Origin of the sequence: Streptomyces sp. NPDC085460, assembly GCF_044541975.1 — a bacterium.
In the GTDB taxonomy this organism is placed as follows: domain Bacteria; phylum Actinomycetota; class Actinomycetes; order Streptomycetales; family Streptomycetaceae; genus Streptomyces.
This window is the reverse complement of record NZ_JBITTO010000012.1, coordinates 1-110,677: the sequence shown is the minus strand read 5'-3', so window position 1 is coordinate 110,677 and position 110,677 is coordinate 1. Positions and strand designations below refer to the sequence as shown.

The following is a 110,677-nucleotide window of genomic DNA, read 5'->3' as shown; positions in this document are numbered from 1 at the left end:
GCCGTCACCGGCCGGTCCGCCGCCGGGGTCCCGGCGCGGTGCACACGGAGGGCGGTACGGGCCGAGGCCGCCGCGAGGACCAGCAGGACGACGGCGGACGCCCAGCGGAGCGGGGCCGCGACGGGCGCCAGGAGAGGCACCAGGGCGGCGCCGCCGAGGACCGCGACGACGGCGTACACGCCGTCCGCCGCCGCGATGCCGAGCGCCGCGCCCGCCCCCGTACGCCACGGGCTGCGGGCGGCGACCGCCACCAGGTGCGCGCCGACGGCGCCCACCGGGATCGCGATGCCGTAGCCGGCCAGCAGGCCGGCCACCACCGCGGAGGTCACGCGACGGCGGGGGCCGCGCCTCCGGGGACCGGTGCCGTCCGCTGTCGGTGGTAGGCCGCGCCGTCCTTCGTACGGGCCAGCTCGCCGCCGACGACGAGGTAGCGGCGGAGCGCCGGGTAGTCCTCGTGCACGGTCAGCAGGGCCTCGTTGACCTCGGCCTCGCGGTAGACGCGGCCGGGCTCGAAGAGGGTCTCGGCGAGGTGGGCGAGGAGCGCGGCGCGGCGGGCCGGGCGGCGCGGGATCGCGAGGAGCCGGCCGTCGGCGGAGAACAGGTCCGCGACGGGCCGGGGGGCGGGATGATCGGTCATGGGGGGAAGGGTGGCGGCCACGGGTCCGCCCCGCAAAGGGTTTTCGGCCCGCGCCCGCGCCGGTGGACGGCCCGGCGGGTCAGCGGAGCATGACGTTCACCGCGTCCTGGAAGCTCGGCAGGATCGGCGGCATGCCCTGCTCCTGGAAGATCGGGCGGGCCTTCGCCGCGAAGGCGAGGAAGTCCTCCTCGGAGTCCCAGAAGTCCACCACCCGCCAGCCGCCGGACCCGTCCGAGCCCGCCGCGTGGGCGAGGAAGCCCTGCGGCGGCCACCACTCGGCGGCCTTGAGCGCGCTCATCGTGGACTCGTACTGCTGCTGGGTTCCGCCGGGGATCTCGACGGTGACGATGACGGCCATGCTGCTGCTCCCGGGGGGCGGGGGGTGAGGGTCACGACCCAGCACACCCCCGCCCCCGGACCCGCGCACGACGACGGGGACCGAACGGGCTACGCCCGCACAGGCCCCGCCGATCCCGCCGATCCCGCCGGTCTCACCGGTAGATCAGCAGCTCCTGCTCCGTCGCGCCGGTCAGCGCGTAGCGCGTACGGACCAGGGGGCGGCCCGCGTAGATGCGGATGAGGGTCGCCGCGTCGCCGTCGAAGACGGCGGGCCCGCGCCCCTCGATCTCGTCGCCGAGGGGCACCTCCCCCGCGTGGTCGGCGAGCCGGCCGACCAGGCGCGGGGTCTCCCGCTTCCGGCTGGTGACGCAGAGCAGCGGCAGCGCGAGGGCGAGGGCGTCGCCGCAGTACGCGCCGGGCTCCCCGAACGCCTCCCGGACGTCCCCGGCGTGCACCCACTCCCCCAGGGCGACCGCGTCCAGCCGCCCGTCCTCGTGCCCGGCGATCACCGGGCCCGCCTCGGTGAGGCCGCGTTCCAGCTCGTCGAGGATCCGGCCGAGCGGCCACTCCTCGCGTTCGGCCACGTCACGGGCGTTGGCCTCGGGGAGGAAGACGCCCTCTTCGAGGCGGCCCTCCACGATCCGGACCAGCGCCGCCCCGCAGTGCGCGAGGACCTGGCGGGCGGTCCAGCCGGGGCAGGCGGTGCGGAGCTCGTACGCCTCCTCGGGGGTGCGCCGCAGCAGCGGCATCAGCAGGTCCCGCTCGGTGGTGAGGAGCCGGCCGGGCAGCCAGGGGTCGCGCTCGGCGGGCAGACAGTCGGTACACATGCGGGCTCAGTAGCGGTAGTGGTCGGGCTTGTACGGGCCGTCGACGGGGACGCCGAGGTAGGCGGCCTGGTCGTCGCTGAGGACGGTCAGCCGCACGCCGAGCGCGTCGAGGTGGAGCCGGGCGACCTTCTCGTCCAGGTGCTTGGGCAGCGTGTACACCCCCGTGGGGTAGTCGGACGTCTTCGTGAACAGCTCGATCTGGGCCAGGGTCTGGTCCGCGAACGAGTTCGACATCACGAAGGACGGATGACCGGTGGCGTTGCCCAGGTTCAGCAGCCGGCCCTCCGACAGCACGATCACCACCTTGCCGTCGGGGAACGTCCACGTGTGGACCTGCGGCTTCACCTCGTCCTTGACGATCCCCGGCACGGCGGCCAGGCCGGCCATGTCGATCTCGTTGTCGAAGTGGCCGATGTTCCCCACGATCGCCTGGTGCTTCATGCGGGCGATGTCGGACGCCATGACGATGTCCTTGTTGCCCGTCGTGGTGATGAAGATGTCGGCCGTCTCCACCACGTCGTCCAGGGTGGCCACCTGGTAGCCGTCCATCGCCGCCTGGAGCGCGCAGATCGGGTCGATCTCGGTGACGATCACCCGGGCGCCCTGGCCGCGCAGGGACTCCGCCGACCCCTTGCCGACGTCGCCGTAGCCGCAGACGACGGCGGTCTTGCCGCCGATCAGGACGTCCGTGGCGCGGTTGATGCCGTCGATCAGGGAGTGCCGGCAGCCGTACTTGTTGTCGAACTTCGACTTCGTCACCGCGTCGTTCACGTTGATCGCCGGGAACAGCAGCTCGCCCGCCCGGTGCATCTCGTACAGGCGGTGCACGCCCGTCGTGGTCTCCTCGGTGACCCCGCGGATCCCGGCGGCGAGCGCGGTCCAGTCGAGCGGGCTGTTCTCCAGCAGGGCGCGGACGACGGCCAGTTCCTCGTTCGCGGCCTCCGGCAGCACGCCCGTCTTCCGGTACTCCACACCCTTGTGGACGAGGAGCGTGGCGTCGCCGCCGTCGTCCAGGATCATGTTCGGCCCGTCGGCGCCGGGCCAGGTCAGCGCCTGCTCGGTGCACCACCAGTACTCCTCCAGGGTCTCGCCCTTCCAGGCGAAGACGGGGATGCCGGCGGCGGCGATCGCGGCGGCGGCGTGGTCCTGGGTGGAGTAGATGTTGCACGACACCCAGCGGACCTCGGCGCCCAGCGCGACGAGGGTCTCGATCAGGACGGCGGTCTGCACCGTCATGTGCAGGGAGCCGGTGATGCGGGCGCCGGCCAGCGGGCGGGCCTCGGCGTACTCGCGGCGGATCGCCATCAGGCCGGGCATCTCGTGCTCGGCGAGCGTGATCTCCTTGCGGCCGAACGCCGCCAGGGACAGGTCCGCGACCTTGAAGTCGGTGAACTCAGACATGGGCTGCGACTCTCCTAGCGCTGAGGACGGTGCGGTGGATCTCCAGGGCCGCCGTCGACTTGTTGAGCGTGATGTAGTGCAGGCCCGGCGCGCCCTCGTCGAGGAGGCGCAGGCCCATGGCGGTGGCGTGCTCGACGCCGACGCGGTGCGCGGCCGCCGGGTCGTCCCTGGCGGCTTCCAGGCGGTGGGCCAGGTCCTCGGGGAAGGCCGCGTCGGAGAGTTCCGCGAAGCGGCGGATCTGGCGCACGTCGGTGGCCGGCATGATCTCCGGGATGATCGGGGTGTCGCAGCCGGCGGCGGCGACCCGGTCGCGCAGCCGCAGGTAGTCCTCCGGGTCGAAGAACATCTGCGTGACGGCGTAGTCGGCGCCCGCCCTGCACTTGGCGACGAAGTGCGCGAGGTCGCTCTCCGGGTCCCCGGAGCGCGGGTGCCCCTCGGGGAAGGCGGCGACGCCGATCCTGAAGTCACCGAGCGAACGCACGAGTTCGACCAGCTCGTAGGCGTACCGGTAGCCGTCCGGGTGCGCGGTCCACGGGCCGCGCGGGTCGCCCGGCGGGTCGCCGCGCAGGACGAGGACGTCCCGGACGCCCGCGTCGGCGTAGGCGCCGACGATCGCCCGGAGTTCGGCGACCGAGTGGCCGACGGCGGTGAGGTGGGCGACGGGCCGGAGGGTGGTCTCGGCGGCGATCCGCTGGGTGACCCCGACGGTGCGGTCCCGGGAGGACCCGCCGGCGCCGTACGTGACCGAGACGAAGTCCGGCTTCAGCGCCTCCACGCGCCGGACCGCGTCCCAGAGCGTCCGCTCGCCCCGGTCGGTCTTCGGCGGGAAGAACTCGAAGGAGAACGTGGGGGTCATCTGCGGCCTCCCGCGTTGAAGTAGCTCGCCTCCGGGTGGTGGACGACGAGGGCGTCCGTGGACTGCTCGGGGTGGAGCTGGTACTCCTCCGACAGCTCGACGCCGATCCGCTCCGGCCGCAGCAGGGCGGCGATCTTGGCGCGGTCCTCCAGGTCGGGGCAGGCGGGGTAGCCGAGGGAGTAGCGGCAGCCCTGGTACTCGGTGCGGAGCATGCCGTCGAGGCCGGCCGGGTCGGCGGCGCCGATGCCCCATTCGGCGCGCACCCGGGCGTGCCAGTACTCGGCGAGGGCTTCGGCCAACTGCACGGACAGGCCGTGGAGTTCGAGGTAGTCGCGGTAGGCGTCGGCGGCGAAGAGGCGGGCGGTCTCCTCCCCGATGCGCGAGCCGACCGTCACCACCTGGAGGGCGACGGTGTCGATCTCCCCGGAGTCCTCGGCGCGGTGGAAGTCGGCGAGACAGAGGCGGCGGCCCCGCTGCTGGCGGGGGAAGGTGAAGCGGGTCCGCTCGCCTCCGTCCTCGTCCAGGACGATCAGGTCGTCGCCCTTGGACACGCAGGGGAACCAGCCGTACACGACGGCCGCCTCCACCAGGTCCTCGCGCGCGACCCGGTCGAGGAGGGCGCGCAGCCGGGGCCGGCCCTCCGTCTCGACCGTCCCGGAGTCCTTGAGCCCCCACTGGCCCTTGAAGAGCGCCGTCTCGTCCAGCCAGGGCGCGTAGTCGGCCAGCGGGATGCCGGTGACGACCTTCGTGCCGAGGAAGGGGGGTTCGGGTACGGGGTTGTCGGCGGCGACGTCCGAGCGGCCGGCGGGCTCCGGCTCCCGCACCTCCAGGGGGGTCTCCCGCTTCGGGACCCGCCGCTGTTTCAGGGCGGGGAGCACGGCTCCGGGGACGCCCCGCTTCACCGCCATCAGGGCGTCCATGAGGCGCAGGCCCTCGAAGGCGTCGCGGGCGTAGCGGACCTCGCCCCGGTACAGCTCGTGGAGGTCCTGTTCGACGTAGGCCCTGGTCAGGGCGGCGCCGCCGAGGATGACGGGGAAGCGTTCGGCGAGTCCGCGCCCGTTCAGTTCCTCCAGGTTCTCCTTCATGATCACGGTGGACTTCACGAGGAGGCCGGACATGCCGATGACGTCCGCCCTGTGCTCCTCTGCCGCTTCCAGGATCGCGGAGACGGGCTGCTTGATGCCGATGTTGACGACGTTGTAGCCGTTGTTGGAGAGGATGATGTCGACGAGGTTCTTGCCGATGTCGTGGACGTCGCCGCGGACGGTGGCGAGCACGATCGTGCCCTTGCCCTCGGAGTCCGACTTCTCCATGTGCGGTTCCAGATGGGCCACCGCGGTCTTCATGACCTCGGCGGACTGGAGCACGAACGGCAGCTGCATCTGGCCCGAGCCGAACAGCTCGCCGACCGTCTTCATCCCGTCGAGCAGCACCTCGTTGACGATCTCCAGGGCCGGCCGCAGCGCCAGCGCCTCGTCGAGGTCCGCCTCCAGGCCGTTCTTCTCGCCGTCGACGATCCGCCGCTTGAGGCGCTCCTCCAGCGGCAGCGCCGCCAGCTCCTCGGCCTTTCCGGCCCGCAGCGACTGGGTGGTCGCGCCCTCGAAGAGCTCCAGGAGCCGCTGGAGCGGGTCGTAGCCCTCGCGCCGGCGGTCGTGGACGAGGTCGAGCGCCACCTCGACCTGCTCGGGTTCGAGCCGGGCGATGGGCAGGATCTTGGAGGCGTGGACGATGGCCGAGTCCAGGCCGGCCTTGACGCACTCGTCGAGGAAGACCGAGTTGAGGACGAGCCGGGCCGCCGGGTTGAGGCCGAAGGAGATGTTGGACAGGCCGAGCGTCGTCTGCACGTCGGGATGGCGGCGCTTCAGCTCGCGGATCGCCTCGATCGTCGCGACGCCGTCCCCCCGGGACTCCTCCTGGCCGGTGCAGATGGTGAAGGTCAGGGTGTCGATGAGGATGTCCGACTCGCGGATGCCCCAATTGCCGGTGAGGTCGGCGATCAGGCGCTCCGCGATCTCGACCTTCTTCTCCGCCGTCCGGGCCTGGCCCTCCTCGTCGATGGTCAGCGCCATCAGCGCGGCGCCGTGCTCCCGGGCCAGCGCCGCGACCTTCGCGAAGCGGGAGTCGGGCCCGTCGCCGTCCTCGTAGTTGACGGAGTTGACGACCGCCCTGCCGCCCAGCTTCTCCAGCCCCGCCCGCAGGACGTCCACCTCGGTGGAGTCGAGGACGATCGGGAGGGTGGAGGCGGTCGCGAAGCGGCCCGCCAGCTCCTCCATGTCGGCGACGCCGTCCCGGCCCACGTAGTCCACGCACAGGTCGAGCATGTGCGCGCCCTCGCGGATCTGGTCCCGGGCCAGCTCGACGCAGTCGTCCCAGCGGCCCTCCAGCATGGCCTCGCGGAACTTCTTCGACCCGTTCGCGTTCGTCCGCTCCCCGATCGCCAGGTACGAGGCGTCCTGCCGGAACGGCACGTGGGCGTAGAGCGAAGCGGCGCCCGGCTCGGGGACCGGACGCCGCTCCAGGACGGCCGCGCCCCGGACCCGGTCCACCATGACCCGGAGGTGCTCCGGGGTGGTGCCGCAGCAGCCGCCGACCAGCGCGGGCCCGTAGGTCCGGACGAACTCCTCCTGCGCGTCGGCCAGTTCCTCCGGCGACAGGGGGTAGTGGGCGCCGTCCGAGGTGAGGACGGGCAGGCCCGCGTTGGGCATCACCGAGAGCGGGATCCGGGCGTGCCGGGAGAGGTGGCGCAGGTGCTCGGCCATCTCCGCCGGTCCGGTGGCGCAGTTGAGACCGATCATGTCGATGCCCAGCGGCTCCAGGGCCGTCAGGGCGGCCCCGATCTCGGAGCCGAGGAGCATGGTGCCGGTGGTCTCCACGGTCACCTGGACGATGACCGGGAGGTCGAGGCCGGCCCCGTCCAGGGCGCGGCGGGCGCCGACGACGGCCGCCTTCGTCTGGAGCAGGTCCTGGGAGGTCTCGATCAGGAGGGCGTCGGCGCCGCCCTGGAGCAGGCCCTCGGCGTTCCGCCGGAAGGCGTCGCGCAGGGCGCCGTACCCGACGTGCCCGAGGGTCGGCAGCTTGGTGCCGGGGCCGAGGGAGCCGAGGACCCAGCGGGGCCTGCCGTCCTCGGCGGTGCAGGCGTCGGCGACCTCGCGGGCCACCCGGGCGCCGGCCTCCGACAGCTCGTGGACGCGGTGCTCGATGCCGTACTCGGCGAGCGCGGCCAGGTTGGCGCCGAAGGTGTTGGTCTCGACGCAGTCGACGCCCGCCGCGAAGTACTCCCGGTGGACGGCGGCGACCAGATCGGGGCGGGTGAGGTTCAGGACCTCGTTGCAGCCCTCCAGGCCGGTGAAGTCGTCCAGGGACGGGTCGGCGGCCTGGAGCATGGTGCCCATGGCGCCGTCGGCGACGACGACCCGCCGGGCGAACTCCTCCCGCAGCGACGGCCTCACACCGGCCCCCTCAGGTGCGGGCCTCATACCGGCCCCCTCAGGTGCGGGACGAGGGTGGCCGCGCAGCCGGGCCCGTAGGCGGTGCGGATCCGGTCGAGCAGCGGCCCCCGGTCGAGCCGGTACTCCTGGGTGCCGACGGTCCCGAGGACGGCCGAGGCGACGGCGCACCCCAGCTCGGCGGCGCGCCGCTCGGGGACGCCCCACAGGGTCCCGGCGAGGAATCCGGCCCGGAAGGCGTCGCCGACGCCGGTCGGGTCCACCACGGCGGGGACGGGGACGGCGGGGACGGCCAGCGGGTCGCGGCCCTCGCCCCGGATCCGTACGCCGGCCTCGCCGTGGGTGGTGACCCAGGCTCCGACGCGGCGCAGCACCTCCGCCTCCGTCCGGCCGGTCTTCTCCAGCAGCAGGGCGGTCTCGTACTCGTTGGTGAACAGGAACCGGGCCCCGTCCACCAGCTCCCGCACCGCTGCCCCGTCGAGCCGCGCCAGCTGCTGCGAGGGGTCGGCGGCGAAGGGGATTCCGAGCTCGCGGCAGGCGCGGGTGTGCCGGAGCATCGCCTCGGGGTCGTCCGGGGAGACCAGGACCAGATCCAGGCGGCCGGTGCGGGCGACGACGTCCCTCAGGTCGATCTCGCGCGCCTCGGCCATCGCGCCCGCGTAGAAGGTGGCGATCTGGTTCTGGTCCCGGTCGGTGGTGCAGACGAAGCGGGCGGTGTGCAGGGAGTCGCTGACCCGCACCGCGTCGGTGTCGACGCCGTGGTCCTTGAGCCGGACCCGGTACGGCTCGAAGTCGGCGCCGACCGCGCCCACGAGGACCGGGCGCAGGCCGAGCGTCCCGAGTCCGAAGGCGATGTTCGCTGCCACTCCGCCGCGCCTGACCTCCAGGCTGTCGGCGAGGAACGACAGGGAGACCCGGTCCAGCCGGTCGGCGAGCAGCTGCTCGCCGAAGCGGCCGGGGAAGGTCATCAGATGGTCGGTCGCGATGGAACCAGTGACAGCGATGCGCATCTCCGTCAGACCCCCGCCGCCGTCTTGAGGGCGCCGGCCCGGTCGGTGCGCTCCCAGGTGAAGTCGGGGAGCTCGCGGCCGAAGTGGCCGTACGCGGCGGTCTGCGCGTACACCGGCCGCTTGAGGTCCAGGTCGCGGACGATCGCGGCCGGACGCAGGTCGAAGACCTGGGTGACGGCGGCCTGGATCCGGTCGACGGGGACGGTCTCGGTGCCGAAGGTCTCGACGAAGAGGCCGACCGGCTCCGCCTTGCCGATCGCGTAGGCGACCTGCACCTCGCACCGGCGGGCGAGTCCGGCGGCGACGACGTTCTTGGCGACCCAGCGCATCGCGTAGGCGGCGCTGCGGTCGACCTTCGACGGGTCCTTGCCGGAGAAGGCGCCGCCGCCGTGGCGGGCCATGCCGCCGTACGTGTCGATGATGATCTTCCGGCCGGTGAGGCCCGCGTCGCCCATGGGGCCGCCGACCTCGAAGCGGCCGGTGGGGTTGACGAGGAGGCGGTAGCCGTCGGACTCCAGGGTCACGCCCTCCTCGACGAGTTCTTTGAGGACGTGCTCGACGACGTACTCGCGGATGTCGGGGGTGAGCAGGCCGTCGACGGAGATGTCGGCGGCGTGCTGCGAGGAGACCACGACGGTGTCGAGGCGGACCGGGCGGTCGCCGTCGTACTCGACGGTGACCTGCGTCTTGCCGTCGGGGCGCAGGTAGGGCACGGTGCCGTCCTTGCGGACCTCGGTCAGGCGGCGGGCGAGGCGGTGCGCGAGGGCGATCGGCAGCGGCATCAGCTCGGCGGTGTCGTCGCAGGCGTAGCCGAACATGAGGCCCTGGTCGCCGGCGCCCTGGGCGGCGAGCTCGTCGTCCGCGCCGTCGACCCGGGACTCGTAGGCGGTGTCGACGCCCCGCGCGATGTCGGGGGACTGGGCGCCGAGGGAGACGGAGACGCCGCAGGAGGCGCCGTCGAAGCCCTTGGCGGAGGAGTCGTAGCCGATGTCGAGGATGGCGTCCCGGACCAGCTGGGCGATGGGGGCGTAGGCGGTGGTGGTGACCTCGCCGGCGATGTGGACCTGGCCGGTGGTGATCAGGGTCTCGACGGCCACGCGGGCCTGGGGGTCCTGGGCGAGGAGGGCGTCGAGGACGGTGTCGCTGATCCGGTCGGCGATCTTGTCGGGGTGGCCCTCGGTCACGGACTCCGAGGTGAAGAGGCGGCCGCTCATGCCTGCACCGCCCCGGTCCCGGCGTTCGCGAAGAAGTGCCGCTCGATGGCGCCGAGGGTGCGGATGGCGTCGACCTCCAGGGTCTCCATCTGGATGGAGACGCCGCTCTCCTGTTCGAGCAGGAAGACGAACTCGACGAAGGACAGGGAGTCGATGAGCCGGTTCTCGATGAGGTCGAGGTCGGGGGCGATGTCCTGGCGCTCGGGGTGGCGCTCCAGGATCCAGTTCTTGACCTGCTGCAGGCCGTCGGCCATGGGGGAACTCCTCAACTCGTGTGCGTGGGTGGGGTGTGGGCGATGATCGGGGCGGCGACCGCCACCGCGTAGTCCACGTCGTGGCTGATGGACACGGTGATCTCGGCGATGCCGGAGCCGGCGGCCATCTCGGCGGCGGAGCCGTGCAGTTCGACGAGCGGCCAGCCGCCCTCGGAGCGCCGCACCACGATGTCCGGCCAGGGCAGGAACCTGCCCCTGACCCGTAAGGTCTTGAAGGCCGCTTCCTTGGCCGCGATCCGTCCGCACAGGCTCAGTACGTCGAGCCCGGTGGAGGTGCGGCAGTCGGCGAGTTCGCCGGGGGTGAGCATCCGTGCGAAGAAGCGCTCCCCGTACTGGTCGAGGAGCCGGCGGACACGGGTGACGGACACGATGTCCATGCCGAGGTTCGCCCAGCCCAGGCCGCCCGCCGGCGGGGCGACGGGACGGGCCGGCACGTCAGATCACCGGCCCGGCCGCGTCCAGGACCGCCCGGGTCGCCGCCTCCCAGCCGCCGTGGCGGCGGGTCAGCGCGGACAGCCAGCGTTCGAGGCCGAAGGCGACGCAGCTGGTGAAGGCCGGGCCGCCGGTGGAGGCGAGCGTGATGGCGCAGCGCTCGCCGAAGAAGTTCCGGTGCGTGTTGACCGAGGCGATCGCCAGGTCCTCGTACAGGAACTCGTACTTCACCGGGGTGAGCCGCTGGAGGAGGGCCTTGGAGCCGCCCTTGTCGAAGAAGGGGTCGCAGGCGGCCTCCTTCCGCAGGGACAGGCCGACGGCCTCGGCGAAGGCGTCGACGCGGGCGGTGAAGGCGGTGAGGTGGTCCTCGGCGTGCTCGCGGGAGCCGAGGGCGACGATCTCCCGCATGCGGAAGCCGAGCTGCCGGCGCATGCCCTCGTAGTGGGTCTCCTTGCGGAAGCACCACGAGCAGACGGTGACGAGGGTGTCGTCGGCGATCCGCCGGCCCTGGTGGTCCAGGTAGACGGCGTAGCAGGAGGCGGAGGGGAGGCCGAGGCCGGCCGGTTCGAGGGAGGCCGCGGGCCAGTGGCCGCGGTCGCCGTCGAAGGGGGTGGTGAGCCGCTTCTCCAGGTCGAGCGGGGCGGCGAGGACGGCCTGGTGGGGGAAGTTGTCGTAGTAGTCGAGCCGGGCCAGGTCGGCGGCGGGCAGCAGCGGGGGCATGGTCATCGGGCGGGCGCCCGCGGTCACGCCCCAGCGTTCGAAGGTGTCGTCGAGGAGCCGCAGCAGGCGGGTCCCCTCCGGCCCCAGGGACGGCAGGCCCCTGGTCGCCCCGACGGTCTCGGGGATGGTCACGGTCATGGTCGGTGCACCTCTCGGTGAGGGCTCACGGTGAGGGCTCTGGAGCGAGGGCCCCCGGCCGTGTGCGCGGGACCGGTGCTCTCAGAGGACGGGCAGGGTGTCGTCGGAGAAGATCCCGGTCTTCAGGAAGAAGGCGAGCGGCTTGCGGATCGCCTTCCGCTCGTGGGCGCGGCGGGCCGGGTCGGCGATCAGCGCGTTCCGCAGGCCGAGCGGGTCGGGGATGCCGGCGTCCTTGTACACGTGCGGGTTGTAGAGGGAGTTGACGCTGTAGACGACGTACCGCTTGAGGTACGCCTCCACCTCGCGGACGCGGTCGGCGGGGACGGCCTCGCACATCCGCTGGAACAGCAGGGAGACCAGCTCGCGGCCGAAGGCGATGTGGCGGGACTCGTCCTGGTGGTGGATGCGGTTGACCTCGCGGATGGTGTGGCACAGCGAGGTGTCCTTCGCCATCCGGGAGTTGTAGTGGTCGACGAGCTCCTCGAAGAAGAGGATCCGGGTGAAGACGAGGAAGTTCTCGACCTCGGGTGCCCAGGCGGCGTCGGCGCGCATGGCGGTGGAGCCGTAGATCTTGTGGCCGTAGCGCCGGCAGAACTCGGAGAAGAACCACATGTGTTCGTTCTCCTCGCCGATGAAGTGGTGGAAGAAGTCGGAGGGCACCTCGAAGCCGGGCATGTGGATGCGGCCGACGACCTCGATGAGGAGTTCGCGGATGCCGTGCACGTTGAGGCTGTAGAAGTTGACCGACTCCCACTTGGAGAGGCGCTGAAGCGTTTCCTCTCCGAGGCGGTCGTAGTGCTCGGTACCGAAGACGGTGAGCAGCTCCGGCGTCATCCAGAAACGGTTCTCCTCCAGGGTCTCGGGCCACTGGAAGGTCTGGTACGGGTTGTAGTAGTCCTCGACCGAGCGCTCGCTGAGGCGGCTCAGGACCTCCATGAACCGGTCGCTGACGGGGAGGGGGGCGGTCACGCCCATGGTGCGGGCTCCTTCGGATCGGGGGCTACGGGCGGACTTCGTAGACGACGTTCACGGGGGTCTCGGCGGCGCGCCGCCAGCGGGTGAAGCCGGCCTCCTCGGCGATCGCCCGGAACGCCTTCTCGCCCGAGTGGTTGCCGAGCGCGTGCGGGCCGCGCTGCGCGACCGCGACCGGCAGGCACATCACGGCGGACAGGGCCATGAACATGCGGGCCGCGGGCGTCTGGGTGTCGACGTCCCCGGGCGAGACGTTGGACTCGACGAGCATCCAGGTGCCGTCCGCGTCCAGCGACTTGTGGACGTGCTGGGCGGCGGCGACCGGGTCGCCCATGTCGTGCAGGGCGTTGAAGAAGCAGACCAGGTCGTAGCCGGAGCCCGGGTAGTCGTCGGCGGAGGCGACCTCGAAGCGGACCCGGTCCGAGAGCCCGGCCTCCTCGGCCAGCTCGCGGGCGATCGCGATGGCCTCCTCGGAGTAGTCGAAGCCGTGGACGGTGGCCTGCGGGAACGCCTTCGCGATGAGGAGCGTGGTGTGCCCGACGCCGCAGCCGACGTCGGCGACGGTGCCGCCGGCGCCGAGCTTCCCGGTGACCTCGTGGAGGGCGGGCAGCCAGTCGGGGACGAGCTTGTGCTCGTACGTCGGCTGGAAGAAGGAGCCCATGCCGGTGTCGAGGGCCGCGTCGTGCTCGGCCCAGCCGACGCCGTCACCGGTCCGGTACGCCTCGACCAGCAGGTCCTCGGTGGCGTACAGCGCCTTCAGCGCGGTGAAGAAGCCGGCGGCGAAGGTGACGGCCTTCGGGTCGGCCAGCACCTCGGCGTGGTCGGAGGGGAGCGTGTACGTGAGCGAGCTCGGGTGCCGCTCGACGTACCCGGCGGAGAGCTGGGCGTGCAGCCACTCCTCGACGTACCGCTCGTCCGTGCCGGTGCGCGCGGCCAGCCCGGCCGCGGTCAGGGGCCCGCCGTCGGCGAGGGCCCGGTAGAGGCCCAGGCGCTCGCCGAGCGCGACGGTCAGGCCGCGGACGGCGGCGCCGGCGTCGCCGATGACCCTCTGGTGGAACTCGTGGGCGCTCACGCGGCCACCTCCTCGTCGTGTCCGGGCACGCCCGGCAGCTCGCACGTGAACAGGAAGGAGCGGGGCACGCCGGGGACCGTGCGGGCCGGGACCGGGTAGGGCCAGCGCTCGAAGTCGGCGCCCTCCTCACCGGGCTGCCGCACCTCGCGGACGGACCAGCCGCACTCGGCGAGCAGCGCCTCGGGCTCCTCGGTGCCGAAGAGCCACGGGTTGCCGTCCTCCTCCAGCGCCTTCATGAAGCCGCGGGCGAGCGGGTTGGTGAGGGCGGAGCGGGAGATGACGTCGCCGAGGAGGACCGAGCCGGGCGCGGAGTGGGCGGCGAGGGTCGCGATCAGGGTGCGTACGGCCTGCTCGGGGAGGAAGAAGAGCAGGCCCTCGACGACCCAGAGGACCGGCTCGTCGCTCTTCCATCCGGCTTCCTTCAGCGGCCCCGTCCAGTCCTGGGTGAGGTCCACGGGGACGGCGACGCGGGTGCGCCCGGCGGGCCGCGGCTCGTCCTTCAGCATCTCCGCCTTGGTCTCCAGGAGGGCGGGCCGGTCGAGCTCGTAGACGGTGACGCCGTCGGGCCACGGCAGCCGGTGGAAGCGGGTGTCCATGCCGGCGGCGAGGAACACCACCTGGCGGATGCCGCGCTCGCGGACGGCCCGGACGATCGCCCGGTCGAGGTAGGTGGTGCGGATGGCGAGGAACGGCACGATGCCGCCGCCGTCGTAGCGCTTCAGCAGCTCGAAGCCGATCTCGTCGGCGACGGTGCGCGCGTAGGGATCGGCGAACAGCCGGTCCTCGCGCTCGGTCTCCAGGGCCCGCGCGGCGGCGGTCCACTGGGCGGTGCGGGATACGGCCTCCACGGGAGGTCCCCCTTCGGTTGATGTCCGGTGTCCGGTGCGGTGACACGCGGTGGTGTTCCGGCGATGTCCTTCGGCACGGGAGCGGGTGTGCGGACGGCCGTGTTCAGGGCCTGGCGGGCATACGGACCCGTCAGGCGGTCATGAGCGGGACACAGACCTTGGCCCGGGCGCCCGTACAGCCGACGGGGTCCTCGGCCGCGGGCATCGACGACGGATGCGCGGCCTCGGTGCCGTCGGGGCGCCGGCGGAAGATGCTGTGCAGGATCATGCTGAACACGGCCGTCCCGTCGGCGGCCACGAGCGTGCACCGCGGCTTGACGGTGCCGGTGGCGGGATTGAACGGCGACGGGGTGGCGCCGAGGACCTCGACGCGCGCGGTGAGGACGTCGCCGGGGCGGACGGGGCGCAGATAGCGGACCTCGTCGATGCCGGGCGAGCCGAGGCAGTCGCTGTACGCGAGCAGGCCGTCCACGTACCGCCGCATGAAGAGCGCCTGGGTGTGGAAGCCGCTCGCGATCAGGCCGCCGAACGGCGAGTCCCTGGCCCGCTCCGGGTCGGTGTGGAAGGGCTGCGGGTCGAAGCGCCTGCCGAACTCCAGCACCTCCTCCGCCGTGACGGTGACGGTGCCCAGCTCGTGGACGTCGCCGGGCCGGAAGTCCTCGAAGTAGCGCATCAGGCGCCCCCCTTGACCTAGGAGTTCTACGTTTCCTGGCATCACCCAATCTACGAATCGGTCATTTATTTTGTCAACCCAAAAGAAGCCGGAAGGTGGGCGGTGACGGCACGAACCCGCCCTACCCGAGGGCCTGTTCGACGTCGGCCCACAGGTCCCCGGCGTCCTCGACGCCGACGGACATCCGTACGAGCCCGGGGGCGATCCCCGCGGCGGCGAGGGCGTCCGCGTCCAGCTCGCGGTGCGAGGTGGACGCCGGGTGGGCGACGAGCGTCTCCACGCCGCCGAGCGAGAGCGCGAGCTTCGCGAGCCGCACCCGCTCGATGAAGGACCGCCCCGCCTCCCGCCCCCCGGCGAGCTCGAAGGAGAGCAGCCCTCCCCCGCCGTCCAGGACCTTCCGGGCGGTCCCGTACGAGGGGTGGTCCGCGCGCCACGGGTAGTGGACGGCCGTGACGCCGGCGCGGGCCGCGAGCAGCTCGGCGAGGGCGGCGGCGTTGGCGCAGTGCGCCCGCATCCGCAGGGGCAGCGTCGGGATCCCGCGCAGGGTGAGCCAGGCCGCGAACGGGTCGGCGCAGGCGCCGAGTTCGACCGTGCGGGGCCAGACGCGGCGGCGCAGCTCCTCGTCGGCGAAGACGGCGGCGCCGCCCAGGACGTCGGAGTGGCCGGAGAGGTACTTGGTGGTGGAGTGGACGACGACGTCGGCTCCCAGCTCCAGCGGGCGGCAGAGCACGGGCGAGGCGAGCGAGTTGTCGACCATGCTCGTCACCCCGAGGGTGCGGGCGGCGGCGAGCAGCCCGGGGAGGTCCGCGACCTGCCCGGTGGGGTTGGCGATCGTCTCCAGGACGAGGAGCCGGGTGGCCGGGTGCACGGCGGCCGCCTCGAACTCCGCCGGGTCGTCGCCGGACATCCGGACGACCTCGATCCCGTACCGGCCGGCCAGGTCCGACAGGACGGCGTGCGTCCCGCCGTAGAGGCAGCGCTGGGCGACCACCCGGTCGCCGGGCCGCAGCAGCGCGAGCAGGACACCGCTGATCGCGCCCATGCCGGAGGCGAAGGCGATCGCGCCCGCGCCCCGCTCCAGGACCGCGAGGGTCTGCTCCAGGGCGCGGACGGTCGGGTTGCCGCGGCGGCTGTAGACGTACCGGCCGTCGGGGTCGGCCATCGCGCCGGCGAGTTCGGCGGCGGAGTCGAAGGCGAAGGCGGAGGACTGCACGAGGGGGACGGAGAGGGGCCAGCTCCCCTCTCCGAAGGGTTCGTTGACGACGTGCACGGCGCGGGTGCTCAGTTCCACGGGAGTCCCATCGGTGGACGGAAAGGGGCCGCCCGGCGTCCGGGACGGACGTCGGGCGGCCCCTTCGGACCATGCGGCCGCCGGCGGGGCCGGCGGGTCGGGCGGGTCGGGCGGCCCCTTCGGACCATGCGGCCGCCGGCGGGGCCGGCGGGTCGGGCGGCTCAGGCGGAGACCTTCTCGCCCTGCGGGGCGGAGGCGCTCTCGGTGCCGCCCATGGCGGCCTTGTCGCCCTTCATCACCAGGAGGGTGACGACACCGCCGACGGCGGCGATGACCGCGGCGCCGATGAAGGCGGCCGAGAAGCCCTCGGTGAGCTTGGGCAGGTTCCCGAGCTGGTCGGCGCCCTGCGACATGGCGACCGCGGTGAGGGCGGCGAGGCCGAGCGCGGAGCCGACGTTGTAGGTGGTGTTGACGATGCCGGAGGCGAGACCGGCCTGCTCCTGCGGGGCGCCGGACATCGCGGCGATCATCGCCGGGATGTAGGCGAGGGACATGCCGAGCGCGGCGACCAGCGAGGCCGGCAGGACGTCGACGAGGAAGGTGCCGGTGGGCGGGACCGCGGCGAGCCAGACCAGGCCGGCGGCGAGGACCAGCAGACCGCCGCCGATCAGCGGCTTGGCGCCGACCTTCATCATCAGGCGGGACGTGATGGCCGTCATGAAGATCATGAGGAGCACGGTCATCGGGAGCAGCGCGGCGCCGGAGGCGAAGGCCCCGTAACCGAGGACCTGCTGGAGGTACAGGTTGAGGAAGTACCACATCGGGATCCACGCGGCGCCGAGGAGCGTCATCGCCAGGTTGGCCGAGCCGAGGCGCGGGACCCGCCAGACGCTGAGCGGCATGAGCGGCTCGCGGACGGACTTCTGGATCACGAGGAAGAGGACCAGGAGGACGGCGGCGCCGGCCAGCTGGAGGACGGTGGCGGTGGCGCCCCAGCCGACCTCGGGGGCGCGGACCACGGCGAAGACGGCGAGCGCGAGACCGGCGGTGACGGCGACGGCGCCGAGGACGTCGACGGAGCCGCGGCGGGACTCGACGTCCGGGAGGAGCCTGGTGGCGGCGAGGGTGGCCAGGCCGATCGGGATGTAGATGATGAAGACCCACTGCCAGGCGGCCCACTCGGTGAAGACGCCGCCGAGGAAGACGCCCGCGGTGCCGCCGGCCGGGGCGGCGGCACCGTACAGCGCCATCGCCTTGCCGAGCTCCTTCGGGTCGTGCATGAAGAGCATCATCAGGAGGGTCATCGCGGAGGGCGCGATGAGCGCGCCGCCGACGCCCTGCACGGCACGGCCGGCGATCTCGACCCAGGCGGTCTGCGCGGCGGCGGCGAGCACCGAACCGGCGATCATCACGGCCCAGCCGGTGACGAAGATCCTGCGGGCCCCGATCAGGTCGGAGAGGCGTCCGCCGAGGAGCAGCAGACCGCCGAAGACGATCACGTAGGCGTTGAAGACCCACTGGAGCTCGCCCTGGCTGAAGCCGAGGTCCTTCTGCATCTCGGGGAGCGCCACCCCGATGATCGAGGTGTCCATGATGACCATGAACTGGGCGGTGGCGAGCACGAGAAGTGCCCACCAGCGCCGGGGGTTGACGTTTGACATCGCACTGCCCTTCACTCGCGGCCGACCGGTGGCCTGGGCCGTTCACATACCCCTGGGGGGTACCTTCGCGGAGCACCGTAGCATACCCGTGGGGGGTATGTAAGTCCGAGATGAGCGCCGGATTCCGCCCGGGATTCGGACCGCCGTGCAGGCACAATGCGCCCATGACCACCGCAACCGAGGACAGCGCGACCGGGGCCGACGACGACCTCCTCCGGCGCTGGAACGCCACCCTGCTCGCCGCCCGCGCCGGCCGGGAGGGCCCCGACCCCGCCCCGTACGGCCGCAACCTGCTGGACCGCTGGGCCGAGCCGCAGCGGCGCTACCACACGGTCGCCCACCTGCGGGCGGTCCTCGACCGCGTCGACGAACTGGCCGACCAGGGCGGCGAGGGCGGAGAGCTCGAACTCGTACGGCTGGCCGCCTGGTTCCACGACGCCGTCTACCGCCCCGACCGCTCGGAGAACGAGGAGCGCTCCGCTGCCCTCGCCGAACGCGCCCTGAACGAAGCCGGGTTGACGCCGCACGAGATCGCGGAGGTGGCCCGCCTGGTCCGCCTCACCGTCACCCACGACCCCGACCCCGGCGACCTCAACGGCGAGACCCTCTGCGACGCGGACCTGGCGATCCTCGCAAGCGACCCCGATACCTACAGGGGGTATGCGGCGGCGGTCCGCGAGGAGTACGGCTTCGTCCCCGACGCCACCTTCCGCGAGGGCCGCGCCACCATCCTCCGCCGCCTCCTCGACCTGCCCCGCCTGTTCCGCACCCCGTACGGCGCGGCGGTGTGGGAGGAGAAGGCGCGGGAGAACCTGGAAAGGGAACTGCGGGAACTACGGGAACGGCAGGACGGCGAGAACAGCGGGGACAACGGGGACAGCGGGAACACGGGGAACTGGCGGCGGACTGAAGCCGAAACGTGATCCGGTACCTCCACTACCGTCGGTAAGATCATTTCGTTTGTGATCCGAACCGCACGCACGTGAACGCCCGGAAAGAACAAAGAACATGAAACTGCGCACGGCCCTTCCGCTCGCCGCCGTGATACCCGCCCTGTTCCTGGCGACCGCGTGCAGCGGTGAATCCGCGGATTCCGAGGGAAAGAATCCGAAGCCCTCCGGAAAAAGCACGCAGAGCGCCCAGGAGAAGGAGTCCGCGGAGGCGAGGAAGCTCGGCACGCTCGACACCCCGGCCCTGGAGAAGGCGGTCCTCACGGGCGTCGTCGCCGGCTTCGAGGCCAAGCGGGTCGCCAAGGCGGAGGTCGAGGCCGGCCGGAACATGGAGGCCGACCGCGAGGAGTGCCAGCCGCTGGCCAGCATGATCGGCGGCTTCACCCACGTCGACCCGGTGGCCACCGCCCACCGCTCCCTCCAGGGCGCCAAGGCCACCGACGCGACCGTCGGCTCCATGTGGCTCGCCTCCCACTCCGAGGAGAACGCCGCCCGCGTCATGGACGAACTCGGCACCGCCGTCACCGCCTGCCCCCAGGGCTTCAAGACCCTCGGCCTCACCTACGGCAAGGTCGAGAAGCTGCCCGCGCCGAAGCTCGGCGACCAGGCGGTGGCGTACCGGATCACCGGCGACATCGGGAAGCAGAAGGTCCCGATGACGTACACGGTCGTCCGCTCCGGCGGCGTCGTCGCCGCCTTCTACGGCGTCAACATGCTGGACCCGAAGCAGGCGGCGATCCCGGAAGCGGTCGTGAAGGCCCAGCTCGACCGGCTCTGACCCGGGAGACGACGAAAGGGGGCCTTCCCGGTGCGCTGCGCACCGGGAAGGCCCCCTTCGTTCGCGGTCAGGAACCGTTGAGAGCGGCGTCCAGCGCGGGACCGGTCATCGCGACCACCGTCGCGGTCTCCCGCGCCTCGGCGGGAAGCCCGGCCCGGTCCGCCTCCTCGCGGAGCAGGACCGGACCGTCCGACGGGGTCACACTGGCCCCGAGGCGGACCACCAGTTCGGCGAGGACGTCGAAGAACGCACCGCGGGGAAAGCGGCTGACGGCCACACAGACCTCGTTGACGTCCACGTGGACCTCGTGGCCCTCGGCGGTGCGCAGCAGCACCCCGCCCAGGACGTCGTCGCCGCCCTCCGTGGCGTGGGGCGCCAGCACCTCCTGGACGACCCGCATGTCCAGCGGTTCCGGCTCCCCGTCACGGTAACGGAGCACGAACAAAGTACGACTCATCCTCGAATCCTCACGGAAACGTCTCTCGCCGGCACTCGGCGAATTATGGGCCGGGTTTCGGACCCGGATATGAAGGGGTGCCCGTCACGGCACGTGGATGACGGTGATCCTCCCTGTGAGCTCCGGGGTGTCCGCCACCATGTGACGGAATGCGACGGCGGCCTTCTCACTGCTGACGTAGTAGACGATCGGCACCCATTCGTCCACGTCCGCCGCCACCTTGGCCCCCGCCACCTGAGCCTTGGCCTCGTTGATCGGAGCGGTGATGAACGGCTTGAACTTGCCGGTGGCGGAATCGATGATCCCGTCGCTCTCCCAGAACTTGGCGTCGATGAGCTTACCGTTCTGGTATCCGTCGAGCTTGACGTGCTCGCCCTTGCGGCCGGCCACCTTGTACTTCATCTTCAGCTTGTAGACGAAGCCCTCCGGCACACCGTTGGTCACCCGCTGCTGATAAGCGGCGGCGGCGGCGCCCATGTTCTCGGTCTCCGCGGACCAGAAGCCCGGTCCCTGGACACCACCGACCCAGCAGCCCGGCCCGGTGCGATCCCCGCTCGCGGCGGAGAAGGACGCGACCCGGAAGGTCTGCGCACGCGAGGCCGCGCCGTCGACCCGCTCACAGACGTCGTCGAGCTTCCGCACGATCCTGGAGACCATGCCCTGGACGGCGGCCTCGGTCATGCCCGTGGCGCGCAGCGCCAGCCAGGCGTCGGTGAACCCGATGCCCGTCTTGAGCGCGGCGTCCATCGCCGTCACCGCCGCCTTCGCGGACTTGAACAGCGCGCCCGCGACGAACCAGCCCGCCGCCCAGGCGCAGTCGCCCCAGCTGCCGCCGGAGAGGCCCGGGGTGATCTTCTTCGCGCAGCCGATGAAGTCGCCCAGGAGCACGTCGATCGGATCGATGCCCGAGTTGAACTCGACCATCGTCAGCGTGTAGCTGAGCCGTTCGGTCGTCGCCTCGGACACGTCGGGGCCGAGGTAGACCGTGTCGGCCTTCGGGCAGCTGCCGGAGTACGAGCCCTGCTCCGCCACGCACATGAACAGGTCGACGTGCGACTTGTACGTGACGTCGGCCGTGATCGTGCAGTCGCCGAAGTGGATGATCGGGTTGCAGTTGTCCTTGACGACGTTCTTCGGCTCACCGATGTACTCGATGTGGTCGAGGACCGTCCACACACCGCCGAGACCGGTGGTGACACCCTGCTGGATCTGCTCGGTGTTGCCGGCGCTCTCCGTGCGGTCCGCCGCGTCCTGGGCCTCCTCGGCGGCGTCGCGCGCCCCCTCGGCGGCCTTCTCGGCGGCGGTCGCGTCGGTCTCCGCCTTGTCGGCGGCCGTGCGGGCGGCGGCCGCGTCGGCCTCCGCCTGCGTGGCGACCTGGCGGGCGTGGGCGGCATCCTTCTCCGCCTCCGTCGCCGCGCTGTCGGCCGCCGCCGCGTCCTGCTCGGCGTCGTTCGCCGCCCAGTTCGCCGCCATCGCGTCGACACCGGCCGACTGCGCGTAGCCGTCGGCACGCGTGGCCGAGCCCTGCGCGGCCTTGGCGTCGGCCGCGGCCTGGTTGGCCGATGCCTGCGCCCGCTGGTACGCCTTGGCGGCGCGCAGCGCGTCGGCGGCGGCCGCGGCCGACGCCTCCAGGGCCAGCTTCATGTCCGCCGCGGCCTGCGCCGCGAGGGCCTTCGCCTCGGCCGAGAACTCCTCGGCCAGACCGGCCGTGGCCGCCGCGACGGCCGCCTGCTGCTGCGCCACCGTCAGGGACGACTGCCCCGTCAGGACCGCGAACGCGGCGGAGCTGTCCTCCTGCTGGTACGGCGTGCCGAGCGCGATCGCCTCGTTCGCCGGCCGGGTCACGGCCGCGGCGGAGTCACGGGCCGCGAGCGAGGACGCCACGGCAGCCTGCGCCTTGCCGGCGGTCACCGCCGCCCAGTTCGCGGTCTGCTGCGCCTCGGCACGTGCGGCCGTCGCCTCGGTCTTGGCGGTCTTGGCCGCCGTGTTCGCCTTGGCGGCCTCCTCCTTGGCCCCCTTCGCGTCGGCCGCCGCCGCCTCGGAGGCGTCGATGGCCTCGGCCGCCTTCGCGTGCGCGGTGGCGGCGGAACCGGCGGCGACCAGGTACGACGCCCAGGTGGCGTCGGCCGCCGCCCGGGCCCGGGACGCGGCGCCCTGCGCCTTGGTGGCGGCCTCGCGCGCGTTCACGGCGGCGGCCGTGGCCGCGTTCGCCGACGAGCGGGCGCTGGTGGCCGCCGTGGTGGCGGTGTTCGCGGCCGAGCGTGCGTCGGTCGCGGCGGCCCGGGCGGACTCGGCCGCGTCCGTACCGTCCACGGCGGCGGCGTGCGCCTCCAGCGCCTCCGCCTTCGCGACCAGCGAGTCGCGTCGCTGCTCCGCCTCCAGGGCGTCGTCGCGGGCGGCGACGGCGTCCCGTTCGGCCTGTTCGGCGACCTTCCGCTTGTCGGAGGCGACCGTGCCGGACGCCTCGGCCGAGACGCGGGCGTCGCTCGCGATCCGGCCCTGGGCGACGGCGTCGGCCTCGTGGCCCGAGGCGATGTCCCGCTCGCGCTCGGCGGTGGCCCGGTAGGCCGCCGCGTTGGCGCGCTCCAGCTCGGCGACGGCGCGGGTCCGCTGCGCGTCGGCGGCGGCCTGGCGGGCCTCCTCCTCCTCGCGGGCCGCGTCCTCCTTGGCCTTCTTCGCGATGGCCGCGTTGTTCGCGGCGGAGGTGGCGTACGCGTCGGCGCTGTCGGCGGCGGCCTTCGCCTGGGCGGCGGCCTCCTGGGCGGCGATGCGGCGGAACTCGGTGCTGACCGCGTGCGCCTCGGTCTTCGCGAGCGCCAGCAGCGCCTGCGAGGTGGAGACGGTGGCGTTGGCCGCGTTCAGGGCCGTCTCCGTCGCCTTGGCGGCGGCGGTCGCGGCGGCGCCCGAGGCCCGGGCCACCTGCACGGACTGCTGGGCGTACATCAGACCCCGGCCGCGCGGCACCTCGGCCGCGTCCGCGATGGTCCACGCCTGCTGCTGGGCCGTGACCGCGCGCGCCGAGGCGGCGTTGGCGGCGGTGGCCTGCTCGGCCGCGGCGGCCTTCAGCGCCTGGACGCGGCCCCTGGCCTTGGCCAGGTCCGTGTTCGCACGGTCGAAGAGCGCCTTCTTCGGCTTGAGGATGTGGTCCGGGTCGCGCTCCAGCTGGTCGTGCCAGTACTTCTGCCAGCGCAGGATCTGGTCGGCGAGCCACGCCTGCCCGATGGCCTCCACCATGTTGTCGGTGGCGGCGCGGGTCGCGGCGGCGGCGTCGGCCTCCGCGCGCATGATGACCGCGCGGGGCGCCGCCTGGCCGGCGTACTCGGCCTCCCACTCGACGGACGCCTGCGAGGCGGCCTCGCTGAGGGCGTTGCGCGGGTCGACCGGCTCGGCGTGGTTGCAGGTGGCCCACGCCTGCTTGAGGTGCTCGACCTCGGCGCGGAAGGCGGGGCTGTCCTCGGTCACCTTGCCGGCGGGGAAGCCGCCGTGACGCAGGTACGTGGCGATGTCGGCGGCGGTGGTGCCGCCGGCCCAGCGGGTGTTGCCGGTGTTGGAGTCCCGGAGCATCCAGTCGGCGGCCCAGTCGTGCCAGGCGTCCTCGCCGAGGTTGCGCTCGGTGATCTCACGGGCCTTGGCCAGCGCCTCGGGGCCGGCGTTGGTGTGCCCGTCCCAGCCGATGCGGTCGATCAGCTTCGCCTGCGTGGAGTGGGTGAAGCCGAGGATGTCGGCGCCGAACTCCGGTGCGTGCAGGGTGATGCCGTCGTCGAAGGAGCTCATCGCGTACGGCCGGTTGGCGTCCTCCAGGATCGCCTTGCGGGCCGCGATGGTGTCCAGGTACCCGTACCCGGCCTGCTTGTCCTGGTCGCCGGCGAGGCCCAGCGGCATCAGCTTGATCCAGCCGACGTCGCCGACGACCGCGCGCAGCTGCGCGTCCGTGCCGGTCAGGCCCTCGATGGCCTTGGCCTTGGTCTTCGCTCCGCCCGCGTGCAGGGCGACGCCGGTGAGGCAGCGGTCCAGGCGCGGGGTCTCGCGGGCTTCGCGGATGACCGAGGTCAGCTCGTTGAGCCGGCGCAGGGCGTCGTCGGCGTCGCGGAAGAGCGTCCGGACGCCGTCGGAGACCTGCTCGATCGCCTGGGAGAGCGCGGGCATGCGGCCCACGATCGCCGCGTGGGAGGCGATGTCGACGAGCTCCCAGAGGCACTCCTCGACGTCCGAACCGGCCAGGCACTGCTTGACCTTCGCGGCGTCGAGCTGCTCGAAGAGGATCCGGCCGCCGTTCTCGGTCGCCCACTCCACGATGTCGACGGAGACGGCGGCGAGGCCGTCGCGGTAGTCGTCGACGCAGGTCTGGCCGCAGGCGTCGAGGAGGATCTTCTCCTCCCTCTCACCGAGCCTGGGCCAGTTGTTCGCGCCGCCCTCGATCGGGGTGACGCCTTCGGCGAGGGCCTCCTTGTGGGCGGCCTCGTTCTTCTCGCGCTGCTCCCGCTCGGCCTTCTTCGCGGCCTCTTCGGCGGCGGTGGAGTCGCCGGTGGCGTCGGACGCCTTGGACTCGGCGTCCTTGGCGGCCTTCTCGGAGTCGGTCGCCTTCTTCGCGGCGTCCTGGGCGGCCTCGCCGGCCCGCCCCGCCTTCTCCCGCGCCTCGGCGGCGTGCCGTTCGGCGTCGGTGGCCTCCCGGTCGGCCTCCAGCGCGGCGTCGCCCGCCTCGTCGGCGGTCGTACGGGCTCCGGCGGCGTCGTTCCCGGCCTGCTGGGCGTGGCCGGCGGCGGCCTCGGCGGCCGTCTTGGCGCCCGCCTGGGCGTCGGTCGCGCGGGCGGCGGCGGTCTGGGCGCGGGTGACGGCCTCGGCGGCCCGGACCGAGTCGGCGGCGGCGCGGGCGGCGGCCTCGGCCGCCAGCTTCGCGTCGCCCTGGGCCTGCGCTGCGGCGGCCTGGGCGTCGGCGGCGGCCTGGGTGGCCTCCGCCGCCTTGGCCTCGGCCGCGGCGGCCTGCTGTTCGGCGATGGTCTTCGACGACTGGCCGACGAGGACGGCGAAGGCCGCGGCGGCGTCCCTCTCCTGGTACGGCGTGCCGGAGGCGACGGCCTCGGCGCCGGCCGTGACGGCCTCCCGGGCCACGTCACGGGCGGCCAGGGCGGCCTGTCCCGCGGCGTAGGCGCGGCCGACGACGACGGCCGCGGACTTCACGGCGTCGTCGGCGTCCTCCTGGGCGGCGACGGACTCCAGTCGGGCCTTCTCCGCCAGCGCGGTCGCGTTCTGCGAGGCGGTGTCGGCCAGGTCGGCGCGGGTGGCGGCGTCCTGGGAGGCGTCGAGGGCGGTCGCGGCGGCGGCGCGGGCCGTGGACGCGGCGCCGAGCGAGGTGTAGTACCCCTCCCACGCCTTGCTCGCGCTCGCCTCGGCGCGCCGGGCGGCGCCCTCGGCGGTGGTGGCGGCGGACCGTGCGCCGACGGCGGCCGTGGTGGCCTGGTCGGCCGCGGTCTGCGCGGCGCCGGCGGCTTCCGCGGCCTGGGTGGCGGCGGTCCGGGCGGCCGTGGCGGCGGCCCGGGTCTCGGCGGCGGTGGCGGTGCCGTCGGCCGCCGCGGCGGCGGCCTCCAGGGCGGCGGCGCGGGCGGCGGCGGCGAGCTTGCCCTGGAGGGCGGCGACCGCCTTCTCCCGGGCCGCCTTGGCGGCCTTCGCCCGGTCGTCGGCGGTCTTCCGCTTGGCCGTGGCGTCGGTGGCCGCGGTGGAGGCGGCGGTGTCGGCGGTCTGCGCGGCGGTCTTCTGCGTACCGGCGCGCTGCTCCGCCTCGACGGCCTTGGTCCGCTCGGCGGCGGCCTTGGCGCGCTCGGCGACGGCGGTGGCCTTCTCCGTCTGCGCCTTGGCCCGCTCGGTCGCGGCGGTCGCGGCGGCGTTCTTCGCCTTGTCCCGCTTCTGCTCGGCGGTGGTGCGGGCGGCGACGGCCGTATCGGCGGCGTCGGCGGCGGCCGTGGCGTTGGCGGCGGCGCTGTCGGCGGCGGCCTTCGCCTGGGCGGCGGCCTCGACGGCGGCGACCCGGCGGAACTCGGTGCTGATCGCCTTCGACTCGGTCTGCGCCTTGGCGAGCAGCGCCTCCGCGTCGGCGATCGTCGCGTGCGTCGCGGACCGGGCGGTCGCGGTGGCCTTGGCGGCCGCCGAGGCGGCCGCGGCGGAGGCGCGGGCGACCTGGACGGACTGCTGGGCGTACATGAGGCCCCGGCCGCGCGGCACCTTGGCGGTGTCGGCGAAGGACCATGCCTCCTGCTGCGCGGTGGCGGCCTTCCCGGCGGCGGTGGCGGCCTTGGCGGCCTGCGCGTCGGCCGCGGTGACCAGGGCGGCGGCGTCGGAGCGGAGCTTCGCGAGCTCGGCCGTCGCCTTGTCGTACATCGCCTGGTCGGGCTTGCCAAGGATGGTGTCGGGGTCGGCGGCGAGGGTGTCCTGCCAGTACTTGCGCCAGGTGAGGATCTGCTCGGCGCGCCAGGCGAGGCCGATGGCCTCGATCATGTCGTCGGCGGCCTCGCGGGTCGCCGCGGCGGCGTCGGCCTCGGCCTGGATGATGACGGCCCGCTGCGGGGCCTGCCCGGCGTACTCCTGCTCCCACTCGACCATGGCGGTCATCACGGGCGCGTTGAGCATCCGGCGCGGGTCGACGGGGTTCTGGAAGTCGCAGGCGGCCCACGCCTGCTTCAGGTCCTCGACCTCGACCCGGTAGGCGGGCGAGTCCTTCGCCGGGGCCTCGGTGGCGAAGCCGCCGCGCCGCAGGTAGGAGGCGATGTCGCTGGCGGTGGTGCCGCGCCACCAGTCGGTGTTCTTGAGTTCGCTGTCGTCCAGCATGGAGTCGGCGGACCAGTCGTGCCAGTCGTCCTTGCCGCGGTTCTCCTCGGCGACGGCGCGGGCGCGGGCGACGGCCTCGGGGCCGGCGTTGCTGTGCCCGTCCCAGCCGAGGCGCCAGGCCATCTCCTTCTGGGTGACGAGGGTGAAGCGGGTGACGTCCTCGCCGAACTCGGGGACGTGCCACTCCATGTCGTCGCTGGCCCAGGCCGACTCGGCGTACGGCTTGTTGGCGGCCTCCAGGGCCATGTTGCGGTCGTAGACGGCCGTGGCGTAGGCGCCACCGGCCTCCTCGTCGGCGTCGCGCGCCTGGCCGAGGGGGCCGTAGCCGAGCCAGCCGAGGTCGCCGACGACGGTGCGGAGCTGTTCCTCGGTGCCGGTGAGGCCCTCGATGGCCTTGGCCTTCATCTGGCCGCCGCCGAAGTGGAGGGCGACGCCGGTGAGGCAGCGGTCGAGGCGCCGGTCCTCGCCGATGCTGTTCCGGTAGAGGCCGTCGTCGACCTCTGGGGTGGTCTCCGCGACGGCGGGTGGCGCCTGGACCAGGCCGGTGAGCACGGCGGACGCGGTGATGAGCGCCGTCGCACCGGTGGCCCGGGTGAGGGCGGAGCGGATCCGACGCCGGCGTCTGCCGACGTCTCTGAGCAAGGACATGTCTGCCTCTGCGTTCTCGTGGTCGGTACGGGCGGCACCGCCCCACGAGGACGCGAGGTTCAGGCATGGGCATGACATACAGGAGCAGGCAGCACGACGTACGCCGGCGTCCTCACCCCACCCCGTGAGCCGGCGCTGCCGCTTACGCGGCGACGATGCCACGCCGGACGGCGGCACCGGAAGATCGAAAAGGGACAGGACCGTCGACCTTGATCATCTTGTTACCGCGCGTAAGCCCGCTGGTCACCCCCGGTCCCGTCTCGTATCGCGAGAAGAACCGGCCCGCCGGAATGACAGGAACCAACCATCGGTTGACCCATGTCATGCCGTCTCCCTCCGCCGAGCCCACGCCCGCCCCCGCGCTCCCCCGTACCGCTCCCCGGATGCCCCTCGCCGTCTACATCCTGGGCCTCTCCGTCTTCGCGCTCGGCACGAGCGAGTTCATGCTCTCCGGCCTCCTGCCGCCCATCGCGGAGGACATGGGCGTCTCCATCCCCCAGGCCGGCCTGCTGATCTCCGCCTTCGCCATCGGCATGGTCGTCGGCGCCCCGCTGCTCGCCGTCGCGACCCTCCGGCTCCCCCGGAAGACCACCCTGGTCGCCCTGATCACCGTCTTCGGCCTCGGCCAGATAGCCGGCGCGCTCGCCCCGAGCTACGGCGTCCTCTTCGCCTCCCGCGTGATCAGCGCGCTCGCCTGCGCCGGCTTCTGGGCCGTCGGCGCGGCCGTCGCCATCGCGATGGTCCCGCACGGCTCCCGGGCCCGCGCGATGGCCGTCATGATCGGCGGCCTCTCCATCGCCAACGTCCTCGGCGTCCCCGCCGGGGCCTTCCTCGGCGAGCACCTCGGCTGGCGCTCCGCCTTCTGGGCCGTCGGCGCCGCCTCCGCGATCGCCCTCGTCGGCGTCGTCACCCGCATCCCGCACATCCCGCTCCCGGAGACGCGGCCCCGCCTCAAGCGCGAGCTCACGATCTACGGCGACCGCCAGGTCCTCCTCTCGATCGTGATCACCGCCCTGGCCGCGGGCGGCGTCTTCTGCGCCTTCTCCTACCTGGCCCCGCTCCTCACCGACGTCTCGGGCCTGGACAAGGGCTGGGTCTCGGCCGTCCTCGGCCTCTTCGGCATCGGCGCCCTGATCGGCACCGTGATCGGCGGCCGGGTCGCCGACGCCCACCTCTTCGGCGTCCTGCTCAGCGGCATCACCGCCTCCACGGTCTTCCTGGTCGCCCTGGCCTTCCTCGCCTCCAGCCCGGTGGCGACGATCCTCCTCGCCTTCCTCCTCGGCGTCTCCGCCTTCTACACCGCCCCCGCGCTCAACGCCCGCATGTTCAACGTCGCCGGCGCCGCCCCCACCCTGGCCGGCGCCACCACCACCGCCGCCTTCAACCTCGGCAACACCGGCGGCCCCTGGCTCGGCGGCACCGTCATCGACGCCGGCCTCGGCTACGCCTCCCCCGCCTGGGCCGGCGCGGCGATGACGGCCGTGGCCCTGGCGACGGCGGCGATCGCCCTCAAGCTCACCCGCCCCTCCGAGTCGAGGGTGGTCACGGGCGCGCAGGGCACGCCGGCGAAGCAGCAGGCGTACGACCACCAGGGCTGACCCCGCGCTCAGGTGCGGCCAACCGGTACTCGACCATCCCGCCGCACCACCCGACCCGCGTGAACCCCGCCTTCTCCAGCACCCGACCCGAGGCGCCGTTGTCCGGGTGATGCCTGGCGCCGAGGGAAGTGAAGCCCCCGGCGCCGAAGGCGAAGGAGACGAGCAGCCGAACGGCGCTCGTGGCGTGACCGCTCCGCCACCGGTCCTCGCGCAGGACGTAGCTCACTCGCCCGTGACCGCCTGACCGGCGGCCGAGCTTCACGACGCCGACGAGGTCCCCGTCGACCTCCACGCCGAGGACGTACTGGACCACCGGATCGGCCGTGGCCCATTCCCGTACACGCGCCACGTACTCCACCGCCTCCTGCCCGCCCATCCCGGCCCGTCCGAGAAAGGCCACGGCGGCTCCGCTGTAGACGCGCCGGACAGCCGTGGCGTCATCGGCGGTCAGCGGGCGCAGCCCGGTCACCGGGCGAGCGATGCGACGACCGCGGCAGCCGTGGGGCGGTCCGCCGGCACAGGAGCGAGACATGCGGTGATCGCCGCCTCGAACTCCGGGAAGGTCCAGGGCCGGACCTTCGGCAGCGGGACGCAGACGCCTCGGGCGATGGCCTCCAGTTTCACCCCGCGATCGTCGGCGTCCTCGTACGCGACGGGTCGCCGTCCGGTCCAGCACCAGTACAGCGACGCGCCGAGCCCCCAGACGTCCGCCTCGGGAGTCGCCCGTACGTGGGCGTCCCCCGGCGTCGCGAGGACGGCGGCCGCGATCTCGGGGGCGGTGGTGTGCGTGAGAGCACCCCGGTAGGGAAGGCGCGGACGGTCATCGGGCCCGCAGGCGAGGGCGTAGTCGATGAGTGCCGCCCTCCCGTCGGCCGCGACCAGGGCGTTGGTGGGCTGGACGTCCGCGTGGGCCCATCCGACGGCATGCATCCGGTCCAGGCACCCGGCCCACGTCCGGGCGGCGTCGAGAAGCCACGGCCGCGCCCCCGGCCGGTCCCCGGCCCGCACCGGGGCGAACGCCTCCCACACCGGCTTGCCGTCGGCCCACCGCACGGCGAGCCACCGCCCGCCCTGCCACGCGCCCGCGCCCACCCGATACCCGGGGCGCACCGCTCCGGCCTCGACGAGCCGGGCGAGGTGCACGTCCTCCTGTGCCAGCTCCGCGGCCTTGTCCCGCGCCCCGCCGCCGTAGGGGTCGTTCGCCTTCAGTGCGACGGCTCCCCGAGGGCCCTGGACCTTCCAGGCCCGCGAACCGCGCCGATCGCTCAGGAGCCGCGCGCGGAGGGGTTCGCCGAGATGGCTCTTGAGACGGTGGACGGCCTCGTCCGGGGGAGAAAGCGCCTCGTCCACGTACGGATCTCCTGCCAGTCGTGGGGAATGCCCTCGAAGACGTCGCGGCCGTCGTCGTCGGCCACGCCAAGTGCGGCGGCCAGATCGGGAGTCGAGCGGAGAAGCCGGGGATCACGTCGGCGGACGGCCGCCCGCACGGCAAGGAACGAAACCGGGGCCGCCGGGAGGCGATCGCCCGCCGCCGAGATCTCCTCCTCGCCCTCGTGGAACTTGCCGACCATGATCCCGACCGGGCCGTACAGGTTCTTGAGGGCCCAGTGCGGCCACGCCAGAAGCGCCCGGTGCCCGACCCCGGGCGTCTCCCCCAGGAGAACGACGTTCTCGCACCGCAGGAACCCGTGGGGCTGACGGATCAGGGGCCGTAACCGCTCGGCGGCCGCCGCCCCGGCGTGGAACAGTTCCGCCTCCACCGCTCCCGCGTCACCGTCGACTCCGTAGACGGTCCACGAGGTCAGCCCCCGCTCCACGGAGGGGCCCAGGTAGGGGCAGTGCGCGGTCGTCCGCCGCACGTACCCGGTGACGTCCACGGACCGCGGCCGGACCGCGCCGGCCTCGACGAGGCGGAGCGCCCCGGCGGTCGGCCGGGACGCCCCGTCGGTGCGCGCGGGACTCACCGGCCGACGGGCGCGAGGTCGTCGCCGTCCCCGGTGGTCGGGGTGCAGTCCCACTCGGCCACGACCCGCCCGGTCTCCCGGTAGCGCGCCAGCGCCGTCTCGTCCAGCCGCCCCTCCTCGTCGGTGAACCAGATCTCCGGCAGCGGGCCGTACGCCTCCTCGTACGCCGCCACCCACCCGATCTGCCCCGCCCCTCTCGCCTCCCGGTGCCCGAGGACCGCCCCGGCGTGCCCGGTGCAGAAGCCCGCGTACTCCGGGGTGGCGAGCATCCGGTGCCACACGGCGTCCACGGCCCGCGAGAACATCTCAGCGGCCCCTTCCCCACACGCGAACCGCCGCCCGGCGATGCCCAGGAACCGGCCGAGTTCCCGGCGCTCGATCGTGGTGGGCCTCTTCGTGTCACTCATGTGGTGCTCCTTCCGACGGTGTTCCGTGTTCTCGTGGATGCCATCCGGGACGAGGGTCCGGGAGCGGGGCCGTACCCTCGCGCGACGGATGGGCGTAGCCGCATCGGGTGCAGGCGTATCGCCCTTTCACGCCGAGGACGGCGCTCGGCGGGCATGACGGCCGGGTCCTCGTAGTCGTCGAGGAGATCACGGAGGACGCCGACGCGTCCGTACCCGTCCCGGACGAGCCTCCCGACATCCTTCGCGGTGATCACATCGGCTCCGGGCACACGGCGCCCGTGTGCCGATAGACGACGTTCACCAGGACCCCAGGGTCCGTGCCGGTCACAAAGCCGCGCCGCACCCGCTCGCCCCGCCCGATCGGCTGCTCGCACCGCCGGCACATGTGCCCCGACGGGGCGTGCGTGCCGTACTCGTCCGTGATGTCGTTGATCGCCATGCCGTCCAGATTCGCCCTGCGGACAACGCCGATCCAGAGGCTTTCCCGTTACCGCAAGAGTTCGTCCCGGACGCCTTCGAGCAGGCCGGTCGTCTCCGTGCCGACGACAGCGTCTTCGGCGAAGTCGTCGAACTTCGCCACGTACGTGGCGACGTCCCGAGGGTCGGTCACGACGACTTCCGCATGCACGGTCTCCACGGTCACGGCTCTGTCGTCCCTGATGACGAACGCATGGTTCGGGATGTCGCGCTTGGGTCCCACAAGGGGGACGACACGGAGGTCTACGTTCGGAAGCCTGGTGACGGAGATCAGCTTGTCGAGCTGACCGACCATGACCATGGGCGGGACGATGAGCCATCTCAACACCGGTTCCGTGATGACGAACCGGAACGTCTTGGATTCGTCGTAGAGCACGGCTTGCCTTTCGAGCCGTGCCGCCACGGTGCGGCGTACGGTCTCCTCGGTCAGGTCGTCGTGACGAGCCAGAATCGCGCGCGCGTACTCGGGGGTCTGGAGCAGGCCGGGGACAAGCGCCGGCTGGAAGACTCGGAGAAGGCTCATCCGGGCCTCGATGGCCCTCAGCCGCTCCTGTGCCTTGTGGAGTCCGGCACGCTGGATCAGACGCCAGGCCGTGGCCTCTGTGGCCACGGCGCGAGCTGCGTCCAAGTACTCGGCTTTGACAGCAGCCGACACTTCGAGGGCGGTGAGGATGCGGTCCACATCGTCGGCGCTCGGGGTCAGTTTCCCCGTCTCGATCTTGCTGAGCTTGCTGGGAGACATGACGGCGCTGCGGGCAACGGCCTTGGCCTCCTTCCCGGAAGAGACCCGCAAGGCCCGCAGCGCAACGCCAAGCTCCGAACGGTTCATTCGGCGTGCTTGGCCCACCAGTCGACGAACGGCACGGCATGCTCCAGGGCCTTGTCCCTGTACGCCACGTATTCGGCCCCGTCGGCATCCGGTAGAACCTCGGCGCCAGCGAACCCGCCGTCGTCCGTATAGCACATGGACACGGCCGTGGTGGAGTCGAACAGCCAGAAGTCCCCTGTGTTCTGCAAGGGGTTGATCCGGTCCGTGACGTCGAGGACGAAGAACTCTTCCCCGGCCGTCGCGTTCGTCACGTACCCCCACCCGAGTTCGAACCTCAGGTACGGAGTCAGGGGGCGGCTGAGGATGTGAACGCGGTAGACCCTGCGTCCTGACCGGGTCCATGCCCCGACCTCATCGAGCCAGTCGGCGTTGTAGTCGTCCGGCATCGGCTCGCCGTCGAGAAACCTCCGGTAGGCGTCCACGTTGCCGGAGTGGCTGTAGTCGTCCAGCGTTTCCAGCCGGAAGGCTTCCCTGCTGAAGCCGTCGAACATGTCACCCAGGGTGCGGTCAGGCACTGGCGGTGTCTCCGAACGCCTGCCGGATCAGGTCCATGGGGATCTCCACGAGGGTTTCGTGATCGGGAATGCTGAGACCGTGATCGGTCGGGGTCTCCCCCTGCACGAGAATCGTGCCCCGGTCGGTCTTGTAGATGGTGGGGCAGTCCCGCTTGTCACAGCTCTTCGCGAGCATGGTCACCTTCACGACGATCCCCTTACTCGTAGGTGTCTCCGATGGTTGCGGGCGGGACACTCGGGAGGCAAGAGGGTCCGGTTTCCACAACGGGAAAGCCCCTCTGCGGCAAGGACGGACGCTCAGTCGGTCGGGATGCCGTCCCCGGGCTCGGCGGCGGATGGCAGCGGGTCGGCGGCGTACGAGCCCTTGTGCGGGAGGGTTTCGATCAGTCCGCGCTCGCGCAGGTCCCGCAATGCGCGCCTGATGGTCCTGTCCGCGACGCCGTGCGTCTCGGCGAGCCGCACGATGCCGGGCAGGGCCCCGCCGGGCGGGACGTGTCCCGACCGGATCTCTTCCTCGATGGTGCGTGCGATGCGCTGCCACTCGTACTCGGCCATGCGTCCAGCTTCGCGCGGTGTACCGAGACCCGCACTGGCGGCACATGGTGCGCCACAGGCGTCCATGGTCTACCGTGGTACATCACAAAGGAGCCCCCGCGACCGTTGGAGCGGCCCGGGGGCGTGGCCACCAACCCCACGGAGGTTGATGACGGTGAGCATTATCCACGCCTTGCTACGCCTGTTCTCGGAGGCGTTCCCGCCCGGTTCCCGGCACGGTCGGACGGACGCTCCGGCCCCCGCCTCCGTCCGTCCGGCCGACAAGGCCCGGCCGAAGCCGGTCCGGGAGACGGCCGCCCGCCCCCGCTCCCCGTACGGACTCCCCGAGACGTTCGACGGGGAGGGCACCGCCCTCGTCCGGCCCTACCTCGTCGCGCACGAGCGACAGGAGGAAGGCGCCCGGCAGCGGTGGAGGCGGGCCTGCCTCGTCCTCGCGGCGGACTTCGGGGTCGATCTGGACACCCGGGACGTCCACGCGGTGGGGGTGATGGCGTGGTGAGCGGGCCGGCCGCCGGGCCGCCCGCGCGGAGGCCGGTCCGGATGTGTGTGCGCTGCCATCAGGTCACGGACGCGCCCGTGACCGTCGCGGAGGTGCACCAGAGTTCCGGTCCCGGATGGAAGGTGTACGCCTGCCCGGAGTGCGCGGCACACTTCCCGCCGCTGCCGGACGTGGCCGACCTCTTCCCCCGGGGCAGGGAGCACCCGGGGTAAGTACGGCTACCCCTCCGCCGCCCGCCCCTTCGGACGGCGGAGGCCCGCCGTCGTGAGGCGGCGGAGGAGTTCCTTGGAGCCGACCGGGACGGCGCCGGCCGCGAGGGCGGCGTCGTACCAGTCCGCCGGGATGTCGTAGTGGTCGCGGTCGAAGCCGCGCTCCGGGGCGCCGATCGACGCGGCGAAGGCGTGCAGCTCCTCGAAGGAGACGTCGCTCACCAGGTGCGACCACATGCGGCCGTGGCCGGGCCAGGTCGGGGGGTCGATGTAGAGGGTCACGGGCGGAGCCCCGTACCGGCGCGCCTCACGTCAGACCCCCCACCCGCGCCACCACCACGCCCTGCTTGCCGCAGACCCAGTGCGGGTCCGGGCCCAGTTCCGGTTCGACGTCGAGGGCGTGGGGGTCGCCGGACGAGCAGACGGGGCAGAGGGGCCAGCGGCCGTACGCCTCCAGGAGGGCGTCCTGGACGTCCTGGGCGACGAGGCCCGCGACGTACTCGACGCCCTCGGGCCACTGCTCGACCCACCAGCGGCGGTGCGTCACCGCGTCCTCCACCATCGACACGACCTGGGCCGCGGCCACGTCACGGGCCGCGAGGTCGGCCAGCACCAGCGCGCGGGCTGCGTGCAGCGCCTGCTCCACGGGGTCGATGTCGTCCATGGGGTCATTGTCACCCGACACACCCGGAAGGACGAAGGTCCCGCCCTTCCGCCCCTGATCCGGGCCTTACGGGCTCTTGTCCACGCCGGCCCCTTGAAAGTATCTTTCAAGCGTGACCAATGATGTGAAGGAAACTTTCAGCGGCGAGGCGCCCGTCGCACCCCACGCGCCCGTCGCATCCCCCGCGCCGGCCGCGCCCCCCGCGCCCCCCGCGCCCGTCGCACCCCCCGCGCCGGCCGCGCTCGCCGCCAAGGTACGGACCCTCTCCCCTTCCATGACCCGCTCCATGCAGCGGGTCGCCGAGGCCGTCGCCGGGGACCCCGCCGGCTGCGCCGCCCTCACGGTCACCGGCCTCGCCGAACTGACCGGCACCAGCGAGGCCACCGTCGTCCGCACCGCCCGCCTCCTCGGCTACCCCGGCTACCGCGACCTGCGGCTCGCCCTCGCCGGCCTCGCCGCCCAGCAGCAGTCCGGCCGGGCGCCCTCCGTCACCGCCGACATCGCCGTCGACGACCCGGTCGCCGACGTCGTCGCCAAGCTCGCCCACGACGAGCGGCAGACCCTCGCCGACACCGCCGCCGGGCTCGACACCGTCCAGCTCGGCGCCGTCGCCGCCGCCTGCGCGTCCGCCCGCCGCATCGACGTGTACGGCGTCGGCGCCTCCGGCCTCGTCGCCCAGGACCTCGTGCAGAAGCTGCTCCGGATCGGGCTGATCGCCCACGCCCACAGCGACCCGCACCTCGCCGTCACCAACGCCGTGCAGCTCCGCTCCGGCGACGTCGCCCTCGCCATCACCCACTCCGGCTCCACCGGCGACGTCATAGAACCGCTCCGGGTCGCCTTCGAGCACGGCGCGACCACGGTCGCGATCACCGGCCGCCCGGACGGGCCGGTCAGCCAGTACGCCGACCACGTGCTGACCACCTCCACCGCCCGCGAGAGCGAGCTGAGACCGGCCGCCATGTCGTCCCGCACCAGTCAACTCCTGGTCGTGGACTGCCTGTTCACCTGCGTCACCCAGCGTACGTACGAGACCGCGGCCCCTGCCCTCGCGGCCTCGTACGAAGCCCTCGCCCACCGTCACGCGCCCCGCACGACCACCCGTTGACCCACCCCCACCCGCCCCGCACGACCTCCCGCTGACCCCACCACCACCCGCACCGCACCACCACCCGCTGACCCACCACCACCCGCCGAGACCGCGACCATGAAAGAGCAGCCGCCCGTGTCCACCACGTACTCCGAACTCCGCGCCCAGCTGGCCTCCCTCACCACCGAGGCGTTCCGTCCCGAACTGGCCGAGATCGACCGGCTGTCCACCCTGGAGATCGCCCGCATCATGAACGGCGAGGACGAGACCGTCCCCGCCGCCGTCGCCCGGCAGCTGCCCGCGATCGCCGCCGCCATCGACGCCACCGCCGAGCGGATGGCCCGGGGCGGCCGGCTGCTCTACCTGGGCGCCGGCACCGCCGGCCGGCTCGGCGTCCTCGACGCCAGCGAGTGCCCGCCCACCTTCAACACCGACCCCTCCCAGGTCGTCGGCCTGATCGCGGGCGGCCCCTCCGCCATGGTCCAGGCCGTCGAGGGCGCCGAGGACTCCAAGGAGCTCGCCGCCGCCGACCTCGACGCCCTCGGCGTCGGCCCGGACGACACCGTCGTCGGCATCTCCGCCTCCGGCCGCACCCCGTACGCCATCGGCGCCGTCGAGCACGCCCGCGCCCTCGGCGCGCTCACCATCGGCCTGTCCTGCAACGCGGACAGCGCGCTCGCCGCCGCCGCCGAGCACGGCATCGAGGTCGTCGCCGGACCCGAACTCCTCACCGGTTCCACCCGGTTGAAGGCCGGGACGGCGCAGAAGCTCGTCCTCAACATGATCTCGACGATCACCATGATCCGGCTGGGCAAGACCTACGGGAACCTCATGGTCGACGTCCGCGCCTCCAACGAAAAGCTCCGGGCCCGCTCGCGCCGCATCGTCGCGCTCGCGACCGGCGCCCCCGACGAGCAGATCGAGGCCGCGCTCACCGCCGCCGAGGGGGAGGTGAAGAACGCCATCCTGATCATCCTCGCCGACGTCGACGCCGCCACCGCGGACCGGCGCCTGCGGGACTCCCACGGCCATCTGCGCGCGGCGCTGCACGCGACCACCGGCACCTGACCCGCCCCTCCCCCGTCCCCGTACCGAAGGCACCACCGCACCATGAGCACAGACGACAAGAACCGCGCCATCGCCGCCGCGATCCTGCCCCTCGTCGGCGGCGCCGGGAACATCACCTCCGTGGCCCACTGCATGACCCGCCTCCGGCTGGGTCTGCGCGACCGCTCGCTCGTCCAGGACGAGTCCCTGAAGGCGCTGCCGTCCGTGATGGGGGTGGTGGAGGACGACACGTACCAGATCGTCCTCGGCCCCGGCACGGTCGCCCGCGTGACCCCCCAGTTCGAGGCCCTGGTGGCCGAGGGGGCCGCGGCCGCACCGGCCCACACCGCCGACGAACCGGCGGTCCACACCGCCGGCGAACTGGCGGCCCAGGGCGCCGCGATCAAGGCGGCCCAGAAGGCGAGGAACGCGACCCCGTTCAAGCTCTTCCTCCGGAAGATCGCGAACATCTTCGTCCCGCTGATCCCCGCCCTGATCGGCTGCGGCATCATCGCCGGCCTCAACGGCCTGCTGATCAACCTCGGCTGGCTGCCCGGCGTCACCCCGGCGCTCGCCGCCATCGCGAGCGGCTTCATGGCCCTCATCGCGGTCTTCGTCGGCTACAACACCGCCAAGGAGTTCGGCGGTACGGCGATCCTCGGCGGCGCGGTCGCCGCGATCATCGTCTACGCGGGCGTCGCCAAGATCGAGGTCTTCGGCCAGGCGCTCTCCCCCGGCCAGGGCGGTGTCCTCGGCGCGCTCGGCGCGGCCGTCCTCGCCGTGTACGTGGAGAAGTGGTGCCGCCGCTGGGTGCCGGAGTCCCTGGACGTCCTGGTCACCCCGACGCTCACCGTGCTCGTCTCCGGCCTGGTCACGATCTTCGGCCTGATGTTCGTCGCCGGCGAGGTCTCGCAGGCCATCGGCGACTTCGCCAACTGGCTCCTGGAGAACGCGGGCGCAGGCGCCGGCCTCCTCCTCGGCGGCCTCTTCCTGCCGCTGGTGATGCTCGGCCTCCACCAGGCGCTCATCCCCATCCACACCACCCTGATCGAGCAGCAGGGCTACACGGTCCTCCTCCCGATCCTGGCGATGGCGGGCGCGGGCCAGGTCGGCGCGGCCATGGCGGTCTACCTGAAGCTGCCCCGCAACGGCTCCATCCGCCGCACCATCAAGTCCGCCCTCCCGGCCGGCTTCCTCGGCGTCGGCGAGCCGCTGATCTACGGCGTCTCCCTCCCGCTGGGCCGCCCCTTCATCACCGCCTGCGTCGGCGGCGCGTTCGGCGGCGGCTTCATCGGCCTGTTCAACATGCTGGGCGACAAGGTCGGCTCCACCGCCATCGGCCCGTCCGGCTGGGCGCTCTTCCCGCTCCTCGACGGCAACAAGGGCCTCGGCGAGACGATCGCGATCTACGCGGGCGGGCTGCTCGTCGGCTACCTCACCGGCTTCGTCGCCACCTACTTCTGGGGCTTCAGCCGCGAGCTGATCGAGGAGTTCGACGTGGACCCGGAGGCGGCGGCGACGCCGGCGCCGGTGGCGGCCGGCGGCCCCACCGCCGGCACGGCGGGCACCCCGGAGCCCGTGAAGGTCTGACGGAGGGAAGGAACGAAGAAGGAGCTGTACGGCTCCGAAGGACGAGGCCCCGTCCCCGCGCGCGTGTCGCGGGGTCGGGGCTCCGTCGGTCGTGCCCGCCCGCGACGGGGCCGCGCCGTCATCCCGCCCCGTCGAGGACCACGCCGACGACGCTGGACACCGGCAGCAGGCCCCAGAAGCGGGAGTCCGTGCTGAAGGCCGGGTTGTCGCCGAGCAGCGCGACCCGGCCCGGCGGGACCAGCGTGCCCTCCGGGACGCCGGCCGCGGCGCACACCTCGGGCGGTACCGGCTCCCCGGCGAGCGCGGCGACCCGCTTCACCACCAGCGGCGGCCGCCCGGCCGGCGCCGCGCCCCGGCGGGGCGGCACGAGCCCCTCCGGCGGGGCGACGAGCACGATCCGGCCGGTGCGCAGCCGGGCCGCGCCGCTGCGGAGCACCAGGACACGCTGCCCGTCCCGCAGCGCCGGCATCATGCTCGGCCCGTCGATCCGCAGCCGGGAGAGGCAGCGGCGCAGCAGCACCAGGAGCAGCAGCGGGCCGGCGACCGCGGCCAGGATCACGTACACGTCGTCCTCCTCACGCCACCGGGTCCGGGAACTGCGCCCGGTCCGGGTCCGGCGCGTCGGTACGGTAGCCGTCCGCCTGGAGCGTGAACAGCTCCGCGTACCGGCCGCCGCCGTCCATCAGCGTCTCGTGCGTCCCCTGTTCGACCACCCGCCCGTCGCCGAGGACGACGATGTGTCCGGCGTCGCGGACGGCGCTGAGCCGGTGCGAGATGACCACGCCGGTCGCGCCGCCCCGCAGGGTGCGCAGGCTGTCGTGGATCTCCTTCTCCGCCTCCGCGTCGAGGCCGGCGCTGGGCTCGTCGAGGATGAGCAGGTCGGCGTCGGCGCGCATGAACGCCCGTGCCACCGCCACCCGTTGCCACTCGCCGCCGGAGAGCGACTGTCCGCCGAAGGCCGCCGCCTGCTCCCCGTCGGGGAGGAAGATCCGGCTGAGGAGGGTGTCGTAGCCGGCGGGCAGGCGGGTGAGCCGGTCGTGGATGCCGGCCGCCCGCGCCGCGCCGGTGACCGCGCCGGTGTCGCCGGCCCGGTCGAGCCGCCCGAGGCCGACGTTCTCGCCGGCGGTGAGGTCGTACCGGCAGTAGTCCTGGAAGACGACGCCGATCCGGCGGCGGTATTCGTCGGGCGTGAAGCGGCGGATGTCGGTGCCGTCCCAGAGGATGCGGCCCTCGGTGGGGTCGTACAGCCGGCAGAGCAGCTTCACCAGGGTGCTCTTGCCGGCGCCGTTCAGTCCGACGAGCGCGGTCGCGGCGCCCGCGGTGAGCGTCAGGTCCACCCCGCGCAGCACCCACGGCGAGGTGTCGTCGTACCGGAACCAGACGTTCTCGAAGGTGATCGAGGAGCGCAGCGGGCGGGGTTCCTCGGCCGGTCCCTCCAGCTGCCGCAGGTCGGGGGTCATGTCGCGCAGGGCCCGGTAGGAGACGAAGGTGAGGAGGGCCTGGTAGGCGTTGCTGCCGGTGCTCGCGAGCTGGCCGACGCCGGTCTGGATGGCGGCGGTGGCGGCGAGGAAGACGGAGACGTCGCCGACGGAGAGCGTGCCGTCGCCGACGGCCCTGACGACCCAGACGAGCCCCACGCCGTAGACGGCGACGCCGAGGACGGACGGCGGAACTCCCCTGAGGAGGTTACGGAGTTCGGTGCGCCGCTCGGCCTCGGACGCGACGGCCAGCTCCGCCCGCGCCCGGTCCTTGAAGTGGTCCTGGAGCCCGAAGAGCCGGATCTCCTTCACCGCGTCGGTGTCGGTCAGCAGGCCGGCGTAGAACAGCTGGCGGCGGCTGTTCGCCACGATGTCGCGGATGACGGCGGCCCGCCGGCGGCCCGCGGTGAGCTGGGTGCGGAAGGTGGGCAGGGCCATGACGACGGTGAGCGCGCCGAGCAGCGGGTTGAGGACGCAGATCGTGACCAGGAAGCCGAGGAAGGTCACGGCCGCCTGCACCCCGCCGACGACCGAGCCGATCAGCATGCCGGGCGCGGAGGAGCCGGCCTCCTGGGCGAGCCGCAGCTCGTCCTGGAAGGCCGGGTTCTCGAAGTACCGCAGTCCGGGGAGCCGGTTGACGCCCTCGAACAGCTCGTCCTGCACCGTGAGCTGGAGGCGGCGGGCGTGCTGCTCGCGGAGGAAGTCGGTGACGGCGGGGACGAGCGCGATGGCGAGGCTGACGGCCACCAGGAGGACGGCGACGCGGACGAGGGCGTCGGTGGGCCGGTGCTGGGTGATCGCGTCGAACAGCTCGCGGACGAGGAGCGCGGCGGCGGCGGGCAGCAGCCCCGCGACGACGCTCCCCGCCAGGTAGAGCAGGAGCGCGCCCCGCCCGGCCCGCCAGGCGAGCCCGGCGGCGGTCCGCCCGGCGCGCGCGACGTCCTTGCGTCCGGTGCGGGCGGGGCGGGCGGGACATTCGGGCACGGGGCCGTCGGGCATGGGGCCGTCGGGCACGGAGCTGTCGGTCACGGAGCCGTCGGGTCCGGGGCCGTTCACGGGTGGGCGGGCGCCGTGGTCGCGGCGGCGACCTGGCCGCGGTCGCTGACGCGTCCCTGGGCGTCGACGTCGAGATAGCTGGGCCAGCGGACGATGCCGAAGGAGGCGGAGGCGCCGTGGGAACCGGCGGTCTCGGTGACGACCCGGGCGACCGGATCGAGCAGGTCGATCATCCGCTGCCGCTCGGGTCCGCCGCCCTTGAGGAAGACGAGCACATGTTCCCGGCCACCGGAGAAGTCCTTCGCCATGGCGGCGAATTCCGGCGCCTGCTCGACACACGGCGTACACGTCGTGGAAAGGAATCCGATGACGGATCCGGGCGCGACGGAATCCCGGTCGATCTCCTCGCCGGAATGCGTGACGGTCCGGAATTCGGGGACCGGGGAACCGTCGGGGAGGGTGTTCTCGGGAGCGTCGGACACGTATTCACCGGAATTCCCGGCGGAAGGGGAGGTCCGGCGCGCGAGGGCGAGCAGCAGGAAGAGGTTGAAGACGGAGAGACAGCCGATCAGCACGACGGCGGCGACAAGCATGGAAAGGGCCTCGCTTGGATTCTCGGCGGATGCGGAAGGGTGGTCGTCGTCAGGAGGAGGTCCGCCGGCCGGCTCGGGAGGCGGGGGCGGCGAAGACGTCGGCGAGCAGGTCCGTGGAGAGGACGAGCGCGCTCACGCAGACCCCGCCGAGGACGCCGGTGAAGACGCCGGTGAAGCCGAGGGAGTCGAGGGCGCCGAGGACCGGGACGGACGCGGGTCCGCCCGCGGCGAGGGAGGCGAGGAGCCCGGTGGCGGTCGCCCCGAGGAGGACGGCGTTGCGGACGAGATGGGCGGGGCCGACCCGGGTGCGGGAGGCGCCGAAGCAGGAGCAGGAGGTGTCGATCCTCCGGCGGAGGACCGAGGCCAGGGCCGCGGTGAAGACCGCGATCAGGCCGAAGGAGAGGGCGAAGGCCCAGGTGGTGAGGGCCGGGACCCAGACGGCGACGGCGAGCGCCACCTCCAGGACGGGGACCGCCGCGGCGATCGCGCCGACGGTGCCCAGCGGCACGATCCGCATCTCCCGGACGGTCGCGCGGAACTCCCTGGGGGCGCGCGCCTTTCCCAGCGCGGAGACGGCGAACACGACGGCCACGACGCACCGGAAGGCGAGGATCAAGGAGTCGGTCACGGTCGTTCCTCCGTCGGATGTGCCGGCCGGGACCCTCCCCGGGCCGCGCGGAGCGGCGCCGGGGAGGGCGTTTCACGGAAGGGCGCGAAAGGCGCGGTCAGCAGTCGCCCGGGTACCGCTTGGTGACGCAGGAAGGCGCCACCGCGCAGTTCCAGGAACAGCAGACCTTGACGTAGAGCGTGGAGCCGGAGCACCAGCTGCTGCCGCCCGCGGGGCAGGCGCAGTACGCCTCGGCGCTCTCCTCGCGGAGAACGCGACCGAGCACGCGGTCCGCCATGCCGACAATTGCCTTGACCATAGGATCCCTCACAAAGTGGAGACGGATTTCGGGTCGTGCAAACGTTCACGAGAACTCGCGTTCCGCAACCTACCCGCCCTCCGGAATAAATGTCTAGACCATCCCTGATCTTCGCGCCCCATACGCGAAAACCCCAAGGTCAAACCCCCTGGACCACCATCCGGAACGATCACCGCCACATGGAATTCCCTCTTCCGTAAGCACGTGCAGATGGCCGAAATCATTCGCTAAAGCCCTACGAAATTCGGCCACACCCGGCGATTCCCCCGCGTAGGCTCCCCCCATGCGCCCCCGCACCCACCCCACGGCGGCCCGACAACACGTCACGCGCGGGCCACGCGGCTTCCGTTAGCCCGCCGGGACCTCCCCGGCGGTGACCGACGGACGGAGCCCTTCCGTGACCCGCACCGCGCACCACCTCTCCCTCAGGCGCCACGACACGTGGGACACACCGGGAGGGGGCCCTTGGCGTACCGTCGTCCTCCACGACCTCCGGTACGGCGCCCGCGCCCTCGCCGAAGCCCGCCGCGCCGGCCGCCGCCCCCACCCCACACCCGTCCGCCGCCACGTCGCCGTGTACGCGACGCCTCGCTTCCAGCACGACGACCTGACCGTCGAGACGAACCTCCTCGAACGCCGCGCCCGCCAGGCCCTCCGGGCCCGCCTCACGGCCGCCCGCCGCCTCGCCGACGCCCCCGGCCCCCGGCCCGGCCCGCTCGACCCCGACGCCGCCGGCACCGTCGACATCCCGCCCGCCCGTCACCGCCGCAGCGCCCTCCGGCTCTCCTGACGGTGCCTAGACTCCGCAACCATGACGACCACGCACCACGACATCGCCGCGATCGCCGCCGACCTCGCGCCCACCGGGGTCCTGCGGGCCTCCATCAACCTCGGGAACCCGGTACTCGCCCAGGGCACGCCCGAGGCGCCCGCGGGCATCACGGTCGACCTCGCCCGGGAGATCGGCCGGCGGCTCGGGCTCTCCGTCGAGACGCTCTGCTTCGACGCCGCGCGCAAGTCGTTCGACGCGATGGCCGACGGCCGCGCCGACCTCTGCTTCCTCGCCGTGGACCCCGCGCGCGAGAAGGAAGTCGCGTTCACCGCGCCGTACGTCGTGATCGAGGGCGTGTACGCGGTCCCCCGCGACTCGGCGCTCGCCACCGTCACGGACGTCGACGCGCCCGGCGTCCGCGTCGGCGTCAAGCAGGGCTCCGCGTACGACCTCCACCTCACCCGCGTCCTCGCCCACGCCACCGTCGTCCGGGGCGCGGAGGGCGTCGAGGTCTTCCGCACCCTCGACCTGGAGGCCGGCGCGGGCATCCGCCAGCCGATGGCCGCCTACGTCGCCGCGCACCCCGAAGTCCGGCTGATCGACGGCCGGTTCATGGAGATCCGGCAGGCGGTCGGCACCACGAAGGAGAAGGCGCCGGAGACCGTGGCGTACCTCCGCTCGCTCGTCGAGGAGCTGAAGAGAAACGGCTTCGTCACCGACGCCCTGCGCCGCTCGGACCAGGACCCCGCCCTGGTGGCCCCGTAACAGCGGGACGCGTGCCAGCGGGATGCGCGCCAGCGGACGCGTGACCAGCGGGACGCGTGCCAGCGCGCTCACGCGCCCGTGTGACAGCGCGCTCGCGTGCCCGCGTGACAGCGCGCCCGTGTGACAGCGCCCTCGCGTGCCCGCGCGACAGCGTGCCCGTGCGACAACATGCCCGGGCGGCAGCGCGCCCGCGTGCCCGCGCGCCCGCTACTCCCCCAGCAAGGCCAGCAGTTCGGCCTCGCGCGCCGGGCTGAGACCGGCCCGGCGCTCCCGGTGGAGCCCCTGCTCCCGCTCCCAGGCCAGCGTGTCGGCGATCACCTCGGCCCGGGGGCGCTGGCGCAGCCCCGCGGCGGCAGCGGCGGCGCCCGACCGCGCCTGGAAGCCGGCCCAGTCCTCGGCGACGATCCACAGCGGCAGCGAGTCCGCCCCCATGAACTCCGTGACCCCCTGCTCGAGCAGCCACGCCGACCCGGCCGGCACGACGGCCCCCGTGTGCCCGGCGAGCTCCCGCGAGAGGGCGATCCACTCCCCGAGCGCCATGTTCGGCCCGACCGCGTCGTACCTGCCCCCCTCCCCCTTCTCCGCCGAGTCGAGGATCCAGTCGACCAGGTCCCGCACGTCGACGACCCGGGTCGGCAGCTCCGGCTCGTCCGGCACCAGCATCGGCGCCTCCGGCTCCCGCGCGGCCCGCGCCGCCCAGTAGCCGGTGCGGCCGCTGACGTCACCGGGCCCGCCGATGAGCCCCGCCCGCGCGACCAGCAGCCGGTCCCCGAGCGCGGCGGCCGACGCCAGCTCGCAGGCCGCCTTCGCCTCGCCGTACAGCTCCCGCCCGACCTCGTCGAGCTCGGTCGGCACCATCAGCTCCGCGGACTCGTCCGCCCCGATCTCCGCCTGCGAGGCGTACACGTTCCCCGACGACACGTACGTCCAGTGCCGGGCCCGCCCGGCGAGCGCGTCGAGCGCCCCGCGCACGAAGCCGGGCTGCCACGACACCTCGACCACGGCGTCCCAGTCCCGGCCGGCCAGCGCGTCGTACGCCCCCGGCTCCCGCCGGTCCGCGACGACCAGCTCGGCCCCCTCCGCGACCTCGCCGCTCTCCCCCCGCGCCAGACACGTCACCGCGTGTCCCCGCGCCAGCGCCCGCCGCGCCACCTCACGTCCCACCCACGCCGTACCACCGAGCACCAGAATGTTCATGCGCCCCAGTCGACCACCGAACCCCCGTCCCCGTGAAAGGGGTTCGCCGTCGGCGCACGGAATGCGCCGACGGCGAACAGCGGACTTCCCGGCGCCTAGAACAGGCCCTTGAACCCGTTCCAGCCACCGCTGCCGATCAGCACCCGGCCGCCGTACGTACCGGCCCCGGTCGAGGCGTACCGCCACAGCTTCCCGGCCGTGTCCCGGGCGAGGAGATCCGCCCGCCCGTCCCCGGACAGGTCGCCGACGCCGACGAGCGCGGAGTAGCCGCCCCAGCCGCCACCGACCCTCACGCGCGCGGTGACGCCACCGCTCGCGGTCCCGTAGTACCGCCACAGCACGCCCGCGGAGTCGACCCCGAGCAGGTCGCCCCGCCCGTCACCGTTCAGATCCCCGGCCCCGACGAGCTTCTTGTACAGCTTCCAGTTCGTGCCGATCCGCACCCGCGCCTTCAGGGTGTGGGTCGCGGTCCCGGCGTAGAAGTACACGTCACCGGTCGACGCCTGCCGGGCGACGAGATCGGCGAACCCGTCCCCGTTCACGTCACCGGTCGAGGTCAGGACGTCGTACCCGCCCCACCCGGTCCCCACGAGCGTGTACGCCGACGAGGCCGTCACGACCTTCCCGCACCCCGGCCGGTACGCCCGCAGCTGGTCCCCCACCCGCGCGTACACGTCGGCGCACCGGTCGCCGTTCAGGTCGCCGACGGGGACGAAGAGGGTGGTCGGGGCGAACTTTCCGCCGACCCCGGCGGTCCGGGCCGCCAGCGCGCCCGTCCCGTTCCCCCGGTACAGCGACATCGCACCGGCGGTGTCCGCCGTCAGCAGATCACCGAACCCGTCGTCGCCGGCCATGTCCCGCCACACGGCGGCGGCACCGGACACGGCGACGCCCCCGGACACCACCAGATCGGCCCCGTGCCCGTCGGCCGGCTTCACGGTCAGGCTCCAGGTGTACGCCCCGTTCCGCACGTACTTCCCGGCCGTGTCCTTCCCGTCCCACGCCGGCGCCACGATCCCGCGCGCCTCCCCGCCGGTCAGGGTCCGCACGACCTTGCCGTCGATCTTGCTCTTCAGCGTCAGCACCCAGGAGGAACCGGGCTTGGACAGCCACCAACGCGGCTTCCACCCGCCGGACTTGATGTTCGCGGCGGGGGTGTCGGCGTCGATGGCGGCCAGCCGGCCGGTGACGCCGCCGAGGCCGGTGACGCGGGCCGACTCCCAGGTGTCGATGAAGGCGACACCTCCGCCGAAGCGGTCGACGGTCCAGCTCTGGCCGTCGAAGTCGTTCCGGTCCGCGGGGAGTTCGCCGAGGGCCCGCTCCCGGTCGGTGCCGGAGCGGACGTCCACCGCGTACAGCTCCTCACCCCAGGGCGCGGCCGGGAAGGCGAGGAATCCGTCGCCGAGGTGCGCCTGGACGTCGTCCGGGATGCGGGTCCACACCGACTGGCGCTTCTCCCGGTCGTGGACGACCACGGCGCCGCGGTCGTCCTCGCACCGCTGGTGGATCCACTTGCCGACGACCTCAAGGCCGGTGAAGGCGCAGCTCGTGCCGAGATCGGCGGTCGCGACGGTCGCTCCGGTGCGGACGTCGACCGCCGTGACCTTGCCGTCGGTGGCGGAGCCGGTCCACAGCTGCCGGCCCCACAGCGACTGGTTCCGGTTCGTGGAGTCCCGGAGCACGGCACCGGTCTCGATGTCCGCGACGATGGAGCGGCCGACCGAACCGGCGTCGGCGTAGAAGTGGACGTATCGGCCGGAGGCCCGGACGACGGTGTCCAGGGCGAGCCGGCTCGCGTGCTTGACCACGACGCTGCGGGTGGTGCCGCCCCTGCCTGGGGTCGTCACGTGCACCGCGACGGCGCACTCGGTGCAGCCCGACCCGTTCACGCTCTCCAGGGTGACGAGGCGGCCGTCGCCGGTGTCCGCCCACCAGCGCGTGGAGGCGGCGCCGGACAGGGCCTGCGGGCAGTCGGCGGCCGAGCCCAGGGGGTCGCAGCTCCACCGCGCGGTCGCCGCGTGGGTACCGGTGAGGGCGAGGTCGTACCCCTGGAGCACCCGGCGGCCCGAGCTCCACCAGCCGTCGTCCTGGACGACGAGCCGCCCCTGGGACAGGGTCAGGCCCGCCCGCGGGAAGGACCCGACCAGGGTGAGGACGTGCTGGACGACCGGTGCGCCGTCGGCGCCGGGAGTGATCCGCTGGACGCCGAACTCACCCGCGCCCGGCGTGCCGGCCAGGTACGCGGCGCCGTCCGCCCCGCGCTGGGCCTGGTCCCCGGCCACGACGGTGACGCCGAGGTCGCGGGAGGCGCCGCCGGCGAGCGGGACGGCGTACAGTGCGGCCTGCTCGCGGTAGTCGTCGTCCGTCGTGGAGAGCGCCCTCTGACCGAGGAGCCAGTCGCCCACGAGCCCGAGCCGCGTGGTGGTGTCCGTGGCGGCGTGCGGCAGCGTGACCCGCACGCCGGGGGCGGCCGGGTCGGTGCGGGAGAGGACGACGGCCTCGGTCGTACCGGCCGTGCCGCCGAGCAGGACCCTCCGCGCGTCGAGCGCGGCGGACCCCACGGCGGCGAACGGAGGCTCCGGCAGCGGCGTGACGGTGCCGGAGGCGAAGTCGAGCAGGGCGGTGACCGCCGTCGCGCCGACGGCATAGTGGAGGACCGCGCCCGTACCGTCCTGGGTGAGGACCGACGGGCCCGAGGTGGCGCCCGGCAGGAGCACCTCCCGGCCTGCGGGGGCGTTCTCCTCGTAGCCGACGAAGTACAGGGTGATGCCGTCGGTGCCGGTCCGGTACCGGACCAGCTGCCGGCCCGCGACGACCGGGAGCCACGCCTCGCCGGACTCCGTCTCCGGCGTGTGGGTCCGCCCGGTCGCGAAGTCGTGGACGGTGGCGTAGGCGGGGAACGCCTCGCTGTACCCGTCGGGGCAGACGACCACGTCACCGGCCGAGTACGACTCGCCCGGCTCGCACGTCGGCGCGTAGGCGGGGGCCCCGCCGCGCAGGTCGTGCCAGCTGACCTGCCGGGGGCCGAGCACCTGGACGCCGGTTCCGGCAGCACGGATCTCGGCGTGGACCGGAGCCTCCGGGTCGCCCGTAGCCGGGATCGTCACCTCGTACGGTGCCGTGTCGGCCGCCACCGCGGCCGGGGCCGTGACGGCCGTCAGGCCGGTGAGGGCCAGGGTCGCGCTCAGGGCGAGCGCGACGGTTCTTCGGACGGACAAGAAAGGGGTCCCCTCGTGCGGACGTCGATGGCGACAGGCGACGCGGGGGAACGCGGAACGGCGGCACGACGGCCGCGGACGTTTCGCGCGGGCGCCGGCCCGATGCCCCCACCTGCCGGCTGGCGTGATCGTACAACTGGCCGAAACCCAACGGGAAGCGGAGGGCCCCGGTCCGAGCCAGGACCGAAATCACGGGCACGGGACGCGCCCCGCCCCTACCCTGCCCCCATGGGTATCCACAGGACCTCGTACGTCTGTCTGCCGTGTCGGGGCTCGTACAAGCAGGGGCGGGAGCACGGTGACGAGCGGAGGTGTCCGCGCTGTGGGGAGCCGATGATCGGGGTGGGGTCGGCTTTTCAGCCGCCGCCTCGGCGGGACGACGAGGGGTGGCGGGTGCTGTCCGTGCTGCTGCACGCGGGGGTGCGGTTCCACGTCAGCTGCTGTCAGGGGTGCGGGCCCGGCTACCGGCCCCGGACGCTGTCCGAGGTGAAGGCGCGGGTGGCGTACGCGCGCCGGACCGGGGAGCCGCTCGCCGAGGCGCTCGTACGGCCCGTGGTGTGAGTCCGGGAACGCGCCGAGGGCGGCACCCCCCTTCTCGGGGAGTGCCGCCCTCGGTTCGCGTTCAGCGATGAACCACCGATCCGTCAGGATCAGAAGTCCATGTCACCGCCCGGCATGCCGCCGCCGGCCGGCGCGGCGGCCTTCTCCGGCTTGTCGGCGATGACGGCCTCGGTGGTGAGGAAGAGCGCGGCGATCGACGCGGCGTTCTGCAGCGCGGAGCGCGTCACCTTGGCCGGGTCGATGATGCCCTCGGCGACCAGGTCGACGTACTCGCCGGTCGCGGCGTTGAGGCCGTGACCCGGGGTGAGGTTGCGGACCTTCTCGACCACGACGCCGCCCTCAAGGCCGGCGTTGACCGCGATCTGCTTGATCGGGGCCTCCAGCGCGAGCTTGACGATCGCGGCACCGGTGGCCTCGTCGCCGTCCAGCTCCAGCTTCTCGAAGACGCTGGACGCCTGGAGCAGGGCCACGCCGCCGCCGGCGACGATGCCCTCCTCGACGGCCGCCTTGGCGTTGCGCACGGCGTCCTCGATGCGGTGCTTGCGCTCCTTGAGCTCGACCTCGGTCGCGGCACCGGCCTTGATGACCGCCACGCCGCCGGCGAGCTTCGCGAGGCGCTCCTGGAGCTTCTCGCGGTCGTAGTCGGAGTCGCTGTTCTCGATCTCGGCGCGGATCTGGTTCACGCGGCCCGCGACCTGCTCGCTGTCACCGGCACCGTCGACGATGGTGGTCTCGTCCTTGGTGATGACGACCTTGCGGGCGCGGCCCAGGAGGTCGAGACCGGCCGACTCCAGCTTGAGGCCGACCTCCTCGGAGATGACCGTGCCGCCGGTGAGGATGGCGATGTCCTGGAGCATGGCCTTGCGGCGGTCGCCGAAGCCCGGGGCCTTGACCGCGACGGAGCGGAAGGTGCCGCGGATCTTGTTGACGACCAGGGTCGACAGGGCCTCGCCCTCGACGTCCTCGGCGATGATCAGCAGCGGCTTGCCCGACTGCATGACCTTCTCCAGGAGCGGGAGGAGGTCCTTCACGGAGGAGATCTTGGAGTTGACGATGAGGATGTACGGGTCCTCGAGCGCGGCCTCCATGCGCTCCATGTCGGTCGCGAAGTACGCCGAGATGTAGCCCTTGTCGAAGCGCATGCCCTCGGTGAGCTCGAGCTCCAGACCGAAGGTCTGCGACTCCTCGACGGTGATGACGCCTTCCTTGCCGACCTTGTCCATGGCCTCGGCGATGAGCTCGCCGATCTGGGTGTCGGCGGCGGAGATGGAGGCGGTGGAGGCGATCTGCTCCTTCGTCTCGACCTCCTTCGCCTGGTCGAGCAGGGCGCCGGAGACGGCCTCGACGGCCTTCTCGATGCCGCGCTTGAGGGCCATCGGGTTGGCGCCGGCGGCGACGTTGCGGAGGCCCTCGCGGACGAGCGCCTGGGCGAGGACGGTGGCGGTGGTCGTACCGTCGCCGGCGACGTCGTCCGTCTTCTTGGCGACTTCCTTGACCAGCTCGGCGCCGATCTTCTCGTACGGGTCCTCGAGCTCGATCTCCTTGGCGATGGAGACACCATCGTTGGTGATCGTGGGGGCGCCCCACTTCTTCTCGAGGACGACGTTGCGACCCTTGGGGCCGAGGGTGACCTTGACGGCGTCAGCGAGCTGGTTCATGCCGCGCTCGAGACCGCGCCGGGCCTCCTCGTCGAACGCGATGATCTTGGCCATGTGAAGTGGTCCTCCCGGACATGGGGTGGATAACGCTCCAGGACCGCGCCGACGCCCGCGACGGACGGCCTCCGCGCTCCGCGTGGTTCCTTGCCCCACCCGGTCGGCGGCCTCGTCATGCCCGGTCCTCGTAGCACTCTCACCTTCCGAGTGCTAACGCCAATGATTAGCACTCGACCCATGCGAGTGCAAGCGACTCTCGTGGATCGGGCACCTCCGCGCCATCCCGTCGCCGTGGCCGCCCGGGAACGCGTGAGGGGCCCGCACCCCTAGGGATGCGGGCCCCTCGACGACGAGACGTCGGTGGCCGATCGCGCCGCGCCTCAGGCGGTCACCTTGACCATGTCCGCCTGCGGGCCCTTCTGACCCTGCGAGATCTCGAACTCGACTCGCTGGCCTTCTTCGAGGCTGCGGTACCCATCCATCTGGATGGCGCTGTAGTGGACGAAAACATCCGCACCACCGTCGACCGCGATGAAGCCGTAGCCCTTCTCCGCGTTGAACCACTTGACGGTGCCCTGAGCCATGCCTAACTCCCCTATTACGTACTGGCCCTTGAGCGGATCCGCACTTCACGGACCCGGGTCAGAACCTGCGCCGGAACGCGTCGACCGCCGCTGAATGTATCTGTCCAACTGCCCTCTGCAACAGGGCAATCCACCGGGAATTCTCGGCGGAGCGGAAAGGGGAATCCGGAAGAAATACTTGAATTGCGGGGCAAGTCGGGCCGGGCGAAAGGCGCATAAGGGGCAGACTGTGCGCGCTTTCCGGCCGCCGGTTGTCGCATTCTTGTCAGGTCCCGGGCCGGGCTCATATGCGTGTGGCATGAGCGGCGGAGGGGACTTCCCCAACTCTACCGCGCTCAACCATGCAGAATTGCCCCCTCCGCTTTCTCTGGCGGAGGGGGCAATTCAGTGCCGAAGGGCGGAGCCGGTGATGATCAGCAGCCGCCGGCGACCGCGGGGATGATCGAGACGCCCGCGCCGTCCGGGGTGGCGGTCTCCAGGCCCTGCTCGAAGCGGACGTCGTCGTCGTTCACGTAGACGTTCACGAAGCGGCGCAGCTTGCCCTGGTCGTCCAGGACGCGGGCGGCGATGCCGGTGTGGTTCTTCTCCAGGTCGGCGATGACCTCGGCGAGGGTCGCGCCCTCGGCGGCGACCTCGGCCTGCCCGCCGGTGTAGGTGCGGAGGATGGTGGGGATGCGGACCTTCACGGCCATGGTGTCTTCAGGACCTTTCGTGCGCCGGTGCGTGGGCCGGGTTCAGTGGGCCAGGCCCGCGTCGCGGAACGCGTCCAGGCTCGGGCGGATGGTGGCGGTCGCCTGAGAGCTGTCGGCCACGGCGTCCAGGGTCTTGAGGCCGTCGCCGGTGTTGAGGACGACGGTGGTGAGGTTCGGGTCGATGACGCCGTTCTCCACCAGCTTGCGCGTCACGCCGACGGTCACGCCGCCGGCGGTCTCGGCGAAGACGCCCTCGGTCCGGGCGAGCAGCTTGATCGCGTCCACGACCTGCTCGTCGTTCACGTCCTCCACGGCGCCGCCGGTGCGGCGGGCGATGTCGAGGACGTACGGGCCGTCGGCCGGGTTGCCGATCGCGAGGGACTTGGCGATGGTGTTCGGCTTCTGCGGGCGGACGACGTCGTGCCCGGCCTTGAAGGCGGCCGACACCGGGGAGCAGCCCTCGGCCTGGGCGCCGAAGATCTTGTACGGCTTGTCCTCGACCAGGCCCAGCTTGATGAGCTCCTGGAGGCCCTTGTCGATCTTGGTGAGCTGGGAGCCGGAGGCGATCGGGATGACGAGCTGGTCCGGGATGACCCAGCCGAGCTGCTCGCAGATCTCGTACGCGAGCGTCTTGGAGCCCTCGCCGTAGTACGGGCGCAGGTTGACGTTGACGAAGCCCCAGCCCTCGCCGAGCGGGTCGCCGATGAGCTCCGAGCAGAAGCGGTTGACGTCGTCGTAGTTGCCCTCGATGGCGACGAGGTCACCGCCGTAGACACCGGCCATGACGACCTTGCCCTGCTCCAGGTCGTGCGGGATGAAGACGCAGGAGCGGAAGCCGGCGCGGGCGGCGGCGGCGCCGACGGCGCCGGCCAGGTTGCCGGTGGAGGAGCAGGAGAGGGTGGTGAAGCCGAAGGCGCGGGCGGCCTCGATGGCCTGGGCGACGACCCGGTCCTTGAAGGAGTGGGTCGGGTTGCCGGAGTCGTCCTTGACGAAGAGCTTGCCGGGGGCGACGCCGAGCTCGCGGGCGAGGTTGTCCGCCTTGATCAGCGGGGTCCAGCCGGGGTTCAGGTTCGGCTTCTCGGCGACATCGGCGGGGACGGGCAGCAGGGGCGCGTACCGCCAGATGTTCGCGGGTCCGGCCTCGATCCGCTTGCGCAGCTCCGCGGGGTCGCCGGCCGGGAGGTCGTAGGCCACTTCGAGGGGGCCGAAACAGAGCTCGCAGGCGAAGATCGGGCCGAGGGCGAAGACCTCGCCGCACTCGCGGCAGGAGAGCCCGGACGCGGGGCCGAGGTCGACGGTGGTGGCGGGAGCGACGGTCTGTACAGCCATGGAGGGGAGGCCCTTTCTCCTCATCTTCCTCATGGCGCATTTCGCCATGAGACGGATTTGGCACCTTCCCTAGCCGGGGGCCTCGCGGGCGCAAGACGAACCGACTGGAGGGTTGCCGGGGCTTCAACGGGCCGTATCCCTCTGCCCCTCTGGATGAGCGGTATTCGATTGTGAGACGCGGGTGGCACCCCGACATGCATCGGGCGTCCGCGTTGTTCAAGACTGTAACCGAAGGCTTCGAAGGTGGAGACGGTCGTCCGATCCGCGAGATGGAGATCACGTTGCTGGAAGAAGTGGAGCGCTGGCTGACCCGGCGGTCCTGGTCCGTGTCCGACCGGCCCCTGGAGCGGGTGCTCGCCGCCAAGCGGGGGACGACGGTCAGCGTGGTGCTGCCCGCGCTGAACGAGGAGGCGACCGTCGGGGACATCGTCGGCGTGATCCGGCGGGAGCTGATGACCGACGCCGTGCCGCTGGTGGACGAGCTCGTGGTGATCGACTCGGGGTCCACGGACCGGACCGCCGAGGTCGCGGCGGCGGCCGGCGCCCGGGTGGTCGCGCGGGACGACATACTTCCCCGGATCCCGGCGGTCCCGGGCAAGGGCGAGGTCCTGTGGCGGTCACTCATGGTGACCAGCGGGGACGTGGTCGCCTTCGTCGACGCGGACCTCAGGGACTTCTCGGCGGACTTCGTCACCGGCATCGTGGGCCCGCTCCTCACCGACCCGGAGGTGGACTTCGTCAAGGCGATGTACGACCGCCCGTTCGGCACGGAACTCTCCGGCAGCACCCCTGGCCAGGGCGGTCGGGTGACGGAGCTGGTGGCGCGCCCGCTGCTCAATCTGCACTGGCCGCGCCTCGCCGGCTTCGTCCAGCCGCTGGGCGGGGAGTACGCGGCGCGGCGCTCGCTGCTCGAACGGCTGCCGTTCCCGGTCGGTTACGGAGTGGAGCTGGGGCTGCTGGTGGACGCGCTGCACACGGTGGGCCTGGACGCCCTCGCCCAGGTGGACGTGGGGGTGCGCAAGCACCGGCACCAGGACGGGCAGGCGCTGGGCCGGATGGCGGCGGCGATCTACCGGACGGCGCAGGTGCGGCTCTCCCGGGGGCATCTCGTACGCCCCCGGCTGACCCAGTTCGAGCGGGGCGCTTCGGGCTTCGAGCCGCGGACGTACGCGGTGGACACGGAGGAGCGCCCGCCGATGGCCGAGATCACGGAGTACGCGCACCGCCGCGTGGCGTAACGTCCGAAGATGATGGGCTTTGCCTACATTGCCCTTTTATGCGATTCGTACGATCTCACCCCTCCCGCGTGACCGGCGCGCTCGCGGCGGGCCTCCTCGCCGCGGGCACGCTCACGCTGACGGCGGCAGGACCGGCCGCCGCCGACGTCGTCGAACCCTTCGGGGAGCGGTACCAGGAGTCCCTGTACGGGGACTTCACGACGATCGGCAACACCGTCATGGTCTGCCCCGAGGCCCCCGCCGACGTGGCCGCCCGCTGCGCCACCGCCACGAAGGGCGAGGGCTCCGACAACAACAACGCCTTCGTCATGCGCCGGGCCGACACCGACGGCGGCGGCGACGCGTACGGCTCCAGCACCGGCCGGATCCGTATCCCCGAGGGCGCCGAGGTGGCCTACGCCCGGCTCTCCTGGGGCGGCAACGACGGCACCTACCGGGGCCCCAGCGGGGCGCGCCTGAAGCGCTGCGACCTCTCCGGCTCCGACGTCGACCCCTCCCCCGGGGACCCGGCGACCACGGCCCCGCGGCTCACGGTCGGCGCGAAGGCGCCCGTGCCGGTCTCGATCGACAGCATGGTCGTGGACCCGGCCGACACCGGCGGGCCGCACTACTACACGGGCGAGTCCGACGTGACCGCCGCCTTCGCGGGCGTCTCGGGGACGAGCGCGCCGGTGGCGGTCGGGGTGGGCGGGGTGTGGGCGGCCGGCGGCAAGGGCTGCGTCGCCGGCTGGTCCCTGACGGTCGTCCACCGCTTCCCGGGCCCCGACCCCGTCAAGGCGCCGGAGCGGCGCAGCGTCCACCTCTACGGCGGGCACGTGCTCCAGCGCTCGACCTCCCCGGCGACGACGATCACCGTGGACGGCTTCCACCGCTCCCCGGGCAGGGCGCGGGCGAGCGTGACGGCGTACGAGGGCGACTGGAACACGCCCGGCGACACGTTCCTGGTGGACGGGAAGAACGTCACCGAGGCCCACACGGGCCGCACGAACAACTTCTTCGTCAGCGAGGACGACGGCGCGGTCTCCCCGGACCTGACCAACAACCTGTCCATCGACGCGAAGGAGTTCGACGTCCCGGAGGGCGCCGTCCCGGTGGGCGCGACCTCGGCGGAGCTGACCTTCTCCACCGCCGGCGACACCTACGTGCCCTCCGGCCTCGCCTTCTCGGTGCCGGTGCCGGACCTGGAGGTCACCAAGACGGCGAAGCCGCGCACGGTGAAGCCGGGCGACACCCTCACGTACACGATCACCGCGAAGAACGTCAGCGGGCGCGACTACCCGAACGCCTCCTTCGCCGACGACCTCACCGACACCCTCGACGACGCCGTCTACGCGGGCGACGCGGAGGCGGACCTCGGCGAGGTGAGCTACGAGCGGCCGCGGATCGGCTGGACCGGCGACATCCCGGCCGGGAAGACGGCGACCGTGACGTACTCGGTGACGGTGAAGGACCCGGCCGCCGGCGACGGGAAGCTCCGCAACGCGGTCGAGGTGACCTCCCCGCGCTCCAACTGCGGCGAGGGCAGCGAGGATCCGGCGTGCGCGGTGGCCCCGGTGGTGGAGACCCCGGACCCGACGCCGACGCCGTCCACGCCGACGCCGTCGCAGGACCCGGGCCCGTCTCAGGACCCGGGCCCGTCGGCGGACCCGACCGCGTCGCCGTCCGGGGAGCCGCGCCCGACGGCCCCGGAGACCGGCCGCCCGTCGGAGCGTCCCGCCACGGACCCCGCCGACCCGGACCCCTCGCCCTCCGTGACCACCCCCGCCGCCCCGGCGCCCGGCCCGAACCACGGCGGCGGCGGGGGCGGCGACGCGGCCTGGAGCGGCGGCGGGGACGGCGGCTCGATGGCCGAGACCGGCGCCGACGGCGAGCGGCTGTGGCTGCTCGGCGCGCTCGCGGTCGTCCTCGCCGCGACCGGCCTGGTCGCGAAGGCCGCGATGCGCGGCCGACGGAGCCGCTGACCCGCCGGCGGCCGTCCGTATCCGGCCGACCGCCGACCGTATACGTACGTTTGAGCGTTTACGGGACGGGCTAGGTTCGCCACATGGTTTCGGTACTCGTGGCATCCAACCGAGGGCCCGTCTCGTACACGCTCGGTGACGACGGCACGCTCTCCTCCCGCAGGGGCGGCGGCGGCCTCGTCTCCGGCCTGAGCGCCGTGGACTCCCAGGACGGCCTCTGGGTGTGCGCGGCGCTCGGCGACGGCGACCGCGAGGCGGTGCGGCGCGGCGTCGCCGAGCCCGGGGTGCGGATGCTGGACATCGACCCCGAGGTGTACGCCGACGCGTACAACGGCATCGCCAACTCGGTGCTGTGGTTCCTCCACCACCACCTGTACGACATCCCGCGCGAGCCCGTCTTCGACGCGGCCTTCCGGCGCCGCTGGGAGTCGTACCGCGCCTACAACCGCGCCTTCGCCGAGGCCCTGGCCGCCGAGGCCGCCGAGGGCGCGGCGGTCCTGGTGCAGGACTACCACCTGGCGCTGGTCCCCGGCATGCTCCGCGAGCTCCGCCCCGACCTGCGGATCGGCCACTTCACGCACACGCCGTGGGTGTCGCCGGAGTACCTGCGGATGGTGCCCGACGACATCGTCGAGGAGCTGCTGTGGGGCATGCTCGGCGCGGACGAGCTCGGCTTCCACACCTGGGGATGGGCCTCGTCCTTCATCAGCTGCTGCTCCCAGCGGGACGACGCCACGGGCATGGCCCAGGGCGTCTGGCCGAGCGGCGACCCCTGGCGCGGGGTGGAGTGGCGCCGGTACGGCGTCGGCAAGGGCCGCACCCGCGTCCACGCCTACCCCCTCGGCGTCGACGGCGACGAGCTGCGGGCGCTCGCCCACCGCCCCCAGGTGGACGACCGGCTGGCCCGGCTCCGCGAGGAGGTCGGCGGCCGGAAGACCATCGTCCGCGTCGACCGCACCGAGCTGTCCAAGAACATCCTGCGCGGCCTGCTGGCCTACCGGGAACTCCTCGTCACCCACCCCGAGTGGCGCGAGCGGGTCGTCCACCTGGCCTCCGCCTACCCCTCCCGGCAGGACCTGGAGTCGTACCGGGCGTACACGGCCTCCGTCGTGGCGCTGGCCGAGGAGATCAACGAGGAGTTCGGGACGCCCGGCTGGCAGCCGGTCCTGGTCTCCGTCGAGGACGACTTCACCCGCTCCCTCGCCGCCTACCGGCTCGCGGACGTGGCCCTGGTCAACCCGGTCAGGGACGGCATGAACCTGGTGGCGAAGGAGATACCCGTGGTCTCCGAGGAGGGCTGCGCGCTGGTCCTGTCGACCGGCGCCGGCGCCTACCGGGAACTGGCGCGGGACGCCCTCACCGTCGACCCGTACGACGTCTCCGCCACCGCCGAGGCCCTCCACACGGCGCTCACCATGCCGCCCGCCGAACGCGCCGAGCGCACCGAGCGCCTGGCCGCCGCCGCCACCGCCCTCCCGCCGCAGCGCTGGTTCCTCGACCAGCTGGCGGCCCTGCGGGAGCCGTCGCCCGACTCCGCCGCCTGACCCTCCGGACGAGCGGCCCGGCCCTCCGGACAAGGGGAGAGCCCCGGCGGTCGGGAGACCGGCCGGGGCTCTCGTGAGCGCTCGGGAAGCGTCAGAGGTTCACGCCGAAGTCACGGGCGATGCCCTCCAGGCCGGAGGCGTAGCCCTGGCCGACCGCGCGGAACTTCCACTCGGCGCCGTTGCGGTACAGCTCGCCGAAGACCATGGCGGTCTCGACGGCCGCGTCCTCGGAGAGGTCGTAGCGGGCGATCTCGGCGCCGCCGGCCTGGTTCACGATGCGGATGTACGCGTTGCGGACCTGGCCGAAGTTCTGCGAGCGGGAGACCGCGTCGTAGATGGAGACCGGGAAGACGATCTTGTCGACGTTCGCCGGGAGGCCCGCGAGGTTGACGTTGATCTGCTCGTCGTCGCCGCCGCCCTCACCGGTGCGGTTGTCACCCGTGTGGACGATGGTCTGGTCCGGCGTCGACTTGTTGTTGAAGAAGACGAAGTGGGCGTCCGAGGCGACCTTGCCCGCGGCGTCGACGCCGATCGCGGAGGCGTCCAGGTCGAAGTCGGTGCCGGTCGTCGTGCGGACGTCCCAGCCCAGGCCCACGGTGACGGCCGTCAGACCCGGCGCCTCCTTGGTGAGGGAGACGTTGCCACCCTTGGAGAGGCTCACTGCCATGGGAAGTCCCTTTCATCGTGGTTCAGCACGCTGTCTTCGCCCGGATAAACGCCGCGGAACGCCCTGCGGTTCCCGGGGACGTGAAAACAGGATGACGGTCCGGGCCCGCCGCGGGGAACATGGGAGGCATGTCAGGTCCGTATCAGATCCGCGGCTCCGTCTCGCTGCCCGAGGCCGAGCTCCAGTGGCGTTTCTCGCGCTCCTCGGGTCCCGGCGGCCAGCACGTGAACACCTCCGACTCCCGCGTCGAGCTGCTCTTCGACCTCGCCGCGACCCAGGCGCTGCCCGAGGTGTGGAAGTCCCGCGCCCTGGAACGGCTCGCCTCCCGGCTGGTGGACGGCGTGCTCACCGTACGGGCCTCCGAGCACCGCTCCCAGTGGCGCAACCGCGAGACGGCCGCCGTCCGTCTCGCCGCGCTGCTCGCCGAGGCGACGGCCCCGCCGCCGAAGCCCCGCAGGGCCACCCGCATCCCGCGCGGCATCAACGAGCGGCGGCTGCGGGAGAAGAAGCAGCGCGCCGAGACGAAACGCGGCCGACAGGGCCGCGACTGGGGCTGACCCGGCGGGGCCAACCCGGTGGCGGCGGCGCCCGGAAGGGCCGCCCGGCGCCCCGGGCTCAGCCCAGTCGGCGGTACCGGCCGCGGAAGTACGTGAGCGGCTCCCCGTCCGGCGCGGGCAGGCCGACCGACAGGACGCGGCCGATCACCAGGGTGTGGTCGCCCGCCACCACCCGGTTCTCCGTGCGGCACTCCAGGGTCGTGAGCGCCCCGCCGAGCAGCGGCGCCCCGCTCACCTCGCCCCGGGTGTACGGCAGGTCGGCGAAGAGGAGGCGGTCCGAGACGCGGCCCTTCATCGCGAAGCGGCCGGCGACCTGCCGCTGGCCCTCGCCGAGCACCGACACCGCCCAGACGGGCACCTCGTCCAGCAGGTCGTCCATCCGGGAGCCGTTGCGCAGGCTGACCAGGACCAGCGGCGGGTCGAGGGAGACGGAGAGGAAGGCGGTGGCCGTCATGCCGACGTCCTCGCCGCGCGGGCCGTCGTCGGGGTCGTGCGCGGTCACCAGGACCACACCGGCCGCGAGGCGGGACATGGCCGCCCGGAACTCGTCGTCGCTCACCCCCTCAGCATGAGGGATGGCGAGGTCCGTGACGGGCGGCGAGGGCGGCGTCTTCTGCGGGGTCTTCTGCGGGGTCTTCTGCGGGGTCTTCTGCGGGGTCTTCTGCAGCACACCGGCACGCTAGCCCCGGCTCCGCGCGGCCCGCATCGGGCCCGGGGACCAGGCCGGAGCCCGGCGCGGGTCCTAGGACCCGCACCCCCCGTAGCCCCTTGGAGCCGTACCCCTGCCGGGTATCGAGGGCAGGGAAGGACCGCCGGTCACTGCCGACCCGCCGGATCCCGCCACGCAATGCTGTGACTTGAGTCACAGAAGGCAGTATTTGCTGACCCTGTGTACCGGGTGCGCAGCTCGCTGTGATTCAGTGGCGGAGACAGTGCAGCACGAAGCCGATGAGAACCCTGGAGTTGCTGTCGAGGTCTCGGGGAGAGCGAGCGATGGAGACCGAGTCGGAGCCTTACGTCCGTCTCTCGACCCTGCGGCAGCTGCATCAGGTCGTGGCGGACCTCAACACCGCCCGCAGCCTCGCGGACACCCTGCAGACCGTCGCCGACGGCGTCGTCGCCGGCCTCAACTACCAGCTGGCCTGCGTGAACCTGGTCCGGCCCGACGGTGACCTGGTCGTCGCCGCCTTCGCCGGAGACCCCGCCGCCGAAGCCCTCATCACCGGCCGTGTCGGCTCCCGCGACGCCTGGGAGCGCCGCCTCACCATGGGCGTCCCCTGGGGCGACCTGCGGTTCATCCCGCACACCGAGGGCTGGGTCCTGATGGACGACGACGTGCCCCAGTGGCACACCGACGGCCCCGCCCCCCGCTTCGAGGACGAGTGGCACCCCCACGACCGCCTCTACGCCCCCATGTACGCCTCGGGGACCGGCAGGGAACTCCTCGGCGTCATATCCGTCGACCGCCCGCGCAACGGCCGGCACCCCGGACCCTGGGGGCAGGAAGCCCTCCAGATGTACGCCTCCCAGTCCGCCATCGCGATCAGCAACGCCCGGCTCCGCTCGAACATGCAGCGCGCCCTGGTCCGCCTGGAGCGTGAGCAGCAGGCCCTCCGCGCCAGCGAGGAATCCTTCCGGCAGGCGTTCGAATACGCCCCCTCGGGCATGGCCATCGCCGAACTCGGCGGCGACCAGCACGGCCGGCTCCTCCGCACCAACGACGCCCTCTGCCGGCTCCTCGGCCGGCCCGCCTCCGCGATGCGCCGCTACTCCTTCGCCGACCTCGTCCACCCCGAGGACATCGGCACCCTGCTCCGCACCTCCGCCGAAGGCGGCCGCGCCGAACTGCGGCTCGGCCGGCGCGACGGCACCTACGTCTGGGTGTCGCTGCGGAACTCGGTCGTCGCCGACACCGCCGACGGTCCCCGCTTCCTCCTCACCCACGTCGAGGACATCGAGGAGCGCAAGCGGCACGAGCTCCAGCTCGCCCACCGCGCCTCCCACGACGCCCTCACCGGGCTGCCCAACAGCGCCGAGCTGCGCTCCCGGCTCTCCGCCCGGCTCTGCGAGCGCCCCGCGCACACCGGCGCCTACCAGGGACCGGGCCCCGACGCGGGCTTCGGCCACCGCCCCGACCAGCTGCCCGCCGCGTACGAGGGCGGCTACGAGTACGAGCACGAGCACGAACACGGCTTCGGGTTCGAGCAGACCGGCGGCGGGGCGTACGACCACCACGTGCACACGGTCGCGCCCACCGGCGGCGACATCGACGACGGCACCAAGGGGCTCGCCGTCCTCTTCTGCGACCTCGACGGCTTCAAGTCGATCAACGACCGCTTCGGGCACCACACCGGCGACGCCGTCCTCATCGAGGTGGCCCGCCGGCTCACCACCGGCGTCAGGGACGGGGACACCGTCGCCCGTCTGGGCGGTGACGAGTTCGTCGTCCTCGCCGACGGTCTGGGCGCCGCCGACGCCGCCGACCTCGCCGTCCGGCTGCGCAACGCGATCATCCCGCCCATCCGGGTGGACGGCCGCGCGGTGCGTGTCGGGGCCAGTTTCGGCATCGGCTGGGCCGAGTGCGGGATGACCGTCGAAGAGGTCCTCAACTCCGCCGACCAGCGGATGTACGTGGAGAAGCGGTCCCGTGCCAAGGTGCACCGCCGCGCGGGATGATCGTTCCCGGCACGGCGGGTTCATTCGTTCGGGGTAGGCTCGCCGGGTCGGCGACGGCTGGCGAGCATGGAGAGGATGACCCGGATGGCTGCCGGTAACGACGGCGCGAACAAGCCCGAGGACGACGATCCGTTCGGCTACCTGTACGCGGACGGACAGGCAGCGGCCGGCCGCGCCCCGCAGGGCGGCGGCTACGGCTACCCAGGTCCGGCCCCCGCGCAGCCTGGCGTGCCCCGCACCTCGTACAACCAGGTCAGGACGGTCGGCGAGCGCCAGTACGGGCAGCAGCCCGCGCAGCCGTACGTGCCGCCGCAGCAGCAGCAGGCGTCGTACGGCCAGCCGCATCCGCAGTACGCGGCGCCCGAGACGTACCCCGGCAACGAGCGGACCCGCCAGGCCCCGATGCCTCCCCAGCGCGGTCGCGGCCCGAACACCAAGGGCCTGCTGATCGGCGCGGTCGCGGTGGTCGCGGTCGTCGTCGCCGGCATCACGGCGGCGATCATCGGCAACCAGAGCGGCAAGAAGGACGAGCAGGCGGGCGGCGGCACCACCCCCCAGTCCTCCGCCCCCGCCACCCCGAGCCAGGACCCCAGCGGCTCCGCGGACCCCACCGACGAGCCGACCAAGGCCCCCCTGCCCAAGCAGGACGCGGCCACGCTCACGCTCAGCGGCAGCGCCACGCTCGCCAAGGACGTCAAGGGCGCCGAGGGCGCCGACGGCGCCTATGTGGCGGGCTTCAACGCCCAGGGCTCCTCGGTCACCTGGAAGGCGACCATGCCCGAGGGCGGCAACTACTCGCTCACGGTCCGGTACGCGATCCCCGCGGTCGACGCCAACGCCACCCTGACGGTCAACGGCAAGGCGAACTCCCAGCCGATCGGCCTGAAGAACTTCATCCACTCCACGGACACCAACCTGGAGAAGAACTGGCAGACCACCTGGGCGCCGGTCGAGCTCCAGAAGGGCGACAACGAGATCAAGATCTCGTGCGAGACCGGCAACCAGTGCGACGTGCTCCTCGACTGGGTCGAGGTCACCCCGCCGAAGCGCTCCTAGCCGGACAGGCCCTAGGCGCTCTCCTCCGTGACGCGGACCTGCGGAAGCAGGTCCGCGTGGCGTTTCGGGTCGTACTCGCCGGCCGCCGGGGCGGCGACCGTGGCCGCAGCGAGGGCGGCGGCGTGCGCCAGGCGCTCGGGCCAGGGGGTGTCGTCGACCAGGCCCGCGAGGAGGGCGGCGACCACCGAGTCGCCGGCTCCCGTCGGGTCGCCGCGCACCGGGTCCGGGAGCACCGCGCTCCACAGGCCGTCCGGGGTGGCGGCGAGCAGGCCGTCGGCGCCGAGCGAGGTGACGACCGTGTGGGCGCCGCGGCGGCGCGCGTCCTGGGTGGCGCGGCGCGGTTCGCGGGAGCCGGTGAGGCCGGCGAGTTCGCCCGCGTCGGGCTTCACCAGGTCGGGGCGGGCGGCGATGCCGCGGCGGAGCGGTTCGCCGCCGGTGTCGAGGAGGACCGGCACGCCGGCCGCGCGGGCCGCCCGGACCAGCTCCGCGTAGGCGCCGACGTGGACGCCCGGCGGGAGGTCGCCGCAGAGGGCGACGGCCGCGGCCCCGTCGAGGAGCTCCGCGTACCGCTCGCGGAAGGCGGTCCACTCGGCGGCGGTGACGTCGGCGCCGGGCTCGTCGAACCGGGTCGCCTCCCCGGCGCCGGTGTCGACCACGGCGAGGGTGCGGCGGGTGGTCGCCTCGGTGGCGACGAGCGCGTCGGTCAGCCCGGGGACGGGGGCGAGCAGTTCGCGGAGCCGGTCCCCGGTCGGGCCGCCGGCGAAGCCGGTGACGACGGTCTCGTGGCCGAGCGCGGCGAGCACCCGGGCCACGTTGACGCCCTTGCCGCCGGGCCGCTCGGCGCCGCGGGCGACGCGGTGGCTCGTCCTCGGGACGAGGGCGGGGACCTCGTAGGTGAGGTCCAGCGCCGTGCTGAGGGTGACCGTGAGGATCACCTGTCCACCCCCGTACTTCCGGTAAGACCTGTGGAGACAGGCGCGATCATGCCAAAGGAACGGCGATCGGCCCAGCCCTCGGGCTCGATCACCGTCCCCTTTGGCCTGATCAGGCGGTCTGCGGCACCCGGACGGGGATGCCCTGGGGGGCGACGATCCACTCGCCCTTGCGCATGACGCCCTTGATGTCGAAGCCGGCGTCGAGGACCACCATGTCGGCGTCCTTGCCGGGCTCCAGGGAGCCGACCCGGTCGTAGACGCCGAGGAGGCGGGCCGGGTTGGCGGAGATGGCCTGGACGACGGACTCGACGGGGAGGCCGTCGACGGTGGCGGCGCGCTTGAAGGCGCGGTCCAGGGTGAGGGTGGAGCCGGCGATGGAGCCGCCCTCGACGAGCCGGGCCACGCTGTCCTTCACCTCGACCTCCAGCGGGCCGAGCATGTAGCGCCCGTCGCCGAAGCCGGCCGCGTCCATGGCGTCGGTGATGAAGGCGACGCGCTCGGGTCCCGCGTGGTGGAAGGCGAGCTCCAGGGCGGCCGGGTGGAGGTGGGTGCCGTCGTTGATGAGCTCGACGGTGATCCGCTCGTCCTCCAGGAGGGCGGCGATCGGGCCGGGCGCGCGGTGGCCGAGGGCGGGCATCGCGTTGTACAGGTGGGTGGCGACGGTGGCGCCGGCGTCGATGGCCTCGACGGTCTGCTCGTAGCTGGCGTCGGTGTGGCCGATGGCGGCGATGACGCCGTGCTCGGCGAGGAGGCGCACGGAGTCGATGCCGCCGGGCAGTTCGGTGGCGAGGGTGACCATCTTGGCGCGGCCCCGGGCGGCGTCGATCAGCTTGAGGACCTCGGCCGGGTGCGGGTCGCGCAGCAGGGTCTCGTCGTGGGCGCCCTTGCGGCAGGGGGAGATGAACGGGCCCTCGAAGTGGAGGCCGGCGATCTCGCCCTGCTCGGCGAGCTCGGAGAGCAGACCGGCCCGGGCGGTGAGGAAGTCCATGTCGCCGGTGACGAAGGAGGCGACGACGGTGGTGGTGCCGTGCAGCCGGTGGGTGTGGACGCCCTTGAGGACGTCCTCGACGGTGCCGGAGGTGAAGGAGGCGCCGCCGCCGCCGTGGTTGTGCATGTCGACGAAGCCGGGCACGAGCCAGTGGCCGGTGAGGTCCAGGACGGGGGCGTCCTCCGGGGCGGAGCCCGCGATGCGGCCGCCGTCGACGATCACGCGTCCGTTCTCGACGATCCCGGTGGGCAGCACGACGCGTGCGCCGGCGAGAACCTTGTGATCGGACATCAGGCGGAAACCTCCGGTTCGGTGGTGCGCTGGTCGGCGAGCAGGTCCCAGGCGAGGAGGCCCGCGCCCAGGCATCCGGCGGTGTCCCCGAGGGCCGCCGGGACGATGGCGGGCAGCTTCTGGAAGGTCACGCGTGCCTCCACCGCGGCCCGAAGGGGTGTGAACAAGGTTTCCCCGGCCTCGGCGAGACCGCCACCGATGACGAGGGTGCGCGGGTCCAGCAGGGTGAGGGCGGTGACCAGGCCGTCGGCGAGGGCGTCCACCGCGTCCTGCCAGACGCGGACGGCGACGGGGTCGCCGGACTCGACCGCCTTGGCGCAGTCGGCGGCGTCCGCCTCGGGGTCGCCGGACGCCTCGGCCCAGGCGAGCGAGACGGCGGAGGCGGAGGCGTACCGCTCCAGACAGCCGCGCTGGCCGCAGGCGCAGTCGGTGCCGCCGGGGCGCACCACGATGTGGCCGATCTCGCCCGCGTAGCCGTGGGCGCCGGCCTCGATGCGGTCGCCGATGCCGATGGCGCCGGCGATGCCGGTGCCGAGGGGCACGAAGAGGAAGCGGTCGGCGCCGTGCCCGGCGCCGATGCGGCCCTCGGCGAGGCCGCCGGTGCGCACGTCGTGGCCGAGGGCGACGGGGACGCCGTCGAGGCGGGCGCTGAGGAGGGCGCGGAGGGGGACGTCGCGCCAGCCGAGGTTGGCGGCGTAGACGGCGATGCCGTTCTCGGCGTCGACGATGCCGGGGACGGCGACCCCGGCGGCCGCGGCGGGCTCGCCGTACCGCTCCTGGCCGAGGGCGCGGAGCTCCTCGGCGAAGCCGAGGATGGTCTCCACCACGGCGTCGGGGCCGCGGCGGCGCCCGGTGGCGCGGCGGGCCTCGTGGAGCAGGGTGCCGTCCGCCCCGACGAGGGCGGCCTTCATGCCGGTGCCGCCCACATCCAGGGCGATGACGTGTCTCACGGGGGACAGTCTCGCCCGCGACCACCCAAAAGGTCTAGTCCACTGCCGAGGATTGTTGCGCTCGGATACAAATTCGGGCCGCAAGGTGTGGGGGGTTTGTGGCGAAGGTCCCGCCGGAGTTGCGGAAGTGGTAGCGGACTGGTGTAGACCTCTTGTTCGGGTGTCGGGGAGAGTTTCGAATCCCGTCCCGATGTATGTGCAGCTCACTGCTGCTCAACGACGAGCAAAAGGTGGATGAAGCCGTGGAGCGGCGACGATTTCTTGGACTGACCGCGGCCGCCGCGGCCCTGGGCCTGACCGCCACGGTCGCCGGCTGCGGCACCCTCGGCGGTGACGGCGGCGACGTGACCCTGCGCCTGGTCGCCGCCGACTACGACCTCACCGGCGGCAACACCACCAAGAAGTACTGGGACGACCTCGTCGCCGCCTTCCAGGCCGGCCACCCGGGGATCAAGGTCCAGGTCCAGATCGAGTCCTGGGACGACGTCGACCGCAAGGTCGCCGAGATGGTGAAGGCCGGCCAGGCCCCCGACGTCGCCCAGATCGGCGCCTACGCCGACTACGCCGCCGCCGGGCAGCTCTACGCCGCCGACGACCTCCTGACCATCCCGGTGCAGGCGAACTTCGTCCCGGCGCTCGCCGAGGCCGGTGAGCACAAGCACACCCAGTACGGCATGCCGTTCGTCGCCTCCACCCGCCCCCTCTTCTACAACGCCGACCTTTTCGAGAAGGCCGGCGTCAAGCCCCCCACCACCTGGGACGAGCTCGCCGAGGTCGCGGAGAAGCTCAAGGACGACGGCGTCCGCACCCCCTTCGCGCTCCCCCTCGGCCCCGAGGAGGCCCAGGCCGAGTCGCTGATGTGGCTGCTGGCCGGCGAGGGCGGCTGGACCGACGAGTCCGACCGGTACACCATCGACTCCGATGCCAACACCAAGACCTTCACCTGGCTGAAGGAGAAGCTCGTCGCGCCCGGCCTCACCGGGCCCATCGCCCCCGGCAAGCTCAACCGCAAGGCCGCCTTCGCCGCCTTCGCGCGCGGCGAGGTCGGCATGCTCAACGGCCACCCGTCGCTCGTGCAGGAGGCCGCCAAGCAGGGCGTGAAGGTCGGCCAGGCGCCGCTGCCCGGCGTCGACGGACCGGCCGAGGCCACCATGGGCGTCGCCGACTGGATCATGGGCTTCCAGCAGAACGGCCACCGCAAGGAGATCGGGGCCTTCCTCGACTTCGTCTTCAGCGACGAGAACGTGCTGAAGTTCGCCGGCGACAACGACCTGCTGCCCGCCACCGTCAGCGCCTCCGCCCGCATGGAGACCGCGAGCGAGCACGCCGGCCTGCGCGAGTTCCTGAAGGCACTGCCCACCGCGCAGCTCCCGCCGGTCGGCAAGACCTCCTGGGCCAAGGTCAGCGAGACCATCAAGAAGGACATCGGGAAGGCCGTCACCCCCGCCGGCCGCCCCGACGACGTCCTCGCCGCCATCGCCCGCACCGCGACGACGGCGGAGGCGGCCGAGTAATAGGTTGACCGTATGAGCGAAGAGACGGGGGACGGCGCCGACGGCCGCGGCGGGCTCGACGGCGCCTCCGAGGACGCCGGGGCGGACGGCGCCGAGGCCGACGCGGACGGCACCACGGACGCCGAGGCCGACGCGGACGGCGCCGCGGACGCCGAGCCCGACGCGGACGGCACCGCCGACGCCGGTGACGGCAGCGACGGCGACGGCGGGCTCGGTGAGCGGGAGCGGGCCGTGCTGGCCGTCGAGCGGCGGTCCTGGCCCGGGCCCGGGGCCAAGGAGCGGGCCGTCCGTGAGGGCCTCGGGCTCTCGCCGACCCGCTACTACCAGCTCCTCAACGCCCTCCTCGACGACCCGCGCGCCCTCGCCCACGACCCCGTCACGGTCAACCGGCTGCGCCGGGTCCGGGAGGAGAAGCGGCGCCGGCGGTAAACCCGCCGGGGCCGGTCCACGAGGTGAGTCCGGCCACGCTGACGGCCGCCGCCCGCGTGGGTAGGGTCGGCCGTATGGTCAGCAGCCTTCCGCACCCGGCCACACCCACCGGCCGCGACGGCCTCGCCGCGCTCCTCGCGCGCCCTTCCGAGGCCGTCGTCGCCCTCGACTTCGACGGGACGCTCGCCGAGATCGTCCCCGACCCCGAGCAGGCCCGCGCCCACCCCGGCGCCGTCCCCGCGCTCGCCGCCCTCGCCCCGCACCTGGCCGCCGTCGTCATCGTGACCGGCCGCCCCGCGGGGGTCGCCGTCCGCCACGGCGGCCTCGCCGGCGTGCCCGGCCTCGGTCACCTCACCGTCCTCGGCCACTACGGCGCCGAGCGCTGGGACGCCGCCACCGGCACCGTCACCGCCGCCGCCCCGCACCCCGGGGTCGCCTCGGTCCGCGCCGAACTCCCCGGCTTCCTCCACCGGTACGGCGCCTGGCCCGGCGTCTGGATCGAGGAGAAGGGGCGCGCGGTCGCCGTCCACACCCGCCGGGCCCAGGACCCGCAGGGCGCCTTCGAGGCCCTGCGGGGCCCGCTGGGCGACCTGGCCGCCGCACACGGCCTGGTCCTGGAGCCCGGCAGGCTGGTCCTGGAGCTGCGGCCCCCCGGCATGGACAAGGGGGTCGCGCTGGCGGAGTTCGTACGGGAGAAGTCCGCCCGGTCCGTCCTCTACGCGGGCGACGACCTGGGCGACCTGCCGGCCTTCGCCGCCGTGGAGAAGCTGCGCGGCGACGGCCTTCCGGGCCTGCTGGTCTGCTCCGGCTCCTCCGAGGTGCCGGAACTCGCCGACCGCGCCGACCTGTCCGTGGACGGCCCCGCCGGAGTCGTCGGCCTCCTCGCACGCCTCGCGGAGGCGGTGACGGACGGCTGAGCGGGATCCGGCCCGTCAGCGGTCCCGGACGAGCAGGTCCACCGTGCCCGTCAGGTCCTCCAGGCCGGTGCTCCGGTCGAGGAGGCGGCTCATCAGCGCGAACTGGGGCCGGATCAGCTCCGCGCTGACGCCCTGCTCCTCGGCGGTGGCCAGCAGGGTCTTCGTGCCGGCCACCTGCATCGCCAGGTTGGAGACCACGTCCGAGGTGAGATCGCCGCTCACCAGCTGGCTGGCCGTCTGCCCCACCGACGGGTCGACCATCGCCTTGATCCAGTCGCCGAGCAGCGGGGCGAACGCGACCGGGTCGATGTTCTCCCGCCGGATCAGGGCGAAGGCGTGCGTGGCCCCGGCGAACATGCCGTACATGGCGCTGAGCAGCGCCACGTCGTGCAGGGCCGCGAAGCCCGGGTCCTCGCCGACGTACGTGGTGCCGACCGGCACGGCGAGGGTCTCCCGGTGCAGCTCGAACAGCTCCCGCGAGCCGCTGTAGAACACGTAGCCGCCGGCCTCCGGGACGCCGACCATCGGCGGGACGGCCATGATGCCGCCGTCCAGGTAGCGCGCGCCGCGCTCCTCGGCCCACGCGGCGCGGGCCCGGGCCTCGGCGGGGGTCGTGGTGGTCAGGTTGACCAGGTCCTTGCCGGTGAGGTCGACGCCGTCCAGGGTGGCCTCCACCGAGGCGTCGTCGAGGAGGCAGAGGAGGACGAGGGTGCTCGCCGCCACCGCCTCGGCCGCGCTGTCCGCGACCTCGGCCCCCTCGGGGGCCAGCGCCTCCGCGCGGGCCGGGGTGCGGTTCCAGACGGTGAGCGGGTGACCGGCGGTGAGCCAGGTGCGGGCGAGGGCGGTGCCCATCGCGCCGAGGCCGAGGAGGGAGACGGGGGTCTGCTGCGAGGTGGAGGTCGTGGCGTTCATGGGACCAGCCTGCGGCCGGGCGGTTGAGCGCTCAAGTACCCACTTCGGAGTGGGTGGTTACCCTGGGGTGAGCGAGCAGGTCAGGAGGGTGCGGGATGACGACGCTGAACCGGCCGGAGGCCGACGGGGAACACGTCTGCGGGATCGACACCGCGATGGAGGTGATCGGCGGCAAGTGGAAGGTGCTCATCCTGTGGGCGCTCCACGACGGCACGGAACGGCGCTTCGGCGAGCTGCGCCGGATGGTGCCGGGCGTCACCGAGAAGGTCCTCGCCTCGCACCTGCGGGAGATGGAGGCGGACGGGATCGTCCGCCGCGTCTCGTACGAGGAGGTCCCGCCGCGCGTCGAGTACGGCCTCACCAAGGACGGCATGCGCCTCAACGACGCCCTGGAGCCCCTCGCGGCCTGGGGCCGCGAGCGGGGCGAGCGGACCGCCTAGCCGGGGCGGGCGGACCACCTAGCCAGGGCGAGCGGACGACCCGCCGGCACGGGACGGACCGCCTAGCCGGGGTTCGCCGGCTTCTCCTCGCCGTACAGCCAGACGTCCCACACCGCGTCCAGGCCCCGTCCCGCCACCGTCTCCGCGTACGCCGTGAAGTCCTCCGTGGTCGCGTTGGCGTGCCGGTACTTCGCGGCCCACCCCCGCAGCAGCTCGTCGAAGACCTCGTCGCCGACCGCCTCCCGCACCTTGTGCAGGACCATCGCGCCGCGCTGGTAGACGGGCGCGCCGAAGAGGTTCTCCGCGGCGGGCGGATCCGCGGGCGGGAAGGCCCAGTTGGCCTCGTCCGCGAAGGCGTCCTCGAAGGCGCTCCGGGCGGGGACGTCCTCGTGGTCCTCCGCGTACCGCCACTCGGCGTAGGTGGCGAAGCCCTCGTTGAGCCAGATGTCCTGCCAGCTCTCGGGGGTGACGGAGTTCCCGAACCACTGGTGGGCCAGTTCGTGGACGAGGGTCGTGCGGTCGAAGGAGGAGGCCGGGAAGACGGGCCGGGTCTGGGTCTCCAGGGCGTAGCCGAGGAGGCCGTCGGCGGTGACGACGGCGCCGGCCGCGCCGAAGGGGTACGGGCCGTAGCGGTCGCGCTGGTCGGCGAGGAGCGCGGGCAGTTCGGCGCGGAGCGCGGCGGTGGCGGCGGTGAGCGAGGGGTCGACCGCGGTGACGACGGGGATGTCGCCGAGCGCGGTGCCGGTGGTGGTCTCGTACCGGCCGATCATCACGGTCGCGAGGTAGCTCGCCATCGGCTCGGACTGGCGCCAGACCGTGCGGGTGCGGTCGCCGGAGACGGGGGCGGCGGAGACCCTGACGCCGTTGGAGAGGGCGGTCAGGCGGCTGGGGGCGGTCAGCGCGATCTCGTAGGACGCCTTGTCCGAGGGGTGGTGGTTGCCGGGGAACCAGGTCATGGAGCCGGCCGGTTCGCCGACCGCGAGGGCCCCGTCGGTGCTGTTCAGCCAGCCCTCGGTGGAGCCGTCGGGGTCGGTGAGCGGCTCGGGCACGCCGGAGTAGTCGACGGTGACGGTGAACTCGTCGCCCTGCCGCAGTTCGTCGCGGGGGCGGAGGGTCAGCTCGTCGCCGGCCCGGTTGGCGGCGGCCGGAGCGCCGTCGACGGTCGCCTTCGCCACGGTGAGGCCGGCGAGGTCGAGGTTGAACGCGGACAGGTCCTGGGTGGCGCGGGCGGTGATCCGCGCGGTGCCGTCGAGGCGGCCGGCGGCCGGGTCGAAGGCGAGGTCGAGGGCGTAGTGGGAGACGTCGTAGCCGCCGTTTCCGAGCCGGGGGAAGTACGGGTCCTGCACCCCGGCCGCGCCGGGCGTGCCCCGCACCCCGCCGGCCGCGGAGGTGCAGCCGCCGGTGACGAGGACGAGCACGGCGAGGGTCACGGACGTCACGCGCTTCACGCACTTCACGTACGAATCCTAGACAAGCCGGGCAGGGGGTGACGGTGAAGGCGCCCGTCGGGGGGAGCCGGGCGCCTTCACCGGTCTGGGGGGGTACCTCGGGGTGTTACTTCGCCAGCTCGGCGACGCCGGCGCGGGCGAACTTCTCGTCCAGGTCGCCGGAGGGGGCGCCGGCCACGCCGATGCCGGCGATCGGGCCGCCGTTGGCGGTGACCGGGGCGCCGCCGCCGAGGAAGAGGGTGCCCGGGATGTCCTTCAGGTTCGGGGCCTGCTCCAGGCGCTTGGCGAGCTCGGAGGTCGGGGCGTTCCAGGAGACGGCCGTGTACGCCTTGCGGACCGCCGACTCGTAGGACTGCGGGCCGGCGCCGTCGCCGCGCAGGGTGACGATGGTGTTGCCGTTGCGGTCGACCACGGCCACGGAGACGCGCTGGTTCTCCTTCTCGGCGGCCTCCAGGACGGCCTCGGCGGCGTCGGTGGCGGCGTCGATGGTGAGGTGGGTGGTCTGGCGCAGGTTGCCGCGGTCCGCGTCGGCCTTGGCGACGGCTGCGGGGGCGGCGGCCGGGGCGGTCGCGTTCGCCGAGACGGCGCCGAAGGTGCCGGCGGTCAGGACGGCGGCGGCGGTGGCACCGAGAACGAGCTTCTTCTTCATGGTGGGCTCCCGAGGAGGTCGTGGCGGACCTGACCGGTCCGGCGTGAGGAGGTGAGGAGGGCGAGGAGGTGAGGAGGTGAGGAGGTCTCCGTCGCTCTGCCCTCCATCCTGGGTCCGGTTCCCGTCCCGTACGGTCGACGGTCCGGCTGCCCTCGGGGCGCGCACCGGACGATGCCCGGGTCAGCCGATCGGCTGATGCCGGGGTGGTCCGCGCGGGTCAGCATGGATACGTAGACCCAGGTCAGCACGGTCGCACCGCACCGGACCGGCGCCCTGGCGGAAGGACCCCGCGAAGGAGGCGAGACGGTGGACCGGACCGGCCGGCACGCGCGGCACACCCCGCACTCCCCGCCGCCCGCCGACACGGCGCACGGCGGCCCCGACCCGTACGACTCCGACCCGTACGGCTCCGACCCGTACGGTTCCGGCGCGCACGACCCCGACCCGTACGCCCCCGACACCGCATCCGCCCTCCACCCCCGCCGCCGGGCCGACGACCCCCGCGGCCGGGTGCACGACCCCGACGCCGGCTGGCTCGCGCGCGTCATGCACGTGGCGTTCTTCCTGCTGCTCGGCGCCTCCCTCGTACGGTTCCTGATCCGTCACGAGTGGGAGGACCGCAGCCCCTGGATCATCGCCCTCAGCGGGGCGCTCGCCGCCCTCTACCTGCTCGGGCCGGTCCTCGGCACCCGTGCCACCCCGCGCCGGATCGCCTGGCTGTGCACGGTCGTCGCCGTGTGGGTGCTGCTCGTCGTCCTCGCGCCCAGCTTCGCCTGGTGCGCGGTCCCGCTCTTCTACACCGGTCTGCGGACCCTGCCGCCGAAGGCCGCGATCGTCCTCGTCGCCCTCCTCACCGCCTTCGTCGTCTTCGCGCAGGTCCAGCTCTCGCACGGCGGCTGGGACCCCAACCTGATCGTCGCCCCGCCGGCCGTCGCCGCGATCGCCACCGGCGTCTTCGTCCACGCCGACCGGCAGGCGGCCCGCCAGCGGGCCCTCATCGACGACCTGATCCGCACCCGCCGCGAACTCGCCGCGATCGAGCGCCGCGAGGGCACCCTCGCCGAGCGGCAGCGGCTCTCCATGGAGATCCACGACACCCTCGCCCAGGGCCTGTCGAGCCAGCAGATGCTGCTCCAGGCGGCCGACCTCACCTGGGACACCGATCCCGGCACCGCCCGCCGGCACGTGCGGACCGCCGAGTCGATCGCCGAACGCAACCTCGCCGAGGCCCGCCGCTTCGTGCACGACCTGGCCCCCGCCGACCTCGCCGAGGGCGGCGGCCTCGAACAGGCGCTGCGCGGGCTCGCCTCGCGCGAGTCGGCCGCCTTCCGGGTCGACGGCACGCCCGTGCCGCTGCCCGACCGCGCCCAGTCGGCGCTGCTGCGGATCGCGCAGGGCGCGCTCGCCAACATCCGCGAGCACGCCGCCGCGACCTCCGCCGCGCTCACCCTCACCTACCTCGACGACCAGGTGGTCCTGGACGTCGCCGACGACGGCAGCGGCTTCGACCCGGCCGCGCCCCGCTCCGACGAGGGCGTCCGCGGCCACGGCCTGCCGGCGATGCGGGTCAGGGCCCGGCAGCTGGGCGGCACGCTTACGGTGGAGTCGACCCCCGGCGAGGGCACCGTGCTCTCCGCCGCCATCCCCCTCGCACCCCCCGTGGAGGCCGGCCCGTGACCGTACGCATCCTTCTCTGCGACGACCACGTCGTCGTCCGCGCCGGACTGCTCGCCCTCCTCGGCTCCACCCCCGACATCGAGGTCGTCGGGGAGGCCGGCAGCGGCGAGGAGGCCGTCGCGATGGCGGCGAAGCTGAAGCCGGACGTGGTCCTGATGGACCTCCAGCTCGGCCCCGGCATCGACGGGGTGGAGGCGACCCGCCGGATCGCGCCGACCGGCGTCCACGTCCTCGTCCTCACCACCTACGACACCGACGCCGACATCACCCGCGCCATCGAGGCGGGCGCCACCGGCTACCTCCTGAAGGCCGAGCGGCCCGAGGAGCTGTTCGCCGCGATCCACTCCGCCGCCCAGGGCCGTACGGCCCTGTCGCCGCCGGTCGCGAGCCGGGTGATGGACCGGATGCGGGGCGCGGCGGGCCCGTCCCTCACCGACCGGGAGCGGGACATCCTCGGCCAGCTGGCGCACGGCCTCGGCAACAAGGAGATCGCCCGCGCCCTCTTCATCAGCGAGGCCACCGTCAAGACGCACCTGGGCCGCATCTACGCCAAGCTCGGCGTCGACACGCGGGCCGGCGCCGTGGCGGTCGCGAAGGAACAGCGCCTGCTCCCCTGAGGCTGCTACCGTGCGCTGTCGTTCCAGTGCACAGCGTCATGCCTTTCGTGGGAGCACGTGTGAAGATCGCCGTCGTCGGTGGCGGGCCCGCCGGCCTCTACCTCTCGATCCTGCTCAAGCGCCAGGACCCGTCGCACGAGATCGCCGTGTACGAGCGGAACGCGGCCGGCTCCACGTACGGCTGGGGCGTCACCTACTGGGCCGGGCTCCTCGACAAGCTGCGGGCCGGCGACCCGGAGTCGGCCGCCGCCGTCGCCGACGCCTCGGTCACCTGGACCGACGGGCTCGCCATCGTCCGCGACGAGCGGACCGTGCACCGGGGCGACGCCGGTTTCGGCATCGGCCGCCGCCGCATGCTGGGCCTGCTCGCCGAGAGGGCCGCCGCACTCGGCGTCGACGTCGCGTACGAGCACCCGATCGCCGGCCCGGACGCGCCCGAGCTGGCCGGCGCCGACCTGGTCGTGGCCGCCGACGGCGTCCACAGCGTGCTGCGCGAGGCCCGTGCCGAGCACCACGGCGCCGCCTTCGCCACCGGCCGCAACCCCTACATCTGGCTCGGCACCAGCAAGGTCTTCGACTCCTTCAGCTTCGCCTTCAAGGAGACCGACCACGGCTGGATCTGGAGCTACGCCTACGGCTTCAGCGGCGAGCGCTCCACCTGCGTCGTCGAGTGCGCCCCCGGCACCTGGACCGGCCTCGGCCTGGACACCATGGCCGAGGGCGACTGCCTGGCGCTCCTGGAGAAGCTCTTCCACGACCTGCTCGACGGCCACGAGCTGATCGGCCGCGACCGGGGCGCCGAACCCGCCCAGTGGCTCCGCTTCCGCACCCTCACCACCCGGACGTGGCACCACGGCCGGACCGTCCTCCTCGGCGACGCCGCCCACACCACCCACTACTCGATCGGCGCCGGCACCACCCTCGCCCTGGAGGACGCCCTCGCGCTCGCCGACGCGCTCCGCACCCACCCGGGGGACCTCGACACGGCCCTCGCGGCCTACGGGAGGCGGCGCCGCGCCGAACTCGTCTCCGCGCAGAGCGCGGCCCGCCTCAGCGCCCAGTGGTACGAGAACCTGCCCCGCTACATGAACCTGCCGCCGGAGCGGATGTTCGCCCTCCTCGGCCAGCGCCACTCCCCGCTGCTGCCGTACGTGCCACCGCAGCTGTACTACCGCGTGGACCGCGCCGCGGGGCGCCTCGAAGCCCTGCGCCGCCTCAAGCGCTGGCTGGGCCCCCGGGTGGCGAGGGCGGTCCACCGCGCCTGACGCTCCGGCGGCGTGACACCATCGGTGCGTGCTCGACATCGGCTACTCCCTCTCCCGGCGCTTCCCCGACCCCCCGCAGACCGACTACCGGCGGGCGGACGTGCACGCGCTGCGGCACGACCTCTTCTGCGGGGACGTCTACCTCGCGGACACCAAGGAGGACCGGGAGGTGTCCACAGCCTGGGGATGGGTGCCCGTCCTCGACTTCGCGTGGGCGCTCTGCGACATCGTCGAACAGCTCGACCGGGACCCGAAGGGCAGCCGCGCCTCCCGCCCCCAGTACGCCGAGCTCGACTTCACCGAGTCCTCGGACCGGATGCTCTTCGAGCGCCGCTTCGGCTGGGTCGACGTCGAGGCCGACTGGATGCCCGGCGAGGAACCGCCGCTCACCTTCTCCCACGCCGAACTCCGCCGCGAGGCCCGCGACTTCCTCCACGACCTGATCGCCGACCTCACCGACATGCACGAGGGCCTGGCCGACAACCCGGCCGTCTGGGACCTCCAGGCCCGCTTCCCCCGCCTGCGATAGCCCCCCGGGCCTTATCCCTCCGGGCCCTCAGTCCTCCACCCGCACCCCGAGGCGCGCCGCGAACACCGGCGCCAGGTCGAGCAGCTGCGCCGAGGAGACCACCGCCCCCGCCAGGGACTCCACCCCGCGCGCGATCTCCAGCCGGCGCACCCCGCGCAGGTCCACATCGGCCAGCTTCGCCCCGGAGAAGTCCACCCCGACCAGCTCGCAGTCCACGAACGCGACCCGCTCCAGCACCGCCCCGCCGAAGTCCGGCTCCACCAGGACGCACCCCTCGAACACCACGTCCCGCAGGGTCGCCCCCCGCAGGTTCGGGTACTCCCACTTGCCGCCGCCGACCAGCACCCGCTCCCACGCCGAGCCGTACATCCGCGTCCCCCCGAACCGCGCCCCCACCACCTCCGCGTCCCGCAGCCGGGCCTGCGACAGGTCGGTCCCCACGCCCCGTACCGCCTCCAGGCGCGAGTCCAGGAACCGCGCGCCCGTCAGCCGCGCCTCGTCCAGCACGCACTCCCGCACCGCGCAGTCCAGGAACCGCGCGCCCTCCCCCGAGGCGCCCGTCAGATCGAGCCCGGCCAGCTCCAGGCCGTCGTAGTCCCCGTCGGGCCCGAGCCCGCCCTCGTACGGCTCCAGGGGCGGCAGCCGCAGCTCCACCCGGCGGGGCTCCCTGGTCGTTCGCTTCATGCGCCCATCGTGACGCACGCCACTGACAATCCGTCCCGCACCGCGCGACCCGCCCTTGACCTCAAGGAAGCTTGAGGTACGAGGCTTGGCGCGTCAGCCCGCACACCACGACGTCAGGGGAACCGTCATGCACGCCATCCGCCTCCACGCCTTCGGCCCCGCCGAGAACCTCACCCACGAGGAGGTCCCCGACCCCGTGCCCGGCCCCGGCCAGGTCCGGATCGCCGTCACCGCCGCCGGCGTCCACCTCCTCGACACCGCCCTCCGCGAGGGCGCGCCCGGCCCCTTCCCCGCCCCCGTCGCACTCCCCACCGTCCCCGGCCGCGAGGTCGCCGGCACCGTCGACGCCGTCGGCGAGGGCACCGACCCCGCATGGCTCGGCAAGCGCGTCGTCGCCCACCTCGGCATGAACCCCGGCGGCTACGCCGAACTCGCCGTCACCGACGCCGCCCGCCTCCACGCCCTCCCCGACCACCTCGGCGACGCCGAGGCCGTCGCCATGATCGGCACCGGCCGCACCACCCTCGGCATCCTCCAGTTCACCGCGCTCGGCCCGGACTCGGTCGCCATCGTCCCCGCCGCCGCCGGCGGCATCGGCACCCTCCTCGTCCAGTACGCCAAGAACGCCGGCGCCACCGTCATCGGCCTCGCCGGCGGCCCCGCCAAGACCGCCCGCGTCCGCGAGAACGGCGCCGACCTCGCCGTCGACTACACCCGCCCCGACTGGCCCGAGCAGGTCCGCGCCCACCTCGGCGACCGCACCGCCACCCACGTCTTCGACTCCGTCGGCGGCGCCACCGGACGCGCCGCCGTCGACCTCCTCGGCAAGGGCGGACAGCACCTCGTCTTCGGCTGGTCCAGCACCGGACTCCACGACGGCGAACCCCTCACCTTCACCGAGGAGGAACTCACCGCCCGCGGCATCACCTCCGGCTCCGTCCTCGGCCCCGTCATGATCCAGAAGGCCGGCGGCGACGTCCGCGCCCTCGAACTCGCCGCCCTCGCCGCCGCCGCCGACGGCACCCTCCGCCCCGCTGTCCACCGCTTCCCCCTCGCCGAAGCGGCGAAAGCCCACCGCGCCCTGGAGACCCGGGGCACGATGGGCAAGGTGGTACTGGTTCCCTGACAGGGGCTCAGACGCCGAGCACGTCCCAGGAGTGCGCCTTGAACTCCTTGCGGAACTCCTCGTGGTCCTCCCACATCCGGGCGATGGAGCGCAGCACGTCCCAGTTGTGCTCCAGCGCCTGCTCCACCACCTGGCGCAGCTCCGGCGCCGTCTCCCGCTTCTCCACCAGGCCCGAGACCTGTGAGGCGGCCTGCACCGTGTAGCGCAGCGCGCGCAGGGCGCGGGAGGTGTCGTCCATCCCGAAGCCGTGGTCGCTGCCGTTCGCGGGGTCGAAGAGCGGGGTCAGCCGGGCCTCGATGAAATCGGTGATCCGCCGGAAACGGGCCTCGGCGCCCATGTCGTCACCGTGATCGCTGTGGTCGTTGCACATGAGGACTTCCTACACCGTCGCGGGGGCGCCCAGCGCCGCCAGGGCCCCGTCCGTCAGCCGGTACACCGACCACTCGTCCTGCGGGCGGGCGCCCAGCGACTCGTAGAAGTCGATCGACGGCCTGTTCCAGTTCAGCACCGACCACTCCAGGCGCTCGTAGCCGCGCTCCGCGCAGATCCGCGCCAGCTCGGTCAGCAGCGCCTTCCCGTGACCGCCGCCCCGCGCCTCCGGACGGACGTACAGGTCCTCCAGGTGGATGCCGTGCACCCCGCGCCACGTCGAGAAGCTGAGGAACCACAGCGCGAAGCCGACCGGCTCTCCGGACCCGTCCTCCGCGAGGTGCGCGAAGGCGGCGGGCCGCTCGCCGAACAGCGCCTCCCGGAGCTGCTCCTCGGTCGCCCGGACCTCGTCGAGCGCCTTCTCGTACTCCGCGAGCTCACGGATCAGGGTGTGGATCACCGGCACATCGGCCGGGGTGGCGATACGGATCATGGGGTCAGCGTGCCAGCAGAGCCCGCGCGATGACCACCTGGTCCTCGTCCAGCCCCGGCTCGCCGTCCTCCACGTCCCACAGTCCGTTCTGCAGCACCCGCCCCAGCGTCCACGCCAGCGCCCGCTCCCGGTCCAGGCCCAGCCGCTCGGTCAGCAGGTCGAAGCGCCACCGGATCTCCGCCGGATCCGGATTCCACAGATCCGTCAGCGCGGGCAGCAGCTCGAAGCCCGGATCGCCCGCGAGCGGCTTCGGATCGATCACCAGCCACGGCTCCCGCTCCGCGCCCAGCACGTTGTCGTAGTGCAGATCCCAGTGCAGCAGCCGGTCACCGGGCTCCCCGATCACCTCCCGCACGGCGGCCGCGCAGTCCGCGAGCAGCGCCGCGTCCCCGCCGTCCAGCCGCGCCACCGCACCGGGCACCTCCGCGAGCATCCCGGCCGCGACGTCACCGAGCCGTCGCAGCCCGGCCGGCGCCGGCCGGTCCGAAAGGCGTGCCAGCAGCCCCGCCAGGATCCGCACCGCCTCCCGCTCGTCCCCGAGCCGCGACAGGTGCCGCCGGTGATCGGCCCGTTCAAGCAGCATCGTCCCCGTCCCCGGATCGTGCTCCAGCAGGCGCACGACTCCGTCCCCGCCCCACGCCCGCAGCGCGACCGGCTCGCCCTCGCTCTCCTCGTCGAGCAACTGGAGCTTCAGCGCCGCCGGCGTCCCGTCCGCCCGCTCCACCGGCAGCACCAGCGACGCCACCCCGTACAGCGAGGGACCGTCGAGCCGCAGCCCCCACCGGTCCAGGAACTCCCGGGCCCGCCCCGGCAGCGCGGCGACGAACGCCCGCCCCGCCTCGCCGTTGTACTTCGCCTGGGAGGCGGCGAGTTCCTCGGGTACGCGGATGTCGACCGGTCCATGGCTCACCCCCCGACCCTACGGCCCGTCACCCCAGCGCGCCGTCCAATATCCGCCCGAACTCCCCCGCGTCGTACAGCCCGGTCCCGGCGTCCAGCGCCTTCCCGTCCACCAGCACCGACGGCGTACCGCCCACGCCCGAGTCCTGGAACGCCCGCTCCGCCGCCGCCACCCACGCCCGGTGCGTCTCGCCCCGCACCGCCGCGTCGAAGGCGCCGCCCCGCAGCCCCTCCACCCGGTCCGCGATCGCCAGCAGCCGGTCGGCGGTGAACGCGTCCCGCGGCTCGCCCGCGGGCTGCGCCGCGAACAGCTCCGCCTGGAACGCGGCGAACTTCCCCGGACCCGCGTCCGCCGCCGCCCGCAGCGCGTTCGCCGCCCGCGCCGACGCCGTGCCACCGGTCCGCCCGTCGAGGAAGGAGGCCACGACGTACTCGATCCTCACCTCACCCCGCGCCGCCCGCTCCGTGAGCACCCTGCCGCCGCTCGCCTCGAACGTCGCGCAGTACGGACAGCGGGGGTCCGCGAACACCGTCACCGTGTGCGGGGCCCGCGCGTCACCGACGACGATCTTCGTACGCTCCGCCCGCGACGGCAGCACGCTCAGCGTCTCCGCGTGCTCCGCCGCCACCCCGCCCGCCGCCGCCGACGGCCCCGGCGCCACCCCGTCACCCGCCGAACACCCCACGGCGGCAAGGCAGATGAGCCCCGCCGCGACCACACCGGCGACAGCGCGCCCGGTCCCGCGCACAGCCATGGACAACCCCTTCCGGAGCGACGAAATCCGCACCTCCGAACCTAGGCGCGCCCCCACCCGCCACCGACCGCCGAAAGACCCGTATCCACGGGACCAACGCCCCCGGTACCCTCCCGCCACGCACCGGGAAGAAGGACAGGGATGAACAGCAGCACGAGCAGCGCGGGCGGCACCGGCACGGGCGGCAGGGACACGGTCAACGGCGGCATCTCGTTCTGGTTCGCGCAGGAGGGCCTGCCCGACCCCCGCGAACCGCTGCCCGGCGACCGCACCGCCGACGTCTGCGTCGTCGGCGGCGGCTACACCGGCCTGTGGACCGCCTACTACCTGAAGAAGGCCGCGCCCTTCCTCGACATCGTCGTCCTGGAGGCCCGCTTCTGCGGCTACGGCGCCTCCGGCCGCAACGGCGGCTGGCTCTACAACGGCATCGCTGGCCGCGACCGCTACGCCAAGCTGCACGGCCACGACGCCGCCGTCCGCCTCCAGCAGGCCATGAACGCCACCGTCACCGAAGTCCTCGACGTGCTCGACACCGAGAAGATCGACGCCGACCAGCACCGCGGCGGCGTCCTGGAGGTCGCCCTCTCCCCCGCCCAGCTCGCCCGCCTCAAGGAGTTCCACGCCGTCGAGCACGCCTTCGGCGAGACCGACCGCGAGATCCACGGCGCCCGCGAGACCGCCGAACGCATCCGCGTCGCCGGCGCCGTCGGCTCCTCCTGGACCCCCCACGGCGCCCGCCTCCACCCCGTGAAACTCGTCCACGGCCTGCGCGCCGCCGTCGAGGCCCTCGGCGTGACGATCCACGAATCGACCCCGGTCACCGAGATCAGGCCGAAGCACGCCGTCACCCCCTACGGCACCGTCCGCGCCCCGTACGTGCTCCGCTGCACCGAAGGCTTCACCGCCTCCCTCGCCGGCCAGCGCCGCACCTGGCTCCCCATGAACTCCTCCATGATCGCCACCGAGCCGCTCACCGACGCCCAGTGGGACTCCATCGGCTGGAACGGCCTGGAGACCCTCGGCGACATGGCCCACGCCTACATGTACGCCCAGCGCACCGCCGACGGCCGCATCGCCCTCGGCGGCCGGGGCGTCCCCTACCGCTACGGCTCGAAGACCGACAACGACGGCCGCACCCAGCCGCAGACCGTCCGGGCCCTCCACGACCTCCTCGTCCGCTTCTTCCCCCAGCTCGCCGGCGTCGGCATCGCCCACGCCTGGTCCGGCGTCCTCGGCGTCCCCCGCGACTGGTGCGCCACCGTCACCCTCGACCGCACCACCGGCATCGGCTGGGCCGGCGGCTACGTCGGCTCCGGCGTCGCCACCACCAACCTCGCCGCCCGCACGCTGCGCGACCTGATCCTGCGGGACTCCGGCCAGTCCGGCGCCACCGACCTCACCACCCTCCCCTGGGTCGACCACAAGGTCCGCAAGTGGGAGCCCGAACCGTTCCGCTGGCTCGGCGTCCAGACCATGTACGCCGCCTTCCGCGGCGCCGACCACCGCGAGACCACCACCCACACCGCCACCACGGACCGCGTCGCCACCTGGGCCAACCGCATCGCCGGCCGCTGACGCACGACGAAGGCCCCGGCCCCCTCACGGGACCGGGGCCTTCTCACACCTGAGGGTCAGAACTCAGGATCAGAACAGCGCGTTCAGCGAGGCCGGAACCTCGCCCAGCGAGATCTTCACCCGCCCCGAGTACGGCGCCGCGGCCTTGCCCGTGCCCTGGTACAGGTACGCGTTCCCGGCCGCGTCCCGCGCGACCAGATCCGCCCGGCCGTCATCGGTCAGGTCACCGGGCGACGACATCAGCGGGTACCCCTGCCAGCCGGAACCGACCCGGACCCGCGCCGCGTACGGCATCTCGGCCTTGCCGGTCGCCGGGTAGAGCCACAGCACACCGGCCGCGTCCCGGGCGACCAGATCCGCCCGGCCGTCGCCGGTCAGGTCACCGGCCCCGGTGAACTGGTTGTAGATCCCCCAGCCACCGCCGACCCGCAGCCGCGTCGCGAACGGCGCCGTCGCGCTCGTCGTGCCCTTGTACAGCCACAGCACGCCCGACGCGTCACGACCGATCATGTCCGGCCGCCCGTCGCCGCTCACGTCACCGACGCCGACGAGCTGGTTGTAGATCCCCCAGCCGCTGCCGACCCGCACGCGCGTGGAGAGCGGCTCGTACGAAAGGCCCGTGGTCCGGTAGCTCCACAGGACACCGGAGGCGTCACGGGCGACGACACCGCCGCCGGCGGCCTCGCTCGTGATCGGCGCGAGCTTGGTGACGGCGTTGTAGATGCCCCAGCCCCGCCCGACCGTCTCCGTCCACTCACGGAACGGCTTGGTCGCGCGGCCCGTACCGGGGTGCCAGTGCAGCAGCCCGCTCTTGTCCCGGGACACCATCGCGTAGTGCGTCGGCACCGGACGAGAGCTCTGGACCGCGAACTCGCTCCAGGTCTGCGGGTTGTCCCCGTCGCTGAACACCTCGTACACCGCACCGGTGTTGAGCTTCCACGCGGCGGCGGACGGATCCGCCTTCACCGTGTACGAGACGAGGACGTCGACCGGCCCCTCCGCACCCGGGTCGATCTCGCACGAGACGCCGCCGGGCGAGAGGTACTCCTTGGTGACCTCGCACTCGGTGGTCCCGGAGCTCTGCCGGACACCGGTGACCCCGACCTTGAGCTCGCCCTCCTCCCAGTGCCGCATGCCCTCGCCCGGCTCCAGGAAGACCGCGAGCCGGCCCTTGTCCACCGCGTGCACCTTCGCCGTGTGCGTCACCGTCGTGCCGACGGCCACCGGCGGGGTGGTCAGCTGGATCGTGTTCTGGGCCACGTGCTCCACCGTCTTCACGGTGACCGTACGGGCGGCGTGGCGGCCGTCCTCCAGCTTCAGGTCGACCGTCTGCGCCGCCTTCGCGGCCGCCGCCAGGTCGCCGCCGCGCGGGACGTAGACGAAGCCGTAGTGCACCGTCGTGTTGTTCGGAGTCCCCTCCGCCGCGTGGACGTCGATCCCCGGGTAGGAATCCTCGTCCGAGACGGGGCAGGTGTAGACACCGACCGTCCCCGCCCGCGCCTGGCAGTTCTCGGCCTCGACCGAGACCCCGGCCGGAAGGCCGCCCTGGGCCCACGTCGGGTCGGTCAGCGGCGCCTTGCTGAAGGCGTACACCAGGGTGCCGTCGAACCCCTCGTCGTCGTACGAGACGCCGTTGGGATTCACCTCCGCGGGCCAGCCTCCCGGCTGGATCACCCGGTCCTCGATGTCGAACATGGGGTAGAAATCATCGGCGGACGCCGTCGACGCCCCCGACACCAGCCCGGCCACCAGCAGCGCGGCCGTACCCCCAAGAGCAATGGTTCTGCGCAAGCGATCAGTCCTTCATCGCGAAACCGCACCCCCCCTGGGTGCGCGCCGCACCGTACCGCGAGGAACACCGCGCCCCGCCACCAGGGGTGCCCGGCCGGGCGGGAGACCCGCCCGGCCCCTCCCCCTCACGCCACATCGATCCCGAAATCACCCACCAGCTCGGCCAGCCCTCCCCGGTACCCCTTGCCGCCCACCACGAAGTCCCAGTCCCCGCCGGACCTCCGCCGGAACGACCCCAGCACCAGCGCCGTCTCCCCCGGCCGCCCGTCCGACACCACCAGCCGGTCCAGCTCCGCCCCCGCGTCGTCCCGCAGCACGATCCCCGCGTCCACGAAACCCGCCAGATCCGCGTCCGGATTCGCCTCGGGATCGATCGCCGCCACCAGCACGAGCCGGTCCGCCGCCGCGGGCAGCGCCTCGAACCCGACCCGCACCGCCGCCCGGTCCCCGGCGGGCGCCGCCACCATCGCCACCGAACCGTCCGGCGTCGACGCGTTGTTGTAGAAGACGAACCAGTCGTCCGCCAGGACCCTGCTCCCCGCGCACACCAGCGCGCACACGTCCAGCGCGACCGCCCCCGACCACACCATGCCCAGCACGTTGAAGTCCTCGTCCGCCTCCACGGACGGCTCCACCCGCACCGACTCCGGCGCCGGACCCCCGGCCCCGAGACGCCCCCGCAACCCGTGCCGGTGCAGCAGCTCCACCAGCTCCGTACCGGATATCAGCGTCAGCGGCTTGCCGTCGGCGAAGGCGTACGAACCGGGGCCGAACTTCGACGTCGTGACCAGCACCCCCTTGTTGGCCCCCGCCCCCTGCACCGTCCCGAACAGATCACGCACCGCACTCGGCGGCACCGTGTTCCGGTACCGCTTCACCTGCACCACGATCGACCCGCCGCTGATCGGATCCGGATCCAGCGCCTCGACGTCCACACCGCCGTCGTTCGACCGCCGCGTCGTCACCGCCTGAAGACCCCGCGCCCGGAACAACTCCGCGACCAGCCCCTCGAAGGCGATCGGATCCATCGACAGCAGATCGGGCTCCTCGCCGTCCCCCTGGACGACGACCTCCGACCCGACCTGGTCGGGAGAGCGCAGCGGCACCACCGCCACCCGCTCCTCCGGCTTCCCCGAAAGCCGCCCGCCGAGCGCCCCCGTCAGACACTCCACCGCGTCGACCAGCTCCAGATTGAGCCGCCCGAACTCCTCCCGCCCCACCACCACCGACACCACGCACACCCGGGACTCCAGCCCCGTCGCCGGGTCGACCCCGCCCACGTACCCGTTGAGCGCCACCGACTCCAGCGCCCCGAAACGGTCGGCGGCGAACAGCTCCCGCACCGCGAGCAGCGCGCTCTGCGCGAGCACCCCCCGGTACAGCGCCCGCCGCTGCGTCACCGGCCGGGGCACCTCCTTGTCCTGGTCGGTGCTCGGCAGGTACTTGACCCCCTTCGCCTCGGGCACGACCTCGTACCCGGGCAGCCCCCAGTCCAGGACGAACCCCCGCCCACCCCGGTCGTACGCCGCCGACACCTCGCGCGGAAACCCCTCCGGCCAGGCACCCGACGCGAAGAGCACCGCGGAGAAGTACTCGACGACCGTCTCGGGCTCACCGCCCGACAGCGCCCCGGCCGTCCCGGCCACCCCCCGGTTGTACTCCCGGATCTCGGCGATCCGGGCCGCCGCCCAGGTGTCGTACTCCCTCCGGTACGCGGCCAGCGACTCCAGCCGGCGCGCCTCGGCCGCCTGCGCCGCGTACCAGTCCTGCTCGAACCGCGCCCGGCCACCGCCGCCGAACCCGTGGTACGACCGCTGGTCGGGCATCGCCACCGGCTGCCCCAGCGGCCCCGGCGCGAACGGCTCCACCTCCTCGGCCCGCCGCAACGACTCCACCCGGAACGCCGGCGCCCGGCACCCCGCCGCCAGCAACCCCTCGAGGACCGCGACCCGCTCGTCGATCTCCCGCGTCCGCCGCAGCGCGTCCGCGTCCCGGTGCCGCCGGTACGCCGCCCGCTGCTCCCGCTGCATCCGCGACACGTCCCGCTCGTGCGCGAGCCGCGCCCGCTCCGCGTCCCGCTGCTGCCGCAGCAACGCCTGCTGCTGCCCCTCCCGCTCCCGCTGCGCCACCCGCTGCTGCTCGGCCCAGATCCCGATCAGCCCACCGGAACGCCGACCCATCGACCGCACCCCTCCCCGGAGAAACCCCACACCGCGTACACGCCCCCGTAACGCACAAGTGTCCCGGACCAGCCTGGTCCGGGACACAAGTTCAGCGGAGCCCCCTGTCGGATTCGAACCGACGACCTACGCATTACAAGTGCGTTGCTCTGGCCGGACTGAGCTAAGGAGGCACACGCGCGCTCCCACGCGCGAGTAGCCCCACTCTACACAGCGGCGCCGACGCCTCACGAGGAAGTTCACGGGCTCGGAAATCTCCTCGCCTGCGACTACTGACAGACCGGACGCCGCCAAGGTAGCGTCGGGAAAAGTTCACCCAGGTGGACTAGACCCATCCTTCCTTCCACTCGGATCGTCCGGCACGTTCCTGCCGGTGAAGGGATCTATCACCATGGCTTCTGTCACCTTCGACAAGGCGACCCGGATCTACCCCGGCGCCAAGACCCCCTCCGTCGACCAGCTCGACATCGAGATCGGCGACGGCGAGTTCCTCGTCCTCGTCGGCCCCTCGGGCTGCGGCAAGTCGACCTCGCTGCGCATGCTGGCCGGCCTGGAGGACGTGAACGCGGGCGCCATCCGCATCGGGGACCGCGACGTCACCCACCTGCCGCCGAAGGACCGGGACATCGCCATGGTGTTCCAGAACTACGCGCTGTACCCGCACATGACCGTCGCCGACAACATGGGCTTCGCGCTCAAGATCGCCGGCGTCAACAAGAGCGAGATCCGCGCCAAGGTCGAAGAGGCCGCGAAGATCCTCGACCTCACCCAGTACCTCGACCGCAAGCCGAAGGCACTCTCCGGCGGTCAGCGCCAGCGTGTCGCCATGGGCCGCGCGATCGTGCGCGAGCCGCAGGTCTTCCTCATGGACGAGCCGCTGTCGAACCTCGACGCCAAGCTCCGCGTCTCGACCCGTACGCAGATCGCCGGCCTCCAGCGCCGCCTCGGCATCACCACGGTCTACGTCACCCACGACCAGACCGAGGCCCTCACCATGGGCGACCGCGTCGCCGTGCTGAAGGACGGTCTGCTCCAGCAGGTCGACACCCCGCGCAACATGTACGACAAGCCCGCCAACCTCTTCGTCGCCGGCTTCATCGGCTCCCCGGCCATGAACCTGATCGAGGTCCCGATCACCGAGGGCGGCGTGAAGTTCGGCAACAGCATCGTCCCGGTCTCCCGCGACGCGCTCGCCACCGCCGCCGCCAACGGCGACACCACCGTGGTCGTCGGCGTCCGCCCGGAGCACTTCGACGTCTCGGGCCCGACGAGCAAGGACGGCGTGGCCGTGACGGTCAACGTCGTCGAGGAGCTCGGCTCCGACGGCTTCGTCTACGGCTCCACCCGCGTCGGCGGCGAGGACAAGGACATCGTCATCCGCGTCGGCGGCCGCGAGATCCCCTCGAAGGGCTCCACGCTGCACGTCGTCCCGCGCGCCGGCGAGCTGCACGTCTTCTCCAAGTCGACGGAGCTCCGCATCAGCGAGTGACCGCGACCTGAAACGGTCCGTGGCGAACGGCCCCGTATCCCTTGCGGATGCGGGGTCGTTCGTTTAAACGGGCTTACCCCCGAAAACCCCGGCATTCGGGGCCCTCCCCACCGCCCCGCGTCAACACGGGATTCGAAAAGGCGCGTCGAACCATCCCTCGCGAGAGTGACTAAATGTCGCCATATCACTACCGGCCGCTACGCTCGCCGGTGTGACGCACACTGCCCGCCGAATCGGCCGCTCCCTCGCCCTCGTCCTGCCCGTCGTCCTGGTCCTGTCGGGAACGCTCGCGGTGTCCGCCGTCCCGTGGGCCGGCCAGGACCCCGAAGGCCAGATGCTCACCGCCTCCGCCGCGGACGTCTCCACCCGCGCGAAGTCCCGCGCCCCGCAGGACGTCCTGCGGGACCGGCTCCTCGCCGAGCTCCAGGAGAAGGACCCGGGCGTCGCCCTCACCCACCTCCAGCGCGAGGTGGAGCACCGCCCCTCTCTCGCCGAGCACTGCGTGTCGATCGCCCGCGCCCTCGGCCGCGCCGCCGTCGAGCACTACGGCCCGGCCCGCGCCCAGGCGTTCTCCCGGCCGGTCTGCGACACCGCGTACGCGACCGGCGTGATGCGCGCGACGGGCTGAGCGCCGTCACCGCCTCCGCGCCCGCGGGGCACCTATCGTTCCCCGTATGCACACCACTCCGACGCAGGCCGTGGTCCTGGCGGGCGGCCAGGGCTCGCGCCTGCGCCCCTACACCGACGACCGCCCCAAGCCGATGGTCGAGATCCCGGGCACCGGGACCCCGATCATCGGCCATCAGCTTTCCTGGCTGGCCGCCGAGGGCGTGACCGACGCCGTCGTCTCCTGCGGGCACCTCGCCGAAGTCCTCCAGGAGTGGCTGGAGGGGGCCGACCTCCCGCTCAAGGTGACCACGGTCGTGGAGACCGAGCCGCTGGGCCGGGGCGGCGGCCTCAAGTACGCCGCCGCGCGTCTGCCCGCGCCGGACCGGCCCTGGTACGCCACCAACGGCGACATCTGGACCCGTTTCTCGCTGCGCGAGATGGCCGCCTTCCACGACGAGCGGGACGCCACCGCCACCCTGGCCCTGGCCCGTCCCCGGATCCCGTGGGGCGCCGTCGAGACCGACACGTTCGGCCACATCACCGACTTCGTCGAGGCGCCGCCGTCGCCGTTCCTCATCAACGCCGGCGTGTACGTCTTCTCCCCCGCCTTCACCGAGCTCCTGCCCGACCTGGGCGACCACGAGCGGACCACCTTCCCGCGTCTCGCCCGGGAGCGGCGCCTGGCCGGCTTCCCGCTGCCCCAGGGGGCGTACTGGCGGGCCATCGACACGGCGAAGGACCTGACGGAGGCCGCGAAGGAGCTCGCCGCGCAGGGGCTCTGAACGCCGGGCACGAGAAGAGGCGGCACCGTCCTTCGGGGGACGGCGCCGCCTCTGTCGTACGCGTACGGCTCCGGGCTCAGCCGAGCAGGCCGCCGATCGGGTTGCGCGGGGCCTCGCCGCCACCGCCGGTGGTGGCCTCCTGGGTCGGCGTCTCCTGGCTGGGCGTGCCGGTGGAGGAGCCGCCGCCGGACGAGGAGGAGGAGCCGCCGCCGGTGCCGGTGGCGCTGGGGCTGTCGCTGGTGGCGGGCGGCGGGGCGGGCTCGGACCGGGTGGGGGCGCTGCTGCCGGTGCCGCCGGTGCCGTCGGTGGCGGTCGGCCGGCTGGTCTCCCGCGCCGGGGCGGAGGAGGTGCCGGAGCCGGTCTCGGTCGGCCGGGTGGCCTCCTGGGTGGCCTCCCGGGTCTTCTCCTCCTCGCGCGCCTCGGCCGTGGTCGGCGCGGCCGGCTCGGTGCGCTCGCCGCGGGGCGACTCGGACGGGGCGCGGCGGCCCTCGGTCTCGGTGGGCAGCGGCTGACCGGGCAGGTGGTTGATCGGGTCGTCGTTCGGTCCGGGGACGGTCACCATCTCGGTGGAGCGGACGGCGCCGCCGAGGACGGAGCCGACCAGCAGGGTGAGGCCGACGACGACGGAGGCGAAGAGGAGCGAGCGGCGCATCACCCGGCGGCGCAGCTCCCACAGTTCGGCGCGCGGCCCGAGGGTCCGCCACGCCTCGCCGGCGATCCGTCCGTCGAGGGAGTAGACGGGGGCGCCGGCGATGATCAGCGGGGACCAGGCGGCCAGGTAGATGATGTCGGGCGCGTCGTAGACGGGGACGGTCCGCCAGCTCACGGTGAGGATGAGGGCGGCGGACAGGAGGGCGCCGACGACGGCGGCGACGCGCTGCCAGAGGCCGAGGACGGTGAGGACGCCGACGACGACCTGGAGGAAGGCGACGGTGAGTCCGGCGCCGACGGGGTGCTGGAGGGCGAAGTCCCTCAGCGGTTCGGCGAGCGGCCAGGGGTGGAGCTGGGTGAGCCACTTGACCATGGAGCCGCGCTCGCCGCCGTCGAAGTAGACGGGGTCGCAGAGCTTGCCCATGCCGGCGTAGATGGAGATGAAGCCGAGGAAGACGCGGAGCGGGAGGAGCACCACGCCGAGGTTCATCCGCCGGCCCGGGTAGTAGGCGTGGCGGACGGGGTCGGTGCCGGGCCGCTGGGGGGCCTGGCGGGCCTCGTCGTACGCCTCGGGCTCGGGCCGCAGCTCGTACACGTCGTCGTAGGCGCCCTCGGCCCGCCGCATGGGCGGCAGGATGGGCGCGGCGGCCTCGGCCGGCACGACGGGGGTGGGCATCGTGTCGTCGATGCGGGGGATGGTCTGGGTGGCCGGCTCCAGGGTGGAGACGGCGGGGCCCGAGGACTCGCGCACGGCCTGGAGGAGTCCGGTCGCGCCCGGTGTGGCCTTCCCGGTCCACACGACGGGTCGGCGGCGCGGCGCCCCCGCGCCGCCGGCGCCGGAGAGGGCGGCCACGCGGGGGTTCGCGGCGAACTTCGGCTGCTGGGCCGGCGCGAGCCGCACACGGAAGCTGGCGTGGTTCACGATCACCTGGGCGGGATCGGAATCCACTTTGACCATGCTCAGCGCGGGCTGGTCGTCGAACCCCGGCCGGGGCGTTCTGGTGTCCACACTCATCTAACCGAGTGACGCGCGGTTAGGACACTGCCTTGACATGCTCGGAATGTCCGAGGTCCGTCAAGATCACGGCCGGGGTGCGTCCCCCGTGCGGGTCAGCCCGTACGGGGGAGGCGGGTCAGGCCATGCGGCGGCGGGCGGCCTCGTAGAGGACGACGCCGGCGGCGACGCCGGCGTTGAGGGACTCGGCGCCGCCGGGCATCGGGATGCGGACGAGGATGTCGCAGGTCTCGCCGACGAGGCGGGAGAGGCCCTTGCCCTCGGAGCCGACGACGATGACGACGGGGCCTTCGAGGGCCTCCAGCTCGTGCACCTCGGCCTCGCCGTCGGCGGCCAGGCCGACGACGGTCAGGCCCGCCTTCTGGTACTCCTGGAGGCACCGGGTGAGGTTGGTGGCGCGGGCCACCGGGGTGCGGGCGGCGGTGCCGGCGGAGGTCTTCCAGGCGCCGGCGGTCATGCCGGCGGCGCGGCGCTCGGGGACGACGACGCCGTGACCGCCGAAGGCGGAGACGGAGCGGACGATCGCGCCGAGGTTGCGCGGGTCGGTGACGCCGTCGAGGGCGACGATGAGCGGGTCCTCGTGCTCGTCGTAGGCGGCCGCGGCGAGGTCCTCGGGGTGCGCGTACTCGTACGGCGGGACCTGGAGGACGAGGCCCTGGTGGTTGAGGCCGTTCGTCATCCGGTCGAGCTCGGGGCGCGGCGCCTCCATGATGTTGATGTTGCCGCGGCCGGTGGCGAGGTTGAGGGCCTCGCGCACGCGCTCGTCGTTGTCGATGAACTGCTGGACGTAGAGGGTGGTGGCGGGCACGCCGTCGCGCAGCGCCTCGAAGACGGGGTTGCGGCCGACGACCATCTCGGCCTGGCCCTTGCCGCCGCGGCGGGCGACGGGCTTGCGCTTGGCCGCGTTCCTGGCCATCGCGTTGGAGACGCGGAACGCCTTGTGGCCCTTGCGGTCCTCGGCCTTCGGCGTCGGACCCTTGCCTTCCAGGCCGCGGCGTCGCTTGCCACCGCTGCCGACCGTCGCACCCTTCTTGTTCGACGTACGACGTCCCCTGCGCTGGCTGTTCCCGGCCATGACTGCTACCTGTTCCTCTAACTGACTGCGTACAGAAGTCTGTATGTGAAGTGTGCCGCCCGGGGGTCCGGGCGGCACGTCTTCGGCGTTCTATCGGTTGGCGATGGTCCAGCGGGGGCCGTCGGGGCTGTCCTCGACGACCAGGCCGGACTGGGTGAGCTGGTCGCGGATCGCGTCGGCGGTGCCCCAGTCCTTGCGCTCGCGGGCGGCCTCGCGCTGCTGGAGGACGAGGCGGACGAGGGTGTCGACGACGCCGTGGAGTTCCTCGCCGCCGCCGGACCCGTCGGCCCACTGGGGGTCGAGGGGGTCGAGTCCGAGGACGCCGAGCATGGCGCGGACCTCGGCGAGGCGGGCGATGGCCTCGTCCTTGTCGTCGGCGCCCAGCGCGCTGTTGCCCTGCCGGACGGTGGTGTGGATGATCGCGAGGGCGTGCGGGACGCCGAGGTCGTCGTCCATGGCCTCGGCGAAGGCCGGGGGCACCTCGGCGGCGGGCGGGACGGTCCGGCCGGCCTTCTCGGTGGCGCGCTGGACGAAGCCCTCGATGCGGGCGAAGGCGGCCTCGGCCTCGCGCAGGGACTCCTCGCTGTACTCGATCATCGAGCGGTAGTGCGGGGTGCCCAGGTAGTAGCGGAGGACGATGGGGCGCCAGTTCTTGACCATCTCCGAGACGAGGACGGAGTTGCCGAGCGACTTCGACATCTTCTCGCCGCTCATGGTGACCCACGCGTTGTGGACCCAGTAACGGGCGAACTCGTCGCCGAACGCCTTGGCCTGGGCGATCTCGTTCTCGTGGTGGGGGAAGATCAGGTCGAGGCCGCCGCCGTGGATGTCGAAGGCGGAGCCGAGGTACTTGTGGGCCATGGCCGAGCACTCCAGGTGCCAGCCGGGGCGGCCGCGGCCCCACGGGGTCTCCCAGTCGGGCTCGCCGGGCTTGGTCGCCTTCCACATGGCGAAGTCGCGGGGGTCGCGCTTGCCGGAGACGCCCTCGTCGGGCTGGCGGAGGTCGTCCAGGTCCTGGTTGGAGAGCTCCAGGTAGCCGGGGAAGGAGCGGACGTCGAAGTAGACGCTGCCGTCGGCCTCGTAGGCGTGGCCGCGCTCGATGAGGCCGCGCATCATCTCGATCATCTCGGGCACGTGGCCGGTGGCGCGGGGCTCGTACGTGGGCGGGAGGCAGCCCAGGGCGTCGTAGCCGGCGTTGAAGGCGCGCTCGTTCTCGTAGCCGATGGACCACCAGGGGCGGTCCTGGTCCCTGCCCTTGGTGATGATCTTGTCGTCGATGTCGGTGACGTTGCGGATGAAGGTGACGTCGTAGCCGCGGTACGCGAACCAGCGGCGCATGATGTCGAAGTTCAGCCCCGACCGGATGTGCCCGATGTGCGGGGCCGCCTGGACGGTGGCGCCACAGAGGTAGATCGAGACGCAGCCCGGCGTGAGCGGGGTGAAGTCACGGATCTGCCGGGCGTTGGTGTCGTACAGGCGAATAGTCACGGGTCCAGGGTAGTGGGCGTGCGGTGGTGCCCCGCGACCGATTCCGGGTCGCGGGGCACGTTTTTCCGGGGTGTCAGCGCGTCACGGGGTAGACGAGGGCGGTCGCCAGGGCGGCGAGGCCCTCGGCGCGGCCGGTGAGGCCGAGTCCGTCGGTGGTGGTGCCGGAGACGGAGACGGGGGCGCCGGCGGCCTCGCTCAGCGCCTTCTGGGCCTCGTCGCGGCGCTTGCCGATCTTGGGGCGGACGCCGACGACCTGGACGGCGATGTTGCCGATCTCGTACCCCTCGGCGCGGACGATCCGGGCGGCCTCGGCGAGGAGGGTGACGCCGGAGGCGCCGGACCACTCGGGGCGCGAGGTGCCGAAGTGGGCGCCGAGGTCGCCGACGCCGGCGGCGGAGAAGAGCGCGTCGCAGGCGGCGTGGGCGGCGACGTCACCGTCGGAGTGCCCGGCGAGGCCGTACCCGTCGCTGTCGGCGTCCTCCCAGAGGAGGCCGGCGCACCACAGTTCGCGGCCCTTCTCGAAGGCGTGGACGTCGGTGCCGATGCCGGTGCGGGGCAGTACGGGGAGGTCAGAAGCCATCGTTGGCCCTCCTGCGGGCGAGTACGGCCTCGGCGAGGACGAGGTCGAGGGGGCGGGTCACCTTGAACGCCTCTTCGTGGCCGGGGACGACGACGACGGGCGCGCCGAGCCGTTCGACCATGCCGGCGTCGTCGGTGGCGCCCTCGCCGGCGAGGGCGATGGTGGCGTGGGCGTTCACCAGGGTGTCGTGGTCGAAGCCCTGGGGGGTCTGGACGGCGCGGAGGCGGGCGCGGACCGGGGTGGCGACGACCTGCTCGGGGTCGCCGGGCTTCCCGGCCGGCTCGACCTCCTTGACGGTGTCGGCGACGGGCAGCGCGGGGACGACGGCGACGGCGCCGTCGCGGACGGCCTCGATGACGGCGTCGACCGTGTCGACGGGGACGAGGGGGCGGGCCGCGTCGTGGACGAGGACGGTGTCGATGCCGGCGGGGAGTGCCTTGAGGCCGAGGTGGACGGACTCCTGGCGGGTGTCGCCGCCGGCGACGACGAGGTAGTCGGTGCGGTCGGGCAGGGCGTGGGCGTCGAGGAGGTGCTTGACCTCGGTGACGCCGTCGGCGGGGGCGACCACGACGACGAGCTGGACCGCGCGGGAGGCGGCCATGGCGCGGACGGCGTGGATGAGCATGGGGGTGCCGTTCAGCGCGCGGAGCGCCTTGGGGGCGCCCGGGCCGAGGCGTACGCCCCGTCCGGCGGCGGGGATCACCACGGCGGTACGACGGGGACGCGCTTCGTCAGACATCGGTTGCACTCCGGCAGGTTTGTTTCCGCGGGCGACGTGGGTATGGCGTCAGCAGGTTTTGATACGACGCCTCGACCGGGCCCTTTCCGTGACGACGGTCGGGGCGTCGCCGTGCGGGAGCCTCGGGTCCCGGGCTCTGTGCCCGCCCCTGGCTCCATGGGAGGGAAAAGAGGAGACGGACATGCCGCAGTGCCCGGCGACGGCGCTGTGGAATCGGTGATTCACAGCGTGTCGGCGGGCACCGCGGCATTGCTCTTACTGCTGGGCATGGTGTGCGCCAGGCTTCAGGACGCGAGCACCTCGTCGAGGAGGGCCTCGGCCTTGTCCTCGTTGGTGTTCTCCGCGAGCGCCAGCTCGCTCACCAGGATCTGCCGCGCCTTGGCGAGCATGCGCTTCTCGCCTGCGGAGAGACCACGCTCGCGCTCGCGGCGCCAGAGGTCGCGGACCACTTCGGCGACCTTGATGACATCGCCGGAGGCGAGCTTCTCGAGGTTCGCCTTGTAGCGGCGGGACCAGTTCGTCGGCTCCTCGGCGTACGGCGCGCGCAGCACCTCGAAGACCCGGTCCAGCCCGTCCTGCCCGACAACGTCGCGCACGCCTACGAACTCCGCGTTGTCCGCCGGCACGCGAACCGTCAGGTCGCCCTGCGCGACCTTGAGCACCAAGTAGGTCTTGTCCACGCCTTTGATCTGGCGAGTTTCGATGGCCTCGATCAGCGCGGCCCCGTGATGGGGATAGACCACGGTGTCGCCAACCTTGAACGTCATGTGACAGGTACCCCTTCCGTGGCTATCCAGGGTAACACGGAAACTGGTTCTTCTGAATGGCGTTTCCGCAGGTCAGGGCATATCTCGGGGCTTGACAAGTGCGTCGCCCGCGTGCTGCGGAGGGCTTCCGGAAGGCGGTATTCGCAGGTCGGAGCGGCTGTGTCGACGGAGAGAAACGCGCACGTTACACACATCCGGGAACCGCCGGAGCGTGCGATATGTCCTGGTTCGTCCGGTCCCGAGTGGTCTCCTTCACGTACTCCGTTCGAGGATCGACCACCCGTACGGAGGGATCACGGCAAGAATCCGGAATTGATCAGCGGGCGCCCCGTCCGTGCTTTTCCGTAAGGGAGGCGATGCGGAATGCGACGCGACCGCCGGAATTGATCACGTCGGTTATGTGAACGCGGGGCCAATGGGATGTGTTCCGGCCACGCCCCGGACGCGTCACCGGGCGTCCCCCCGGGACCGCGCGCGCGGCGCGGGGGCCTTACGCGTGCGGTGCGGGGCCCTTAGGGGCGGGTCGGGTGCCGGACGGAGAGGGCGGCTCGGTAACCTAAGCGCGCTGACGCACCTTTAGCTGGCCCTTAGTACCCCTGGTACCGCTCCGGTACCTCTCCCGTCCGTACGTCCTAGGAGTTGCCGCCGCCGTGAGCCGCAGCCTTCGACGCGGCGCTCTCGCCGCCACCGCCATCGTGTTCTCGATCGCCGCGCTGTCCGCCTGTGGGGCGGGCAACAACGCCCAGACGCTCGGCGTCAAGCCGGACAACGCCGCCGTCACGGTGGACGACGTCAAGATCCAGAACGCGCTCGTGATCACCCAGCCGACCCCCGGCGCCAAGGGCCCGGCCGTCGTCTCGGCGACCGTCTTCAACAACGGCCGCGCGCCGCAGACGCTGGAGTCGATCAGCCTGCCCGGCAGCGGCGCGACGGTCGTCCTCAAGTCCGCGAAGGGCGCCGGGCCGGTCGTCGTCCCGGCCGGCGGCTCCGTCGTCATCGGCGGCGCGGGCAACGCCTCCGCCACCATCGAGAACGGCCACGAGGCCGCCAAGAACGGCGACGCCCAGAAGGTCACCTTCAAGCTCAGCCAGACCGGCGACGTCTCCCTGGACGCCTTCGTCGTCCCGTCGACGAGCTACTTCAAGGAGTTCGGCCCGACCGAGATCCCGCTCCCGCCGAACGCCACCCCCTCCGCCGAAGCCTCGGCCGAGGCCGGCGAGCACGCGGGCGAGACCGGCGGCCACGGCACCGAGGGCAGCGACGCCGGCCAGTCCTCCGGCCACTGATCCCCACCTCGTCGTACGCCGGGAGGGGCGCCCCCTAGGTCAGGGGGCGCCCCTCCCGGCGTATACGCGTACGCGCACGCACCGCTCCGTACGGCCCGGGTGCGGGCCGAGGTGGCTTTCCCGGCCCGGGTACGGGCCGAGGTGGCTTTCTCGGCCCGGGTACGGGCCGAGGTCGCTCTACGGCTTACGGCTCGAACTTGTAGCCCAGGCCGCGCACCGTCACCAGGTAGCGCGGAGCGCCCGGGTCGGGCTCGATCTTGGCGCGGAGGCGCTTGACGTGGACGTCGAGGGTCTTGGTGTCGCCGACGTAGTCGGCGCCCCAGACGCGGTCGATGAGCTGCATGCGGGTGAGGACGCGGCCCGCGTTGCGGAGCAGCATCTCCAGGAGGTCGAACTCCTTCAGGGGGAGGTCGATCTTGGCCCCGCCGACCGTCACCACGTGCCGGTCGACGTCCATGCGGACCGGTCCGGCCTCAAGGGCCGCCGGGGTGACCTCCTCCGGCTCGCCGCGACGGCGGAGCACCGCGCGGATGCGGGCGACCAGCTCGCGGGAGGAGAAGGGCTTCGTCACGTAGTCGTCGGCTCCTATCTCCAGCCCGACGACCTTGTCGATCTCGCTGTCCTTCGCGGTCACCATGATGACCGGGACGTTGGAGCGGCCGCGCAGCTGCCGGCAGACCTCCGTGCCGGGCAGGCCGGGCAGCATCAGGTCGAGGAGGACGAGGTCCGCTCCGTTGCGCTCGAACTCGTCGAGTCCGTCGGGGCCGGTCGCCGCCACGGCGACCTCGAAACCTTCTTTGCGGAGCATGTACGACAGGGCGTCGCTGAAGGATTCCTCATCCTCGACGACAAGGACTCGGGTCACGGAAGGACCTCCGGTGCAGGAAGCGGTTCGGTCATGAGATCGGGGGTGAGGGGGGAGGCGGCGTTCCGGCGGTCCCGCGCGGAGCCCGCCTCGGGCAGCCGCAGGGTGAAGGTGGAGCCCTGACCCTCGGTGCTCCAGACCGTGACCTCTCCGCCGTGCGAGGCGGCCACGTGCTTGACGATCGCGAGCCCGAGCCCCGTACCGCCGGTGGCACGCGAGCGTGCCGGGTCGACGCGGTAGAAGCGCTCGAAGATCCGCTCGCGGTCCTTCTCCGGGATGCCGAGTCCCTGGTCGGTCACGGCTATCTCGATGAGGTCCCCGCCGGGGGCCGCGACACGGCGGGCGGCGATGCCCACGCGGGTCCGGGCCGGCGAGTAGTTGACGGCGTTCTCGACCAGGTTGCCGAGGGCGGCGGCGAGCTGGCCCCGGCTGCCCCAGACATACAGGTCGGCGGCGCCGCCCGAGGCCATGGTGATCTGCTTGGTGGACGCCGGGTGGCGCGAGCGGTCGATCGCCTCGGCGACCAGCTCGTCCACGGAGACCGGCTCGGAGTCCTCCAGCGGGTCGTCGTTCTGCACCCGCGAGAGGTCGATGAGCTCCTGGACCAGGTTGGTCAGCCGGGTCGCCTCGATCTGCATCCGGCCCGCGAAGCGCACGACGGCCTCGGGGTCGTCCGAGGCGTCCATGACGGCCTCGGAGAGCAGGGAGAGCGCTCCGACCGGGGTCTTCAGCTCGTGGCTCACGTTCGCGACGAAGTCGCGCCGTACCGCTTCGATACGGCGGGCCTCCGTCAGGTCCTCGACCAGGAGCAGCACGAGCCGCGAGCCGAGCGGGGCGACCCGCGCGGAGACCGCGAGGGCCTCGCCGCGGCCGCCGCCGCGCCGGGGCAGGTCCAGCTCGACCTGGCGTATCTCCCCGTCCCTGCGGGTGTCGCGGGCCATGTTGAGCATCGGCTCCACGGCCAGCTTCCCGCCGCGGACGAGCCCGAGGGCGTACGCCGCCGAGCTCGCCTTCACCACGGAGTCGCTCTCGTCGAGCACGACCGCGGAGGAGCGCAGCACGGAGAGCACGGTGTCGACGCCGGGCGGCAGCACGGCGTCGGTGTGCAGGGAGGTACGGGTCGGTCGCGCCTGGTCGCGCTCGCTCCAGCGGAACGCCAGCATGGCGATCACGCCGGTACACACGCCGGCGATCGCGGCCAATGCGGCGACCGCCGCGTTCACGTCCATGCCATCCAGGTTATGCGTGGTCGCGGACACTCTCCCAGCCGTCCGAGTGGCTGCTCGAACACTCGTCGCTCAGAGTTCACCCTGGGGACGGGGGTGGTTCATTTGCCCCGAGGGGCACCGCCCCCCGCGTCGCCCAGAGTTCACCTTCAGGCCCATGGTGGTTCACGTGAGGGGATGGAGCCGGACGCACAGAGGGCCGAACGTGGGAGCGTGGGGTCCGGAGCGACCACCCGATGAAGTGAGCACTGCCCGACGAGAGCACTGCCACGAGTGAGCACTGCCGAAGAGAGCACTGCCGAAGAGAGCACGGCCGGAGAGAGGGACATCCATGCGGGACGCGTACCACGAGGAACTTGATTCGATCGGCGAGGGCCTGGTCGAGATGGCCCGGCTGGTCGGGTCGGCGATCGGGCGCGCCACCACGGCGATGCTCGACGCGGACCTGAAGCTCGCGGAGAGCGTGATCGCGGCGGACCAGAAGGTCGACGACCTCCAGCACGACCTGGAGGCGCGGGCGATAGCGCTGCTGGCCCGGCAGCAGCCGGTGGCGACGGACCTGCGGATCGTGGTCACCTCGCTGCGGATGAGCGCCGACCTGGAGCGCTCCGGCGACCTGGCCCAGCACGTGGCCAAGCTGACCCGCCTGCGTTTCCCCGACCGCGCGGTCCCGAACGACCTGCACGCGACCATCCTCCAGATGGGCCAGCTCGCGCAGCGTCTGATGGCGAAGGCCGCCGAGGTCATCATCACCAAGGACGTCGACCTGGCGATGCAGCTGGAGCAGGACGACGACGAGATGGACCTGCTGCACCGGGCGCTCTTCCAGCACCTGATGGACGACCGGTGGAAGCACGGCATCGAGACCGCCGTGGACGTGACGCTGCTCGGCCGGTACTACGAGCGGTTCGCCGACCACGCGGTGTCGGTGGCGAAGCGGGTCGTCTACCTGGTGACGGGCGAGCACGCGGACGAGCTCCAGCCGACGGACACGCCGGTCGAGGGCGCGTAGCGCGTACGCGGGTCCGCTGGGGCACTCGGGGGGCGCACAGGCGCACGGGGCTTCCGTGCGCCGTTGATGCGCCGGTCGGGATGGGCATGGAATGGGGGACGAGGGACGAACCGCGTCCCGCGAGGGAGGGACCCCCATGGCCGATTCCCCCATCACGACCGACCCCGTGGCGGAGCCCCCGCGCGAGCGGTCGCCCCTGCCCCTCCTGGGCGCCTGCGGCTGCGGCCCCGGCTGCGGCTGCGGCTGCCAGGCGGGCGCGCCGTGCCAGTGCGGCGGCTGCACGGGCTGACGCGCGGGAGGGGAGGGCCCCGAACCGGGCCCTCCCCTCCTCGGATCCGGGTCAGAGGTCGAGCACACCGACGACCTGCCCGCCGCTCTCCTCCCCGGTGGTACGGAACCCGAGCCGGCGGTAGAACTCCCCGGGCCCGTCCTCGCCGGGCTCCCAGGTGACGTACATCCGCCGGACCCCGCGCCGGCGCAGCTCGGCGGCGACCGCGCCGACCGCGAAGCGGCCGTACCCCGCGCCCTGCGCGTCGGCGGCGATGTTCAGCCGCCACAGCCCGCTGCGCCGGTCCGACGGGTCCTCCTTCTCGCGCCAGGCGATGTCGAGGAACGCCATGACGAAGCCGACGATCCGGTCGCCGTCGAGGATCAGGCGGGGCCAGGCGGTCTCCCCGTACGCGTACGCCTCGGCCAGCGACGTCGCGACGGGTGCGACGTTCCCCTCCTGGCGGGGGTGGACGCGCAGGGCGAGGGCGGCGTCCACGGTGGCCGGGGTGACCGGTTCGAGGCGCGGTGATCGTGTCATGCACGGGACGGTAGCGAGCGCGCCCGGCCACGGCGCCCGATTTTCCCCCGCCCCCACCCCCCGATCCCCCCTTCACCTCGGATTACCGTCGGTCACCCCTGGGCATCGGCGGCTTCGCCCGACAGAATTGCGGCCATGCCCTCCGCCCGAGCGATCCTCCTTTCAGCGGCAGCGGCCGGGACCACCGCGCTGCTGCTCACGGGGTGCTCGCCGACGGATCCTCCGGCCGGACTGACGGGCGTCTCGGTCGCGGAGGACGGCACCCCGCTGGGGGTCCTCCTGATGTGCCACGACCACGTCGACGGCGCGGTGCTCCACCCGAGCGGCGGGCCTCCGGAGTCCGGGGAGACCACGGGCGCCTGGCGCCACGACGGACGGGTCACCGGCTTCACCAGCTGGCCGCTGCTGCCGACGTCGGGCGCGCCGGCGGCCGAGCGCTGGACGGCCGAACAGGAGACGACCCGCCTGGACAAGGGCCGGTCGTACCGGCTGTACGGCGGGACCGCGGACGACTCCTGGTCCACGGTGCCCGTCGAGTTCACCCCGGAGGACCTGTCCCGCCTGAAGCCCGGCCAGGTGCGCTACACCCTGGGCGACGAGATCCGCACGACGTCCCTGGACGACTTCCGCGACGGCGCCTGCGACGAGGCGGCGGGCGGCCGCGAGGAACACTGACACCGCAGCGGGACGATGCCCGCCTCGGCGGGTGACGACGGGACCCGCGGAGGTTCCGGCTCACCCACCGCGACGGCGGCTCCCGTACGTCAGGCGGTTTCGTCCCACGCGTAGCCCGGGTTGTACACCGACGACCGCTGGACCGGGGCGAGGGGGGCGCGCCAGTTGCCGGTGGACCGGTAGAGGTAGAGGGGGTCCTCGGCGCCGAGGCTGGGGCGGGCGGGGCCGCTCAGGAGGTCGGGACGCCCGTCCTTGGTGACGTCACCGGCTCCGATGAGCCAGCCGTAGGAGTTCCAGCCGCCGCCGATCCTCGTGCGCGGGGCGAACGTGCCGTCGCCCTTGCCCAGGTACTGCCAGAGCACACCGGACCTGTCGCGGGCGACCAGGTCTCCGGCCCGGCCACCCGCGATGTCGCCGACGGCGGTCAGCTCGTCGTAGACGCCCCAGCCCGTGCCGATCTTCTTCCGGGCGCCGAAGGGGGTGCCGGCCTTCCCGGTGCCGGGGTACAGCCACAGACCGCCGGACTTGTCGGCGGCGACCACGTCCGCCCGCCCGTCGTTCGTCAGATCGCTGCCGGCCGCGATCTCGTCGTAGATCCCCCAGCCCCCGCCCACCCGGACCCGGGTGGCGAATCCGCCCCGCCCGTTGCCCTGGTACAGCCAGAGCACGCCTGCCTTGTCCCGGGCCAGGAGGTCGCCGACCGCCGTTCCGCCGAGGTTGCCGGCCGCCTCGATCCGGTCGTAGATCTCCCAGCCCCGGCCGATGAACTGGCGGGAGGCCACTTCCAGCGTGCCGCCGGAGTAGACGGTCGTGTCGGACCGCCACAGCGAGCCGAGGCTGTCGCGCTGGATGATGTCGAGCGACCCGTTGTCGTTGAAGTCGTGCGGGGCGGTCTCGCGGACGAGCGTGAAGGAGCCGGAGGCGCGGAAGTCGAGCGGAGTGCCGGCGAGGGTCTCGGCGGTCAGTGTCCAGGTGTACTCGCCGTTCGGGACGTCACCGACGTTCATGGCATGGGCGTCCCAGAAGAGGGTGAAGGTGCCGGGGGCGCCCGCGTCGCCGAGGAGGTGCTCGGTCGTGATCCCTGTGCGCTGGTGACGGAGGACCACGGTGGCCCATCCGGCTCCCCTGAGCTCCCAGTTCATCTCGACGTTCGTCTTGGTGCTCAGATCGACGACGGACGGCACGGTGTGCCGGACAAGGGTGACGTCGTCGGCGGCGGACGCGGGGCTCGCGCCCCCCACCGCGGCCGTGGTGCGCGGGGACGCGGACGCCGGGGCGCTCAGCGCCCCGACGCAGAGCGTCACGGCGAGCACCGTGGTGATCGCGGCGCAGAGCCGCCGCCGGGTCACGCGGCTGTAGGACACGTCGGATTCCCCCTCGAAGACACCGGGCGCACCACGCGCCCCACTCTTGATGACGGACGGGAGGCCGAAAGGTTGTACGGGACGGTCCGCCGCACAAGAGGCGTGCATGTCCGAAGGCCGCAGATGGCATCAGGGGGCCGAGGCCGGACGCCTCCCCGGCGCGAGGGCAGGGTGGGCCCAGGACATGAAAATGCCCCCGATCTGCGCCGTGTGCGCAGGTCAGGGGCATGATCACTGTTCCTGCTACTTCTTGCCCTGGTTGTTGATCCGGACTGGGGCGCTATCCGGCTGATGGCCTCTGACCTGCGGTCGAGCTGTCGCCAGTTGTCACCCTTGGCCGCCGTCGGCTGCCCTTCCACGGCCCACAGGCGGCCCAGGCCGCTCCTGCGGACTCGCTCCTATCGCGGGAAACACCCCCACACGTCAGGTGCCTCACGTCACACTGGGCCCCTGTGAAGCGGAGGGAACTATGAGCAGTCCACACGTGGGTGCGTCAATTCAAGCTCGGATGTACGCGAACATCTGGCACAAGGTCGCCTGGGTAGTCGCCGTCGTGGCGTCGGCCGGCCTCCTGGCACCGCCCCTCTTCTTCATCGCTGTCAAGAAACGCGTCGTCAGCATGGCTGTGCCCGCGGTGTACGCAGCGATCATCTACGGCACTGCCGTTCTGGGATCACTTGTGGGGAACCCAAAGAACTGGGTGGGCGGCGTCCTCGCGATCACCATGATCGTGGCCGCCGTACATGCCTCCATCCTCGACGCGGACTGGAAGCAAGGGCGGTAGATGGTCACCGCAGCCTTTCCCATTGCCTCGGCCTGATCTTCGACCGACCACACATCTCGACTGAAGCTGCCGTCGCCGTCCCGAGAACCGGTCATTCACCCCCCTTGGCCACCGACGGCACCCACGACGGCCCCCACGGACGATCCCGCCTGCATGCTGGAGCAACGTTCGAAGTCTCCGGCGGAGCGAGGATTCAAGTGGAGCGAGAATCCAGGAGGAGCGAAAAAAAACGACACGCGAAGATATCTTCGCGTACGCTGGAATCTCCAGGAGCCTCCAGGAGGTGTGCGGTGAACGAGCCGATGATCAAGAAGTCGTACAAGGCGATCCCCGTTGGTCAGCTGCGCGTAGACCCCAAGCTCGATGCGCAACGAATCTTCCAGCCGACATGGGCCAACAAGCTCGCCAAGATTTGGGACCCGGGCGTTCTGCTCGCTGCGACGGTTTCCCAGCGCCCTGACGGCAACTACTACCTGATCGATGGGCAGCACAGCACCAAGGTGGCCTTGGACCTTGAGGGTCCGGACTTCCTGCGTGACTGCATGGTTTACGAGAACCTCGACTCTGAGATGGAGGCCAAGCTCTTCCTGTCTGCGAACCGGGACCGCAAGCCCGTCAAGCCGTTCGACAACTTCAGGGTTGCGATCACGGCGAAGGATCCGCTGGCGACCCGGGTACAGGAGGAGGTTCAGGCGTGCGGCCTTGAGGTCTCCAGCGGGACGTCGGTGAACCGAGTGGGCGCCGTGCAGGCATTGATGGCGATTGGCGCTAAGCGCGAGGGCTTGGTCACCCGTGTTCTGCGAACGGCTGAGCAGGCATGGGGTCGCGACGCGACGAGCTGGGACAACATCATGCTGCGCGGGCTGGGGGTTGTCATTCAGCAGAACTGGGACAGGATCGACGATGCCCGTCTGGTTAGGACCCTGAGGAAGATGCCCGTGGGCCTGTGGAAGACCAAGGCTCTACACGCACTTCCCAGTGGTGGAGGTTCGTCCTCCCGCGCCACTCCTCTGGCTGGCCACATCGTCACCCTCTACAACGGTCGACTCGGCCCGGACAAGATGCTCAGCCTCGGCGGGACGGCTTAGCCTCAACGCCGAGCTCAGCACGTACTGCCACCTTCACCACCACTCGCCCTAACTCCCATCCCGTCTGCCGTCGACCCACACACCGTGGAGCAGGCGCGGTGCCGGGCGTCCAGGTGGAGCGCGCCACTGTACGAACGACCTGGACGCCCGGTGCCGTGTCTGCTCGGCTCTGCCTGGGTCGACGGCAGACGGGATGGGAGTTCCCCACCGCTACACCCCACCGGCCGGCACCCGCCCGCGGGCCCCTCCCATCCCGGAGCCTGAGCGCCCCCGCCGGAGGCATGTCGGTGACCTGGGGAACCGGCGGCCGTTGGGGCTCGGACTCATGCTCTTGGGCCTATCCCGTCTTGCAGGGGCGGGCGTCGGCGCAGCGGGGGCGGAGCGGGCCGAAGGCAGGAGCGGCGCCCCGAGCGGAGCCGGGAAGCCCGCCCGGCGGAGCGGAGCGCAGCCGGGTGCTTGATGAGGTAGAGAAACCTGTAACAGCTCCCCCGTTGCTCCTCGGCTATGCCGTGGTGAGTGCGTCGGCGATGGCGCGCATGTCGTCGGTGATGGTGTCGGCCTGGGCTTCGGCGAAGAGGTCGGCCTTGTGGGGCTTGTTGGCGTAGGCGATCACCGTGGCCCCGGCTGCGTGGGCAGCCTGGATGTCCGTGAGCGAGTCACCGATCAGGGCGCAGTTCGTGACGTCGATGTGCATCCGCTCGGCCGCCGTGATGAGCGGGAACGGGTTCGGCTTCATCAGGTGGGGCTGTCCCGTCGGCCGGCCGACCACCCTCGCGACGTATCCCTCCAGCCCGTGCGCCTTGAGGAAGCTCTCGACGCACTCGGCCGAGTTGTTGCTCACCACCGCGACCGCCCTCCCGGAGGCGTTCACCGCCTGGAGGGCTTCCACTGCTCCCGGCGTCGGCGGGCCCGCCACCGCGACGGCTTCGACCTCCGCCTCCGTCAGCCGCTGCTCGATCTCCCCGCCCAGCTCGGCGTCCGCCTTATAGGCAATGCGCAGGACCTCGATGGGGTCATCGGTCTCGGCCGCCTTCGAGCCCGCGGATACGTCCTTCACCGCGAGGATCGCCGTGAGCTGTTCTGCGACTTGGGAGGCAGGGAGCCCGGCGAACACATCGCACACGGGGCCGTCGAAGTCGAAGAAGACCACCCGGGCGTTGCCCAGGACCTCGGGGAGCTGGTCATCGTGCGTCAAGGTCGAAGTCCCTTCCGATGGTCTCCCAGACGCTGTCGAACCACATCCGGGCTTGCTGGACCTGCTGCGCTCCGCCGGACGACTCGCCGTCGTTGACCGAGTGGTGGAACAGGGTCGTGTCCTTGCCGACGAGGTCATAGATCTCGATCGCCTCGCCCTGTGCGACGACCTTGTTCGGACGGATCGGGTAGTACCCGAAGAACGCGTCCTCGTTGTTGATGACGTACAGCTTGAAGAACTGGGTGCCGCTGTGGACGCGAACGTTGATGCGCGTCTCGGCGACTAGGCCCAGGTGCTCCAGCTCGGTGATCGCGTCCCGGATGCTGCGGGTGTAGCCGACCATGATGTCGTGCATGCGGTCGCGGAGCCTCTTGTCGTCCGCTCCGTCTGACATCCGGACCGGCGCCGCCTGAGGCACCGCCATGTCGGGGACGAGTATCCGCATGGTGATGCTCGACGGCGTGAGCCTGCCGACGCGGATCTTGTCGAGCGGCTCTTGAAGAGCGCCGTGCAGCGTCTCGCTGGAGAACCCCGCGAAGTCGATGGTGACGTGATCCTTCGCGAACGCCTGCTCCACGTAAGGCCGAAGGCCCGCCGGCCGTTCCGTGCGGTTGCGGACGTAGACACCGCTGCCCTTGCGCGAGACCACGAGTCCTTCGTCCTCAAGGTCCCGTAGCGCCCGCTGGATCGTCGCCCGCGCGAAGCCGTAGAGCTCCGTCAACTCCTTGTGCGACGGCAGCTTCTCGCCCGGCCCGAGCCTCCTCGTACGAATCGCTGCGCTCAGGCTGCTCGCGACCTGCTCGTACGGGGCTCGGTCGTCGTCGGGGTCGAGGGGCTCGGGGACAAAGGTCATGAAGTCGATGGTAGGCGAGTTCCTTTAGGCAGGACAGTCAGGCCAGTCATGTTGTTGACATGGCTAGCCACGTCTTCTAACTTCGAGATGTGACCAACCAGGTTAGCCAGGTTGGTCACCTAGTCCCTTCCTGCCCTTTCGAAGGAGAAACTCATGCCGTCGTTCAAGGTGGACACGTCGACCGCCGTGGTCTTCGTCGCGACCGCTCCCACGCCGAAGCTCGTGAGCAAGCAGACCGGGGAGAGGGCGGTGGACCGGGAGACCGGGGCCGGGCTCTCCACGGTGGGCCTGCTGATCTCGGACGAGGGGGAGGGCAACCTCTACCAGGTCACGGTCCCGGAGACCGGTCTCCCCGACGGGCTCACGCCGGGCATGCCGGTGACGGTCATCGGGCTCAAGGCCCGGGACTGGGAGAACACGTTCAACGGCCAGACCCGCCACGGCATCTCCTTCCGCGCCGTCGCGGTCACCCCCATGGGCGCCTGACCATGACTGACATCTCGACCTTATGGGAGGTCGGCCTCCCCCTCGCCACAACCGCCGGCGGCCTCGGATACGCCAAGGTCCGAGCGCCCCGGGTGTTCTGGTCGCTGGTGGGTCTGCCGGTCACGCGGGTGCGGTTCGCGGTGAACTACCACGCGACGATGGACGTGTGCGGGCTGACGGTGCAGCCGTCCCGCTTGCGGGCGTTCATGGTCCGCAACGTCGCCCGCCGCTCCGAGGTGCAGCCCGTCCCGCCGAAGGTCCGCCGTGTGCGGGGCACTTCGACCGGAATGCGGGTCACCCTGCGACTCCCCGCCGGTCTGGAGCCCGCCGACGTGATGGCGGCCTCCGAGCGGCTGCGGCACGCCTGGGGCGTCCACTCCGTGCACGTCGTGGAGACCAAGCCCGGCTTCGTGGAACTGCGGATGACCGGCTACGACGTTCTCCGCCGGGTCCGCATGCCCCGCTCCCGACGGCGCCCGTCCGGTTCGTTGGCGGTTCCTGTGGCGCTGCGCGAGGACGGGTCGGCGTTCGTCCGGGACTACCTGAAGGTCCCGCACGCGCTGACCCTTGGCGCGAACCAGTCCGGTAAGTCCATGTACCAGCGCAACCTGATTGCCCAGCTCGCCCGCCTCGACGTGGCCCTGGTCGGGATCGACTGCAAGCGGGGTGTGGAACAGCGCGGGTACGCGCCCCGCCTGTCGGGGTTCGCCACCACCCCCGAGGAAGCGTCCGGCCTGCTCGACGCCCTGGTCGGGGAGATGGAAGACCGCTTCGACCTGCTGAGCTTCGCCGGAGTCGCCGACATCTGGGCCCTGCCCGAGACGGCACGCCCGGTCCCGGTCGTGGTCCTGGTGGACGAGGTCGCGGAACTCTTTCTCGTCGCGGGGAAGAAGGACGAGGAACGCCGGGACCGGATGGTCATGCAGATGATCCGGCTCGGGCAGATGGCCCGCGCGGCCGGCATCTACCTGGAGGTGTGCGGGCAGCGCTTCGGCTCCGACCTCGGCCGCGGCGCCACCACCCTGCGGGCCCAGCTCACCGGCCGGGTCGTGCACCGGGTCAACGACAAGCAGACCGCCGACATGGGACTCGGGGACATCGCCCCGGACGCGGTGGTGGCCGTGACCGCGATCCCGCCGGACCGGCCCGGCGTCGCGGTGGCCGGTGACACCTCCGGCGGCTGGACTCGCATCCGCACCCCCGAGCTGTCCGCCGCCGAGGTCGCCGACATCTGCACCGCGCACGCCGACCTCACCCCGGACCTTCCCGCCCTCGCCGCCTACCGCCCGGTCCTCCCGGACGACGCCAGCGCCGATGCGGCGTCGGTCCCGCTGGTGAAGCCGAACCCGGCCACCGCATAACACCCCCACCCTCTCGGTCGGCGTGACCGTCTCACGCCAGGTCCCTACCCGACCCATGCCCGAAAGGAGGTGAACCGTGTTCCGAACCCTCCGCCTCGACGCCGTTCTCATCCAGGCCGTCATCGCCGGGGCCCTGTCCTTCGCCCACCTGCACGACCTGGCCGAAGCGGCCGGGCAGGACGGATGGAAGGCGTGGGCCTACCCCGTCTCCGTCGACCTGCTCCTGGTCGCGGCCTGGCGCCGGATGCGTACCGACGCCGGCAACCGGGACGCCTGGCTCTGGTTCGCCATCGCCCTGATCGCGTCGCTCGGCGCCAACGTCGCCACCGCCGGACTCCTCGACATGAACGACGTCCCGCCGTGGCTGCGGATCCTCGTCGCCGGATGGCCTGCCATCGCCTTCCTCGGTGGCACCCTCCTCGCCCACACGCCCCACCCCGCCCCCGAACTCACCCCGGAACCCGTCGCGGTGCCGGAGCCGGTCGCCGCGGTGACCGTGGAACGCGCCCCGGAACCGGCCCCTGAACTCCCTCCGGCCGAACCCGAACCGGCAGAGGTCACGCCGGAACCCGCCCCGCAGGAAGAACAGCCCGAACCTGCACCTGTTCCCTCGGTGCCTGCTGTGGCGGTGCCGCCCGCGCTGATGGCTCACGCCCAGAAGATCGCGGACGCGCACCGGGCTCAGACCGGGCGGCCGATCGACGCGGAAACCCTCCGCACCCGCCACGGCATGCCCCCGGCCCTCGCCGACTCCATCGCCCTCCAGCTCGCCTGACCCAGGAAGGAGGTAAGCCCCGTGCGCCCCAACCGCTTCCACAACGTCATCAAGATCGGCCCGGTGCAGGTCGGCACCCACCGCGACGGCCGGGGCCGGACCAAGCACACCGCCGTGTGCACGGCCCCCGGCTGCGACTTCTCCGCCGACTACAACACCCGCGCCGCCGCCGAGCTCGCCGCCCGCACCCACCGCTGCCAGCCCCGCTAGCAAATCAGGAGATCGCGTCATGGACGTCCCGCTCTGGCTCGCCCTGATCGTCATCGGCGGCCTCGGAATCAAGCTCATCCGCCCGCCCTGGTGGCTCGTCGCCGCCCTCCTCCTCTGCGGTTACCTCCTCGCCGACAGCCTCCTCACCCCGCTCATCGACCCCATCGCCAAGTAGGGAGACCTGCGTCATGCTCCAGCCCCGCATCCCGGTCAACCCGCTCCCGACCGGCCACCCCAGCCCCCCGACCCGAACCGAAGCGATGACCACCCCGGCCCCGGTCGTGGTCCAGGCCCCCGCCCCCACGCCGTCCGCCAAGCCCCGAGGCTCGGTCCAGCTCACCCCCGGCAGCGCGGTCGCCCTCGCCGCGGGTGGTGGCGCCGTCGTCCTGGTCGTCGGCGCAGTCCTGGTCTCCATGCTCCTCGCCGTCGCGATCACCGGGGTGTCCATCGCGGTCGTCGCGGTCGTGCTGCGGCTCCTGGTCCGCGACATGCAGAAGGGCCGGTAGCACTCATGGACACGCAGACGATCGCGGCCGCCGGCTTACCGGCCCTCGGGTGGGCCCTCCACGGCGGACTGCTCTGGCGCCGCCTGGCCACCGCCCGCCGCGACCCCCTCACCGGCCTGCACACCCGCGCCGGATGGACCGCCCGCGCCGACCACCTCATGAGCAAGCACTCGAACGCGCTCGTGATCCTGGTCGACCTGGACGACTTCAAGGCCATCAACGACACCCACGGCCACGCCGC

111 protein-coding genes, 1 tRNA gene and 1 riboswitch (1 of these 113 cut by a window edge) are annotated in these 110,677 nt (G+C 72.7%); of the genes, 42 read left to right on the top strand and 70 right to left on the bottom strand.

Translation table 11 applies throughout. The features are described from left to right. The 18 genes from ACIGHB_RS28310 to ACIGHB_RS28225 all read right to left on the bottom strand — a co-directional run. Positions 1-329 carry the 5' portion of a LysE family transporter gene (locus ACIGHB_RS28310; protein ID WP_360315277.1) on the bottom strand. Its footprint begins 283 nt before the window's first position, so only the first 329 of its 612 coding nucleotides appear in the window; the start codon lies at positions 327-329; the stop codon falls past the left edge of the window. Beyond that, positions 326-637 (bottom strand): DUF2087 domain-containing protein, encoded by a 312-nt coding sequence (locus tag ACIGHB_RS28305; protein WP_360315279.1) that lies wholly within the window; start codon positions 635-637, stop codon positions 326-328. The genes ACIGHB_RS28310 and ACIGHB_RS28305 overlap by 4 nt, the downstream gene beginning before the upstream one ends. 79 nt (positions 638-716) lie before the next feature. After that, positions 717-995 (bottom strand): hypothetical protein, encoded by a 279-nt coding sequence (locus ACIGHB_RS28300; RefSeq protein WP_399916813.1) that lies wholly within the window; start codon positions 993-995, stop codon positions 717-719. 133 nt (positions 996-1,128) lie between these two features. Then, a complete protein-coding gene (locus tag ACIGHB_RS28295; protein ID WP_399916811.1) occupies positions 1,129-1,803 on the bottom strand; it encodes a maleylpyruvate isomerase family mycothiol-dependent enzyme in 675 nt (224 codons plus the stop codon). 6 nt (positions 1,804-1,809) lie between these two features. Next, on the bottom strand, positions 1,810-3,204 hold the full coding sequence (ahcY, locus tag ACIGHB_RS28290) for an adenosylhomocysteinase (RefSeq protein ID WP_360315285.1): 1,395 nt from the start codon (positions 3,202-3,204) through the stop codon (positions 1,810-1,812). Then, positions 3,197-4,060 carry a methylenetetrahydrofolate reductase [NAD(P)H] gene (gene metF / locus ACIGHB_RS28285; RefSeq protein ID WP_399916809.1) on the bottom strand — a complete coding sequence of 288 codons (864 nt, stop codon included), beginning with the start codon at positions 4,058-4,060 and terminating at the stop codon, positions 3,197-3,199. Before metF ends, ahcY begins: the two co-directional genes overlap by 8 nt. Further along, positions 4,057-7,536, bottom strand: coding sequence for a methionine synthase (metH, locus tag ACIGHB_RS28280; RefSeq protein WP_399916806.1), 3,480 nt, complete (start codon positions 7,534-7,536; stop codon positions 4,057-4,059). Before metH ends, metF begins: the two co-directional genes overlap by 4 nt. Next, complete coding sequence (locus tag ACIGHB_RS28275; RefSeq protein ID WP_360315291.1) at positions 7,533-8,516, bottom strand: carbohydrate kinase family protein; 984 nt, start codon at positions 8,514-8,516, stop codon at positions 7,533-7,535. Before ACIGHB_RS28275 ends, metH begins: the two co-directional genes overlap by 4 nt. Before the next feature lie 5 nt (positions 8,517-8,521). Then, entirely contained in the window at positions 8,522-9,730 is a 1,209-nt protein-coding gene (gene metK / locus ACIGHB_RS28270) for a methionine adenosyltransferase (protein WP_399916804.1), read from the bottom strand. Then, positions 9,727-9,984, bottom strand: coding sequence for an acyl carrier protein (locus ACIGHB_RS28265; protein WP_360315295.1), 258 nt, complete (start codon positions 9,982-9,984; stop codon positions 9,727-9,729). Before ACIGHB_RS28265 ends, metK begins: the two co-directional genes overlap by 4 nt. 11 nt (positions 9,985-9,995) lie before the next feature. Then, on the bottom strand, positions 9,996-10,439 hold the full coding sequence (gene acpS, locus ACIGHB_RS28260) for a holo-ACP synthase (protein ID WP_360315297.1): 444 nt from the start codon (positions 10,437-10,439) through the stop codon (positions 9,996-9,998). Between the two features lies 1 nt (position 10,440). Continuing rightward, positions 10,441-11,295 (bottom strand): hypothetical protein, encoded by an 855-nt coding sequence (locus tag ACIGHB_RS28255; protein WP_399916801.1) that lies wholly within the window; start codon positions 11,293-11,295, stop codon positions 10,441-10,443. A gap of 81 nt (positions 11,296-11,376) precedes the next feature. Further along, positions 11,377-12,270: a diiron oxygenase gene (locus ACIGHB_RS28250; protein ID WP_399916799.1), complete on the bottom strand. Its 894-nt coding sequence runs from the start codon at positions 12,268-12,270 to the stop codon at positions 11,377-11,379. Between the two features lie 25 nt (positions 12,271-12,295). Further along, a complete protein-coding gene (locus ACIGHB_RS28245; RefSeq protein WP_399916797.1) occupies positions 12,296-13,339 on the bottom strand; it encodes a class I SAM-dependent methyltransferase in 1,044 nt (347 codons plus the stop codon). Beyond that, positions 13,336-14,187, bottom strand: a complete 852-nt coding sequence (locus tag ACIGHB_RS28240; RefSeq protein WP_399916795.1) for a class I SAM-dependent methyltransferase — start codon at positions 14,185-14,187, stop codon at positions 13,336-13,338. The genes ACIGHB_RS28245 and ACIGHB_RS28240 overlap by 4 nt, the downstream gene beginning before the upstream one ends. Before the next feature lie 130 nt (positions 14,188-14,317). Beyond that, positions 14,318-14,860: a MaoC family dehydratase gene (locus ACIGHB_RS28235; protein WP_360315307.1), complete on the bottom strand. Its 543-nt coding sequence runs from the start codon at positions 14,858-14,860 to the stop codon at positions 14,318-14,320. 121 nt (positions 14,861-14,981) lie between these two features. Then, on the bottom strand, positions 14,982-16,151 hold the full coding sequence (locus tag ACIGHB_RS28230) for a trans-sulfuration enzyme family protein (protein WP_399916793.1): 1,170 nt from the start codon (positions 16,149-16,151) through the stop codon (positions 14,982-14,984). A 161-nt stretch (positions 16,152-16,312) separates the two neighbouring features. Next, positions 16,313-17,752 carry an MFS transporter gene (locus ACIGHB_RS28225; RefSeq protein ID WP_399916791.1) on the bottom strand — a complete coding sequence of 480 codons (1,440 nt, stop codon included), beginning with the start codon at positions 17,750-17,752 and terminating at the stop codon, positions 16,313-16,315. Between the two features lie 164 nt (positions 17,753-17,916). Between ACIGHB_RS28225 and ACIGHB_RS28220 the strand changes: the two genes are divergently transcribed. Further along, entirely contained in the window at positions 17,917-18,675 is a 759-nt protein-coding gene (locus tag ACIGHB_RS28220) for a hypothetical protein (RefSeq protein ID WP_399916789.1), read from the top strand. A gap of 85 nt (positions 18,676-18,760) precedes the next feature. Beyond that, entirely contained in the window at positions 18,761-19,480 is a 720-nt protein-coding gene (locus ACIGHB_RS28215; protein ID WP_360315315.1) for a hypothetical protein, read from the top strand. Between the two features lie 67 nt (positions 19,481-19,547). Here ACIGHB_RS28215 and ACIGHB_RS28210 read toward each other — a convergent pair whose 3' ends face one another. Both ACIGHB_RS28210 and ACIGHB_RS28205 read right to left on the bottom strand, forming a co-directional pair. Then, positions 19,548-19,937, bottom strand: coding sequence for a hypothetical protein (locus tag ACIGHB_RS28210; RefSeq protein ID WP_399916786.1), 390 nt, complete (start codon positions 19,935-19,937; stop codon positions 19,548-19,550). An 84-nt stretch (positions 19,938-20,021) separates the two neighbouring features. Then, positions 20,022-27,404: a hypothetical protein gene (locus ACIGHB_RS28205; protein WP_399916784.1), complete on the bottom strand. Its 7,383-nt coding sequence runs from the start codon at positions 27,402-27,404 to the stop codon at positions 20,022-20,024. Positions 27,405-27,727: 323 nt separating this feature from the next. On the opposite strand from ACIGHB_RS28205, the gene ACIGHB_RS28200 reads away from it, so the two are divergent. Then, a complete protein-coding gene (locus tag ACIGHB_RS28200) occupies positions 27,728-29,002 on the top strand; it encodes a Cmx/CmrA family chloramphenicol efflux MFS transporter (RefSeq protein WP_399916781.1) in 1,275 nt (424 codons plus the stop codon). Here the strand turns inward: ACIGHB_RS28200 and ACIGHB_RS28195 are convergent. The 9 genes from ACIGHB_RS28195 to ACIGHB_RS28155 form a co-directional block, all read right to left on the bottom strand. Further along, on the bottom strand, positions 28,947-29,534 hold the full coding sequence (locus tag ACIGHB_RS28195) for a GNAT family N-acetyltransferase (RefSeq protein WP_360308499.1): 588 nt from the start codon (positions 29,532-29,534) through the stop codon (positions 28,947-28,949). The two genes, ACIGHB_RS28200 and ACIGHB_RS28195, sit on opposite strands and share 56 nt — an antisense overlap. Continuing rightward, on the bottom strand, positions 29,468-30,352 hold the full coding sequence (locus ACIGHB_RS28190) for a hypothetical protein (protein WP_399916779.1): 885 nt from the start codon (positions 30,350-30,352) through the stop codon (positions 29,468-29,470). The genes ACIGHB_RS28195 and ACIGHB_RS28190 overlap by 67 nt, the downstream gene beginning before the upstream one ends. Then, positions 30,268-30,966, bottom strand: coding sequence for a DUF6875 domain-containing protein (locus ACIGHB_RS28185; protein WP_399916777.1), 699 nt, complete (start codon positions 30,964-30,966; stop codon positions 30,268-30,270). Before ACIGHB_RS28185 ends, ACIGHB_RS28190 begins: the two co-directional genes overlap by 85 nt. Next, complete coding sequence (locus tag ACIGHB_RS28180; protein WP_399916775.1) at positions 30,963-31,373, bottom strand: hypothetical protein; 411 nt, start codon at positions 31,371-31,373, stop codon at positions 30,963-30,965. Before ACIGHB_RS28180 ends, ACIGHB_RS28185 begins: the two co-directional genes overlap by 4 nt. A 250-nt stretch (positions 31,374-31,623) precedes the next feature. After that, complete coding sequence (locus tag ACIGHB_RS28175; RefSeq protein ID WP_399916773.1) at positions 31,624-31,812, bottom strand: hypothetical protein; 189 nt, start codon at positions 31,810-31,812, stop codon at positions 31,624-31,626. 48 nt (positions 31,813-31,860) lie between these two features. Beyond that, a complete protein-coding gene (locus ACIGHB_RS28170; protein ID WP_391082765.1) occupies positions 31,861-32,679 on the bottom strand; it encodes a Scr1 family TA system antitoxin-like transcriptional regulator in 819 nt (272 codons plus the stop codon). After that, entirely contained in the window at positions 32,676-33,170 is a 495-nt protein-coding gene (locus ACIGHB_RS28165; RefSeq protein WP_391082762.1) for a DUF6879 family protein, read from the bottom strand. Before ACIGHB_RS28165 ends, ACIGHB_RS28170 begins: the two co-directional genes overlap by 4 nt. Before the next feature lie 16 nt (positions 33,171-33,186). Further along, a complete protein-coding gene (locus tag ACIGHB_RS28160; RefSeq protein WP_359716125.1) occupies positions 33,187-33,381 on the bottom strand; it encodes a hypothetical protein in 195 nt (64 codons plus the stop codon). A gap of 110 nt (positions 33,382-33,491) precedes the next feature. Beyond that, positions 33,492-33,749: a winged helix-turn-helix domain-containing protein gene (locus ACIGHB_RS28155; protein WP_399916770.1), complete on the bottom strand. Its 258-nt coding sequence runs from the start codon at positions 33,747-33,749 to the stop codon at positions 33,492-33,494. 148 nt (positions 33,750-33,897) lie between these two features. Here ACIGHB_RS28155 and ACIGHB_RS28150 point away from each other — a divergent pair, with 148 nt between their 5' ends. Beyond that, positions 33,898-34,248 carry a hypothetical protein gene (locus tag ACIGHB_RS28150; RefSeq protein WP_399916768.1) on the top strand — a complete coding sequence of 117 codons (351 nt, stop codon included), beginning with the start codon at positions 33,898-33,900 and terminating at the stop codon, positions 34,246-34,248. A 218-nt stretch (positions 34,249-34,466) separates the two neighbouring features. On the opposite strand, the gene ACIGHB_RS28145 is transcribed toward ACIGHB_RS28150, so the two are convergent. Then, positions 34,467-34,739, bottom strand: coding sequence for a DUF4031 domain-containing protein (locus ACIGHB_RS28145; RefSeq protein ID WP_399916766.1), 273 nt, complete (start codon positions 34,737-34,739; stop codon positions 34,467-34,469). A gap of 25 nt (positions 34,740-34,764) precedes the next feature. Then, a complete protein-coding gene (locus ACIGHB_RS28140; protein WP_031015735.1) occupies positions 34,765-35,121 on the bottom strand; it encodes a hypothetical protein in 357 nt (118 codons plus the stop codon). A 112-nt stretch (positions 35,122-35,233) separates the two neighbouring features. Here ACIGHB_RS28140 and ACIGHB_RS28135 point away from each other — a divergent pair, with 112 nt between their 5' ends. The 3 genes from ACIGHB_RS28135 (at position 35,234) to ACIGHB_RS28125 (ending at position 38,848) form a co-directional block, all read left to right on the top strand. Next, on the top strand, positions 35,234-36,229 hold the full coding sequence (locus ACIGHB_RS28135) for a MurR/RpiR family transcriptional regulator (protein ID WP_399916764.1): 996 nt from the start codon (positions 35,234-35,236) through the stop codon (positions 36,227-36,229). Positions 36,230-36,328: 99 nt separating this feature from the next. Beyond that, on the top strand, positions 36,329-37,279 hold the full coding sequence (murQ, locus tag ACIGHB_RS28130; RefSeq protein ID WP_391082748.1) for an N-acetylmuramic acid 6-phosphate etherase: 951 nt from the start codon (positions 36,329-36,331) through the stop codon (positions 37,277-37,279). Positions 37,280-37,321: 42 nt separating this feature from the next. Next, positions 37,322-38,848, top strand: a complete 1,527-nt coding sequence (locus ACIGHB_RS28125; protein ID WP_399916762.1) for a PTS transporter subunit EIIC — start codon at positions 37,322-37,324, stop codon at positions 38,846-38,848. 118 nt (positions 38,849-38,966) lie between these two features. Here ACIGHB_RS28125 and ACIGHB_RS28120 read toward each other — a convergent pair whose 3' ends face one another. The 5 genes from ACIGHB_RS28120 to ACIGHB_RS28100 form a co-directional block, all read right to left on the bottom strand. Further along, on the bottom strand, positions 38,967-39,413 hold the full coding sequence (locus tag ACIGHB_RS28120) for a S26 family signal peptidase (protein ID WP_399916760.1): 447 nt from the start codon (positions 39,411-39,413) through the stop codon (positions 38,967-38,969). Between the two features lie 10 nt (positions 39,414-39,423). Beyond that, the gene (locus ACIGHB_RS28115; protein ID WP_399916758.1) at positions 39,424-41,355 is read right to left on the bottom strand and encodes an ABC transporter ATP-binding protein; all 1,932 of its coding nucleotides are present in this window, start codon (positions 41,353-41,355) and stop codon (positions 39,424-39,426) included. A 23-nt stretch (positions 41,356-41,378) separates the two neighbouring features. Beyond that, positions 41,379-41,915 carry a TlpA family protein disulfide reductase gene (locus tag ACIGHB_RS28110; RefSeq protein ID WP_399916756.1) on the bottom strand — a complete coding sequence of 179 codons (537 nt, stop codon included), beginning with the start codon at positions 41,913-41,915 and terminating at the stop codon, positions 41,379-41,381. A gap of 49 nt (positions 41,916-41,964) precedes the next feature. Then, positions 41,965-42,543 (bottom strand): MauE/DoxX family redox-associated membrane protein, encoded by a 579-nt coding sequence (locus tag ACIGHB_RS28105; RefSeq protein WP_399916754.1) that lies wholly within the window; start codon positions 42,541-42,543, stop codon positions 41,965-41,967. A 97-nt stretch (positions 42,544-42,640) separates the two neighbouring features. Beyond that, positions 42,641-42,841 (bottom strand): hypothetical protein, encoded by a 201-nt coding sequence (locus ACIGHB_RS28100; RefSeq protein WP_360308443.1) that lies wholly within the window; start codon positions 42,839-42,841, stop codon positions 42,641-42,643. A 397-nt stretch (positions 42,842-43,238) separates the two neighbouring features. Here ACIGHB_RS28100 and ACIGHB_RS28095 point away from each other — a divergent pair, with 397 nt between their 5' ends. Beyond that, positions 43,239-43,631, top strand: a complete 393-nt coding sequence (locus tag ACIGHB_RS28095; protein ID WP_399916751.1) for a hypothetical protein — start codon at positions 43,239-43,241, stop codon at positions 43,629-43,631. Between the two features lie 21 nt (positions 43,632-43,652). After that, positions 43,653-44,378 carry a transporter substrate-binding domain-containing protein gene (locus ACIGHB_RS28090; protein WP_360308437.1) on the top strand — a complete coding sequence of 242 codons (726 nt, stop codon included), beginning with the start codon at positions 43,653-43,655 and terminating at the stop codon, positions 44,376-44,378. Between the two features lie 207 nt (positions 44,379-44,585). Here the strand turns inward: ACIGHB_RS28090 and ACIGHB_RS28085 are convergent, their stop codons facing one another. Together ACIGHB_RS28085 and ACIGHB_RS28080 are read right to left on the bottom strand one after the other, a co-directional pair. Next, complete coding sequence (locus tag ACIGHB_RS28085; protein WP_360308434.1) at positions 44,586-45,575, bottom strand: NAD-dependent epimerase/dehydratase family protein; 990 nt, start codon at positions 45,573-45,575, stop codon at positions 44,586-44,588. Positions 45,576-45,670: 95 nt separating this feature from the next. Further along, on the bottom strand, positions 45,671-48,793 hold the full coding sequence (locus tag ACIGHB_RS28080; RefSeq protein WP_399916748.1) for an FG-GAP-like repeat-containing protein: 3,123 nt from the start codon (positions 48,791-48,793) through the stop codon (positions 45,671-45,673). 228 nt (positions 48,794-49,021) lie between these two features. Here ACIGHB_RS28080 and ACIGHB_RS28075 point away from each other — a divergent pair, with 228 nt between their 5' ends. After that, positions 49,022-49,354: a deoxyxylulose-5-phosphate synthase gene (locus tag ACIGHB_RS28075; protein WP_360308428.1), complete on the top strand. Its 333-nt coding sequence runs from the start codon at positions 49,022-49,024 to the stop codon at positions 49,352-49,354. Positions 49,355-49,443: 89 nt separating this feature from the next. Here the strand turns inward: ACIGHB_RS28075 and groL are convergent, their stop codons facing one another. The 4 genes from groL to thrC all read right to left on the bottom strand — a co-directional run bounded on the left by groL (position 49,444) and on the right by thrC (position 53,614). Beyond that, positions 49,444-51,066: a chaperonin GroEL gene (gene groL / locus ACIGHB_RS28070; protein WP_031012284.1), complete on the bottom strand. Its 1,623-nt coding sequence runs from the start codon at positions 51,064-51,066 to the stop codon at positions 49,444-49,446. A gap of 323 nt (positions 51,067-51,389) precedes the next feature. Continuing rightward, complete coding sequence (locus tag ACIGHB_RS28065; RefSeq protein WP_030498267.1) at positions 51,390-51,593, bottom strand: cold-shock protein; 204 nt, start codon at positions 51,591-51,593, stop codon at positions 51,390-51,392. Between the two features lie 413 nt (positions 51,594-52,006). Further along, positions 52,007-52,285, bottom strand: a complete 279-nt coding sequence (locus ACIGHB_RS28060; RefSeq protein WP_360308423.1) for a MoaD/ThiS family protein — start codon at positions 52,283-52,285, stop codon at positions 52,007-52,009. A gap of 42 nt (positions 52,286-52,327) precedes the next feature. Then, positions 52,328-53,614, bottom strand: a complete 1,287-nt coding sequence (gene thrC / locus ACIGHB_RS28055; RefSeq protein ID WP_360308420.1) for a threonine synthase — start codon at positions 53,612-53,614, stop codon at positions 52,328-52,330. A 17-nt stretch (positions 53,615-53,631) separates the two neighbouring features. Next, positions 53,632-53,774, bottom strand: a riboswitch (SAM riboswitch). A gap of 121 nt (positions 53,775-53,895) precedes the next feature. On the opposite strand from thrC, the gene ACIGHB_RS28050 reads away from it, so the two are divergent. From ACIGHB_RS28050 to ACIGHB_RS28040, 3 genes are all read left to right on the top strand, one after another. Beyond that, the gene (locus ACIGHB_RS28050) at positions 53,896-54,852 is read left to right on the top strand and encodes a glucosyl-3-phosphoglycerate synthase (protein ID WP_360308520.1); all 957 of its coding nucleotides are present in this window, start codon (positions 53,896-53,898) and stop codon (positions 54,850-54,852) included. A 68-nt stretch (positions 54,853-54,920) separates the two neighbouring features. After that, positions 54,921-56,813, top strand: coding sequence for a hypothetical protein (locus ACIGHB_RS28045; protein WP_399916744.1), 1,893 nt, complete (start codon positions 54,921-54,923; stop codon positions 56,811-56,813). 83 nt (positions 56,814-56,896) lie between these two features. Continuing rightward, positions 56,897-58,357 carry a trehalose-6-phosphate synthase gene (locus ACIGHB_RS28040; RefSeq protein WP_399916742.1) on the top strand — a complete coding sequence of 487 codons (1,461 nt, stop codon included), beginning with the start codon at positions 56,897-56,899 and terminating at the stop codon, positions 58,355-58,357. A gap of 91 nt (positions 58,358-58,448) precedes the next feature. Here ACIGHB_RS28040 and ACIGHB_RS28035 read toward each other — a convergent pair whose 3' ends face one another. After that, positions 58,449-59,024 carry a TerD family protein gene (locus ACIGHB_RS28035; protein WP_360308411.1) on the bottom strand — a complete coding sequence of 192 codons (576 nt, stop codon included), beginning with the start codon at positions 59,022-59,024 and terminating at the stop codon, positions 58,449-58,451. 119 nt (positions 59,025-59,143) lie between these two features. Between ACIGHB_RS28035 and arfB the strand changes: the two genes are divergently transcribed. After that, positions 59,144-59,581, top strand: coding sequence for an alternative ribosome rescue aminoacyl-tRNA hydrolase ArfB (arfB, locus tag ACIGHB_RS28030; protein WP_360308408.1), 438 nt, complete (start codon positions 59,144-59,146; stop codon positions 59,579-59,581). 58 nt (positions 59,582-59,639) lie between these two features. On the opposite strand, the gene ACIGHB_RS28025 is transcribed toward arfB, so the two are convergent. Then, positions 59,640-60,158, bottom strand: coding sequence for a flavin reductase family protein (locus tag ACIGHB_RS28025; RefSeq protein ID WP_360308517.1), 519 nt, complete (start codon positions 60,156-60,158; stop codon positions 59,640-59,642). Between the two features lie 416 nt (positions 60,159-60,574). Here ACIGHB_RS28025 and cdgB point away from each other — a divergent pair, with 416 nt between their 5' ends. Then, complete coding sequence (gene cdgB / locus ACIGHB_RS28020) at positions 60,575-62,257, top strand: diguanylate cyclase CdgB (protein ID WP_399916739.1); 1,683 nt, start codon at positions 60,575-60,577, stop codon at positions 62,255-62,257. 84 nt (positions 62,258-62,341) lie between these two features. Next, positions 62,342-63,313, top strand: coding sequence for a CBM35 domain-containing protein (locus tag ACIGHB_RS28015; RefSeq protein WP_399916737.1), 972 nt, complete (start codon positions 62,342-62,344; stop codon positions 63,311-63,313). An 11-nt stretch (positions 63,314-63,324) separates the two neighbouring features. Here the strand turns inward: ACIGHB_RS28015 and ACIGHB_RS28010 are convergent, their stop codons facing one another. From ACIGHB_RS28010 to ACIGHB_RS28000, 3 genes are all read right to left on the bottom strand, one after another. Continuing rightward, a complete protein-coding gene (locus ACIGHB_RS28010; RefSeq protein ID WP_399916735.1) occupies positions 63,325-64,248 on the bottom strand; it encodes a 1-phosphofructokinase family hexose kinase in 924 nt (307 codons plus the stop codon). Between the two features lie 109 nt (positions 64,249-64,357). Continuing rightward, the gene (nagA, locus tag ACIGHB_RS28005) at positions 64,358-65,527 is read right to left on the bottom strand and encodes an N-acetylglucosamine-6-phosphate deacetylase (RefSeq protein WP_360308396.1); all 1,170 of its coding nucleotides are present in this window, start codon (positions 65,525-65,527) and stop codon (positions 64,358-64,360) included. Continuing rightward, complete coding sequence (locus ACIGHB_RS28000; RefSeq protein ID WP_399916732.1) at positions 65,527-66,477, bottom strand: ROK family protein; 951 nt, start codon at positions 66,475-66,477, stop codon at positions 65,527-65,529. The genes nagA and ACIGHB_RS28000 overlap by 1 nt, the downstream gene beginning before the upstream one ends. A gap of 194 nt (positions 66,478-66,671) precedes the next feature. On the opposite strand from ACIGHB_RS28000, the gene ACIGHB_RS27995 reads away from it, so the two are divergent. From ACIGHB_RS27995 to otsB, 3 genes are all read left to right on the top strand, one after another. Beyond that, positions 66,672-67,991 carry an extracellular solute-binding protein gene (locus ACIGHB_RS27995; protein WP_360308390.1) on the top strand — a complete coding sequence of 440 codons (1,320 nt, stop codon included), beginning with the start codon at positions 66,672-66,674 and terminating at the stop codon, positions 67,989-67,991. A 12-nt stretch (positions 67,992-68,003) separates the two neighbouring features. After that, on the top strand, positions 68,004-68,420 hold the full coding sequence (locus ACIGHB_RS27990; RefSeq protein ID WP_399916730.1) for a DUF3263 domain-containing protein: 417 nt from the start codon (positions 68,004-68,006) through the stop codon (positions 68,418-68,420). Positions 68,421-68,494: 74 nt separating this feature from the next. Further along, positions 68,495-69,337: a trehalose-phosphatase gene (otsB, locus tag ACIGHB_RS27985; RefSeq protein WP_360308387.1), complete on the top strand. Its 843-nt coding sequence runs from the start codon at positions 68,495-68,497 to the stop codon at positions 69,335-69,337. Between the two features lie 15 nt (positions 69,338-69,352). Here otsB and ACIGHB_RS27980 read toward each other — a convergent pair whose 3' ends face one another. After that, positions 69,353-70,249: an NAD(P)-dependent oxidoreductase gene (locus ACIGHB_RS27980; protein WP_399916728.1), complete on the bottom strand. Its 897-nt coding sequence runs from the start codon at positions 70,247-70,249 to the stop codon at positions 69,353-69,355. Between the two features lie 95 nt (positions 70,250-70,344). Here ACIGHB_RS27980 and ACIGHB_RS27975 point away from each other — a divergent pair, with 95 nt between their 5' ends. Continuing rightward, on the top strand, positions 70,345-70,689 hold the full coding sequence (locus ACIGHB_RS27975; RefSeq protein WP_360308382.1) for a helix-turn-helix domain-containing protein: 345 nt from the start codon (positions 70,345-70,347) through the stop codon (positions 70,687-70,689). A 62-nt stretch (positions 70,690-70,751) separates the two neighbouring features. Here ACIGHB_RS27975 and ACIGHB_RS27970 read toward each other — a convergent pair whose 3' ends face one another. Continuing rightward, positions 70,752-72,146, bottom strand: a complete 1,395-nt coding sequence (locus tag ACIGHB_RS27970; RefSeq protein WP_399916725.1) for a M1 family metallopeptidase — start codon at positions 72,144-72,146, stop codon at positions 70,752-70,754. Between the two features lie 97 nt (positions 72,147-72,243). Further along, positions 72,244-72,786, bottom strand: a complete 543-nt coding sequence (locus ACIGHB_RS27965; RefSeq protein WP_360308376.1) for a heme-binding protein — start codon at positions 72,784-72,786, stop codon at positions 72,244-72,246. A 546-nt stretch (positions 72,787-73,332) separates the two neighbouring features. On the opposite strand from ACIGHB_RS27965, the gene ACIGHB_RS27960 reads away from it, so the two are divergent. Genes ACIGHB_RS27960 through ACIGHB_RS27945 form a run of 4 tightly spaced genes read left to right on the top strand, consistent with a single transcriptional unit; the run spans position 73,333 to position 76,874 of the window. After that, positions 73,333-74,463, top strand: coding sequence for a sensor histidine kinase (locus ACIGHB_RS27960; protein WP_360308511.1), 1,131 nt, complete (start codon positions 73,333-73,335; stop codon positions 74,461-74,463). Then, a complete protein-coding gene (locus tag ACIGHB_RS27955; protein ID WP_150230132.1) occupies positions 74,460-75,080 on the top strand; it encodes a response regulator transcription factor in 621 nt (206 codons plus the stop codon). The genes ACIGHB_RS27960 and ACIGHB_RS27955 overlap by 4 nt, the downstream gene beginning before the upstream one ends. Before the next feature lie 59 nt (positions 75,081-75,139). Then, positions 75,140-76,345 carry an FAD-dependent monooxygenase gene (locus tag ACIGHB_RS27950; RefSeq protein ID WP_399916915.1) on the top strand — a complete coding sequence of 402 codons (1,206 nt, stop codon included), beginning with the start codon at positions 75,140-75,142 and terminating at the stop codon, positions 76,343-76,345. Between the two features lie 28 nt (positions 76,346-76,373). Next, positions 76,374-76,874 carry a hypothetical protein gene (locus ACIGHB_RS27945; RefSeq protein ID WP_360308372.1) on the top strand — a complete coding sequence of 167 codons (501 nt, stop codon included), beginning with the start codon at positions 76,374-76,376 and terminating at the stop codon, positions 76,872-76,874. A 27-nt stretch (positions 76,875-76,901) separates the two neighbouring features. Here the strand turns inward: ACIGHB_RS27945 and ACIGHB_RS27940 are convergent, their stop codons facing one another. Further along, a complete protein-coding gene (locus tag ACIGHB_RS27940) occupies positions 76,902-77,558 on the bottom strand; it encodes a pentapeptide repeat-containing protein (RefSeq protein ID WP_399916722.1) in 657 nt (218 codons plus the stop codon). 127 nt (positions 77,559-77,685) lie between these two features. On the opposite strand from ACIGHB_RS27940, the gene ACIGHB_RS27935 reads away from it, so the two are divergent. Next, positions 77,686-78,684: a zinc-binding dehydrogenase gene (locus tag ACIGHB_RS27935; RefSeq protein WP_360308366.1), complete on the top strand. Its 999-nt coding sequence runs from the start codon at positions 77,686-77,688 to the stop codon at positions 78,682-78,684. Positions 78,685-78,691: 7 nt separating this feature from the next. Here ACIGHB_RS27935 and ACIGHB_RS27930 read toward each other — a convergent pair whose 3' ends face one another. The 4 genes from ACIGHB_RS27930 to ACIGHB_RS27915 are packed head-to-tail and all read right to left on the bottom strand — an operon-like array spanning position 78,692 to position 81,201. Then, complete coding sequence (locus ACIGHB_RS27930) at positions 78,692-79,054, bottom strand: hypothetical protein (protein ID WP_360308363.1); 363 nt, start codon at positions 79,052-79,054, stop codon at positions 78,692-78,694. Positions 79,055-79,063: 9 nt separating this feature from the next. Then, positions 79,064-79,546: a GNAT family N-acetyltransferase gene (locus tag ACIGHB_RS27925; RefSeq protein ID WP_360308360.1), complete on the bottom strand. Its 483-nt coding sequence runs from the start codon at positions 79,544-79,546 to the stop codon at positions 79,064-79,066. Between the two features lie 4 nt (positions 79,547-79,550). Beyond that, positions 79,551-80,435 carry an aminoglycoside phosphotransferase family protein gene (locus ACIGHB_RS27920; protein ID WP_399916913.1) on the bottom strand — a complete coding sequence of 295 codons (885 nt, stop codon included), beginning with the start codon at positions 80,433-80,435 and terminating at the stop codon, positions 79,551-79,553. A 40-nt stretch (positions 80,436-80,475) separates the two neighbouring features. Then, complete coding sequence (locus ACIGHB_RS27915) at positions 80,476-81,201, bottom strand: DsbA family protein (protein ID WP_399916719.1); 726 nt, start codon at positions 81,199-81,201, stop codon at positions 80,476-80,478. A 141-nt stretch (positions 81,202-81,342) separates the two neighbouring features. On the opposite strand from ACIGHB_RS27915, the gene ACIGHB_RS27910 reads away from it, so the two are divergent. Further along, a complete protein-coding gene (locus tag ACIGHB_RS27910; protein ID WP_399916717.1) occupies positions 81,343-82,776 on the top strand; it encodes an NAD(P)/FAD-dependent oxidoreductase in 1,434 nt (477 codons plus the stop codon). Between the two features lie 69 nt (positions 82,777-82,845). On the opposite strand, the gene ACIGHB_RS27905 is transcribed toward ACIGHB_RS27910, so the two are convergent. From ACIGHB_RS27905 to ACIGHB_RS27895, 3 genes are all read right to left on the bottom strand, one after another. Next, entirely contained in the window at positions 82,846-84,567 is a 1,722-nt protein-coding gene (locus tag ACIGHB_RS27905; protein ID WP_399916715.1) for an FG-GAP repeat domain-containing protein, read from the bottom strand. Between the two features lie 125 nt (positions 84,568-84,692). Continuing rightward, on the bottom strand, positions 84,693-86,747 hold the full coding sequence (locus ACIGHB_RS27900) for a restriction endonuclease (RefSeq protein WP_399916713.1): 2,055 nt from the start codon (positions 86,745-86,747) through the stop codon (positions 84,693-84,695). A 98-nt stretch (positions 86,748-86,845) separates the two neighbouring features. After that, positions 86,846-86,920: transfer RNA gene (locus tag ACIGHB_RS27895), tRNA-Thr, on the bottom strand. Positions 86,921-87,138: 218 nt separating this feature from the next. Here ACIGHB_RS27895 and ACIGHB_RS27890 point away from each other — a divergent pair. The 3 genes from ACIGHB_RS27890 (at position 87,139) to ACIGHB_RS27880 (ending at position 89,627) form a co-directional block, all read left to right on the top strand. Further along, positions 87,139-88,236, top strand: coding sequence for a sn-glycerol-3-phosphate ABC transporter ATP-binding protein UgpC (locus ACIGHB_RS27890; RefSeq protein WP_360308342.1), 1,098 nt, complete (start codon positions 87,139-87,141; stop codon positions 88,234-88,236). A 211-nt stretch (positions 88,237-88,447) separates the two neighbouring features. Next, positions 88,448-88,864, top strand: coding sequence for a hypothetical protein (locus ACIGHB_RS27885; protein WP_360308339.1), 417 nt, complete (start codon positions 88,448-88,450; stop codon positions 88,862-88,864). Between the two features lie 46 nt (positions 88,865-88,910). Next, positions 88,911-89,627, top strand: coding sequence for a nucleotidyltransferase family protein (locus tag ACIGHB_RS27880; RefSeq protein ID WP_360308336.1), 717 nt, complete (start codon positions 88,911-88,913; stop codon positions 89,625-89,627). Between the two features lie 76 nt (positions 89,628-89,703). Here ACIGHB_RS27880 and ACIGHB_RS27875 read toward each other — a convergent pair whose 3' ends face one another. The 6 genes from ACIGHB_RS27875 to ACIGHB_RS27850 all read right to left on the bottom strand — a co-directional run bounded on the left by ACIGHB_RS27875 (position 89,704) and on the right by ACIGHB_RS27850 (position 95,942). Then, entirely contained in the window at positions 89,704-91,293 is a 1,590-nt protein-coding gene (locus tag ACIGHB_RS27875; RefSeq protein ID WP_360308333.1) for a DoxX family membrane protein, read from the bottom strand. 118 nt (positions 91,294-91,411) lie between these two features. Continuing rightward, positions 91,412-92,368, bottom strand: coding sequence for a 23S rRNA (guanosine(2251)-2'-O)-methyltransferase RlmB (gene rlmB / locus ACIGHB_RS27870; RefSeq protein ID WP_360308330.1), 957 nt, complete (start codon positions 92,366-92,368; stop codon positions 91,412-91,414). A 90-nt stretch (positions 92,369-92,458) separates the two neighbouring features. After that, on the bottom strand, positions 92,459-93,856 hold the full coding sequence (gene cysS, locus ACIGHB_RS27865) for a cysteine--tRNA ligase (protein ID WP_360308327.1): 1,398 nt from the start codon (positions 93,854-93,856) through the stop codon (positions 92,459-92,461). 73 nt (positions 93,857-93,929) lie between these two features. Next, positions 93,930-94,436, bottom strand: a complete 507-nt coding sequence (gene ispF, locus ACIGHB_RS27860; protein ID WP_360308324.1) for a 2-C-methyl-D-erythritol 2,4-cyclodiphosphate synthase — start codon at positions 94,434-94,436, stop codon at positions 93,930-93,932. Continuing rightward, a complete protein-coding gene (gene ispD, locus ACIGHB_RS27855) occupies positions 94,426-95,175 on the bottom strand; it encodes a 2-C-methyl-D-erythritol 4-phosphate cytidylyltransferase (protein WP_360308321.1) in 750 nt (249 codons plus the stop codon). Before ispD ends, ispF begins: the two co-directional genes overlap by 11 nt. A 284-nt stretch (positions 95,176-95,459) precedes the next feature. Next, a complete protein-coding gene (locus tag ACIGHB_RS27850; RefSeq protein WP_003953493.1) occupies positions 95,460-95,942 on the bottom strand; it encodes a CarD family transcriptional regulator in 483 nt (160 codons plus the stop codon). Between the two features lie 650 nt (positions 95,943-96,592). Here ACIGHB_RS27850 and ACIGHB_RS27845 point away from each other — a divergent pair. Further along, positions 96,593-97,228 (top strand): DUF461 domain-containing protein, encoded by a 636-nt coding sequence (locus tag ACIGHB_RS27845; RefSeq protein ID WP_360308318.1) that lies wholly within the window; start codon positions 96,593-96,595, stop codon positions 97,226-97,228. A 184-nt stretch (positions 97,229-97,412) separates the two neighbouring features. On the opposite strand, the gene ACIGHB_RS27840 is transcribed toward ACIGHB_RS27845, so the two are convergent. After that, positions 97,413-98,093: a response regulator transcription factor gene (locus ACIGHB_RS27840; protein WP_030750460.1), complete on the bottom strand. Its 681-nt coding sequence runs from the start codon at positions 98,091-98,093 to the stop codon at positions 97,413-97,415. Continuing rightward, complete coding sequence (locus ACIGHB_RS27835; RefSeq protein WP_399916707.1) at positions 98,090-99,322, bottom strand: sensor histidine kinase; 1,233 nt, start codon at positions 99,320-99,322, stop codon at positions 98,090-98,092. Before ACIGHB_RS27835 ends, ACIGHB_RS27840 begins: the two co-directional genes overlap by 4 nt. A gap of 328 nt (positions 99,323-99,650) precedes the next feature. On the opposite strand from ACIGHB_RS27835, the gene phoU reads away from it, so the two are divergent. Both phoU and ACIGHB_RS27825 read left to right on the top strand, forming a co-directional pair. Continuing rightward, positions 99,651-100,331: a phosphate signaling complex protein PhoU gene (phoU, locus tag ACIGHB_RS27830; RefSeq protein WP_030750464.1), complete on the top strand. Its 681-nt coding sequence runs from the start codon at positions 99,651-99,653 to the stop codon at positions 100,329-100,331. Positions 100,332-100,467: 136 nt separating this feature from the next. Next, positions 100,468-100,620: a hypothetical protein gene (locus ACIGHB_RS27825; RefSeq protein WP_360308311.1), complete on the top strand. Its 153-nt coding sequence runs from the start codon at positions 100,468-100,470 to the stop codon at positions 100,618-100,620. Between the two features lie 51 nt (positions 100,621-100,671). Here the strand turns inward: ACIGHB_RS27825 and ACIGHB_RS27820 are convergent, their stop codons facing one another. Further along, on the bottom strand, positions 100,672-101,139 hold the full coding sequence (locus ACIGHB_RS27820; RefSeq protein WP_399916704.1) for a GNAT family N-acetyltransferase: 468 nt from the start codon (positions 101,137-101,139) through the stop codon (positions 100,672-100,674). Between the two features lie 135 nt (positions 101,140-101,274). Here ACIGHB_RS27820 and ACIGHB_RS27815 point away from each other — a divergent pair, with 135 nt between their 5' ends. After that, a complete protein-coding gene (locus tag ACIGHB_RS27815) occupies positions 101,275-101,814 on the top strand; it encodes a hypothetical protein (RefSeq protein ID WP_360308305.1) in 540 nt (179 codons plus the stop codon). 89 nt (positions 101,815-101,903) lie between these two features. Here the strand turns inward: ACIGHB_RS27815 and ACIGHB_RS27810 are convergent, their stop codons facing one another. Further along, positions 101,904-103,178 (bottom strand): FG-GAP repeat domain-containing protein, encoded by a 1,275-nt coding sequence (locus tag ACIGHB_RS27810; protein WP_399916702.1) that lies wholly within the window; start codon positions 103,176-103,178, stop codon positions 101,904-101,906. 508 nt (positions 103,179-103,686) lie between these two features. On the opposite strand from ACIGHB_RS27810, the gene ACIGHB_RS27805 reads away from it, so the two are divergent. Both ACIGHB_RS27805 and ACIGHB_RS27800 read left to right on the top strand, forming a co-directional pair. Next, positions 103,687-103,962 carry a hypothetical protein gene (locus ACIGHB_RS27805; protein ID WP_399916700.1) on the top strand — a complete coding sequence of 92 codons (276 nt, stop codon included), beginning with the start codon at positions 103,687-103,689 and terminating at the stop codon, positions 103,960-103,962. 290 nt (positions 103,963-104,252) lie between these two features. After that, positions 104,253-105,050, top strand: coding sequence for a DUF6551 family protein (locus ACIGHB_RS27800; RefSeq protein ID WP_399916698.1), 798 nt, complete (start codon positions 104,253-104,255; stop codon positions 105,048-105,050). Between the two features lie 502 nt (positions 105,051-105,552). On the opposite strand, the gene ACIGHB_RS27795 is transcribed toward ACIGHB_RS27800, so the two are convergent. Further along, on the bottom strand, positions 105,553-106,245 hold the full coding sequence (locus ACIGHB_RS27795) for an HAD family hydrolase (protein ID WP_399916696.1): 693 nt from the start codon (positions 106,243-106,245) through the stop codon (positions 105,553-105,555). Then, the gene (locus ACIGHB_RS27790; protein ID WP_030495245.1) at positions 106,232-107,098 is read right to left on the bottom strand and encodes a GntR family transcriptional regulator; all 867 of its coding nucleotides are present in this window, start codon (positions 107,096-107,098) and stop codon (positions 106,232-106,234) included. Before ACIGHB_RS27790 ends, ACIGHB_RS27795 begins: the two co-directional genes overlap by 14 nt. Before the next feature lie 153 nt (positions 107,099-107,251). Between ACIGHB_RS27790 and ACIGHB_RS27785 the strand changes: the two genes are divergently transcribed. From ACIGHB_RS27785 to ACIGHB_RS27755, 7 genes are all read left to right on the top strand, one after another. After that, the gene (locus tag ACIGHB_RS27785) at positions 107,252-107,584 is read left to right on the top strand and encodes a hypothetical protein (RefSeq protein ID WP_030495246.1); all 333 of its coding nucleotides are present in this window, start codon (positions 107,252-107,254) and stop codon (positions 107,582-107,584) included. A gap of 2 nt (positions 107,585-107,586) precedes the next feature. Continuing rightward, positions 107,587-108,945 carry an FtsK/SpoIIIE domain-containing protein gene (locus ACIGHB_RS27780; RefSeq protein WP_399916693.1) on the top strand — a complete coding sequence of 453 codons (1,359 nt, stop codon included), beginning with the start codon at positions 107,587-107,589 and terminating at the stop codon, positions 108,943-108,945. A 76-nt stretch (positions 108,946-109,021) separates the two neighbouring features. Beyond that, a complete protein-coding gene (locus ACIGHB_RS27775) occupies positions 109,022-109,720 on the top strand; it encodes a DUF2637 domain-containing protein (RefSeq protein ID WP_399916691.1) in 699 nt (232 codons plus the stop codon). A 21-nt stretch (positions 109,721-109,741) separates the two neighbouring features. Continuing rightward, complete coding sequence (locus ACIGHB_RS27770) at positions 109,742-109,930, top strand: mobile element transfer protein (RefSeq protein WP_169094251.1); 189 nt, start codon at positions 109,742-109,744, stop codon at positions 109,928-109,930. Between the two features lie 19 nt (positions 109,931-109,949). Next, entirely contained in the window at positions 109,950-110,105 is a 156-nt protein-coding gene (locus tag ACIGHB_RS27765; RefSeq protein ID WP_399916689.1) for a hypothetical protein, read from the top strand. Positions 110,106-110,118: 13 nt separating this feature from the next. Continuing rightward, positions 110,119-110,436: a SpdD-like protein gene (locus ACIGHB_RS27760; RefSeq protein ID WP_399916687.1), complete on the top strand. Its 318-nt coding sequence runs from the start codon at positions 110,119-110,121 to the stop codon at positions 110,434-110,436. 5 nt (positions 110,437-110,441) lie between these two features. Next, a partial coding sequence (locus tag ACIGHB_RS27755) for a diguanylate cyclase domain-containing protein (protein WP_399916685.1) occupies positions 110,442-110,677 on the top strand: 236 nt, incomplete at its 3' end.

Coding starts and splice junctions, on each gene's coding strand:
- ACIGHB_RS28305 (WP_360315279.1), bottom strand. CDS start 637: ATGACCGATCATCCCGCCCCCCGGCCCGTCGCGGACCTGTTCTCCGCC.
- ACIGHB_RS28300 (WP_399916813.1), bottom strand. CDS start 995: ATGGCCGTCATCGTCACCGTCGAGATCCCCGGCGGAACCCAGCAGCAG.
- ACIGHB_RS28295 (WP_399916811.1), bottom strand. CDS start 1,803: ATGTGTACCGACTGTCTGCCCGCCGAGCGCGACCCCTGGCTGCCCGGC.
- ahcY (WP_360315285.1), bottom strand. CDS start 3,204: ATGTCTGAGTTCACCGACTTCAAGGTCGCGGACCTGTCCCTGGCGGCG.
- metF (WP_399916809.1), bottom strand. CDS start 4,060: ATGACCCCCACGTTCTCCTTCGAGTTCTTCCCGCCGAAGACCGACCGG.
- metH (WP_399916806.1), bottom strand. CDS start 7,536: ATGAGGCCCGCACCTGAGGGGGCCGGTGTGAGGCCGTCGCTGCGGGAG.
- ACIGHB_RS28275 (WP_360315291.1), bottom strand. CDS start 8,516: ATGCGCATCGCTGTCACTGGTTCCATCGCGACCGACCATCTGATGACC.
- metK (WP_399916804.1), bottom strand. CDS start 9,730: ATGAGCGGCCGCCTCTTCACCTCGGAGTCCGTGACCGAGGGCCACCCC.
- ACIGHB_RS28265 (WP_360315295.1), bottom strand. CDS start 9,984: ATGGCCGACGGCCTGCAGCAGGTCAAGAACTGGATCCTGGAGCGCCAC.
- ACIGHB_RS28255 (WP_399916801.1), bottom strand. CDS start 11,295: ATGACCGTGACCATCCCCGAGACCGTCGGGGCGACCAGGGGCCTGCCG.
- ACIGHB_RS28250 (WP_399916799.1), bottom strand. CDS start 12,270: ATGGGCGTGACCGCCCCCCTCCCCGTCAGCGACCGGTTCATGGAGGTC.
- ACIGHB_RS28235 (WP_360315307.1), bottom strand. CDS start 14,860: ATGCGCTACTTCGAGGACTTCCGGCCCGGCGACGTCCACGAGCTGGGC.
- ACIGHB_RS28225 (WP_399916791.1), bottom strand. CDS start 17,752: ATGTCAAACGTCAACCCCCGGCGCTGGTGGGCACTTCTCGTGCTCGCC.
- ACIGHB_RS28220 (WP_399916789.1), top strand. CDS start 17,917: ATGACCACCGCAACCGAGGACAGCGCGACCGGGGCCGACGACGACCTC.
- ACIGHB_RS28215 (WP_360315315.1), top strand. CDS start 18,761: ATGAAACTGCGCACGGCCCTTCCGCTCGCCGCCGTGATACCCGCCCTG.
- ACIGHB_RS28210 (WP_399916786.1), bottom strand. CDS start 19,937: ATGAGTCGTACTTTGTTCGTGCTCCGTTACCGTGACGGGGAGCCGGAA.
- ACIGHB_RS28205 (WP_399916784.1), bottom strand. CDS start 27,404: ATGTCCTTGCTCAGAGACGTCGGCAGACGCCGGCGTCGGATCCGCTCC.
- ACIGHB_RS28200 (WP_399916781.1), top strand. CDS start 27,728: ATGCCGTCTCCCTCCGCCGAGCCCACGCCCGCCCCCGCGCTCCCCCGT.
- ACIGHB_RS28195 (WP_360308499.1), bottom strand. CDS start 29,534: ATGTCTCGCTCCTGTGCCGGCGGACCGCCCCACGGCTGCCGCGGTCGT.
- ACIGHB_RS28180 (WP_399916775.1), bottom strand. CDS start 31,373: ATGAGTGACACGAAGAGGCCCACCACGATCGAGCGCCGGGAACTCGGC.
- ACIGHB_RS28175 (WP_399916773.1), bottom strand. CDS start 31,812: ATGGCGATCAACGACATCACGGACGAGTACGGCACGCACGCCCCGTCG.
- ACIGHB_RS28170 (WP_391082765.1), bottom strand. CDS start 32,679: ATGAACCGTTCGGAGCTTGGCGTTGCGCTGCGGGCCTTGCGGGTCTCT.
- ACIGHB_RS28165 (WP_391082762.1), bottom strand. CDS start 33,170: ATGTTCGACGGCTTCAGCAGGGAAGCCTTCCGGCTGGAAACGCTGGAC.
- ACIGHB_RS28155 (WP_399916770.1), bottom strand. CDS start 33,749: ATGGCCGAGTACGAGTGGCAGCGCATCGCACGCACCATCGAGGAAGAG.
- ACIGHB_RS28150 (WP_399916768.1), top strand. CDS start 33,898: ATGACGGTGAGCATTATCCACGCCTTGCTACGCCTGTTCTCGGAGGCG.
- ACIGHB_RS28140 (WP_031015735.1), bottom strand. CDS start 35,121: ATGGACGACATCGACCCCGTGGAGCAGGCGCTGCACGCAGCCCGCGCG.
- murQ (WP_391082748.1), top strand. CDS start 36,329: ATGAAAGAGCAGCCGCCCGTGTCCACCACGTACTCCGAACTCCGCGCC.
- ACIGHB_RS28125 (WP_399916762.1), top strand. CDS start 37,322: ATGAGCACAGACGACAAGAACCGCGCCATCGCCGCCGCGATCCTGCCC.
- ACIGHB_RS28110 (WP_399916756.1), bottom strand. CDS start 41,915: ATGCTTGTCGCCGCCGTCGTGCTGATCGGCTGTCTCTCCGTCTTCAAC.
- ACIGHB_RS28100 (WP_360308443.1), bottom strand. CDS start 42,841: ATGGTCAAGGCAATTGTCGGCATGGCGGACCGCGTGCTCGGTCGCGTT.
- ACIGHB_RS28090 (WP_360308437.1), top strand. CDS start 43,653: ATGACGACCACGCACCACGACATCGCCGCGATCGCCGCCGACCTCGCG.
- ACIGHB_RS28085 (WP_360308434.1), bottom strand. CDS start 45,575: ATGAACATTCTGGTGCTCGGTGGTACGGCGTGGGTGGGACGTGAGGTG.
- ACIGHB_RS28075 (WP_360308428.1), top strand. CDS start 49,022: ATGGGTATCCACAGGACCTCGTACGTCTGTCTGCCGTGTCGGGGCTCG.
- groL (WP_031012284.1), bottom strand. CDS start 51,066: ATGGCCAAGATCATCGCGTTCGACGAGGAGGCCCGGCGCGGTCTCGAG.
- ACIGHB_RS28065 (WP_030498267.1), bottom strand. CDS start 51,593: ATGGCTCAGGGCACCGTCAAGTGGTTCAACGCGGAGAAGGGCTACGGC.
- ACIGHB_RS28060 (WP_360308423.1), bottom strand. CDS start 52,285: ATGGCCGTGAAGGTCCGCATCCCCACCATCCTCCGCACCTACACCGGC.
- thrC (WP_360308420.1), bottom strand. CDS start 53,614: ATGGCTGTACAGACCGTCGCTCCCGCCACCACCGTCGACCTCGGCCCC.
- ACIGHB_RS28040 (WP_399916742.1), top strand. CDS start 56,897: ATGGTTTCGGTACTCGTGGCATCCAACCGAGGGCCCGTCTCGTACACG.
- ACIGHB_RS28035 (WP_360308411.1), bottom strand. CDS start 59,024: ATGGCAGTGAGCCTCTCCAAGGGTGGCAACGTCTCCCTCACCAAGGAG.
- arfB (WP_360308408.1), top strand. CDS start 59,144: ATGGGAGGCATGTCAGGTCCGTATCAGATCCGCGGCTCCGTCTCGCTG.
- cdgB (WP_399916739.1), top strand. CDS start 60,575: ATGGAGACCGAGTCGGAGCCTTACGTCCGTCTCTCGACCCTGCGGCAG.
- ACIGHB_RS28015 (WP_399916737.1), top strand. CDS start 62,342: ATGGCTGCCGGTAACGACGGCGCGAACAAGCCCGAGGACGACGATCCG.
- nagA (WP_360308396.1), bottom strand. CDS start 65,527: ATGTCCGATCACAAGGTTCTCGCCGGCGCACGCGTCGTGCTGCCCACC.
- ACIGHB_RS27995 (WP_360308390.1), top strand. CDS start 66,672: ATGTGCAGCTCACTGCTGCTCAACGACGAGCAAAAGGTGGATGAAGCC.
- ACIGHB_RS27990 (WP_399916730.1), top strand. CDS start 68,004: ATGAGCGAAGAGACGGGGGACGGCGCCGACGGCCGCGGCGGGCTCGAC.
- otsB (WP_360308387.1), top strand. CDS start 68,495: ATGGTCAGCAGCCTTCCGCACCCGGCCACACCCACCGGCCGCGACGGC.
- ACIGHB_RS27980 (WP_399916728.1), bottom strand. CDS start 70,249: ATGAACGCCACGACCTCCACCTCGCAGCAGACCCCCGTCTCCCTCCTC.
- ACIGHB_RS27975 (WP_360308382.1), top strand. CDS start 70,345: ATGACGACGCTGAACCGGCCGGAGGCCGACGGGGAACACGTCTGCGGG.
- ACIGHB_RS27965 (WP_360308376.1), bottom strand. CDS start 72,786: ATGAAGAAGAAGCTCGTTCTCGGTGCCACCGCCGCCGCCGTCCTGACC.
- ACIGHB_RS27960 (WP_360308511.1), top strand. CDS start 73,333: ATGCACGTGGCGTTCTTCCTGCTGCTCGGCGCCTCCCTCGTACGGTTC.
- ACIGHB_RS27940 (WP_399916722.1), bottom strand. CDS start 77,558: ATGAAGCGAACGACCAGGGAGCCCCGCCGGGTGGAGCTGCGGCTGCCG.
- ACIGHB_RS27935 (WP_360308366.1), top strand. CDS start 77,686: ATGCACGCCATCCGCCTCCACGCCTTCGGCCCCGCCGAGAACCTCACC.
- ACIGHB_RS27930 (WP_360308363.1), bottom strand. CDS start 79,054: ATGTGCAACGACCACAGCGATCACGGTGACGACATGGGCGCCGAGGCC.
- ACIGHB_RS27925 (WP_360308360.1), bottom strand. CDS start 79,546: ATGATCCGTATCGCCACCCCGGCCGATGTGCCGGTGATCCACACCCTG.
- ACIGHB_RS27915 (WP_399916719.1), bottom strand. CDS start 81,201: ATGGCTGTGCGCGGGACCGGGCGCGCTGTCGCCGGTGTGGTCGCGGCG.
- ACIGHB_RS27910 (WP_399916717.1), top strand. CDS start 81,343: ATGAACAGCAGCACGAGCAGCGCGGGCGGCACCGGCACGGGCGGCAGG.
- ACIGHB_RS27900 (WP_399916713.1), bottom strand. CDS start 86,747: ATGGGTCGGCGTTCCGGTGGGCTGATCGGGATCTGGGCCGAGCAGCAG.
- ACIGHB_RS27890 (WP_360308342.1), top strand. CDS start 87,139: ATGGCTTCTGTCACCTTCGACAAGGCGACCCGGATCTACCCCGGCGCC.
- ACIGHB_RS27880 (WP_360308336.1), top strand. CDS start 88,911: ATGCACACCACTCCGACGCAGGCCGTGGTCCTGGCGGGCGGCCAGGGC.
- ACIGHB_RS27875 (WP_360308333.1), bottom strand. CDS start 91,293: ATGAGTGTGGACACCAGAACGCCCCGGCCGGGGTTCGACGACCAGCCC.
- rlmB (WP_360308330.1), bottom strand. CDS start 92,368: ATGGCCGGGAACAGCCAGCGCAGGGGACGTCGTACGTCGAACAAGAAG.
- ispF (WP_360308324.1), bottom strand. CDS start 94,436: ATGGCTTCTGACCTCCCCGTACTGCCCCGCACCGGCATCGGCACCGAC.
- ispD (WP_360308321.1), bottom strand. CDS start 95,175: ATGTCTGACGAAGCGCGTCCCCGTCGTACCGCCGTGGTGATCCCCGCC.
- ACIGHB_RS27850 (WP_003953493.1), bottom strand. CDS start 95,942: ATGACGTTCAAGGTTGGCGACACCGTGGTCTATCCCCATCACGGGGCC.
- ACIGHB_RS27835 (WP_399916707.1), bottom strand. CDS start 99,322: ATGGACGTGAACGCGGCGGTCGCCGCATTGGCCGCGATCGCCGGCGTG.
- phoU (WP_030750464.1), top strand. CDS start 99,651: ATGCGGGACGCGTACCACGAGGAACTTGATTCGATCGGCGAGGGCCTG.
- ACIGHB_RS27825 (WP_360308311.1), top strand. CDS start 100,468: ATGGCCGATTCCCCCATCACGACCGACCCCGTGGCGGAGCCCCCGCGC.
- ACIGHB_RS27820 (WP_399916704.1), bottom strand. CDS start 101,139: ATGACACGATCACCGCGCCTCGAACCGGTCACCCCGGCCACCGTGGAC.
- ACIGHB_RS27815 (WP_360308305.1), top strand. CDS start 101,275: ATGCCCTCCGCCCGAGCGATCCTCCTTTCAGCGGCAGCGGCCGGGACC.
- ACIGHB_RS27805 (WP_399916700.1), top strand. CDS start 103,687: ATGTACGCGAACATCTGGCACAAGGTCGCCTGGGTAGTCGCCGTCGTG.
- ACIGHB_RS27790 (WP_030495245.1), bottom strand. CDS start 107,098: ATGACCTTTGTCCCCGAGCCCCTCGACCCCGACGACGACCGAGCCCCG.
- ACIGHB_RS27785 (WP_030495246.1), top strand. CDS start 107,252: ATGCCGTCGTTCAAGGTGGACACGTCGACCGCCGTGGTCTTCGTCGCG.
- ACIGHB_RS27780 (WP_399916693.1), top strand. CDS start 107,587: ATGACTGACATCTCGACCTTATGGGAGGTCGGCCTCCCCCTCGCCACA.
- ACIGHB_RS27765 (WP_399916689.1), top strand. CDS start 109,950: ATGGACGTCCCGCTCTGGCTCGCCCTGATCGTCATCGGCGGCCTCGGA.
- ACIGHB_RS27760 (WP_399916687.1), top strand. CDS start 110,119: ATGCTCCAGCCCCGCATCCCGGTCAACCCGCTCCCGACCGGCCACCCC.